Origin of the sequence: Stutzerimonas zhaodongensis (genome assembly GCF_003696365.1) — a bacterium.
GTDB classification, from domain to species: Bacteria; Pseudomonadota; Gammaproteobacteria; order Pseudomonadales; family Pseudomonadaceae; genus Stutzerimonas; species Stutzerimonas zhaodongensis.
In genome coordinates this window covers 918,089-1,030,053 of the sequence record NZ_RFFM01000001.1, presented here as the reverse complement: position 1 = coordinate 1,030,053, position 111,965 = coordinate 918,089, and the positions used below count along the sequence as shown (strand labels likewise).

The following is a 111,965-nucleotide window of genomic DNA, read 5'->3' as shown; positions in this document are numbered from 1 at the left end:
TTTACCCAGTAGATTTCCGACGCTAGAAGGGCTCGCGAGAATAGCCAGGGATGGTCATTGCCCTGTCCTACAATAAGCACGTTGCGTTCGAGATCTTTGCTCAACACATACCAGGGTTCGTCGCTCGCGTCCTTTAGCCCGCCGATTCCAAGCCCTTGTCGCTGGCCAATGGTGTGATACATGAGGCCATGATGACGGCCGATGACTTCGCCATCGATTGTCTCGATGTCACCCGGCTGGGCCGGCAGATACTGCTTGAGGAAGTCACTGAAGCGGCGCTCCCCAATAAAGCAGATGCCGGTCGAGTCTTTCTTTTTCGCGGTGGCAAGGTGGTGCTTTTCCGCGAGCGCACGGACAGCAGGCTTCTCCAGTTCCCCCACCGGAAACAAGGTCTTGCTCAGCTGCTCGCCGCCTACAGCGTGTAGGAAATAACTCTGATCTTTGTTCGGGTCGAGCCCTTTGAGCAGCTCGCTTCGACCATCGACATCCCGTCGACGCACATAATGTCCGGTTGCAATCAGATCGGCACCCAGTGCCAGTGCATAGTCGAGAAATGCCTTGAATTTGATTTCCCGATTGCAAAGGATGTCTGGGTTGGGGGTCCGGCCGGCTTTGTATTCGGCCAAGAAGTGTTCGAACACGTTATCCCAGTATTCGGATGCGAAATTCGCGGTATGCAGTTTTATCCCGATCCGGTCGCAAACCGCCTGAGCATCTGCCAGATCTTCCCGTGCAGTGCAGTACTCGGTGCCGTCGTCTTCTTCCCAGTTTTTCATGAAGAGGCCCTCGACCTGGTAGCCCTGTTCAAGCAACAGAAGGGCTGATACCGAAGAGTCGACGCCGCCGGACATGCCAACAATGACGCGCAGGTTTTCAGGAGCAACTAATGGTGAATCAGGCATAGAAACTCAGGACTGAATGCAAAGCATGGGATTCTAGCAGGCTGACCAAGCCAAGGGTTAAAGGGGTCAATCGCGTATAACGTCGAGATCGTAGCTCGGCCCGGCCAGGTAATCGTCAATGCAGCGCAGAATCAGCTCACTGCGCCAACGCTCAGGCTGCGCTACCAGCTCCTCGCGGGTGACCCAAGGCGCCCCTACGATGCCAGTGTCGAGCGCTCGTTGCGGATGATGACGGACCGGAGTGGCGGCGAAGCAAATACGTTGATAAGTCACACCGTTACTGGGCGCTGTGTATAGGTAAACCCCGATTACTCCTGTAAGGGTGATGTCCCATCCCGTTTCCTCGAGCGTTTCACGTATCGCTGCCTGGCGGAGCGTTTCATTAGGCTCGAGATGGCCGGCAGGCTGATTCAAAACGAGGCGACCGCCTATGGACTCCTCCACCATGAGAAAGCGACCATCGACTTCGACGATTGTGGCGACGGTAATGTGCGGGTGCCAGGTCATGTTCGGTTCTTCTGTTCAAGAAAATGGTGATGGTAATGCTGGGTAACGAGTTGGAAAAAGAAAACCCCGGCAATAAGGCCGGGGTTTTCGGTACAGCGGCGCCAGTCAGCGCCTGATGAGTCAGGCCAGCGCGGCGAGTGCTGCGTTGAAGGTTGCGCTAGGACGCATGACCTTGCTGGTCAACTCCGGGTTGGAGCGGTAATACCCTCCGATCTCGACCGGCTTGCCCTGGACAGCTGCAAGCTCAGAAACAATCGCCTCTTCGTTATCGCTCAGCTGTTTAGCCAAGGGAGCGAATTGAGCCTGCAACTCAAGATCTTCGGTTTGAGCCGCCAGCTCCTGAGCCCAATACAGTGCCAGATAGAAGTGGCTACCCCGGTTGTCCAGTTCGCCGGTACGGCGCGAAGGAGACTTGTTGTTGTCGAGCAGCTTGCCGGTCGCCGCATCCAAGGCTTTGCCTAGCAGCTTGGCTTTGAGGTTGTCAGTCTTGATCCCGGTCTCTTCCAGCGATACGGCCAGTGCCAAAAACTCACCAAGTGAATCCCAGCGTAGGTGGTTTTCTTCGATCAGCTGCTGAACGTGCTTGGGTGCAGAGCCGCCGGCACCCGTCTCGTACATGCCGCCGCCCGCCATCAGAGGAACGATGGAAAGCATCTTGGCTGAAGTGCCCAGCTCCATTATCGGGAACAGGTCGGTTAGGTAGTCGCGCAATACATTGCCGGTCACCGAGATGGTGTCCTGGCCGCGGATCAGGCGCTCCATGCTGACGCGGATCGCTTCGTTATAGCCCATCATGCGAATGTCCAGGCCGGTCAGATCATGCTCCTGCAGATAGGTTTCGACCTTCTTCTGAAGCTCGCGATCATGTGCGCGCTCCGGATCGAGCCAGAAAATCGCAGGAGTGTCGGATTGGCGCGCGCGGGTCACTGCCAGCTTGACCCAATCGCGGATCGGCGCGTCCTTGGTTTGACATGCACGCCAGATGTCGCCTTTCTCGACTTCGTGTTGCATCAGCACGGTGCCATCGGCCAACACGACGCGCATGGTGCCGTCTGCCTGCATTTCGAAAGTCTTGTCGTGCGAGCCATACTCTTCGGCTTTCTGCGCCATCAGGCCAACGTTCGGTACGCTGCCCATGGTGGTAGGATCGAAAGCGCCATTGGTTTTGCAGAAGTTGATCATTTCTTGGTAGATGCGAGCATAGGTGCTCTCTGGCATCACCGCTTTGGTGTCCTTCTGCTTGCCGTCCTTGCCCCACATCTGGCCGGAGTTGCGGATCATTGCAGGCATGGATGCATCGACGATCACATCGCTCGGAATGTGCAGGTTCGTGATGCCTTTGACGGAGTCGACCATCGCCATTTCCGGGCGCTCGGCGTAGCAGGCGTGGATGTCGTGAAGGATCTCTTCTTGCTGGGAATCGGGCAGCGACTTGATCTTGTCGTAAACGCTGCTGATGCCGTTGTTTGGATTGACGCCCAGTTCTTTGAACAGCTCGCCATATTTGTCGAACACGTCCTTGTAATAGACGCTGACGGCATGGCCGAACACGATCGGGTGAGAGATCTTCATCATGGTGGCCTTCACGTGAAGCGACCACATGACGCCGGTTTCCTTGCAGTCCTGCAGGGTGTCTTCGAAGAAGGCACGCAGCTTGTTGCAGCTCATGAACATTCCGTCAAGAACTTCACCTTCCTGCAGGGCGAGTTGCTTCTTGACCTCGACCTTGCCGTCCTTGCTGACGAACTCGATGCGTACGTCACCGGCTTTATCCATAGTGACCGACTGTTCGCTAGAGAAGAAGTCGCCGCCGCGCATGTAATCGGCATGTGACTGCGACGCTTTGCTCCACTTGCCCATGGAATGTGGGTGCTTGCGAGCAAAGGCTTTCACTGCTGCAGGCGCGCGGCGGTCGGAGTTGCCTTCGCGCAGAACCGGGTTAACGGCGCTGCCGAGCACTTTTCCATAACGTGCACGGATTTCTTTGTCTGCGTCGGTCTGCGGATCTTCGGGGAAGTTTGGAATGCTGTAGCCCAGCGCTTGCAATTCTGCAATGGCTGCTTTGAGCTGGGGTACGGAGGCGCTGATGTTGGGAAGCTTGATGATGTTGGCATCCGGCTGGATTGTCAGCTCGGCGAGCTTGGCCAGATCGTCGTCCACTTTCTTATCGCCCAGCTCATCGGCAAAGCTCGCGAGAATGCGCCCAGCCAGAGAGATGTCTCGTGTTTCGACCGCTATATCAGCGGCAGCAGCAAAGGCTTCTACAATGGGAAGAAGCGAGTAGGTAGCCAGCGCCGGGGCTTCGTCGGTGAAGGTATAGATAATCTTCGAGCGGGTGGACATGTAGAGTTAACTCTCTCTTGCTGAGCGCGCGCACTATCCAGAATTGCGTAGGTAGACGCTCTGGCTGCCATTGCAAGCCAGTATCTGGATTTGCCGCGATGATGTTGGATGCAGCACCACTGGAGTGTTGAGTGTTTGATCCGACCGGATGGGGTTGGCAGTCCGGCGGTATCAGAGGCAAGGATCTCGAAAGATCTTTCGGCCTCTCATGACTCGTTAGTCACCTAAGCAGTATATCACCGGCCCACGTTGTCAAAGAATGCCCTGACCATACGACGAATGAACATATGGTTCAGGCCGATTCAACTGGGTTACTCTTCCAAGATGACCGCTGTTTAATGTTTAACCACAAAAACGGAGTCCAGCATGGGATACCAAAAGATCCAGGTGCCTGCCAACGGTGACAAAATCACCGTCAATACCGATAACACCTTGAATGTTCCCAATAATCCGATCATTCCTTATATCGAGGGTGATGGAATTGGCGTGGATATCAGCCCGGTAATGATCAAGGTGGTCGACGCAGCCGTTGAAAAGGCCTACGGCGGCGAGCGCAAGATCGCTTGGATGGAGATCTACGCCGGCGAGAAGGCGACTCAGGTTTACGACCAGGACACTTGGCTTCCCAAGGAGACGCTGGAAGTCGTTCGTGACTTTGTGGTGTCGATCAAAGGCCCGCTGACAACGCCCGTCGGCGGTGGCATTCGTTCGTTGAACGTTGCGCTGCGTCAGGAGCTTGATCTGTATGTCTGTCAGCGCCCGGTACGCTGGTTCACCGGTGTGCCTAGCCCAGTGAAGAAGCCTGCAGATGTCGACATGGTGATCTTTCGTGAAAACTCGGAAGACATTTATGCGGGCGTGGAATGGAAGGCCGGTTCGCCAGAATGCGAGAAGGTCATCAAATTCCTTACTGAAGAGATGGGCGTCAAGAAGATCCGCTTTACCGAAAATTGCGGTATAGGCATCAAGCCGGTTTCGCTGGAAGGGACCAAGCGCCTGGTGCGCAAGGCGCTGCAATACGCTGTCGACAACGATCGCAGCTCTGTGACCATTGTCCACAAGGGCAACATCATGAAGTTCACTGAAGGCGCCTTCAAGGAGTGGGGCTATGAAGTAGCCCGTGACGAGTTTGGTGCAGAGCTACTGGATGGTGGCCCTTGGATGCAGTTCAAGAATCCTACTACCGGCAAGAACATTGTCGTCAAGGACGCCATCGCTGACGCAATGTTGCAGCAGATTCTGCTGCGTCCAGCCGAGTACGACGTCATCGCCACATTGAATCTGAATGGTGACTACCTCTCTGATGCTCTGGCGGCTGAGGTAGGTGGCATCGGTATCGCTCCTGGTGCCAATCTTTCCGATACGGTTGCCATGTTCGAGGCAACCCATGGTACGGCGCCCAAGTACGCGGGTCAGGACAAGGTAAATCCAGGGTCGCTGATTCTTTCAGCTGAAATGATGTTGCGACATATGGGATGGGTCGAAGCCGCAGACCTGATCATCAAGTCGACAGAAGCTGCCATTGCAGCCAAGACAGTGACCTATGATTTCGAGCGTCTGATGGACGGTGCGAAGCTGATGTCCTGTTCTGAGTTTGGCGACGCCATGATTTCCCACATGTAAAAATCTCGGAAGCACAAAAAGGCCGATCATTTGATCGGCCTTTTTGTTGCCTGAGTCAGGCGTCTACGGTCGAGCCCTGGGACACAGGCGCAGACGTCTCGGCTGCGGTCTGCAGTGACCGGATGTTGGTTGCGTGCAAGCCTTTCGGACCTTGCAGGATGTCGAACATGACCGCTTGCCCAGCTTTCAGAGTTCTGTACCCTTCCATTTGAATGGCAGAGTAGTGGGCGAACAGGTCCTCATCGCCGCCGTCTGCTACGATGAATCCATAGCCCTTGGCGTTGTTGAACCACTTGACCTTACCGCTTAGCATGCTGTTATCCCTCTGCAAAGGAGTCCATCACTGGAGTAACATCCATTTCATTCCGCGCTGATGCAGCACATGGCTCACACGCGCAGCCCGTTGCCGTTGTGGCACATACTGTTTGTATCATCGTTTTGCCGATAGTCAAGGCGACTCGTCAGGTGGCTGTTAAGCCCCTTCCATTTACCAGGCCTCGGCGCCCCGATCTAGAACTGTTAAACGCATGCGTGCACTGTCAGAGATTCGACTAACATTTAATCAGGATCGTCCGAAGCCGTTGGACGATGACTCTTCCGGCCTGGCTGTCGAAGAAGCCAAGCCGCAACTGAAGGCACCACCGATGTTCAAAGTTGTCATGTTTAATGATGACTACACGCCGATGGATTTCGTCGTGGAGGTGCTCGAAGGAATTTTCAATCACAATCGGGAGCTCGCCACCAAGATAATGCTGGCGGTTCATACCGAAGGGCGGGCCGTCTGTGGCGTCTACACGCGGGACGTCGCTGAAACCAAAGCGATGCAGGTCAATCAATATGCAAGGGAATGCCAGCATCCGTTGCTTTGTGAGATCGAGAAGGACGGTTAACCCCGACTGCTGGGTAAGAGGTGAAAGCTATGTTGAACCGTGAGCTCGAAGTCACTCTGAATTTGGCTTTCAAGGAAGCTCGAACCAAGCGTCATGAATTTATGACGGTCGAGCATCTTCTGTTAGCCTTGCTGGACAATGAAGCAGCCGCAACGGTTTTGCGTGCCTGCGGTGCCAGCCTCGACAAATTGCGTCATGATCTCCAAGAGTTCATTGACTCCACTACGCCTCTAATCCCCCAACACGATGAAGAGCGAGAGACTCAGCCAACTCTCGGCTTCCAGCGTGTGCTTCAACGTGCCGTCTTTCATGTGCAGAGTTCCGGCAAGCGCGAAGTTACCGGTGCAAATGTTCTGGTCGCGATCTTCAGTGAGCAGGAAAGTCAGGCGGTATTCCTGCTCAAGCAGCAGAACGTCGCTCGGATTGACGTCGTCAATTACATTGCGCATGGCATCTCGAAAGTCCCGGGTAATGGCGGCAATGCCGAAAGCGATTCTGAGATGCAGGATGAGGAGGGCGGTGAGTCCTCTGCTGCTGGTAATCCGCTTGATGCATACGCCAGCAATCTTAACGAGCTAGCACGTCAGGGTCGGATCGATCCATTGGTTGGTCGCGAGCATGAGGTCGAGCGGGTGGCGCAGATTCTTGCCCGTCGGCGCAAGAACAACCCGTTGCTCGTTGGGGAGGCAGGGGTTGGCAAGACTGCAATTGCTGAAGGCCTTGCCAAGCGGATCGTAGATAACCAAGTGCCCGAGCTGCTGGCCAATAGCGTGGTCTACTCGCTGGATCTTGGCGCTTTGCTGGCTGGTACGAAGTATCGTGGTGATTTCGAGAAGCGATTCAAGGCGCTCTTGAATGAGCTGCGTAAGCGGCCCCAGGCGGTTCTCTTCATCGATGAAATTCATACCATTATCGGGGCGGGTGCTGCGTCTGGTGGGGTTATGGATGCTTCCAATCTGCTCAAGCCGCTTCTTTCGTCCGGTGAGATCCGGTGCATAGGTTCTACAACCTTTCAGGAATTTCGTGGCATCTTCGAAAAGGACCGTGCACTGGCGCGACGCTTTCAGAAAGTCGACGTATCGGAGCCGTCCGTCGAAGACACCATCGGCATCTTGCGAGGCTTGAAAGGTCGATTCGAACAGCACCACAACATCGAGTACAGCGACGAGTCTCTTCGCGCAGCGGCAGAGCTAGCATCGCGCTACATCAATGACCGTCACATGCCTGACAAGGCGATCGACGTAATCGATGAAGCTGGCGCTTACCAGCGCCTGCAGCCCGAAGACAAGCGCGTCGCTCGTATCGAGGTTGAGCAGGTTGAGGACATCGTGGCGAAGATCGCGCGGATTCCGCCAAAGCACGTCAGCACTTCAGACAAGGAGCTGCTGCGTAATCTGGAGCGGGACCTGAAGCTCACGGTATTCGGCCAAGATGACGCAATCGATTCCCTGGCTACTGCGATCAAGCTGTCGCGGGCAGGGCTTAAAGCACCCGACAAGCCAGTAGGTTCGTTCCTGTTCGCGGGACCGACCGGTGTCGGTAAAACGGAAGCCGCGCGCCAGCTGGCACGGGCTCTAGGAATAGAGCTGGTACGCTTCGATATGTCCGAGTACATGGAGCGTCATACCGTGTCTCGGCTCATCGGTGCACCGCCTGGTTACGTTGGCTTCGATCAAGGCGGCCTACTGACGGAAGCTATTACCAAGCAGCCACATTGTGTGCTGCTGCTCGATGAGATCGAAAAGGCCCATCCCGAAGTCTTCAATCTGCTGCTCCAGGTAATGGACCACGGCACGTTGACCGACAATAACGGCCGCAAAGCTGATTTCAGAAATGTCATCGTGATCATGACCACTAACGCAGGTGCCGAAACTGCTGCCAGAGCCTCCATTGGCTTCACCCATCAGGATCATGCATCCGACGCCATGGAAGTGATCAAGAAGAGCTTCACGCCGGAATTCCGCAACCGCCTGGATACCATCATCCAGTTTGGTCGCCTGAGTCATGAAGTTATCAAGAGCATCGTCGACAAGTTCCTTATTGAGCTTCAGGCTCAGCTTGAGGATAAGCACGTCACGCTTGAGGTATCTGACGAGGCGCGCGGCTGGCTTGCTGAGCGCGGCTATGACGCTCAGATGGGCGCGAGACCGATGGCTCGGCTGATTCAGGACAAGATCAAGCGGCCTTTAGCCGAGGAAATACTTTTCGGAGAACTAGCCGAGCATGGTGGCGTGGTTCATATCGATATTCGCGATGGAGAACCGTTCTTCGAGTTCGAGACATCAGTCGAACTGGCTTGACGTAAAGCGTCAGTGAACAGAAAACGCCCGTATCCCGGGCGTTTTTTATTGCATCCCCTGATGACCCCGTGGCGGAGGACCGTGACCCACAAGCTCAGCCTTCTCTTTTTTCCACCACAAACAAAAAGCCCGGTCATCGCCGGGCGTTTGTCATCGCGTGCTATCAGCGGGCGCGGTAGGTGATGCGACCTTTGCTCAAGTCGTACGGAGTCAGCTCCACACGCACTTTGTCACCAGTAAGAATCCGGATGTAATTCTTGCGCATCTTTCCGGAGATGTGCGCAGTAACGACGTGCCCATTTTCCAACTCCACGCGAAACATGGTGTTGGGCAGGGTGTCGACGACAGTGCCTTCCATTTCGAAGCTGTCTTCTTTCGACATTCAGTAAAGCCCTCGGTGTCCAATGATAGACCCGGTGCGAAGAATGCCCGGGTAAAAGCGGCAAGTATTGTGCCTGAAAGGGCTCGGAGAGCCAAGGGCTCAGCTCAGAGTAATCCAGCGCTGGTTAACCAGAAGTTCGATCGGGCGGTACTCGGTCTTGTAGTTCATCTTCCGGCAGTTCTTGATCCAGTAGCCGAGATAGATCGCCTTCAGGCCGAGTCTCGCTGCTTCGCTGATTTGCCAGAGGATGGCGTAGCGTCCGAGGCTGCGACGTTCTTCGCTGGGGTCATAGAAGGTATAGACCGCGGATAACCCGTTAGGCAGCAAGTCAGTCACTGCTACAGCCAGAAGTCGTTCTCCTAGACGAAATTCATAGAATCGGGAGAACGGCAGGTCCCTAACCAGAAAGGTATGGAACTGGTCCCGGCTTGGTGGATACATATCGCCATCTGCATGCCGTTGCTCGATGTAGTTGGCGTACAGGGTGTAGTACTCCTCCGTAAAGGCGGGCCGGACGTTGGTGACTTCGAGATCAGCGTTACGCTTGAAGATGCGCTTTTGCTGGCGATTGAGCTGCACCCCTTCCGCTGGGATGCGGGCAGGTATACAGGCTGTGCAACGCTGGCAATGCGGGCGGTAGAGGTGATCACCACTGCGCCGAAAACCCATCTCGGAAAGCTCGGCATACACCTGGACATCCATCGGCTGGCTAGGGTCGAGGAAGAGCGTCGTGGCCTGTTCGTCGGGCAGATAGCTGCAGGCGTGAGGCTGGGTGGCGTAGAACTTGAGACGAGCCAGTGAAGTCATGATCAGCTCTCGGAAATCTTGAAATCAGTGTAGGTCAGCTTGGCTTCGTCGACTAGCGCTCCCATCGGGCTGCGCTGGGTTCGTCAAGGTATTGGGCAAGTGTCTCCGCGAATACCTGGCGGGGGATTGGGCGCGCACCAAAACTGGCCAGATGCTGCGTGGGCATCTGGCAGTCAATCAGTTTGAATCCCCACTCGTTGAGTCTTTCCACTAGTGTGACGAACCCGGCTTTGGATGCATCAGTCGTACGGCTGAACATTGATTCACCGAAGAATAGCTGACCCATGGCTAGGCCGTAGAGGCCGCCGACCAGTTGATCGTCTTGCCAGACTTCGACCGAATGAGCTGCCCCCAGGCGATGCAATTCGACATAGGCTTCTTGCATGGGGGTGGTGATCCAGGTCCCATCCGAATAGTCCCGTGGGCCCGCGCACCCTTCGATGACTTCCCTGAACGCTTGATCGAACGTGACGCTGAAGGCGCCCTGGCGCAATTTCTTGCGCAGACTACGAGAGACGTGCAGTTCGTCGGGATAGAGAACCGTTCGAGGATCGGGCGACCACCATAGCAAGGGTTGCCCGTCCTGATACCACGGAAAGCAGCCGTGACGGTAAGCTGCCAGCAAGCGTGCGGGGGAAAGGTCTCCACCCGCCGCGAGCAGGCCGTTTGGCTCGCGCATGGCTTTTTCCAGGGGAGGAAAGGACAAGTCGTCGCGCTGTAGCCAGGTCAGCATATACAGGTGCCGAGCGGGGCGGATGTGAACCTCATGTGGAGGTTATTGATCGAGAAACTTTTCAGCATCGAGTGCCGCCATGCAGCCCGCGCCGGCAGAGGTAATGGCCTGTCGATAAACGTGATCGGCCACGTCCCCTGCGGCGAAAACGCCTGGGATCGTGGTGCTGGTCGCGTCACCTTCACTTCCACCCTTTATCATGAGGTAGCCGTCTCTCATCTCAAGTTGGCCATGGAACAGATCTGTGTTGGGTTTATGGCCTATGGCAATGAATACGCCGGAAAGCTCGAGCTTTTGCTCTTCGCCAGACAGCGTGCTTTTTAGGCGAACGCCTGTTACGCCACTGGCATCACCCAATACTTCTTCCAGAGTGTGATTCCAGTGCAGCCGGATATTGCCGTTGGCGGCCTTTTCCATGATCTTGTCTTGCAGGATTTTCTCGGAGCGCAGTTTGTCGCGACGATGAATCAGATGCACTTCCTTGGCGATGTTCGACAGGTAGAGCGCTTCCTCGACCGCTGTGTTTCCGCCACCGATTACAGCGACGACCTGATTGCGGTAAAAGAAGCCGTCGCAGGTTGCGCAAGCGGAAACGCCCCGTCCGGCAAATGCCTCTTCGGACGGTAGCCCCAGGTATTGAGCTGAAGCCCCTGTGGCTATAATCAGTGCATCGCAGCTGTAGGTTGCACTATCGCCCTTGAGGATAAATGGGCGCTGCTGCAGTTCAGCTGTATGGATGTGATCGAACACCACTTCGGTATCGAAGCGCTCAGCATGTTTTTGCATCCGTTCCATAAGTGCCGGGCCGGTCAGTCCCTCCACGTCGCCGGGCCAGTTGTCCACCTCGGTAGTAGTGGTGAGCTGGCCACCTGGCTGGATGCCGGTGATCATGAGCGGCTTCAGATTGGCGCGCGCAGCATATACCGCGGCGGTATAGCCGGCCGGGCCTGAGCCGAGGATGATCAGACGTGAACGCTTGACTTCATTCATAAAAAGCCCTCATAAGCCTTTGTTGCAAATAGAGAAGCGTGCTCCAGTCGAGCCGCGCTGAAAAAACTGGCGTTTATGCTACACCGAAGCATCGAGAAAAGCCCAAGCCGGCGCGGAACCGGCATGCCATCGAATCGACAAACCCGTACAATGTCCAATTATCTGGCTGAATACGGTTAATAGAGCGCGCCTCGGGCGCAGGAAATAAAGCGTTTTGAAGAATACCTCCTCTACCGCGCCAGCTTCCGTCTGGCGACAGCAATTGCATTACCGTCTTAAAGAGGGTGCCTTGATTGCGCTCGGCGCGCTGTGCGCGTACTTGTGGATGGCACTTCTGACTTACGATCCCGCTGATCCGGGCTGGACACACACGAGCAATGTACAGCAGGTCCAGAACGCGGCCGGCCGCGCCGGGGCCTGGTTCGCCGATGTGCTTTTCATGGCGCTCGGCTACTTTGCTTTCCTGTTTCCATTGCTGCTGGGGATCAAGACCTGGCAAGTATTTCGGGCCCGTCACCAGCCGTGGACCTGGAATGGCTGGCTGTTTTCGTGGCGGCTGATCGGGCTGGTGTTCCTCATTCTCTCAGGGTCTGCACTGGCCTATATCCATTTTCAGTTTGCCAACAGCTTGCCGGCTTCCGCAGGTGGCGCACTAGGTGAAAGCCTTGGCCAGCTTGCCGAGGCCGCGCTCAACGTGCAGGGCAGCACCTTGTTGCTGCTTGCTTTCTTTCTTTTTGGTCTGACAGTTTTTACTGATCTGTCGTGGTTCAAGGTGATGGACCTGACCGGCAAGATCACGCTCGATCTGGTTGAGCTGATTCAGAGCGGCTTGAACCGATGGTGGTCTGCCCGTAGCGAACGCAAACAGCTGGTTGCCCAGCTCCGTGAAGCCGACGAAGTGGTCAATGAAGTCGCAGGATCACTTTCGGATCGACGTGAGCGTGCGAAGGTGAAGGAGCGGCTGCTTGAGCGTGAAGAGTCGCTGAGCAAGCACATGACCGAGCGCGACAAGCGTCCAGCTGTCGTGATTCCAGCTGCCGCACCGCCCAAGCCGGTTGAGCAGAGCAAACGTGTTCTTAAGGAAAAGCAGGCCAATCTGTTCGTTGATCCGCTGATCGCGGGCAGCGTCCCTCCGTTGTCTTTGCTGGACGTCGCCGAAAAGCAGCCGAAGCAGTACTCGCCTGAGTCGTTAGAGGCCATGTCGCGGTTGCTGGAAATCAAACTCAAGGAGTTTGGCGTCGAGGTGATCGTGGAGTCCGTCCATCCGGGCCCAGTCATCACCCGTTTCGAAATACAGCCAGCGGCGGGCGTTAAGGTCAGCCGCATCTCCAACCTGGCCAAAGACCTGGCGCGTTCGCTAGCGGTCATCAGTGTCCGTGTGGTTGAGGTCATTCCAGGAAAGACCACGGTTGGTATCGAGATTCCCAACGAGGACCGGCAAATCGTTCGGTTTTCCGAGGTGCTGTCATCTGCACCCTATGACGATGCCAAGTCTCCAGTAACCATCGCGCTCGGGCATGATATCGGTGGCAAGCCAGTGATCGCAGATCTGGCAAAAATGCCCCACTTGCTGGTTGCTGGTACCACGGGGTCGGGTAAGTCGGTTGGCGTGAACGCGATGATCCTGTCGATCCTGTTCAAGTCAACGCCCGAAGATGCGCGGCTGATCATGATCGACCCGAAAATGCTCGAATTGTCGATCTATGAAGGCATCCCACACCTTTTGTGCCCGGTCGTGACGGATATGAAAGAGGCGGCCAATGCGCTGCGCTGGAGCGTTGCCGAGATGGAGCGGCGCTATAAGCTGATGGCGGCCATGGGCGTGCGTAACCTCGCTGGCTTCAATCGCAAGATAAAAGAAGCAGAGGAGGCGGGTACACCGCTTACCGATCCGCTGTATCGCCGTGAAAGCATGGAAGACGAAGCGCCGTTGCTGGTGAAGCTGCCAACGATCGTTGTCGTGGTAGACGAATTCGCCGACATGATGATGATCGTCGGGAAGAAGGTCGAAGAACTCATTGCACGCATCGCTCAAAAGGCGCGGGCAGCCGGCATTCACTTGATTCTCGCAACGCAGCGTCCGTCGGTTGACGTGATCACAGGTCTGATCAAGGCGAATATCCCAACGCGCATGGCGTTCCAGGTCTCCAGCAAAATCGATTCGCGCACGATCCTGGACCAGGGCGGTGCGGAACAGTTGCTCGGTCACGGTGACATGCTCTATTTGCCACCGGGCACTGGACTTCCGATTCGTGTGCACGGCGCCTTCGTATCCGATGAAGAAGTACACCGAGTGGTTGAAGCGTGGAAGGCTCGCGGTGCGCCGGATTACATCGAAGAGATTCTTGTGGGTGTCGAGGAGTCGGGCAGCGGCTTCGACGGCGGCGGTGGTGGTGAAGGTGGCAGCGGGGAAGGCAGTGAGGAAGATGCGCTTTATGACGAGGCTGTACGCTTCGTAACCGAGAGCCGTCGAGCGTCAATATCCGCAGTGCAGCGCAAGCTGAAAATCGGCTACAACCGCGCTGCACGTATGATCGAGGCGATGGAGATGGCCGGCGTCGTAACCTCCATGAATACCAATGGGTCGCGCGAGGTGCTCGCGCCGCCCCCAATTCGCGACTAGTCGCCGAGGGCTACATGCAATTGATTCGCGTGCTGTTTGCATCCGCTCTGATGTTCGCCCTGGCTCCAGTCCAGGCCGATCAGGCAGAGTCAGTTAATCGTTTGACCGGGCTGCTGCAAAAAGCAGAAACGCTAACCGGGCGTTTTTCCCAACTGTCTCTGGACGGTTCTGGCACCCAGCTTCAAGAAACATCTGGCGAGATGGCCTTAAAGCGGCCGGGTCAGTTCCGTTGGCATACCGACGAGCCAATGGAGCAGTTGCTCGTGTCGAACGGCAAAAAGGTCTGGTTGTATGATCCTGATCTGGAGCAGGTCACTATTCAGACTCTCGATCAGCGCCTGACGCATACGCCGGCGCTCCTATTGTCCGGTGATGTGTCCGCGATCAGCGAAAACTTCGAAGTCTCGCATCAGCAGGCTGGTGAGGTGGTGGATTTCACGCTCAAACCCAAGGCCAAGGACACCCTGTTCGACAGCCTGCGTTTGTCGTTTCGTGGCGATGTAATCAACGATATGCAGATGGTCGACGGTGTTGGTCAGCGCACCAATATCCTGTTTCAGGGCATCAAGCTGAATCAGCCGCTGAACGCGGATCTGTTCACCTTCGAGATCCCCGAGGGTGCAGACGTCATTTCCGAGTAAAAGACGCCCGCACTTCGTTCACTCATACGGCCTGCGCTCCTGCAGGCCGTTTGCATCAGAGGCTCCAGCCACCCATGGACCTGTTCAGCCGCGATCCTGTCGCTCAGCCGCTAGCTGCACGCCTGCGCGCCGCAAGCCTTGACGAGTATGTCGGACAGGAACATCTGCTGGCGCGAGGCAAACCGCTGCGCGAGGCCCTGGAGCAAGGTGCGCTGCATTCCATGGTGTTCTGGGGGCCGCCGGGTGTCGGTAAGACCACGCTGGCCCGATTGCTTGCCAAGGTATCGGACGCACACTTCGAGACTGTTTCGGCCGTGCTGGCGGGGGTCAAGGAAATCCGCCATGCGGTCGAGATAGCCAAGCAGCAGGCGGCTCAGTATGGCCGTCGCACCATTCTGTTCGTGGACGAAGTACATCGTTTCAACAAGTCTCAGCAGGACGCCTTCCTGCCCTATGTTGAAGATGGCACGCTGATCTTCATTGGCGCTACCACCGAAAATCCATCCTTCGAACTGAATAACGCCTTGCTCTCCCGCGCGCGGGTCTATGTTCTTAAAAGTCTGGATGAGGCTGCACTGCGTAAGCTTGTTACACGAGCGTTGACTGATTCGAAAGGCTTGGGTGATTTGCACTTGAGCCTTCCCGATGAAAGCTTCCAGATGCTTCTGGCGGCGGCTGATGGCGATGGCCGGCGTCTTCTGAATTTGCTGGAAAACGCCTCTGATCTGGCCGAAGAGGGTGGCGAAATATCCATCGAATTGCTGCAGGATCTCCTGGGTGATGGCCGTAGGCGCTTCGATAAGGGAGGAGAGGCCTTCTACGATCAGATCTCGGCGCTGCATAAATCCGTACGAGGATCGAATCCGGACGCAGCCCTGTATTGGTTCGCTCGAATGATCGACGGCGGCTGCGATCCGTTATACATAGCGCGTCGTGTAGTGCGGATGGCGAGCGAGGAAGTAGGCAATGCCGACCCGCGAGCGATCGGACTATGTTTGTCCGCGTGGGATGTGCAGGAACGACTTGGCAGTCCCGAGGGCGAATTGGCGGTTGCTCAGGCCATTGTCTATCTTGCATGCGCGCCGAAGAGCAATGCGGTTTATACGGCCTATAAAGCCGCGCTACGTGATGTTGCGGAAAATGGCTCGCAGGAGGTGCCGTTGCACCTTCGCAATGCGCCGACTCGATTGATGAAGGAGTTGGGCTACGGCAACGAGTACCGCTACGCCCATGATGAGCCCGATGCCTATGCAGCAGGCGAAGACTACTTTCCTGAAGCCATGACCCCACGCCAGTACTATCAGCCCGTCCCGCGGGGGCTTGAGAGCAAGATTCGCGACAAGCTCGATCACTTGTCGCAGCTTGATCGTCAAAGTCCACGCCAGCGGAGAAAACCATGATACGCATGGTGATCGCGGTAGCGGCTGGCGGTCTGGTAGGTACGCTGATTCGATTTTGTGTCGCCTCCTGGGTCTCCGCGCATTGGCCTCGTCATTTCTTCCTGGCGACGCTGGCAGTGAATCTGATCGGTTGCCTGGTAATTGGTTATCTGTATGCGGCATTCATGGTGCGACCGGACATTTCACCCGAACTGCGTGGCGGCCTGATCATTGGTCTGCTCGGTGCACTGACGACGTTTTCGAGCTTCTCTCTCGATGGTCTTCGATTGCTCGAGAGCGGACAATTCGCGACCGCTTTCGGCTATATCGGAATCAGCGTGCTCGGCGGGCTGCTTGCGGCCTGGGCAGGCCTTACGCTGGGCCGGTTATGAACCTGGCCGCTATCACAGTAAACTTCTTCCTTGCTCCGCTTTTCCCCAAAGCTTTCACAGACGAGACCCACCATGCTTGATTCGAAACTGGTACGCACACAGCTGCAAGACGTCGCCGACCGCCTGGCTACACGCGGCTACCAGCTGGACGTAGCGCGTATCGAGGCGCTGGAAGCTCAGCGTAAAACCGTGCAGACCCGTACCGAGCAGCTGCAGGCCGAGCGCAACGCTCGCTCCAAGTCCATCGGCCAGGCCAAGCAGCGCGGTGAAGACATTGCCCCGTTGCTCGCTGATGTGGATCGCATGGCGTCCGAACTTGATGCCGGCAAAGCCGAGCTGGAAGGTATCCAGGCTGAACTGGACCAGCTGATGCTGAGCTTGCCGAACCTGCCGGACGCATCAGTTCCGGTGGGTAAAAGCGAAGACGACAACGTCGAGGTGCGGCGCTGGGGTTCTCCGAAGTCTTTCGATTTCGAGATCAAGGACCACGTGGCGCTGGGTGAGCAGCACGGGTGGCTGGATTTCGAGACTGCGGCCAAGCTCTCCGGCGCGCGCTTTGCACTGATGCGAGGGCCTATCGCTCGTCTGCATCGCGCGCTGGCACAATTCATGATCGACCTTCACACAGCCGAGCACGGGTACGAAGAAGCCTATACGCCGTACCTGGTCCAAGCCCCGGCGCTGCAGGGTACCGGCCAGCTGCCCAAGTTTGAAGAAGACCTGTTCAAGATCAGCCGTGAGAACGAAGCCGATCTTTACCTCATTCCGACAGCCGAGGTATCGCTGACCAATATCGTCGCCGGTGAGATTCTCGATGCCAAGCAGCTGCCATTGAAGTTCGTCGCACATACGCCCTGTTTCCGCAGCGAGGCGGGTGCATCTGGCCGTGATACACGCGGCATGATCCGTCAGCATCAGTTCGACAAGGTTGAGATGGTCCAGATTGTCGAGCCTGGGCAGTCATTCGAAGCCCTGGAGAGCCTTACGGCCAATGCAGAAAAAGTGCTGCAACGTCTGGAGCTGCCTTACCGGGTCTTGACGCTGTGTACCGGAGACATGGGTTTTGGAGCGGTCAAGACCTACGACCTGGAGGTATGGGTGCCGAGCCAGGACAAGTACCGTGAGATCTCTTCGTGCTCCAACTGTGGCGACTTCCAGGCTCGTCGGATGCAGGCTCGTTATCGCAACCCGGAAACCGGCAAGCCAGACCTGGTGCATACACTGAATGGCTCGGGCCTTGCAGTAGGCCGCACGCTGGTTGCAGTTCTCGAGAATTATCAGCAGGCCGATGGCAGCGTTCGCGTACCTGAAGTGCTCAGACCCTACATGGGTGGTATCGAAGTTATCGGCTGATTGACGTATGTGTATCTGGGGGGCTTAGCTCAGCGCTTCCGTTTTGTCCTCCCAGTGCCTCGTCACGTCGAGCTAAGCAGTCCGTCCGGACTCCTTGATCCCCGACAAGGGCCGTCTCTTCTGTAAACGCTGAGATGGCTTCACCTCCTAATGTCACCAGGATTCGCCATGGATTTTCTGCCTTTGTTCCACAATCTGAAGGGCCGTGAGGTACTGGTCATCGGCGGTGGTGAGATCGCGCTACGTAAGGCACGTTTGCTGTCGGAAGCTGGCGCCGTACTGCGAGTTGTCGCACCGGAAGTCGAGCCTGAGCTCAGCGAGCTGGTGCAGAAAGGTGGCGGCCGAACAATCCTCAGGTGCTATGAGCCAAACGATCTCGCGGGCTGCGTATTGGCCATTGCGGCTACCGACGACGAGCCGCTGAACGCGCAGGTTTCGCAGGATGCCCGAGCGCTAGGCATGCCGGTCAACGTGGTCGACTCTCCTGAACTTTGTACGGTGATCTTTCCGGCCATCGTCGACCGCTCACCACTCATGATTGCTGTCTCCAGCGGTGGCGATGCACCGGTGCTGGCGCGGCTGATGCGTGCGCGCATCGAGACATGGGTGCCCTCGGTCTATGGTGAGCTTGCTGGGCTGGCGAAGAAATTCCGCAGTCAGGTCAAGGCCCGATTCGCAGACGTGCAGCAACGGCGCGTGTTCTGGGAAGAGGTCTTTCAGGGCGACGTTGCCGAGCGCGCCTTGGCAGGCCAGCAGCAAGAGGCGGAGCGGCTGCTGGTGGAAAAACTGTCCAGTGCAGAACCTAAAAGTCTAGGCGAGGTTTATCTGGTTGGCGCTGGTCCGGGGGATCCTGACCTTCTTACATTCCGGGCGCTACGCTTGATGCAGCAAGCCGACGTTGTGCTCTATGACCGGCTGGTGGCGCCCGCCATCCTAGACCTGTGCAGACGCGATGCCGATCGAATTTATGTAGGCAAACAGCGCGCGGCGCACGCGGTTCCGCAGGATCAAATCAACCAGTTGCTGGTCACCTTGGCCAAGGAAGGTAAACGCGTGCTGCGGCTCAAGGGCGGCGACCCTTTCATCTTCGGGCGGGGCGGGGAGGAAATAGAGGAGCTGGCGGCGCACGACGTCCCGTTCCAAGTCGTGCCGGGCATTACCGCTGCGAGTGGTTGTGCGGCCTATGCCGGTATCCCACTGACGCATAGAGACCACGCCCAGTCGGTGCGTTTCGTGACCGGCCATTTGAAAGATGGTAGCTGCGACCTGCCGTGGTCGGAGCTTGTCGCGCCTAGTCAGACATTGGTGTTCTACATGGGGCTGGTCGGTCTGCCTGTGATCTGCCAGCAGCTGATTGCCCACGGCCGCGCTGCAGATACACCGGCGGCGCTTGTCCAGCAGGGGACAACGGTCAATCAGCGCGTTTTTACCGGGACGCTTGCGAACCTTGCCGAGCGAGTGGCCAGTGAGGAGGTGCAGGCACCCACACTGGTCATCATTGGCGAAGTGGTTCAACTGCGTGAAAAACTCGCCTGGTTCGAAGGCGCCCAGAACCGCGACAGATAATCGACCAGGCATTGGGACTCACCGCGACCAGATGCCCTTGCCCGGAAGGCGTTCGCGATCATGCGCTTGTTCGAGCCCTAGTTGCGGGCCCTTCGGGACGATGCCGTTGGCGTTGATATGACGATGGCTGGCGTAGTAGTGATGCTTGATGTGATTGAGGTCTACGGTCTCAGCGATTCCGGGCCACTGGTACAGCTCGCGTAGCCAGTTCGACAGGTTTGAGTAGTCCCCGATCCGACGAAGGTTACATTTGAAATGTCCATGGTAGACGGCATCGAAGCGAATGATCGTAGTGAACAGACGCCAATCCGCTTCGGTGAGGTACTCGCCAGCCAGATAGCGATGTTCACCAAGTCGCTGTTCCAACCTGTCCAGCTCACCGAACAGCTCGTCGAATGCTGACTCATAGGCTTTCTGTGTAGAGGCAAACCCTGCGCGGTATACCCCGTTATTCACCTTTGGATAGATCCGCTCGTTGAGGCTGTCGATCTCTGTCCTCAGCGGTTCCGGATACAGGTCAAGAGGCGACCCGGTCAACTCATCGAATGCGCTGTTGAAAATGCGGATCAGCTCGGCCGACTCGTTGTTGACGATGCGTTGTTCTTGTTTGTCCCAAAGCACTGGGACCGTTACGCGGCCGGTGTACTGTTCATCATCAGCGGTATAGCGCTGGTGGAGATAGCTCAAGTCATCCAGGGCATCACCGGTCGATCCGGTCAATGTGTCGAACGTCCAGCCATGCTCAGCCATCAACCAGCTGACTACTGAAACATCGATCAAAGGCTCGAGCTTTTTGAGCTTGCGATAGATCAGGGTCCGGTGTGCCCATGGGCAGGCCAGCGAGACGTACAGGTGATAGCGGCCGGCTTCGGCTTTGACGGCCTTACGTCCGTCGGGGCCGGGTGATCCGTCAGCCGTGACCCAATCGCGTCGCTTCGCCTGTTCACGCTGAAACTCGCCATCGTTGCTGTTTTCGTACCAGCGGTCCTGCCATTGCCCGTCGATCAGAAGCCCCATACCCACCTCCACGATTTCAGTTTGGAAACAGTGTAGGTGCCTCATTTGGATGGATCAGTCGTAAAGATCGGTCAAACTGATCGCTCATACCGATAGGTTGCGTTGGGCCCAGTAGGTTTGCGCTTGCGTAAACGCAGTGTCACGAGACTGTCCGAGCCCTTTCAGGGCGAGCGCCATAGTCGCCACCACCGCCAGTTCTCCGTACGCATCCTCAGCGCCTCGCCAGACATCAAGCAAATGTTGAGGATCGAGTTGCGTAGGTTTGACATGACGCTGTGGCGAGAGCGCAGGCCAATCTTCGTCCCACGACTCGCCGGCCTGAGTGCCATAAAGATGCGCAACACCGTCCGGGTTGACTTCGATCTCACCTCCTTCGCCTTTGATGACAATAGAAGTATCGCCGAGCAGCCGGCTGGCTTCTCGATGGTTGGCCTGGTAGCCGGGATGGAAAATGCTTTGCAGGCCGCAACGCGCGCCCAGCGGGTTGAGAATGCGTGCCAGCGAATGGATGGGCGAGCGCAAGCCGAGAATGTTGCGTTGGTCGATCATCCGCTGCAGTCCCGGCATCCAGGCGCCTAGCGGCATGAAAGCGAGGTTATGCCTATCCAGCGCGCTGGCTGTTTCATTCCAGTCGTTACAACGGGCTATGCCCAAGAGCTCGAGCTGCTGTTCGGTGTAGATGCGTCCGGCGGTGTGCGCGCCGCCGCCATGCATCAGGATACGAATGCCGTTTTGCGCCAGGCATTTCGCAGCAAGCAGATACCAGGGCAAATGGCGCTTCTTGCCTGCGTAGGTTGGCCAGTCGATATCCACGGCGATGACAGGTGCGTGCAAGCGTTCCCGCACCGCTTCGGTAAAGCCTGCCAGTTCTTGGGCACTTTCTTCCTTGTGCCGGAGCAGCATGAGAAAGGCGCCGAGTTGGGTATCTTCGACTTTGCCGTCGAGCAGCATGCCCATGGCTTCTCGCGCTTCCTCACGCGTGAGGTCACGGGCGCCGCGCTTGCCTTTGCCTAGAATGCGAACGAAAACCGCGAAGGGGTGTTCAGTGGGTGTGACCAGGCTCATATGCAATTGCTCGGTTTCGGCAGGCCCGCCAGCTTTGCAGCAAGCTTGGCCGGAGTGCCCTTGAATAGACGGTTCAGGTGCATGCTGTTGCCTTTTTCTGGGCCAAGTTTCAGCGCTGTGTATTTGATCAGTGGGCGAGTAGCAGGCGATAGCTGGAACTCCTGATGAAACTCCCGCAGCACCCGTAAAACTTCCCAATGTTCAGGTTCAAGCGATATCCCTTCAGCCTGTGCGAGCGCTTCGGCCACCGGTTCGCTCCAGTCTGTCAGGTCGACCAGGAAACCTTCCTGATCCACAGCAACGCTTGTGCCATCGACATTCAACAGTTTCATAGCCAGGAATTGGTCCGATCGTAACGGCAGCACAGTTCGACGAAGCCCTCATAATCGACCTGTTGCAGGCGCAGCGGCAGAGAATCCATTCCGCGAGCGGCCAGATCTTCTTCCAGCGCAAAGAGCGCGATGCTCTCAGGCATCAGCTCCAACGCGCGCCGGTGGTCAGTGCCATGTTGCAGTGCATAGACCGCATCGCCGGAGAGTAACAGGGCATCGTCTGCACTGAGCACACGCAGGCAACTGGACAGTCGGCTATCCGAGAAGGGGGAATGGGAAAGCAGGTGCAGAGTTGCCATCAGAGCGTGATCACATGGTCGTAGCGGTTGATAAGCGCACTGAGATCGGCATCGCCCAAGACCTCCACTTGTAGAGAAAGCGTCGCTTCGTCCAGTCCTCGCTCGCTCAGGCTGCGTTTGGCGGCGAACAGTGAATCGACGCCAAACATGGGGAGCGCTTGCAGATTCGCGGTCAGGTCTTTTTGCTGCAGGCGTGCAGCCTGCTGCTCAGGCGCCAGTTGAAACACCCCGTCATCGAGGAACAATAACGCGAGAGGCAATTCGAACGCGCCTCCGGCCAGAACGATATCCAGTGCCTCACGTGCCGAGGGGCCGGCCCAGGGCGCCTGACGGGTGATGATGAGCATCGAGCGCGCCATCAGTGACCTCCGAAGCAGACCAGACGGTCCGCTTGCTGGCTGGCTTCATGCAACTGTCCGAGGCCGGACAGCTCCCATCCCGTATTGAGGTTGGCCGCAGGGCGCTGGTGGCGCTTGGCTTCTTGCTCGTCCAATACACCACGACGAAGGCCAGCGGCGATGCAGACCACGCCATCGAGCTCATGACGATGGACGAGCTGACGCCACTGCTCAGAGATGTCCAGTTCGTCTTGCGCGGTCACGGTGTTCGCCGAAGCGCTGTGTACGCCGTCCTGGTAGAGGAACAGCCGGACGATTTCGTGTCCGCTGGCAAGCACGGCCTCGCAGAAGCGCAGCGCGCGTCGTGAAGCAGGGGAGTGGGCGGGCGAGAAGAGAGCGATTGCGAATTTCATGGGCCACCGTGTCATAACTGCCGACATGATACGCCAGCTTCAGAAACGAAAAAGCCCGCCGAAGCGGGCTTGATCGCAGAGCAGCTATCAGTCGTCGCCGCCCATGATGCCCATCAGCTGCAGCAGGCTGATGAACAGGTTGTAGATCGATACGTACAGGCCAATGGTGGCCATGATGTAGTTGCGCTCGCCACCGTGAATGATCGCACTGGTCTGGTACAGGATGCAGACCGACGAGAACAGCACGAAGCCCGCGCTGATTGCCAGTTGCAGACCGCTGATCTGGAAGAAGAAGCTCGCAACCATGGCGCCCAGCAGGACGAAGAACCCGGCGGTGATGAAGCCGCTGAGGAAGCTCATGTCCTTGCGAGTGATCAGCACGAAGGCCGAGAGACCGAAGAACACCAGAGCGGTCATCGATAGCGCGGAAGCAATCAGCTGACCACCGTTGGCGGTACCCAGGTACATGTTAAGGATAGGGCCGAGCGTGTAGCCCATGAAGCCCGTCAGGGCGAAAGTGGAAAGCAAACCCCATGCGGAATTGCGCAGTTTCACGGTCAGGAAGAACAGGCCGTAGAAGCCGACCAGCACCACGAAGATGTTTGGGTAGGCTGCGTTGGCCTGCATCGCCATGTAGGCGACAAAGGCACTGAAGCCGAGAGTGATGGCCAACAGGCCGTAGGTGTTGCGCAAAACGCGGCTGACTTCCTTTTGTTCAACCTGCGTATGCGTAGGTGCGTACTGTTGCTTGAGCATGGCGACACTCCTGTAAATGTATTCAGCCTAAGGTGAATTGCCCCGGATCATAACAGAGCTTTTGTTTCGTCTTAACAAGAGTGTTTGACAGTGTGTTTCGTTCGGGTACTATGGCGCCCGCTCTCTGCGGAGGAGTGGCAGAGCGGTTGAATGCAACGGTCTTGAAAACCGTCGAAGGGGAAACTCTTCCGTGAGTTCGAATCTCACCTCCTCCGCCACATCGCGTACTGAAGGCCCCGTATTCCGGGGCCTTCAGCGTTTCTGGAGTATGGAAATGCGGGTTTGAGCGTTCCCATATTGTTCCCAAGGGAGCGAGTGCGGCAGGGCGAAAACCTGCCTCAAACCGGCAGAGCCGAGATTTCGCCTGACCCCAAAAAAAAAGGTAATTTTGGTAAGGTCGATTTTGAAACGCCAAAAAACCCAATTAATTCAGTGGGTTATCCTGATTCATCAAAGGTAATAATAGGGTAATAAGTAGGTAATTGAATTACCTCAAGTAGTGGTTAGGTGATCGATTTACCAACCCCTTTGAAATCAGGTACTTGCGAAAAAATTACCTTTTGCCTTACCTAAAATTACCTTTCGAGGTAAGTGCTCAAGCCCAGCAATTACGGGGCTTTCAGCCGGACAAAACAACCTCCTTACCAAAATTACCTGTTCGGAAAATCGGTTTAAAAATGTGGGGAGCTACGCGCTCCTGTCAGAGGGCCACCTTCGCAGGGTTCCGCGGGTATTCCTTCAGTGCCGATCGCGTCGCCAGCGGCAGTAGCGGGGCGGGCAGGGCATGGTGCAGGGGTGCAGAAAAAGAGACCCCTTTAGCCCGCAGGTGAGGTGGGGGGACAACGGCGCGCGCTGGGGCGGCCTCAGCGCTACACTCCAAGCTCGCATTGCTCCGGAGGTGGTTATGCCGCGACAGATGGTATTGATCGATAACTGTGTGTTTGACCGGCTCAAGGAGCGAGGCGTAGATCTGAAGGCAGAAAGTGGAACCGATCTAGACTTTCGAATCAGCGCGTTCGGCGAGCTTGAAATACCGTCCGTTATGCACGACAGACAGGACGCTCGCGAAACTGGAAAGTATGTAGTGGAGCAGCTGGACAACCTTGGGCAGCCACCGGTGCGCTGGTTCGGCTTTGCAGGGGATGACGTGCCTGGCGGGCGCGGTGGGCTAGGAGATCTGGCGCCGGATGGCACCCTGTCTGGTGGCGGTTTTCTTAGCAGTATCGAGGGGCTTGATTTTCTGGCTGACCCGGAGCGTCACAAGGCGATCGGCGGCATGACCGGAACGAGAGTCAGGCCGACTGGGCTGCTCGCGAATCAAACGGATACCGACTACGGGGTATGGTCGATCAATTTCCCACTCGTAACGGATAACCCCAAGGATTTCAAACGCGCAGGCAAGGTCATTCCCTTCGCGGAATGGACGGAGGGTGCCTTTGGCGACTTCATCAGGCAGTCAATCGCCGGATTTGATAACTAGCGTGCCGAGCTCAGTCCTTAGCCGGCAACGCAAACTCCCTGAACCGCACCACCTCCTCCCCAACCCATTCATTCACCTGAGCCAACCTCGCCTGGATCGGCTCAAGCTCGTTGACTGCCCACACTTCGGCAGCCTCCCTCAGCGAGCCGAACCCCCCAGCGTTCTGCGGGACGATGCCCATCAGCTGGGGCGGGATCCGCAGCGCGGCGAGCAGATCGTCGCGGCTGATGTTCTTGATCGAACCGAACTCGTCCTTTGCCGCCACCTCGCTCACCGGCAGTAGCTGGATGCCATCCTTCTTGCCACCCGGTGCGTACATGAACAGGTTGCGGAAGTTGCCCGGCCCCTTGGCTGATTTCAGCGCGGTGCGCAGGGCGTCGACGTCTTCTTCCTTCTGGGCCGCGTCGGTCATGTACATGATGAAGCCGGCATGGCTGCCGTTCTGGTAGTAGCGCCGGCGGAACAAGGTGGCGGACTCGTTCAGCAGCGCCGACTGCAGCGCCGACAACCATTCCGGCAACCCGTACACCTCCTGGTTGATATCCGCCTCGCGCAGATGGCAGATCGTGCCCGGTGCGAATTCGTGTTCGTCCTGCCATCCGCGCACCTGGTAATAGGTCTCCAGATCAGCCCCGCGGCGCATGTATTTCGCCAGCGTCGGCTGCAGGCTCAGCGCCTGGCCGAGCATGTTCTGCCGCCGCTCCAGGTACGCATTGCCACACCACAACCAGTCCAGGGCGAACTGGCCGAACGCCTGCCGGCTCAGCAGGCTGTGCGGAATGAACGTCCGCTCGAGCATGTTGCGCTTGAAGTTAAGCCCGCTCTGCAGGAAAACACTCGCCCTGGTCGACTTCGCCAGACCATCCAGCGACAGCGGTGGTTCGTACCAGCGCCCATTCAGCCAGCATTCCAGATAATCGAGGAGCTCGCGGCCATCTAGTACCGGCATCGGATCGCCGAAGGTGAAGGCCTCGATGCCCGGGGCAGGTGCGGCGGCAATGTCGGTAGTCATCAGTAGATCTCCATGAAGCTGGTGTTCTGAGCGGTCATGCCCTCGAGGGGCTCGTTGTGCAGGGCATGGAATAGCGCCCAGGCCAGATCGGCGTGCCCGGTGTCATCGGTACGCCCGGCCGTGTAAGTCATCTGCCGGCCGCTGGCCGTGGTGGTCTTGCGGATGGCCATCAGTGAGGAAGCGAGGTCCGTCCAGCCGGCGTCGAATTCCAGCCGGCCTTTGTGGATTACGTCGTAGGCCTTCAGTACCAGGCGGGTTTTCACCTCCGGCGAGTAGCTGAAGGTGGTCAGGTTCGGGAAGAACTGCTTCACCAGCTGCGCCACGCCCGAACCCATGCCGGTCATGTCGATGCCGATGTAGGTCACCCAATAGCGCAGCGTCACCCGGCGGATCGCCTCGGCCTGGGCAGCGAAGTCCATCCCGCGAAACTGATGGCGCTCGAGCACGCGGAACTTGCCGCCCGGTACCAGCGGCGGCGCCACGACGATCAGGCCAGCGCTATCACCGGTCTCGGCCGGGTCATAGCCCACCCACACCTGGCGATCACCGAAAGGCCGATCGGCGAACGGCTTGTAGTCCTCGTTCCACTCGATCCAGCTATCAACCATGCAGGGCTGCAAGATGTTGAGCGGGAAGATCGACGCGCCGTCATCGACGAACTGACACATCAGCAGGTTGGCGTAGGCCTCCGCGCTGTACTCCTGGCGCAGCTCCTCGATGTCGAATAGATCGCAGCCGCGCTGTTCGGCGTCCAGGATGGTCACGATCTGGCGCCAGATCCGGTCCTCGCACAGCCGGCCCTGCTGCAGGGCATCGTGCGACACATCCAGCTGGATCCGCTGCGCCGCCGGCTTGCCCTTGTTGAAGCGCTCACCCGTCCAGAACGAATAGGCCTCATGGGCCATGCTCGAGGGCGTCGAAAAGTAGGTGCGGCGGTATTGCTTCTGCATCGCCATGCCGCTGGCGACTTTGTTCAGCTCGTTGAACTTGAAGGTCCAGAAGAATTCGTCGAAGTAGAAGTTGCCGTGGTACCCCTGCGCCGTGCGCGCGTTGGTACCGAGGAAATGCAGCTCGGCGCCATTGGCCAGGATGATCGGGTCACCGGTCAGCTCGACCTGGCAGACCTCGCGGGCGAACGCCTGGATATACGCCTTGAAAATGTGAGCCTGATTCTTCGAAGCGGACAGGAAGATTTGGTTGCGCCCCGTCACCAGCGCATCAAGCAGCGCTTCGCGGGCAAAGTAGTAGGTCGCGCCGATCTGCCGGCTCTTGAGGATCGCCCGCGTGCGCTGGTTGCCCGCCCGGTACCAGTCCAGCTGATAGCCGAAGCACCCGTCGCGGAACGCTTCCTCGAGCTGCTCGATATGCTCCTCGGCGAACTCGTTGCGCTTGGGCTTTGCCTTTGGCCCCTCGTTGCGCTTGGCTAGGTTCGGGTTTAATTCCGTTTCGGTACCGCCGCCCTTGAACCGCTCGATCCGCGCCTGCCGCTCTAGTTGGCGGTGCAGCAGGTCGATTTCCTTGTAGTCGCCGCCGCTCTTGCCGTCCTTCAGGATCAGCTGCACTAGGCGCGCCTCGAGCGCTCCGCCGATCCGCTCGACGTTGTCCGCCCGGTCCCACTCGTCCCGCGCCTTCCAGCTGTGGACGGTCTTTTCCTTCTCGTCCAGGTAGTCGGCAATATCGGTGATACGCCAGCCCGTCCAGTACAAAAACTTGGCCTGGCGGCGGTTATCACGTTGGGCGGGGAGTTCGGTCGGTGTGTTCATGGCGCAGATGGTGTCGCGCACGCGAGAGGCGTGTTAGCGCCGCGCCATGTACCTGTTTCCCCTACACAGCAGGCAGATTGCCCGCACCGCGCGCGTTGCCGACCATGCCCTCACAGCAACTGCACCCAGCAGCTACCGACTGAGGACAGACCGCATGGCCGGCAAGACCGACACCAAGAAATTCCGCTCCAAGTGGTTCCGCGTTGCCGTTGAAGGCGCGACCACCGACGGCCGCAACATTGAGCGCAGCTGGATCGAAGACATCGCCGGCCAGTACAACCCGGCCACCTACGGCGCTCGGATCAACTGCGAACACATCAAAGGCATCGCACCCGATACCCCGTTCGGCGCCTATGGCGACGTGCTGGCGGTCAAGGCTGAAGAAGTCGAGATCAACGGCGAGCAGAAGCTCGCGCTATACGCCCAGATCGAGCCCAACGACGCGCTGCTGGCCCTGAACAAGAAACGCCAGAAGGTCTACACCTCGATGGAGGTCCAGCCCAAGTTCGCCGACACCGGCAAGGCTTACCTCATCGGCCTGGCCATCACCGACAGCCCCGCCAGCCTGGGTACCGAAGCCCTCGAATTCAGCGCCAAGCACGGCACCCTGGCCAACCGCAAACAGCATCCGGACAACCTTTTCACCGCTGCCGAGGAAGTCGAGCTCCAGTTCGACGAAGTCACCGAGCAGCCCGGCGCGTTCAAGGATCTGGCCGCTCGGGTCAAGGCTCTGTTCACCAAGGGCAAAGAGGCCGACGCCCAGTTCGGCGAGATGGGCGATGCAGTCACCGCCCTGGTTGAGTTTGCTGAAAAGCAGCAGGCCGCTCTGGAGGCGTACAGCTCCGATGCCACCGTCCTGGACGAGAAAGTCACCAAGCTGGAGTCGGCCCTCGCTGAGCTCACCAGCAAGCTCGGCAGTACCCAGGACCACAGCCAACAGCAGCGCCCGTCGGTTTCCGGCAGCGGCCAGCAAATCCTCACCACTTACTGATCGACGCCGGAGCTCCTCATGCGTAACGAAACCCGCAAATTGTTCAACGGCTACCTGCAGCAGGTGGCCAAGCTCAACGGCGTAGACAACGCCACCGAGAAATTCAACGTCACACCAACTGTCCAGCAGAAGCTGGAAAGCGCCATCCAGGAGGCCAGCGGCCTGCTCAAGCGCATCAACGTCATTGGCGTAGAGCAGCAAGAAGGCGAAGCGCTGCTGCTGGGCGTGAATGGTCCGATCGCCAGCCGCACCAACACCAAAGCCGGCGGGCGCCGTAACCCCGCCGACCGTAGCGCCCTGAGCAAGGACAGCTACAGCTGCAAGCAGACCAACTTCGACAGCGCGTTCCCATACGCTCTGATCGATGCCTGGGCTAAGTTTCCTGACTTCCAGGTGCGCCTGTCCGGTTCCATCACCGAGCGCCAAGCGCTTGACCGCATCATGATTGGCTTCAACGGCACCAGTGCCGCAGCCGCCACCGATATCACTGCCAACCAGCTCCTGCAGGATGTCAACGTCGGTTGGCTGCAAAAGATCCGCACCGGTGCAGCTGATCGAGTCCTGGACGAAGTCGTTGCCGCATCCGGCAAGGTCACCGTTGGCGCTAGCGGCGATTACAAGACACTTGATGGCGTTGTATTCGACGCCGTGCAGATGCTCGACCCCTGGCACCGCAACCACCCCAACCTGGTGGTCATGATTTCGCGGGACCTCATGCACGACAAGCTGCTCGCAGCAGTCGAGAAGGGCGCCGCTTCCAATCAGGAAGAGAACGCCGCGCAGGAGATCATGACCCGCGCTCGCATTGGTGGCTTGCCGGTCGTCGACGCTCCGTTCTTCCCGGCCGGTACCGTGCTGGTCACGACCCTGTCGAACCTCTCGATCTACTTCCAGGAAGGCGCCCGTCGCCGCCATGTCAAGGACGAGCCGGAGTACGACCGCATCGCTGACTACCAGTCGAGTAATGACGCCTATGTGATCGAAGACTTCGGTCTGGTCGCCCTGGTCGAAAACATCGAGGCGGTGTAAGCCATGCTCAGCCCAGCCCAACGCAACCAGCTGCGCAAACGCGCAGCCCTGCAGGCTGCTGACGTAGCCCCGGCCATGTCGATGGCCGGAGCCACTGCCTACGAACAGCAGCTGCTGCAACTCAACCAGGACCGACTGCGCCTCAAGCAGGTGCAGTCGGAGCAGGGCAAGGCTGAGCTCAAACGCTCGCTGATCCCGGCCTACGCGCCTTACATCGAGGGTGTGCTGTCCGCCGGCAACGGCGCCCAGGACGACGTGCTCACCACGCTGATGGTGTGGAACATCGACGCGGGTGACTACGCCGCGGCGTTGCACATCGGCCGCTATGTCCTCGAGCACAAGCTCAAGATGCCGGACCGTTTCGAGCGCACCACCGGTTGCCTGCTGGCTGAGGAAGTGGCCAACGCCGCACTCAAGCAGCAGAAGGCCGGCGAGCCCTTTGACCGTTTCGTTCTGACGCTGGCTGCGGATATCACCGCAGCGCACGACATGCCGGACCAAGCCCGCGCCAAGCTGCACCTCGCCCTGGGCAAGGCGTACCTCGCCGAGCTGGACGAAGCCGCCCCGAATGCCGAAGGGCTGGAAGAGGCGCGCGCTAATCTCGCCCGCGCCATCGACCTGCACAGCAACTGCGGCGGCAAAAAAGATCTAGAGCAGGTCCAGCGCCTCCTGAAGAAACACGCGGAAAGCACGCCAACCGTACCCGGTACCGGCACGCCACCAGTCGACGAGACGTCCAGCCCCAACCAGGGCGAAGGCGATCAAACCGACCCAGGCACGCAGGCCACCGAAACCGGTACCGGCGAGCCACCCGCTAACTGAGCGTCCCCACGCCCCCCGGCGGCTCGGGGCTGATCGACGGGTTTTCTCCTTGCCTTGTCGTGACGCCCCGACCACCGCCGAACTAGGGAAGAATTCATGAGCGCATTCATCGCATCAGGGGGCAGCCAAGAGCCGCACCCCATCACCAACGATGGCTGGTATCCCGACCTGGACGGCCAGCACATGCGCGAATCACTGCGCCTCGATGGCAGCATCACTGATGCCCGCCTGGAAGTCGCAGCAGTCAACGCTGTGATCGAAGTCAACCGCGAGCTGCACAGCTGGAAGTACAGCCAGATGGCCGCCGGCTACGCCGACCTGGCTTCGGTACCTGCCGACCAGATCCAGGGCGAAAGCCAGCTGCTGCACCTCTACCGCCGCGCCGTCTACTGCAGCGCCGGCGCTGAGCTGGCCGAACGGTACCGCGACTACAGCGCCACCGGTGACGGAGCCGAGCGCGCTGAAGCACTTACCCCAACCGCCGACGAATACCGCCGCGATGTCCGCTGGGCGATCCGCAGCATCCTCGGCGTCAAGCACACCACCGTGGAGTTGATCTGATGGAAACGATCGACTGGAACGAGATCAGCCGCCGCGGGCTGCTTGAGCGAATCAACCGGGAAATCATGCACCCGCTCGGGTTGGCGGTCTGCCGCGTCGTTGAAACTGGCGTCTCGCCTGGCGCGCTGGTCTCCGACGACGGCCCGTTCGTTTATCCCGATGAACCCCCTGCAGGGGCTCGCGCCTGATGGCCGGCCTGCGCGCCCAGCAGGGCGACACCGTCGACGCCATCTGCTGGCGGCACTACGGCCGCACCGCAGGCGTCGTCGAGCAAGTTCTCGAAGCTAACCCCGGCCTGGCCGACCTCGGCCCGGTCATCCCTCACGGCACGCTGATCGAGCTGCCGGAACAGGCCGTGCGTGCCGAACAACGCCAAATGGTGAACCTATGGGACTGATCTACCTTGCGCTCTACAAGGGCAAAGGCACGCTGTTCAATCGCCTGATTCGCCTCTGGACACGCTCGATCTACAGCCACTGCGAGCTGGTCATGCCGGACGGTCGCTGGCTGTCTGCGTCCGGCATGGACGGTGGCGTGCGTGCCAAGCGCATCGAGCTCGACCTTACCCACTGGGACCTGATCCCGGTGCCCTGGGCCGATGCCACCCGCATCGAGCAGCTGTTCAGTGCCAACCAGGGCCGCGGCTATGACTGGCTCGGCCTGCTTGGCAGCCAGATCCTCCCGATCACCATCGACAACAAACGCCGGATGTTCTGCAGTGAATTCTGCGCCGCCGGGCTGGGCTATCCGCTCCCGCAGCGGTACAGCCCGGCTCTGCTTGGCGAAGTAGTCCGGCACATCCACACACTCAACCTTGGACAGCGGAATGAAGCACATGCCTGACAGACCGGAAACCTGGGCGTGGCTTGCCGCCTGGTTGGAAGCAAACTTCCCGGCGATCTACGCCGGCGCGCTCGCCATGCTCATCGCCGTGTGGCGGATCATCTACAGCGGCGGCAAGCTCCGACAGCTCGCGCTCGAGGCGCCGCTTTGCGGGCTGCTCGGCATCGGCGTGTCCTATGGGCCCGCGTTGATCGGCGCGCCGCAGCAGGCTGGGGTATTCCTCGCCTGCATGGTTGGGCTATTCGGCGTCGAAGCCAGCCGCGCCGCGGCGAAGAAAGTCATCATCAAAAAGGCAGACCAGCTATGACCGCACTCCGTAACGGCTCGCGCGGCCTGGCCGTGCGCCAGCTGCAAAACCAGCTCAACGGCCACGGCGCTGGTCTGTACGTGGATGGCGATTTCGGCGACAACACCGAAGCCGCTGTCCGCGCTTACCAACTCAAGGTCGGCCTGGTTGACGACGGCGTGGCTGGGTCAAAGACCCTCGCCGCACTGGCCGGCGCCGACATCTCCCGGCTGCTCAAGCGCAAGGACTTGCAGCAGGCCGCCGAGCGTCTCGGCGTCCCGCTGGCCAGCGTCATGGCCGTCAACCAGGTAGAGAGCAAGGGCGAAGGCTTCCTGGCCAACGGTCGCCCGGTGATCCTCTTCGAGCGGCACGTCATGTTTGCTCGCCTGCAGGCCAACGGCATGACCGAGGCAGAGGCCGAGCAGAGCGCCGCGCAGTATCCCGCCCTGGTCAACCGCCGCACCGGTGGCTATGCCGGCGGCACCGTCGAACATCAGCGCCTTGCCCAAGCCAAGCAGATCCACGTCGCCTCGGCGCTGGAATCGGCCAGCTGGGGGTTGTTTCAGATCATGGGCTACCACTGGGAGCGCCTCGGCTACATGGACGCCCAGCACTTCGCGGACACCATGTCGCTCAGCGAGGCCGCCCAGCTTGACGCCTTCGTCTGCTTTATCGAAACCGACCCGGCACTGCACAAGGCGCTGAAGGGTAAGAAGTGGGCAGAGTTCGCCAAGCGCTACAACGGCCCGGCCTACGCCAAGAACCTCTACGACGTGAAGCTGGCCCGCGCCTATGCCCAGTTCGCTGGCGAACACGCCCAGGAGCAGGCCGCATGATCGACCATGAGCGGATCCGCAAGCACAGCCCCCAGGATGGTGATGTGTTCGAGTTGCCGGCCGACACGTCGCCGCATCTGGCAGAGCAGTTCGCTGAGGCGCTGCACGTCGCGGTACCAGGCGTGCGCTGCCTGGTGCTGATCGGCGAGGTTCGCCAGATGGATGAAGCCGCCATGAACCTCGCCGGTTGGTATCGCCAATGACCAGCTGGAAAGTCTGGCTCGCCATCGCATCCGTATTCATCGCCATGGCGCTTGCCCTCAACTTTCAGGCGCAGCGCATCGATGCAGAAGCCGCCCGCGCGGATCTCGCCACCGAACGCCAGCAAAAGCTCGAGCAGCGCAACGAGCGGCAGGCCGCGACCATCATCCGCCTCGGTGGTGAGGTCGCCGCGCAGCGCGCCGACCAGCTCTCACTGCAGCAGACCACCAGCGATCTGCATCAAGCCCATGCCACCGATCAGCTCAAAAAGAAGGACCGCCAACGCCATGACCCACCTCTGCAAAACTGGGCTGATCAGCCTCTCCCTGATGCTGCTCGCCGCCTGCACCAACGTCCCGCCATCACCGGAGCCGCAGGTTACCGTCAGTGGCTGTCCGGTCGTGACGCGCTGCATGCTCAACCCGGCAGCCCCGTCCAGTAACGGCGAGCTCAGCGACGACAGCGATTACCTCATGAGCGCCTGGGGAGAATGTGCGGCCAAGGTTGATCTGGTCGTTGACCACAACCAGCGCAGCGCCACGCCATGAACAAACCCGAATCCCTCCGCGCCCACCTGGTGGCTGCGGTGCCCGAGCTCAAGCGCAACCCCGATCGGCTGCTCACCTTCGTCGACAACGGCAGCATGCGCAGCACCGCGGCGCCGGGCCTGTCGTTTGAGTACAGCTACACGCTCAACATCATCCTCACCGACTTCGCCGGCCATCCGGATGCAGTGGCCATCCCGCTGTTTGCCTGGGTGCTGGTCAACCAGCGCGAGCTGATGGAGAACCTGGAGAAGGGCCGCGACGCGATCAAGTTCGAGGCGGACATCCTCGACAACAGCAAAGTGGACCTTTCCATTACGCTGCCGCTCACCGAGCGCGTGATCGTAAAGCGCCGGGCAGATGGCACCCTGCAGGTCAGCCACCCGGCTGAGCCCGTGGTCGATGACGAACTGTTCCTTGTACCGGCAATGCGCGTAGAGACCAGCGACGGCGAGCTGCTCGCCGAGTGGGGCGCCAATGGCTGACGATCTGCGCGCGCTTGAAGACTGGGCCGGCGCGCTGCTCAACCGGCTGAAGCCCGCCGAGCGGCGCAAAATTACCCAATCCGTCGCCCGCGACCTGCGGCGTAGCCAGCAGCAGCGCATCGCCGCCCAGAAGAACGCCGATGGCACGCCCTACGCACCGCGCAAGCCCCGCGAGGAGCTACGCGCCAAGCAGGGCCGCATCAAACGCAAGAAGATGCTCACCAAGCTGCGCACCGCCCGCTACATGCGGCTGCAGAGCGATGCCAGTTCGATCGCCATCGGCTTCACCAGTCGCGTGTCGCGCATCGCCCGTATTCACCAGTACGGCCTGCGGGACAAACCCGGCCGGGGCATGCCGGACGTTCAATACGCCCGCCGCGAAGTTTTGGGCTTCACACCTTCGGATGTGGAGTTGATCCGCGACCGCCTGCTCGAGCACCTGGTTCCTTGATCCTGTAACGCCCACCGCTACACAGCCCAGCGAATGCGCCGCGCGCGCGCGACCGCCAGCATGGGCCCATGAACATCTCTGACCTGATTCGCCGCATCGACAACCTGATCCGCCTCGGCACCATCGCCGCGGTGGACCACCAGGCTGCGCGCTGCACGGTCAGTTCCGGCGGGCTCACCGTTCCCAATCTGCCCTGGCTCGCCCTGCGCGCTGGTAGCAGCCTCGACTGGGACCCACCAACCGTCGGCGAGCAATGCATCCTTTTCAGCCCTAGCGGCGAACCGGCTCAGGGCGTTGCCCTGGTCGGGCTCTATTCACAGCAACGTCCGGCCCCGGCGAACAGCGCCAACGTGCGCCGCCGGACATACCCGGACGGGGCTGTGATCGATTACGACCACGACAGCCACACGCTCACCGCCACGCTGCCCGATGGTGGCAAGGCGCAGATCACCGCCACCGGCGGCGTCACCATCCTGGGCGATGTCACCATCACCGGGCTGGTAACCGTCAGTGACGACGTGGTCGCGGCAGGCATCAGTCTGGTCAGTCACGTTCACAGCGGCGTGCAAAGCGGCCCAAGCAGCACGGGGAAACCGCAATGATCGGTATGTCCGCGAAAACCGGCCGCACGATCAGCGATGCCGCGCACCTGCAGCAGTCGATCGCCGACATCCTCACCACGCCGATCGGCTCGCGCGTGATGCGCCGGGAATACGGCAGCCAACTGCCTGACCTAATCGACGCCCCGTTCAACGACGCCACCCGCCTGCAGGCCTATGCCGCCACAGCCATGGCGCTGATGCGCTGGGAGCCGCGCATCCGCTTGAGCCGCGTGCAGCTCAGCCTTGGCGATGCGCCCGGCCAAGCCGTCCTTGATCTGGAAGGCACCCGCACCGACAGCAACGAGCCGCTCAGCTTGCGCGTGCCGCTCGCCCTTGGAGCTGCAGCATGACCACGTTCACCCCCATCGACCTGGCCCAGCTGCCCACGCCGGACGTGATCGAGCAGCTCGACTACGAGCAGATCCTCGCCGAGCGCAAGGCCTATGCCGTCAGCCTATGGCCAGCCGCTCAGCAGGCGCAGATCGCCGCCACCCTGGAGCTTGAGTCCGAGCCGCTGACCAAGCTGCTGCAGGAGAGCGCCTACCGCGAAACGCTGCTTCGCCAGCGCATCAACGAGGCCGCGCTCGCCGTGCTACTGCCGTTCGCCAAGGGGGCCGACCTGGAGCAGATCGGCGCCCGCTTCAATGTGGCCAGGTTGGTCATCACCCCGGCCAACCCGAGCGCCGTGCCGCCTGTGGCTGCGGTGATGGAGTCTGACGATTCGCTGCGCGAGCGGATCCAGATGGCGATGGAAGGGCTCAGCACCGCCGGCCCGCGCAACGCTTACATATTCCACGCACGCAGCGCCGATGGCCGCGCAGCGGATGCGTCCTGCATCAGCCCCAGCCCGGCGGAAGTGGTGGTCACAGTACAAAGCGCCCTGAACGACGGCACCGCGGAGCCCGATCTGCTCGCGACAGTGGCTGCCTACCTCGGCGACGAAGACCGCCGCCCGGTAGCCGATCGCCTCACCGTGCAAAGCGCCGAGGTGCTGCCCTATAGCGTCACCGCTGTGCTGCACCTCAACACCGTAGGGCCAGAAGCCGAGCCGATCCGTGCCGCCGCCGAAACCCGGCTTGCCGCCCTGGTCAACCAGCGCCGCCGCTTGGGGCTGGAGGTCAACCGCTCCGCGCTCGATGCCGCACTGCACATCGAGGGTGTGCGCCGCGTCGAGCTGCCCGCCTGGGTCGATATCGTTGCAACCGAAGCGCAATCGCCGTACTGCACCGGCTACACCGTCACGGTAGCGGAGGCCTGATGCAGAGCCTGCTGCCGCCAAACGCCAGCGAGCTGGAACGCCTCGCCGCCGAGGCGCTCGCCCAGCTGCAGCGCGTACCTGTGCCATTGCGCGAGCTCTGGAACCCAGACACCTGCCCAGCCGAGCTATTGCCGTATCTCGCTTGGGCGTATTCCGTCGATCGCTGGTCCAGCGCCTGGCCCGATCGTGCTAAGCGCGATGCCATCCGCGCCGCGTATTTCATCCATGCCCACAAAGGCACCATCGGCGCGCTTCGCCGCGTGGTGGAACCCTTGGGCTATCTAATCGAGGTGCGTGAGTGGTGGGAGGAGGCCCCGCTCGGCGTCCCCGGCACCTTCCGCCTATTGGTCGGCGTGCTCGATACCGGCATCACCGAGGCCATGTACCAGGAACTGACCTGGCTCATTGACGACGCCAAGCCCGTCAGCCGCCACCTGGTGGGGCTAGCCATCGGGCTGGACGTCGCTGGCACCGCACACATCGGCGCTGCCTTGACCACAGGCGACGAGCTCACCGTATACCCACCCGCGGCGCGCGATATCGAGGTCGGCGGCACGCTGGCCTGGGGCGCACGCGAACACGTCATCGACACCATGGACATCCGCTGATATGGCAGACCAGAACTCGAAATTTATGGCCATTCTCACCGCCGTCGGTGAGGCCCGGTTGGCCAACGCCACCGCCCTGGGCGTGCCCTGGAACATTACCCAGCTCGGCGTGGGCGATGGCAACGGCGCGGAGCCCATGCCCATCCGCACGCAAACTGCGCTCGTCAACGAACGTCGCCGGGCCCCACTTAACCAGCTGAGCATCGACGCGAACAACAGCTCGATCATCATCGCCGAGCAGGTCATCCCCGAGGACGTCGGCGGCTGGTGGATCCGCGAGATCGGTCTATACGACGAAGCGGGTGACCTGGTTGCCGTGGCCAACTGCCCGCCGACCTACAAGCCGGAACTTGCCCAGGGCAGCGGTCGCACTCAGGTGGTTCGCCTCAATATCCTAGTGAGCAGCACACAGAGCATCTCGCTAAAGATCGACCCGAGCGTGGTGTTGGCAACGCGTGCCTACGCCGATACGTTGATTGTCGACCACCTCGCCGCAACCGACCCTCACAGCCAGTACCAGCTGCGCGGGGGCGTCGTCACGCTTTCCGCTACGGCAGCCATTACCGCAGCGCAGCTTGGCCTGCTACTCCTCGACGCCAGTGGCGGGGCGCGCACCTTCACGTTGCCGGCTGCTAACGCAGCCATCGGCGTGCGTGAGGTCACGCTGCGGCGGGTCGATGTGACCAGCAACGCCTTGGCGATCGCCGCGAGTGGTACCGACAAAATCATGCTCGATACCACGGCTGAGGCGGCGGGACAGGCCACCACCGAGCTGCTATTTGCTGGCGACTTCCTGCGGTTGCGCAGCGATGGCGCCGGCAAATGGTGGTGTGTTGGACAGGCGCAGCTGCCGGGCAGTATTGCCGGCGGGCTTCTGGCCTATACCGGAGTCGGGAATCATACGTTTACCGTTCCGGCGGTGCTTCGAAGTGGTCGCCGCGTTCCAACTGTAACTGTCGTCGGCGGTGGCGGTGCAGGCGCTTCAGGTTCAAGCAACGGGCGAGGGGGCGGGGGCGGCGCAGGAGGCTGCGCAAAGAAGAAACAGGCACTGTCTGGAGTCGCATCGGTTGCAGTTACTGTCGGTGCTGGTGGGCAATTCGGTTCAACGTCGGGTGGCACGACCTCGTTTGGCGTTTACTGCTCCGCTACGGGTGGTTTTGGCGGCCAGCAATATGCCGGCTCGAATTCGGCTGGCGGAGGCCCTGGTGCTGGAGCCGGGGGAACTCTGAATATCGCGGGCGGCTTCGGGTCTGACGGCCCTGTTCAAGGCGGTGCCGGTATCGGTGGTTCAGGTGACGGAGGCGTATCAATATTCGGCGGCGGGGTAAGGTCATCGGGCGGGGGCGGGCTCTCCGGCGCTGCGCCAGGCTCTGGCGGCGGCGGGTCCGAAACAACAACAACGCAAGGCATGCCTGGCGTCGTGATAATCGAGTGGTGATGACTATGTGGGCGCGAATCGAAAACGGCACCGTGGCCGAAATCACGGACCTAGACCCAGCAGGGCGTTTTCATCCCTCGCTAATATGGCAGGCGGTGGGCCAAGCATTAGGGTGCGCTCCAGGTTGGGTGTGGGATGGAACAAAATTCCACGCTCCTAGCGTGCCGTCCGTTTCCGCAAGCGACCTCCGTGTACGGATCGACCTTGCAGCCGACACCGCCCGCGCTGCTGTCGTCGGCGACCCAACCCGGACCATTGAGTACGAGCGCGCAGCTGCCGAAGCGGCCCAGTTCAAGGCCGCCGGCTACCCAGCGGACAATGTGCCCCGCACCGTCGCCGCCTGGGCCATCAACGGCCGCACTGCGCAGCAAGCGGCAGACGACATCCTCGCCGAGGCTGCGGCCTACACCGAGGCGCTGTACCAGATCCGCGAAACCCGCCTGCAGGCCAAGGAGCTCGTCCAGCAGGCGATGGAAGCGGGCGACACCCAACAGGCCCAGAACATTGCCGCCGAAACCATCGCCGCCATTCAGGCAGCAGTGGTGGGTGTTGGGAATGCACAAACCTGAACAGGCGCCTTTATACCGGTCCCCCTTAATCGGGACCGGTTCGTCAGATCGCCGTTTGCAGCAGAGCGTTAGCGGATTGAGCGTACTGGAAAGCGGCTTGCGGAAACGCTGCGATCACGGCTCCTACTAAGCCGACTACGGTGCTCATAACCGTGCCGCCCCACGACGAAGCAAGAGCCTGGGGAAGGGTGACTATTTCGTGGTAGCGGATGTTGTCAAAACATATGCGTACGTGATTTTTTAGCGCCCGCTGATCGAATTCCATGCTGGAGACTTTTTGCTCCAGCTCGTCGACCGAAGCGGACACGTCTTGGAGCAATCTGAAGGTTTCTGACTTTTGGTTATCGAGACCCTGCAGCTGATGGGTATGCGTAAAACGGCTCGACTGCTTGTTCTCCGGCGCTTCAGTTGGCTCGAACTGGACGCGCATAGCAACCATCTTGCTCATGGTCGAAAGTCCCATCGTTACTAGGCCGGCTATAAGCGTGAGCGACAGGCCGAAGCCAAGCATCGGGTTTTCTTCGGCACCCCCCAGTGCAATAAAAATCGCGGCGATCACTACCGCTGTCGCGATGAACACCATGCATTTCTTCAGCATCTTCGTTTCTCCCTTTAGATGCGCGAGATTGTACCTGCGCGCTGTAACACCCGCCGCTACACGGCCCGCCGCTCGCAGCTCTTGCGCGCGCGCGTCACGATCAAGGCTCACTGAACTGGCACCACGCCCACCAGGAGCTGCCCAATGGCCACCGATTACCATCACGGCGTCCGCGTCCTCGAAATCAACGAGGGCACACGTCCCATCCGCACAATCGCCACCGCCGTGGTGGGCATGGTCTGCACCGCCAGCGATGCCGACGCCACTGCCTTCCCCCTGAACAAACCCGTGCTGCTCACCGACGTGCTGACCGCTTCCGGCAAAGCCGGCGAGCTGGGCACCTTGGCGCGCAGCCTCGATGCCATAGCCGACCAAGCCTCACCCGTCACCGTTGTGGTTCGCGTGGCTGATGGTGATGGTGTCGACGATGCCGCCAAGGAAGCCGACCAGGTCACCAAGATCATCGGCGGCGTGACCGCTGACGGCCAGTACACCGGCATGAAAGCACTGCTCGCCGCTGAGGCCCAGCTGGGCGTGCGTCCGCGCATCCTCGGCATTCCTGGGCTCGACTCGCTGCCTGTCACCACCGAGCTCGTTGCAATCGCCCAGCAGCTGCGGGCCTTTGCTTATGCCAGCGCCTGGGGCTGCGCCACCGTCTCCGAAGCGATCGCTTACCGTGCAGGCTTCGGCGCCCGTGAGCTCATGCTGATCTGGCCGGACTTCATCAACTGGGACACCGCTACCAGCGCCAACGTACCGGCCAGCGCCGTGGCTCGCGCCCTAGGCCTTCGCGCCAAGTTGGACGAGCAGGTCGGCTGGCACAAGACGCTTTCCAACGTGCCGGTTAATGGCGTTACCGGCCTGTCGAAAGACATCTACTGGGACCTGCAGAACCCGGCCACCGACGCCGGCTTGCTGAACGCGGAGGAGGTCACCACGCTGATCCGCCGGGATGGCTTCCGCTTCTGGGGCTCACGCACCTGCACCGAGGATCCGCTCTTCGCCTTCGAGAACTACACCCGCACCGCCCAGGTGCTGGCGGACACCATGGCCGAGGCGCATTTCTGGGCGATCGACAAGCCTATGCACGGCAGCCTGGTGCGCGACATCGTCGAAGGCATCAACGCCAAGTTCCGCGAGCTCAAGCGCAACGGCTACATCATCGACGGCGAATGCTGGTTCGACCCGGCCGCCAACGACAAGGACACCCTCAAGGCCGGCAAGCTGTACCTGGACTACGACTACACCCCCGTCCCGCCGCTCGAGAACCTCATGCTCCGCCAGCGCATCACCGACCGCTATCTGGTCGACTTCGCTGCCAGCGTGACCTCCGCCTAATCCCAATTGATCCGCGCGGCTCCGGCCGCGCCGTAGGAGAGCCCAGCCATGGCCCTGCCCAAGAAACTCAAGCACATGAACCTGTTCAACGATGGCGGCAGCTACGTTGGGCAGTGCAAGTCCGTCACCCTGCCAACCCTCGGTCGCAAGCTCGAGGCCTGGCGTGGCGCTGGCATGGACGGCCCGGTGAAGGTCGACCTTGGCCACAGCGACGATGGCATCCAGATCGAGTGGACCCTCGGCGGCTGGGACCTGACCGTCCTGCGCCAGTTCGGCGCCGTGCAGGCTGACGGCGTGATGCTGCGCTGGGCCGGTTCCGTGCAGCAGGACGACACCGGCGCGGTCACCGCCGTCGAAGTGGTCGCCCGCGGCCGGCATGAAGAAATCGACTTCGGCGATGCCGAGTCTGGAGAGGACACCGAGCATTCCATCACCACCGCCTGCAGCTATTACAAGCTCAGCGTGGGCGGCAACGTGGAGATCGAAATCGACCTGCTCAACTTCGTGTTCATCGTCAACGGCGAAGACCGCCTCGCCGAACACCGCAAGGCCATCGGCCTGTAATCCCGGCGCCGGCCAGCGCGCCGGCGTTCCTGAATCAATCCAAGGAGCAACCCCATGAGAAAGCCCACTTACAGCGACAAGATCGTGCTCGAGGAGCCCATCAAGCGCGGCGAGACGATCACCATTATCGAGATCACCTTGCGCAAACCGGCTGCCGGCGAGCTGCGCGGCCTCAAGCTGGCCGACCTGATCAACGGCGACGTCAACGCCACCATCCGCCTGGTACCTCGCATCAGCCAGCCGACCCTGACCGAGCAGGAAGTTGCGGCCTTGGACGTTGCCGATCTGCTGGGCTGCGCGGATGCCATCGCGGGTTTTTTGCAGAAGAAGGCCAGCTCTGCGGAATCCCCCGAAGCGTAGATGACGTCATGGCCGACATCGCCCTGGTGTTCCACTGGGCCCCCGAGCAGATGCAGGGCATGGCACTGCATGAACTGATGGATTGGCGCGAGCGCGCCATCGAACGATGGGAGCGCACGCATGGCGCGTGATCTAAACCTCAAGGTCAACCTGCAGGCGCTGGACAACGCCACGCGCCCGCTGCGCACCATCGCCAGCGGCGCCACCAGCCTGGGGCGTGCCCTCAAGGACACCCGCGGCGAACTCAAGGGCCTGCAGGCCCTACAGAAAGACGTCAGTTCATTCCGCAACCTCAAGGGCGCGTCGGAGCAATCCGGCGCTGCGCTGCAGGCCAACCGCGAGAAGATCAAGCAGCTCTCGCGCGAGATGACCAACACGACAACGCCCACGCGGGCGCTGACCCGAGAATTCCAAAGCGCTGTGCGCGAGGGCCACGCCCTCAAGCAGAAACACAGCGAACAGCAGCGCGAACTCCAGGGCCTGCGCGGCAAGCTGGGCGAGGCGGGCATCAGCACCCGTAACCTGGCCGACCATGAGCGTGAGCTCCGGCAGCGCGTCGATCGCACCAACCAGACACTGGGCCAGCAGGAGCAGCGTCTCAAGCGGCTCACCTCACAGCAAAAGCGCCTCGGTCAGGCTAAGGCGCAATACGAACGGACCCAACAGCTCGCTGGCAGCATGGCTGCGACCGGCGCCGGCGGGCTGGCAAGTGGCGGGGGCATGCTTTACGCCGGGGCGCGCATGTTGGCGCCGGGGCTGGAGTTCGATACCAGCATGAGCAAGGTGCAGGCCTTGGCGCGGCTGGACCAGAACAGCCCCGAGCTCGAAGCGCTGCGCCAACAGGCCCGGGACTTGGGAAGCAGCACCCAATTCACCGCTGGCCAAGCCGCCGACGCCCAGGGTTATCTGGCAATGGCAGGCTTCGACCCGAAGGCAATTCAGGCCGCAATGCCTGGCATGCTCGATCTGGCCAAAGCAGGCGACAGTGAGCTGGCTGAAACGGCGGACATCGCCTCGAACATCCTCACAGGATTCAACCTGCAGGCCAGCGAAACCGGCCGGCTCGGTGACGTCCTGGTCGGAACCTTCACGCGCTCCAACACCAACCTGCAGATGCTTGGCGAGACGATGAAGTACGCCGGGCCGGTTGCCGCAAGCGTTGGGCAGGACATCGAGACCGTCGCGGCCATGGCCGGCAAGCTGGGCGATGCGGGTATTCAGGGCAGCATGGGCGGTACCGCGCTGCGGGCGATCCTCAACCGCCTGAGCGCACCACCAGCCGCAGCGGCCAAAGCGTTGAACACGCTCGGCATCAGTGCGAAGGATGCCCAGGGCAACCTGCGCGATATGCCCACCGTGCTGCAGGAGATCTACGAGAAAACCAAGAACATGGGCGACGCCGAGCGGGCCGGGCTGCTCAAGCACATCGCCGGCGAGGAGGCAGTTGCCGGCATGCAAGTGCTGGTCAAGCAAGCCGGTACCGGCGCGCTGCAGGAGTTCGTCAGCACGCTCAAGAAGACCGAGGGCGAGGCCAGCACAACGGCGCGGACCATGGCCGACAACCTCAAGGGCGACCTCAGCGGGCTCGGCAGCGCCTGGGAGGACCTCGGAATTCAGCTCCAGGAACAGCAAAACGGCCCCATGCGCGAGATCACCCAAACGCTCACCGGCATTATCGGCGGCGTGAAGGGCTGGATCGCCGAGAACCCCAAGCTCGCCGCCAACATCGTCAAGACCGCTGCCGGTGTGGCCATTCTCATGGCCGGCATGGGCGGGCTCACCCTGGCGATGGCCAGCATCCTCGGCCCGTTCGCCATGGTCCGCTACGGCATGATGCTGTTCGGCATTCAGGGCGGTGGGTTGGCTAAAACGCTGCTCAACCTGGGCAAAACGGCGCTGCCACTGGTGGGCAAGGGCATTCTGTTCATTGGGCGCGCGCTGATGATGAACCCCATCGGCCTGGCGATCACCGCGATCGCTGGCGGCGCGTACCTCATCTACCGCAACTGGGACAAGGTCGGGCCGTACTTCCTGGGGCTGTGGGCTGAGATCAAAGCGGGCTTCTCCGGCGGGCCGGGCGGCATTGCCGCCACCATCCTCAACTTCAGCCCGGCGGGCCTGCTGTATCGCGCCTTTGCGGGTGCGCTGAGCTACCTGGGCGTGGATCTGCCGGCTAAGTTCACCGACTTCGGCGGCATGCTCATGCAGGGCTTGGCCAACGGCATCAAGAGTGCGGCGGGCGCAGTGAAGGGTGCCGTGGTTGGTGCAGCGGACAGCAGCATCGGCTGGTTCAAGGAGAAGCTCGGCATCCACTCGCCGTCGCGCGTGTTTGCCGAGCTCGGCGGCTTCACCATGGCTGGCCTCGCGCAAGGCCTAGCCGGTGGCGAAGATGGCCCGCTCAAGCAGTTGGCTGGTACCGCCAAGCGACTCACCCAGGCGGGCGCCGTTGCGATCGGTATCGGCGCCGGAACGCCAGCCCTCGCTAGTGCAGATATGGCAGCCATCGACAGCCGGCCGCCATTGGCGGCGCGTGCCGCTGCAGCAGCGCCCGTGGCTGCCAGCAACACCTACGAGATCCACATCCACGCTGCACCAGGGCAGGACGCCAACGCGATTGCCCGCGCCGTGGCGGCCGAACTGGATCGCCGCGAGCAAGCCAAAGGCGCCCGCGCGCGCTCGTCCCTTTTCGACCAGGAGTAAACCGCCATGATGATGGCTCTCGGCATGTTCGTATTCAGCCTGGAGACCCTGGCCTACCAGGAATTCCAGCGCCAGACCGAATGGCGCCATGGATCCACAAGCCGCATCGGCACCAACCCGGCCCGCCAATACATGGGCCGCGGCGATGACAGCATCACTCTGCCGGGCGTGCTGCTGCCGGCCCTGGCCGGTACCCAGCTCAGCCTCGACACGCTGCGCTACATGGCCGACACGGGCAAAGCCTGGCCGTTGGTGGAAGGAACGGGAAAGGTCTACGGCACCTGGATCATCGAGAGCCTGAGCGAGACGCGGACGCTGTTCTTCCGTGACGGGCAGGCACGCCGCATTGAGTTCACACTGCTGCTCAAGCGCATCGATGACGGGCGGGTGGATCTACTCGGCAGTGCGATCAGCGGCGCCGGCAACATCCTGCGGGGGCTGCTGTGATCGATACGCTCATCAGGCAGGCCAAGGGCTACGCCAAACAGGCGGCGGACAGCTACCGCGAGGCCACCGCCTACCCGCAGCCGATTTGCCGCGTGGATGTGAACGGGCAAGACATCACCAGCGCGATCGAGCAGCGCCTGATCAGCATCGAGCTCACCGACAACCGCGGCATCGAGGCGGATCAGCTGACCATCAGCCTCAGCGACCATGACGGCCTGCTGGCCATCCCGCCCCGTGGCGCCACCGTCAGCCTTTGGCTCGGCTGGAGTGACACCGGGCTGGTGAGCAAGGGCAGCTATACCGTGGACGAGACCGAGCACAGCGGCGCGCCGGACGTGCTCAGCATCCGCGCCCGTAGTGCTGATATGCGCCAGGGGCTGACCGCAAAGAAGGAGCGCAGCTGGACCGGCCAGACGCTGGGCACCATCGTGCAGACCGTCGCGGCGGCTTATGGCCTGTCACCGGTGATCAGCGCGGCGCTGTCCGCGCTCAAGCTCGCCCAGGTCGACCAGGCCAACGAATCCGACGCCAACCTGCTCACGCGCCTGGGCGAGCAGTTCGACGCCATCGCCGCGATCAAGGCCGGCCGGCTGCTGTTCATGCCCGCCGGCAAAAGCCTCACCGCCAGCGGCGCGCCGCTGCCGCATATCACGCTCACCCGCGCCGATGGCGATGGCCACCGCTACCTGCAGGCCGATCGCAACAGCTATTCAGGCGCGCGGGCCTACTACTACGAAGTGAACAGCGCCGAGAAGAAGGAGGCGATCGCCGGCGGCGGCGACAACCTCAAGGACCTGCGCCACACCTACACCGACCAGGAAGCGGCCCTGCGCGCCGCCCGCGCCGAGTGGAGCCGCCTGCAACGCGGTACCGCCACGCTCAGCTACACCCTAGCGAAGGGCCGGCCTGATCTGATCCCCGAACTGACCTACAGCCTCACCGGCATCAAGGCTGAGATCGCCGCCATCGTCTGGCTCGGCGCCAACGTGCGCCACAGCTTCACACCGGACGCCTACACCACCAGCCTCGAGCTCGAATCAAAGCTGCCGGACTCTGACGACGTCGCCGAGCTGGCCGAGGATGGCAGCTATACCGGCATCATTGCCTGGTACCGCGACGAGAAGACCGGCAAGCAGCACAAACTCACCGAGGGCGACCAGACTGTACCCAAGCGGCTGACGCATCTCTATCAAAGCGAGGCGAGCGCCAGACGCGCACTTCAGCGAGAATACGAACGACTTGAAGGGGGCTCGTGACCCGCTTTCGCAATAGAGGTTTTCAGGAGGGCACATGGATCGATCTGTATGGACTGAACAAGTTACAACCTCGCGCTTACCAGCTTGGAAATGCCCAGGTTGTTTGAAGGGCCACGTAATCATGGAGGAGGACTCGCACCGTTACGAAGAAACGGCTGAGTCCAAGGCTATGCATGGTGACGATGGCTGGGACCCGGACTGGATCTCCTACACGTTTACCGCTTGGGGGAAGTGCACGCATACGCCATGCAGTCAAACATTTGCGGTGGCTGGAGTTGGTGGTGTTGACATGGTTTACGATGAGGATGGAGCAGAACTGGTGGAGGTGTTCCATCCTCAGTTTTGTTCACCAATGCCGCGCATCATCGAAATCCCCACTAAATGCCCTCATCCAATTAAGCACGAGCTGAACGCTGCATTTGCTTTGTTCTTTGCTGATCGAGGAGCTTGTGCTGGCCGATTGCGAATAGTGTTAGAGCTGATGATGGATCATCTAGGTATAGCGCAAGAAAAATCAGTGAATGGGAGAACTTCGCAGCTAAAGTTACATGCTCGAATTGAAGAGTTTTCTAAGCAGAATGCTGAGATCGGGAATCAGCTAATGGCGCTGAAATGGCTGGGCAACACGGCCGCTCACGAAGGAATAGCTCATCGTGGGCATCTGCTAGATGCTTTTGAGATTTTAGAACACGTGCTGGCGGAAGTGATTGACGAGCGATCGGCAAGGGTCGCTGCGTTGGCTGACAAGATGAAAAGTCGTTACGGAAAATAGAGGCGTTGCCTCGACGCACGCAAGGTATACGTGCATCGCTCCAGGGCGTCGCTTACGACTGCCATGCGCGCATTAGACCGGGAATGGAAACATTTACGGAGCGCCTGACCGAGCCGGAGCCGCAGCAGGAAGAGCCGCAGCGCTCGGCCTGGGAACTGATCGACGACGAGTGGGACGGGGACCATGCCCCGATGTGCATGTAGCTGATGTGGACGTGAGCGCTTCGGCAGCGGGTGCCGAATTCCCTTAATGGCAATTGCCGGCCTTTCGATAGCCAGCGGCTGCAGCTTCGGTCTCTGAACGGAACGGCACCTGGTTCTTTGGCGCCACTTTGTCATAGCTTGGGCACCCCTCGGCGAGGTGATAAACCTTGCTGTTTCGATTGCCGATGATCACGCCGGCGCTGCCGGCTTTGGACGATGGGGCCGCAGCAGCCCGGGCAGGAACAGCGCTCACGATTCCCTCGCGGGATGGCTTGTGGCCAAGGCTCCAAGACCGAGCGCCCGTCACGAACGGGTTCGGGTGGCCCATCACCTTGGCGGTGCGCCTGTTCCATTCCTTCTCCCAAACTGACACTGGATACTGCTCATCCCAGGCCATGAGCAGCTGCTGTTGCTGCCTGGACATGGACAGCCCGTATCGGTCGTACATGTAAAAGGTGGAGCGCGCCACCAGGCCTTTGACGTCATTGCGTGGCTCAGCGGCTCGCCTCTTGAAATCCACGCGAGTAGGGCAGGCTCCGTACTGTTGGGCGACGCCAGTCACCATTGCGTATTGGTAGTTGCTGCGGTCGCCGTTCACCTCTCCAACGGACGGGTACAGGTTGAACAGGTCCGCTTCCATCGCCCGAAATACAGGGTCATCCGCGACGCAGTTCTTCCGCCCGCCGTTCTGCCAGCACTGGCGCTGGTGACCAAAGATCCAGGCCGGGACGATATGTTCCCACTCGATCCGATCCGCGCGAGTCTTTTGAGCTCGAGTTTCGTAGCCGCAAGACTTCGGATCGATCCTGCCGCCCGATTTGCCGGTCCACTCCCATTTACAACCACAGTAGAGTTCGCCTTGGTCGCTGAGCGCCTGGTCGAAGAATATCTGCTGTTTGGCCATCACCTTGGCAGCCAAGAAGGTGGCCGGCGCATCGCCGTGGGCGTGTGAAACAAGGTGGAATGTGGCAAGCAATACGAAAACAAAGCGATTCATGCGAGCTGGGGCGCCAATCCAAAATGGGCGCGCATACTACACCGGCGTGCTGACCTGTTACCGCGACGAGTGGACCGGCACGCAACCCAAGCTCACCGAGGGCGACACACCCATGAGGCCGCTACGCCTGTCGGGCACAACTACAACTAGCAGCACCCAGTGCGCGATGGGCTGGGAATGAAAGCGACTGAACAGTAGGACGATCCCATCTTCCGTCCTGCGATGCGAATAATTCAATCGGTCGCGTTGTATCTTGGTAGGTTAAAATCGAGGTCGTAGGAATGACGCAATCTACAATTATTTTTTGCTAAGTGAGCGCGCTAGCTATGCATGAAGAAGTTTCAAAATGTAGGCGTAATTTGCTGCTGGTCGCTAGCTTGATCATCGCATTTGAACTTGGGGGAGGCAGCATCAATAGCGTGCAGGCTTCCGGGGTGGCTTTCGCTCTAGCCCGACCAGAAATAATAAAATATTTCGTATGGCTAGTTTTGGGATACGAGTGGTTAAGATTTCGACGGATATATGACTGCGACGAATCATGGAAGAGATATAAAACTGAGCTTCATCTAACGCAACGAATGCAACGTTATCTCTCAGATTCTGACGACAATTTCCGTGCGGCCGGAGCTAAGTCATTGAAACGGATGCTGTTCAGGCGTGAAGTACATTTCACTAATCTAATAAGGGGCCATAGTGTCGCACGAATGCTTAAGGTTAACTGGCTGCGGATGTTTCCTAGCGAGGTGCTAACTGATTGGCGCCGTGCACTCAAAAACCGACAATTCGTCGAATACGACCTCCCTCAGCTTTGGGCTTCGTTTGCTATCGTCATTACTTATCTTGCTTGGATCGGCCACTTAACCATACGTTAATTGAGTGCCCGGCGTATGCCGGGCCTGGAGCTTTAGATTGCGGTGTTTTTCAGAGCATATAAAAGCCTAACTAGATATCGACGATCTGTATCGTTTAGCTGCATGATTAGACTAAGCAGCGTCTCTGGGCTGAGATCCATATTCGGCTCAAAGTTCGATGGTTGGACAGTTAGCTTTTTGTTCTTCGACATGTTTACTCCATACACGTCTACCAAGCGCCCGGCGCCTCGTGGCGCCTCCCAATCGCTTGGAGAACAGCCGATTTTCTGCATATCCATGCGTGCCACCACCGCCCTGGTCAACTAAATATCAGGCACCAACAGTGATCAGCTCGTCCCAATTGGTGGTGTAGCAGCGGCTCATCATGTCGCGGCGCATGCCCCAGTCCGGTTCGACGGGTACGCGACCCAGGCGCACCGTGCCGCGGCCCTCGCGCTTGTTGATCTGATCGACGATGCTCATCAGGCGCTCCGCTCCGCGCCGTGGCGCTGGCGCGAACAGGTCCGGCGTCACCTCGCCACGCTGGCTCAGATCGATCAGCAGCACGGCGCACTTGGAATAGGCGTAGCCGGGACGGTAGATATGGCGCAGCCCGCGAAGGGCGACGGCAAGCAGGTCGCGAGTATCGTCCGTGGGCGTGGCGAGCGGGCAGGTGAGGCCGTTGGCGTACCGGGGCAGTTCCGGGTTGTGATACTGGGTCTGCAGGCTCACCTGCAGCGCCCCGCAGAGCGACTGCTGCTGACGTAACTTCTCCGCTGCGCGCGTCACATAGGTGGCCATCGCTTCCTGGATGGGTCCTAGGTCCCGCAGCTTGCGACCAAACATCTTGCTCGAGCAGATCGCCTGCTTCGGTGGTGGGCCCTCGTTTATGCCGATGCAGCTGATGCCTCGCAGCTCGCGCGCCGTGCGCTCCAGGGTGACGCCGAAGGTTTTGCGCAGGGTGCCGATATCGAACTGGGCGAGATCCCACGCCGTTTCGATGCCCAGTGGTCGCAGGCGGGCCGCCAGGCGCCGGCCAACGCCCCATACTTCGCTCACCGCGGCGATGCGCAGCAAACGTTCCTGCCGGGCGGGGTCGGTGAGGTCTACCACGCCGCCGGTGGCCGGCCACTTCTTCGCGGCCCAGTTGGCCAGCTTGGCCAGCGTCTTGGTGGTGCTGATGCCCACGCCAACCGGCATGCCCACCCATTGCAGCAGCCGCGCGCGGATGCGCTTGCCGTACTCGGTCAGATCTTCCTGCACGCCGCTCATGTCACCCCAGGCCTCGTCGATCGAATACACCTCGATGGCCGGTAGCATGCTGGCCATCACCGTCATCACCCGGTTACTGATATCGGCATACAGCGTGTAGTTGCTCGAGCGCACCACAACGCCGGCGGCGGCGAGCTGGTCTCGGACCTGGAAGAAAGGCGCGCCCATGGGAATGCCGAGCTGCTTTACCTCACTGGTCCGGGCAATCACGCAGCCGTCATTGTTCGAGAGCACCACCACGGGTACCCGCTTGAGCTCCGGCTGGCAGATCCGTTCGCAACTGCAGTAAAACGAGTTGCAATCGATCAGCGCGAAGATGGGCATGCTCAGCGGCCCACATAGCTAATGACCCAGCGCACCATCCCGAAAATCTCGACGAACTCCTCGAGCTCCAGGTTGATCGGCTGGGCGAAACGGTGGGCGGCTTTAAGCACCAGGCGCCCGTCGGCATCTTCGGTCAGCAGCCGCACGCGGTACTGGTTTTCACCATCCAGCCCGACCACCACGTAGCAGTCCGGCTTGCAGCGGGCCGAGCGGTCAACCACCAGGCGATCGCCCGGGTACATGCCGAAGCCCAGCAGGCTGTCATCGTCGACCCTCACCACCCAGATCTGCGGCGCCCCGAGGCCCACTAGGCTGTCCAGCGAAAGGCAACCTTCCTTCTCGTCCTCGGCGGGCGACTGAAAGCCCGTAATTCGCAGATCCGCCGCTTCCGGCAGCAGGTGCCGCAGGCGATCTTCGCGACCCAGAATGGTGAGCGTCATAGAGCAACTTCCGTAAAATACTGTATGTGCATACAGTAAAACGAAAGATACCCCTAGCGGTCAATTGGAAACAGCAGACCGATGACCGGAGGCAAACCATGTGCGGTGGCGTAGAAGCGCGAGACGCCGAAAAGGCCTACAAGGTCTACTTTCCCAGCCCCAAAGCAGCCTTCCCGGTGATGCTCGACTGCGGTGAGTCGTTGGGCTGGGTCAAGTGGGGCCGCCGGCGTGAAGAGCCAGGCCAAGGCCCGCAGGGCGGCTGGGCGCGGCTTGAGACGGTAGAGCGGGGCGGCTGGGAGAAGTACCGGCCGCTACGCGCGTTCGGCCTGGTGCAGCGCTACATGGAGAAGGACGCCTCGCGCATGTCCCACTGGTTCGAAATGCAGGAAGGCTTCGCGCTGGACTGCCTGGTATTGAGAGAGGGTGATCAGCGGCGCGTGTATGTGGTCACCAGCACGCCACCGGAGGAGTTTTCTTGGATCCACGATCGATGGCCTCTAGTTGCCGCACTGAATCTCAAACGGTCTTAGTGTCATGGGCCTAAGCTTGCGTTTGCTCTATATTAATGAGATCGAGGAAGCGGAGTGCTACGGATGGCCTCGCAAATATATCAGCTAGCGAGTCTTCTATTTCTTCCTTTGTAGAGCAATGCCAGGTTTCGTGTTCCATGGTAATTTTTAGCGGGTATCCATTTTGCGAATCCGGAAGCCATTCACATATCACCTTAAAAGGAGAATCAACCAAGGGGTTGTTGGCTGTTATGTATTCTTTTTTGAAAACGCTCGATCTATCGGCATATAAGCTTAGCTGCAATCTCCCGTCCGTAGCGTTTAATATCTGTTGAAATACATCCTTCAGTGTCTCATTGATTTCGCAGCGGTTTCGTTCCATCTGCTTTGCGATGGTGATGCCGGAATTAAAGGCGTCAAGTATTTTGCTCATATTTTTCTACCTTTCCGTAAATAGGAAGATGGTCATGATCTTTGAAAAACTCAGCACCGAGGATGCTTGAGTTGTCGTAAGACAAAACCGTAGTTAACCCTTCTGCTAAGTGCCAGTCGCCATGCCCTAGAAAAGCTGACGATACAATTATTTGATCAAACGTAAACCATTTGGTGACGTGCTGGCTCGTCTTAAGATAATACGTGCCGTGGCATGGCGAAACCTCACTACGACCGCAGTATGGGGCCGGCCCTCCAAGGGTGCGCCAGAAGGGGTTGTATAGGAAAAAAGGTTTGGTCAGGAGAAGCTTTCGGTCACGGGTAGCGCGCAATTTGTCGTAAATAGGTTCTTCGAAAGGCTCGTTATTAAAGTCACCTATTATAATAATCTTTGCGTTATAACCTTCTTCTTCGAAGATCTCGTCAATATAATCACGTAATGCTATTCCGAGTTCATCTCTTCCTAGCTCTGGTCGTGATAGCTTTGAGGGCCAGTGTGCCACGAAGAAATATATTGGCTCCACCGTTGCTTTGATGTTAAAGCGAAATAGTGTCGCAATCTTTAATCGTCCGGAGTAGTGCGGCTTTATTATGCTTTCGTGATCAATCAGTTCGAGCGTTTCGGTCTTGTAAAAGATACCTATGTCATTCGTAATGCGGCCGTCTCGGCCAGAAGCATCTATTCCTTTAAAGCCTGAATGAGTGAGCATTGGGTCAATCTGAGCCATAAAATCGTTATTGACTTCGCCAAACGCAATGAAATCCAGATTGAGTAAATCGTCGAGATGGCAGAAAAGGAACCATGCTCTAAGGAGCGCTTTATGATTTATTTTATTAACGCTTATAACCGGGGCTTTGAAACTGGTATTCCACCAAGCAAAGGATAACTGCGGTGGATTCATTGCGGATCCGACCTCGAGCCAGTTGATTTCCTGTTGCCAGTAATGATGTACAGCACGTCCGCATCACTGCGTGCGGCCAGCGCCTGCAGGTAGTCGATGGGGATGATCGAGGTGCCGTTCTCGAAGCGCTTTTGCATGTAGTCGGTCATGCCGGCCAGGTGCGCCAGTTCGTGGACTTCCATGCCGAGGCGCTTTCGCTCCTCGAGCAGGCGATCGCCGAAGTCACGTGGGCGGTCTTCAAGGTCAATGGCTGATGCGTGCATGCTGGCTTCTCCTTGCCTCTTCACTCGGCGATGAGTGAATTACTGGTCTGAATTGATTACGTATCGCCCGGCCGACTCGGCCAGTGCGGAGGACATCCTTCGTATTGCGGCTCGATCGCTGTCCGGCATTGAACGGTAGTGGTTCAGAACCTCTGATTCCTCACTCGAAAGACCGTCCGCTGTGACAGCTGCACGCGTCCCAGTAACCACATAAAGAACGTCGACACCTTTTTCAGCTATGGCTGCGAGGTAGTCGGCGCTTGGGCTTCCGTTGCCCTTCTCATAGTTGATCTGGGTCGTCTTCCCCACGCCTGCGAGCGCTCCAAAGTCGGTCTGGCTGAATCCCAGGCGCGACCTTTCTTCCTTCAGTCGCTCACCGATGGCCATATATTTGAACCTCAACCGTTGACAGGTTCAGAAATCTGAACCAATATCCGCACCAGACCACACGAAACCACACGAATTTGAACTATGCCGAACGGATACCCAAGCGAGCAAGCGCGCACTGACGCACGTGATCGGCTTTGCAAGCTCGGTCTCACCGCCAAGGAATGGGCCGAGCAGAACGAAATCAGCCCTTCGACGGTTTACGCCGTGCTAAACGGGCAGAAGAAGTGCCTGCGCGGTGAAGCCCACCGGGCTGCGGTGTTGCTAGGCATAAAGGAAGGCGTCGTTGCGGGCATCACGCCGCGCTACGGCCGCCGCAAATCTGACCTTGTGGCAGTGATTCCAAAGTAATGGCATTCATCCTGGTGGGAAACGAGAAGATGAAGCACTTGATACTAGACAGCCGCCGCAAGGTGGTCAGCGCCATCATCGGGGCTTACCCGGGCGGGCGTGACTGCGCCGCTGCGCGGCTAGGCCTGGAGTTGAAGAAGTTCGACAACCACGCCTATGAGAATGCGGGGCACCGCCCGCTGACCGATGAGCAGATTCATATGCTCGAGGAAGAAACCGGCACCCACTTTCTGCCCGACTACATCGCCGCTCAATACGGCGGTGTCTTCGTCCCGCTCCCCACGGCAGAAGAACTGGACAACACCGAGCTCTACCACCGCAGCGTTGCCACTGCCACACGACGCGGCCTGGTGGATCTGATCATCGCCAAATCCCTGGAGAACGGGGTCATCGATGCGGGCGAAGCACAGGCCATCCTGGACGCTCACCGCTGCCACGTTTCTGCGCGCCATGCAGAAATAGCAGCACTGCTCGCGCTGTATTGCCGCCACAAATAGAACGTAGTACGGCCGCTGCCACGGCTGGGGGAGAGGGATTTGAGCGTATACAAGCTGGTTTGCCCGGCCTGTGGGGAGCGGATGCGAATTCGCAACTCTGAGGGACAAACACCGACATTCCGCACCATTTACGGCCAATGCCAGAACCTGGCTTGCGGATTGGTCCTAACGGGCTCGATGAGCTGGGATTACCAGATCAATACGTCGGGCATGGACAAGCCGAGGGTGGTGCTGCCGATTGCGCCGTCCGTGGCGAAAATGCAGGCATTGCGTGACAGCCGACCTGCAAGCGATCAACCCGATCTGTTCGATCAGCCACTCAAGGAAGCACTCGCATGATGAGCGATACCTCTGCCAAGGATTACCGCAGCACGATGCAAGCCGCCGCCAAAGCCTACATCCTGCGCCATCAGGATGAGTACCTCGGAGACGATGAGCGGCTATACGACCGCACTTGCCGCTATTTAGTTCACGGCCTCGAAGTGCCGACGTTCATGGCGCAGCGCCTGGTACACCTGGCGATGACAGAGGTCGCGTCCCGCGTGGCCATCGATCGAGCGCAGGGCGACTCGACCCGTCTCTGTTTGGTGCATGTGCGCAGCGGGGAGCGCGCCTTGTTTCCGCTCCGCTATTTGCCATTACGTTTGCAGCCGCCCATGACTCTGCAGGCTGCAGCAGCCGCTCACTGATCATCCCCTGAACTGAATCCAGCCCATGCCCGCCGTTGCGCGGGCAGGGGAAAGTTGCGCCCGAATGGTGGCTTTTATGTGCGACATCACCGTAGAAATCAGACTCAAGCGACCCCAGGCCGAAGCCTATCTGCGCTTTCTGACCAACCAATATGAGCTGCTGATGGCGGCCTGCTGGTACGACGACAAGTACCGCTACACGCCGGCCGGCTTCCGAGGCCCGCGCATCCTTGAGGACCACCCGCATATCGCTGGCCTGAACCGCACCATGCGCGAGCTGGTGAAGCAGTTGAAGGAAGCGGGGGTGCCGGCATGAGCCGTTTGTTGCCGGTATGCGATGCCATTGCCGCGAACGCTGCGCGCTATCTGTTTGCAGGCGCTCTGCAGGCGCTTCGGGAAGCTGACAGCGATGAGGCTCGCCTGCGCGCATCGTTTGTCCTCAATGGCCATCTGGACAGTCTGTGGGAATGCAGCCTGCTCAGCGGACATGAATGGAAGGAGGCGAACGCCGAGGTTTACACGTTCGTCTGGGGGCCACGCCCATGAAGTCGATGGACCACGGCATCCGCACCGAGGTGCTCGCTCGTCTCGAAACACAGTTCGGCCTCAAGCGCGTCGGTGGCACCAATTACATGCGCAAGGGTGAATGCCCCAGCTGCAACAAGCGCGAGCTGTTCAGCCGCTTTGATGAGCCCTGGTTCATCAAGTGCGGCCGGGAGAGCAAGTGCGGGCAGCAGTGGCACGTCAAGGAGCTGTTCGAGGATCTGTTCGATGACTGGAGCAAGCGTGCGCCGGCGACTGAGCGGGACCCGACCGCCACGGCCAACAGCTATCTGCAGGGCGCCCGTGGTTTCCACCTGGAGCTGATCAAAGGCTGGTACACGCAAGAGACGTATTTCAGCCGCGAGCTGGGTATAGGCTCGGCCACGGTGCGCTTCCCGCTGGATAAGGGCGGCTACTGGGAACGGCTGATCGACCGGCCGCACCGCTTCGGCAAGCAGAAAGCTCGCTTCGCTCCGGGCCAGTCCATGAAGGGCTACTGGTGGTGTCCGCCGAGCGTCGATCTGCTCCAGGTGCGCGAGCTGTGGATCGTCGAGGGCATCTTCGACGCCATCGGCCTGCTGCACCACGACATCGAAGCCGTCTCGGCGATGAGCAGCAACGCCTTCCCGGCCGAGTCCCTCAAAGCGCTGGCGAAGGCCTGCGCGGACGCTGGGCAGAAGCTGCCGAAGCTGGTCTGGGCGCTGGACAACGAGCCGGGCGCGCATCGCTATACGCGCCGCTGGGTGCGGATGGCCAAGGAGCTGGGCTTCACTTGCGAGGCCGCGCAGATCCCGCAGGGCGATCGGAAGGTGGACTGGAACGATCTGCATCAACGCTGGATGTTCCTGGACGAGGACAAGCGCGCCGACCAGATAGAGGCCGACATCAAGGCCGCCCGGTACCAGGGCGCATTGCTGATCGCCGAGAGCGCCGCAGAGAAGGCGCTGCTGATGTACGACTGGAACAAGCGGGGCGAATTTCACCTGGGCTTCGGCAACCGCATGTACTGGTTCAAGTTGGACCTGGAGAAATTCAACCGCGCCATGCAGGACCTCGAGGGCAGCGACGACCACGATGATCAGCTGCTCAACGATCGGCAGATGCGTGAGAAGGCGCTGCAGCAATCCGGCAGCGTGATCGAAATCGCCAACTGCTACCCCAAGGCGCTGTATTTCCAGCGCAACGAGGTGACGGACGAGGCCTGGTACTACTTCCGCGTCGACTTCCCGCACGATGAGCCGACCGTGCGCAACACCTTCACCGGTGACCAGGTGGCGGCTGCGGCCGAGTTCAAGAAGCGCCTGCTCGGCATGGCTGCGGGCGCGGTGTTCACCGGCAGCGGCAGCCAGCTCGACAAGATCATGAAGGACCAGCTCTACGGGCTGAAAACAGTCAAGACGATCGATTACATCGGCTACAGCAAGGAGCACGGCTGTTATGTATTCGGCGACCTGGCCGTGCGCGGTGGCGTGGTGGAGAAGGCCAATGCCGAGGACTATTTCGAGTTCAAGCAGCTGCGCCTTAAAACACTGCAGAAGTCGATCCGCCTGGAAATCGCCCGTACCGACGAAGGCTACCGCGCCGAGTGGGTCGACTGGCTGTGGACCTGTTTCGGTGCCCAGGGCATCGTCGCGCTGGCCTACTGGTTCGGCTCGCTGTTTGCTGAGCAGATCCGCGTGGAGTACCAGTCGTTTCCGTTCCTGGAAGTGACCGGCGAGGCCGGCGCCGGTAAGTCGACCTTGCTGATGTTCCTCTGGAAGCTGCTGGGCCGTCCGGACGAGGAGGGGAAAGACCCCTCGAAAATGTCCAAGGCGGGCCTGCGCCGCTGGATGGGGCAGGTATCCGGCATGCCACTGGTATTGCTCGAGGCCGACCGCAGCGACACCGACCGCACCGCCGCAAAGGCCTACGACTGGGACGAGCTCAAGCCGCTGTTCAACGGCGGAACCCTGGGCGTAACTGGTGTGAAGACCGCCGGCAACGAAACCTATGAGCCACCGTTCCGCGGCGTGATCGTCATCAGCCAGAACGCAACGGTAGCGGCGAGCGAGGCGATCCTCACCCGTATCGTTAAGTTGCACTTCGTGCGGCCAGAGGTCACCAGTGCCAGCCGCGCCGCCGCGGACAACCTCAACCACCTGAGCGCGATGGACGTGAGCCACTTCCTGCTGATGGCGGCGAAGGGCGAGCAGAAGATCATGGAGCTCTTCCGCGAGCAGGTGAAGGTGCACGAACAGGCGTTGCGCGAGCTTAAAGAGATCCGCATCGAGCGAATCATCAAGAACCACGCCCAGCTGCTCGCCCTCGTCGACGCACTGCGCCTGGTGGTCAACCTCACCGATCGCCAGCACGCCGCGGCCCAGCGCGAGCTGACCGCCATGGCCGTGGCCCGGCAGAACGCCGTGAATTCCGATCCGACCGAAGTGGCCGAGTTCTGGGAGGTGTTCGATTACCTGCAATCGCTCAACGACGAGCCCGTAGTCGACCACAGCAAGAAGCCGGACCAGATCGCCATCAACCTCAACGAGTTCTGCGAACGCGCCGCCGAGCATAAACAAAAGCTCGCCGACATCGGCACGCTGCGCAACCTGCTGCCCAACAGCCGAAGCCGCAAGTTCATCGAGAAGAACCGCGCCGTGGACAGCGCCGTCCGCGACGCCTTCAACCGCCGCAACCCCATGTCCGGCCGCTGCCCCACGGTGAAGTGCTGGATCTTCCAAAACCCCGACGCGGCCCGGCGCGGCAACGCCTGACCGAGTCGTTCAAACCCAAGGAGAAGCACCATGCAAGACTATTACTACAAATCACAGGCTCCAAAGACGGTGATAGAGGAGTGCGACGCGTGAGCTCGAATCACTACGACGATGATGAAGGCGGGCTGAGCCTCCGCGCTCGTCTGGCTATGAGCGGTTGGGTCGGCGGAGGACTGGCTGCGTTGTTGACCACAGCCAACCATCTGCCCGACCTGTTTCTGCTACTCGCACGCTGAAAACTAATGCACCCGTGAGCAACAACCCGACAGATCGTCAGCAGCGGCTCGAGTGCGAGGCCAGAACCTGGCTTCGCAAGGGCTACGTCACAGCTGACAAGTTCACCGAGCTCAGCGCGATCATCACTAAGCACCAAGGCGCCGCTGGCGCTGCGCACCTGGTAGTAGAAATGCGCCGCCTTTGGCGTCGCCGCTCGGGGTGGCTCACCTAGAAATCAACCCAACAGATTCTTGGCCCGGCAACGGGCCATTTCTGTTGCTGGCACTGGTGCGCTCGTACAGTGCCGCATCACCGATAGCGTGGGGACGCAAATGGCAAATGGAGTGGAGATTCGCGGCAAGGCAATCCGGGTTTATTTTCGATTTGAAGGCGATCTGTGCAAGGAGCCTTTCCCGGGCGAGCCGACGCCTGGAAACATCGAGAGGGCAGAGCGGCAGGCCGCCATCATCCGGCATGAGATTAAGGCCGGCACCTTCGTCTATGCGCGCTGGTTTCCGGAGTCGGTACGGGTCAAGTCCGGCACGTTTTCTCACTGGCTTGACCTATTTCTGGATATCAAGCGCAACGAGCTTGCACCGTCTGCGATTCGCAGCCATGAAAGCCGCATCAAGAACCACATCCGACCGCAGTGGGGCGAACGCCAGGCAGAGAGCATCGATTACCTCGAAATGCAGGCATGGGTGCAGAAGACGCTCATGCCGAAGCTGCACAGTAAGACCGTCCGGGAAGTCGTCGCGCTGACGCGGCAGGTATTTCAGCTTTATCGCACCAAGAACCAGGCGGCCTATGACCCAACCGAGGGCATCGTGATCCGCCAGCCTGATGCGGAGGATCCGGACCCGTTCACACGCGAGGAGATCGACGCCATCCTGGCGGCCGAGTCGCCCGATCGGCAGCAGGAGCTCAACCTAGTGAAGTTCATGATCTGGACCGGTCCGCGCGTGTCGGAGGCGATCGCGTTGGCCTGGGAGGATGTCGACCTAGAGACGGGCGAGGTGACGTTTAAGCGGGCCCGGGTGCGCAGTGCCTACAAGGTAACCAAGACGCGCCGCTCGACTCGCAAACTGAAGCTGCTGAAACCGGCGCTCGAAGCGCTGCGCGATCAGGAGAAGCGAACAACGGATATGCCGAAGGTTGAGATCGCGGTCACCGATCGGGACAACCGGACGATCCGCAAGCAGCAGGTGCGCTTCGTCTTCCACAACTCGCACACCAACGGGGCGTACTCGACCTCGGACAATCTACGCAACGGCTGGTGGCTGCAGCATCTGAAGCGGGCAGGGGTACGGCACCGCGGCCCGAACCACTGCCGGCATACCTTCGCCAGCCAGATGCTGACCAGCTGCGCGGTACCGATCGATTGGATCGCGGCGCAGATGGGGCACACCTCGACGGCGATGATCCTTCGGCACTACGGCAACTGGATCAATCAGGACGCCACCGACATGACCAGCATCATCGAGCAGCGCCTCGGCTTGTAACGCGTCATTTCCCGCCAAACCACGCTGCAGGCCGCTATTTCAGCGGCCGCAGCGCCCGCAATGTTCCCAAAGTGTTCCCAAAACGTTCCCAAATCGCGACTCGGCAAGGTTAAGCGCCCGGTTTATGCGTCATCCCGCGGGGTTGGCGACGAGTTCGAATCTCACCTCCTCCGCCATATCAAGCAAAAGGCCCCGTACTCCGGGGCCTTTCGCGTTTCAGCCATTCAAAAAAATGCTGGCCGGTTGGGTTTCTCTTTTTCGAATTGGGCATTTGGCCGAGATGCGCTCGGCCAACTCAGTTTCGGTCGCCAACGGTTTCAGCGTAATGGCAGGCTACCAGTCGCCCGTCCAGGGGTCGGAACGCCGGGACTTCAGCGCTGCAGCGTTCGGTAGCGTGCGGGCAGCGGGTGTGAAAGACGCAGCCGGTCGGTGGGTCAAGCGGGTTGGGCAGTTCGCCGCTGACCTTGATCTTCGGCTTTGCAGCGTCAGGTCGGATGCTTGGTGTGGCCGCCAGCAACACCTGAGTGTAGGGGTGCAGCGGTCGGGTATAGATCAGCTCGGCGGGGCCCATTTCCATCGGGCTGCCGAAATACATCACCAGCACCTTGTCCGCAACGTGGCGCACCACGGCCAGATCGTGGGAGATGAACACGTAACCGGCGTTGAACTGCTCCTGCATGTCCATGAACAGGTTCAAGACCTGCGCCTGGATCGAGACATCCAGCGCCGATGTAGGCTCGTCAGCGATCAGCACCTTGGGATTGAGCATCATGGCGCGGGCCAGCGCGATACGTTGGCGTTGGCCGCCGGAAAACATATGCGGGTAACGCTGATAGTGCTCGGGCCGCAGCCCGACCTGCTGCATCATCGATTGAACGCGCTCACGCCGTTCGCTGCGTGACAGACCGGTGTTGATCACCAAGGGCTCGGCCAGCTGGTCGCCGATCTTCTGCCGCGGGTTCAACGAGGCATAGGGGTTCTGGAAGACCATCTGCACATCGCGCCGCAGCTGTTTACGCTGTGCGTTGTCGGCACCCGCCACTTCCTGACCCGCAATCTGCAGCGAGCCGGAGGTCGGCTCTTCGATGAGCGTCAGTGCGCGGGCCAGGGTGGACTTGCCACAGCCGGACTCACCAACTACTGCGAGGGTCTCGCCAGCCTGCAACTCGAACGAGACGCCGTTGAGTGCGCGCACCGTGGCATTAGGTTTGAACAGCCCGCGGGAGATTTCATAGTGGCGGGTCAGCTCACGTGCTGACAGTACGCTTCCAGTCGATGATTCAGTAGACATGTCGATCTCCCGGAGGCTGGCTCAGACGTTGCGCTTCGGGCAGCACCTCGGGTGTCTCGCCAGGCGTCATGTTGCGTGGAAAAAAGCAGCGGACTTCGCCGCGGTCATAAGGCTCGAGCGCTGGCCGCTCCTGACACCGAGGCTGCGCATAGGGGCAGCGTGGGGAAAGCAGACATCCCGAGGGACGGTCATAGCGCCCAGGTACGATGCCGGGAAGTGTCGCCAGTCGGCGGCTATTGGCATGCTCCGGGATCGAGGCCAGCAACGCCTCGGTGTATGGATGGGCGGGGGCATCGAACAGCTGCGGCACCCGGCCGGTCTCCACCGCTTGTCCCGCATACATCACGCAGACGCGCTGAGCGGTTTCGGCCACTACAGCCAAGTCATGGGTGATCAGGATGAGGGCCATGTTCTGGTCGCGCTGCAAGTTCAGCAGCAGATCCATGATTTGCGCCTGGATGGTCACGTCGAGTGCCGTGGTCGGCTCGTCGGCGATCAAAAGCTGCGGCTCGCCTGCGATTGCCATGGCAATGGCCACCCGCTGGCTCATGCCGCCGGAAAGCTGGTGGGGGAAGGCGTCCAGACGACTCGCGGCGCCGGGGATCTCTACCCGCTCAAGCAACTCGAGCGCGCGTAGCCGTGCGGCTTTGCCCTTGAGGCCCAGATGCTGGCGCAGCACTTCCTCGATCTGGAACCCCACCGTGTAACTGGGATTGAGCGCCGTCATCGGATCCTGAAAGACCATAGCCAGGTCCTTGCCGATCAGCCGCCGCCGCTGGCGACCCTTGAGCGTCAACAGATCCTGACCAGCAAACTGTAGGCGGTTGGCGGTCACTTTTCCTGGCGCGTCAATCAGCCCCATCAAGGCCATCATCGTGACCGATTTGCCGGAACCGGACTCACCGACGATGGCAAGCACTTCGCCTTTGTCGACGTTGAGGTCAAGCCCGTCGACCACTGGCGGCGCGCCGTCATCACCGAAGCGTACGGACAGATTCTGAATTTCGAGGAGGCTCATGGGCGATTGTCCCTCGCGTGCGTAAGTCTTGAATCAAGCATCGACGAGCACCTCATGCGGCGTTCTTCAGTTTCGGGTCAAGCGCATCACGCAGCCCGTCACCGAAGAGGTTGATTGCCAGAACGCTCAGCAAGATCGCCAGGCCTGGAAGGGAAACGACCCACCAGGCGCGTTCGATGTAGTCGCGCGCCGAGGCCAGCATCGTGCCCCACTCAGGCGTGGGTGGCTGAACGCCGAGCCCGAGAAAGCCCAGCGCGGCTGCGTCGAGAATCGCCGAGGAAAAACTCAGTGTGGCCTGGACGATCAGCGGCGCCATGCAGTTCGGCAATACGCTGATGAACATCAAGCGCAAGGTGCCGGCGCCGGCCAGTTTAGAGGCCGTCACATAGTCGCGGTTGAGCTCGGTCATCACCGCCGCTCGGGTCAGGCGCACGTAGGAGGGCAGAGACACGATGGCGATGGCGAAGATGGTGTTGATCAGGCCAGGGCCGAGGATCGCAACGATCGCCACGGCCAGCAGCAGCGAAGGCAGCGCCAGCATGATGTCCATCAAACGCATGATGAACGGACCAAGCCGGGTCGGCGAAAAACCTGCAAGCAGGCCGAGCAGGATGCCCGGTACGAGAGAAAAAACGACCGAGGCCAAGCCGATAAGGAGCGAGAGACGGGCGCCGTGGATCAGCCGCGAGAGCATGTCTCTGCCCAGTTCATCGGTGCCCAGCAGGAACTGCGACGTACCGCCATCCTGCCAGGCCGGCGGCGTGAGCAGGAAATCGCGGAACTGCTCTGTGGGGTTGTGAGGCGCCAGCGCTGGAGCAAACACCGCGCATATGATCAGTAGCAACATGAAAATCAGGCCGCCCAATGCGCCTTTGTTTCGGCGGAAGGCTGTCCAGAATTCACCCAGTGGCGATGGGTAATAGGTTGCTGGCTCAGCGGCCGGCAGGGTCTCGATGCTATTCATGCTTCGGCCTCCTTAGCGCTGGTGGCGAATACGGGGATTGGCCAGGCCGTAGAGGATGTCCACGGTGAAATTGACCAGGATGACGAGGCAGGCGACCAGCAGGATGCCGTTCTGCACCACTGGGTAATCGCGTGCGCCGATGGATTCGATCAGCCACTTGCCGATGCCCGGCCAGGAAAAGATGGTTTCGGTCAGGACTGCGCCTGCCAGCAGTGTTCCGATCTGCAAGCCAAATACTGTCAGCACCGGAATCAGCGCATTGCGCAAACCGTGGACGAACACCACGCGATTGGGCGAAAGGCCCTTTGCCCGGGCGGTGCGTACATAGTCTTCGCGCAACACCTCAAGCATGGCCGAGCGGGTCATTCGGGCGATTACGGCCAGTGGAATGGTCGCGAGCACGATCGCGGGCAGCACCATGTGATGGAGGGCATTGAGGAACGCACCTTCTTCGTCGCTGAGCAGGGTGTCGATGAGCATGAAGCCGGTGACAGGCTCCACGTCGTATAGCAGATCGATTCGGCCTGAAACGGGTGTCCAGCCCAGGCCAACGGAGAAAAACATGATGAGGATGAGGCCCCACCAGAAAATCGGCATTGAATAGCCGACCAGCGAAATGCCCATGACACCGTGATCGAACAGCGAACCGCGCTTCAATGCGGCTATCACGCCAGCTAACACACCAAGGGTGCCCGCGATGATCAGCGCTGCGAAGGCCAGCTCAAGGGTGGCAGGGAAAAGCGTGGTGAACTCGGTCCATACACTGGTGCGGGTCCGCAGCGACTCACCGAGATCGCCCTTAGCCAAATTGCCGATGTAGTCGAAATACTGCAGGTAGAGCGGTTTGTTCAAGCCCAGGCGTTCCATTGCCTGGGCATGCATTTCCGGATCGACCTTTCGTTCGCCCATCATCACTTCTACCGGGTCACCCGGGATCATGCGAATCAGGGCGAAGGTGAGAAGGGTGATGCCAAAAAAAGTCGGAATCAGCAGGCCCACTCGGCGGGCAATGAAGCTGAACATCGTTGCAGAACTCCTGGTCAGCCGACGCCCGGTATCGGCGCAGCCCTTGGATTGGCGCGTTCATCTCTGCGACTGGTACGGCTGTCGGCGGTGATCTGAATATCGCGAATGACAGAGCGCGTCAGACAGGCACGACAGGCAAGCCGGCTGGCCTGTCGTTGCCGCTATCAGCGCTTGTTTTCTACGCCATAGAAGGAGTTACGTCCGAACGGACTGATCTCGAACCCTTCGACGCTGTTGCGCATCGGTTGGTAGACGGTCGAGTGGGCAATTGGCGTGATCGGCAGCTGTTGCTGGATGATCGCCTGAGCCTTCTTGTAGAGCTCGGTTCGCTCACCCTGATCGGTGATGCGCTTGGCGTCCTTGACCACTTTGTCGTACTCGGCATCGCACCACTTCGACCAGTTGTTGCCATCAACTGCGTCGCAGCCGTAAAGGGTGTTCATCCAGTTGTCGGGGTCGCCATTGTCACCGGTCCAACCGATCAGCATCGCATCGTGCTCGCCGGCATGGCCGCGCTTGATGTACTCGCCCCATTCGTAGCTGACGATGCGAGCTTTGATCCCGATCTTGGCCCAGTCGGACTGAATCATCTGAGCCATCAACTTCGCGTTGGGGTTGTAGGGGCGCTGCACCGGCATCGCCCATAGAGTGATCTCGGTGCCTTCAGCAATACCTGCCTGCTTGAGCAACTCACGTGCTTTGTCAGGGTTGTATTCGGTGCCCTTGATGCTCTCGTCGTAAGACCACTGCGTCGGCGGCATGGCATTTACGGCCAGTTGGCCTGCGCCCTGGTAGACGGCCTCGATGATGGACTTCTTGTCCACTGCCATGTCCAGGGCCTTGCGGACCTCGACCTTGTCGAGTGGCTCGTGCAGTACGTTATAGGCGATGTAGCCCAGATTGAAGCCAGGCTGGCTGGGGACTGCGACGTTCGGATCCTTCTGCAGCGCTTCGATATCGGCTGGACGAGGATTTAGCGTGATCTGACATTCGCCGGCGCGCAGCTTTTGTGCACGTACCGACGCATCGGTGGTGATGGCGAAGATCAGGTTGTCGATCTTCACATCCTCGGGATTCCAGTATTCCTTGTTGCCTTTGAAGCGTATCTGCGCGTCTTTCTGGTAGCGGCTGAAGACGAATGGCCCGGTGCCGATCGGCTTCTGGTTGATCTGCTCGCTCTTGCCCGCTTTGAGCAGCTGGTCGGCGTACTCAGCCGAATGAATCGCGGCGAAGTTCATTGCCAGGTTCTGGATGAAGGCCGCATCCACATGGTTGAGCGAGAAGCGCACGGTCAGGTCATCGAGTTTCTCGACCTTGGTGATGTTCTTGTCCATGCCCATGTCTACGAAGTAGGGAAACTCGCTGGCATACGCTTTGCGGAACGGATGCTCCTTGTTCAGCATTCGCTCAAAGGTAAAGAGCACGTCGTCGGCGTTGAACTCGCGGCTGGGCTTGAAGTAATCGGTGGTGTGGAACTTGACCCCAGGCCGCAGATGAAAAGTGTAGGTAAGGCCGTCATCGCTGACTTCCCATTCGGTCGCCAGCGCGGGGAGGGCGCGAGTACCGCCTCGCTCAAACTGGGCAAGCCGGTTGAATACGGTTTCCGAGGCGGCGTCGAAATCTGTACCGGTGGTGTACTGTCCGGGATCGAAACCTGCGGGGCTGCCTTCGGAGCAATAGACCAGGTTGCTGGCGGCGTAGCTCAAGGGCGAGCCAAGAATCAGCCCCGCGGCGAGCAGAGCTCGGATGGACGTGTTGTTTCGCATGCAAACCTCATTCTTTTTTATGTTCATCGAGGATTGGTCTCGTGGACCGAACAGTGGCTCACTGCACGCCGGTGCCGCCGTCGGGGGTTGCCCACTCGGCGCAGAACACTGTTGGCGACGGGTTCCGTATGAACCAGCCTAGCCTGCCTCGAAATTAAGTCATGCTGAAAACAGGGTCAACCGAAATTAAGCGGCACTAAATTTCGATGACGGCGTTTCAGTGATCGGAAGTAAGCAATAGCAGTGCCACTTAGCGAGTGGTGAGGTCGTCGAACAATCCCATGGTGGTCACCGTCAGCACTTCGGCAATCTGATCCCCAACATTTGCCAGATGATGAGGTTTGCCCGCATCGAAATGTATGGAGTCGCCACTCGCCAGCGGGTAGTCACGTCCGTCCACTGTGTAGACGATCCGACCGGAGAGCACATAGGCGAACTCTGCCCCTTCATGAGCGATGAGTTCGGACTGATAGCCCACCGGCATGCTCACCTTGACTGCATTGAGCAGGTTGCCCGGAAAGCTCGTCGATAGTCGCTCATAGGCCAAGGGCTGGCCCTCGATCGTATAGCGGACGCGCTCGCCTTGATGGGAGTCCGGCTGCGCTTGGCTAGGCTGGTCGAATAACGAATTAAGTGGTACGCCTAGCGATTTCGCAATGTTCGCCAGGGAGGAAATCGAGATGCCCGTGAGGTTACGTTCGGCCTGGGAGAGAAAGCTTGCCGTTAGCCCCGACTCCTTTGCCACCTGATTCAGAGTCTTGTTGGCGGCACGTCTGTGGCGGCGCAAACGTTCGCCGATTCGATCAACTGTCATGGGAGCCCGCCCTGTCAAATGGGGCCAGTATACGGCCAGCGTAAAGGCGTCACGCCAGTCCTGGTTATGGCATTTTCGCGGGAAGCTTGAAAAAAGCTTTGCTTGAAAAATTAAGCTGTACTTAAATTCGGCGGACTTTCAGTAGGTAACTGGGGAACAGGTATGACCATCGGTGTCGGCGGCAGCACGCAAGAAGAGGCGCTAGAACGTCTGCGCAACATGCTGGGTGGCGTCGAGCCGATAACGCTTGCCGAATACGAGGTGCGCATCGCAAAGGCCCAACGGCGTATGGAGCAACTCGGACTTGATGCAATTTTTCTGAGTGCTGGCGCCAACCTCGAATACTTCACTGGGGTTCGCTGGAGCCCAAGCGAGCGCATGGTTGGTGCAATCTTGCCCACAAAGGGTGCGCTCGAGTACCTGGCGCCGGCCTTCGAGGAAGGCACCATCCGCGATTTCATGATCGTTGAAGGGGCCGTCAACGGGTGGCAGGAACATGAAAGTCCTTATCGGCTGCTATTGGACTGTCTGCGTCGCATGGGCATCGAGCCGAACACCAGCATGCGCCCATGCATTGGTCTCTGCCCATCGCTGCCTTTTTTCATGTTTGACGGTCTGCGCCTGCTCGATGCCGGCTATGCCTTCACCGATGCGAGCGTGATCACCGGGTACTGCCGCCAGCGCAAGTCCAGCGCCGAACTGGCATTGATGCAGCGAGCCAAGGACATGACGCTGGAAGTGCACAAAGCGGCGGCCAGTATCCTGCGCGAGGGCATCAGCACGACCGAAGTGGTTCAGTTCATCGAGCAGGCGCATCGAGCAGTCGGCGCACCGGGGTCGACCTTTTGTATCGTGCTGTTCGGCCAGGCGAGCGCGTTTCCCCATGGCGTGAAATACCCTCAGACTCTCAAGCAGGGCGACATGGTGCTGATCGATACCGGCTGCCGGGTGCATAGCTACCTGTCGGATATCACCCGCAGTTACGTTTTCGGCCAGCCAAATGAACATCAACGGGCAATTTGGGCATTCGAGAAAGAGGCTCAGCTTGCAGCATTTGCTGCTGCGCAATTAGGTGCCCGTTGTGAGGAAGTAGACGAAGCCGCACGAAGTTCACTCGAGGGTTGTGGCCTTGGTCCTGGCTATCAACTGCCGGGGCTGCCACATCGAACTGGCCATGGAATCGGGCTTGAAATTCATGAAAGCCCGTACCTGGTGCGCGGCGATCAAACTCCGCTCGACGTGGGCATGTGTTTCAGCAATGAACCCATGATCTGCGTGCCTGGCGAGTTCGGCATTCGCCTGGAGGATCATTTCTACATGGCCGAGGACGGCCCGCGCTGGTTTACCGAGCCGAGCTACAGCATCGATGACCCTTTCGGCCTGAACCGCTAGCCGCCAAGGCGCGAACTGCACTGCCAAACAGAGACGTGGCTGTGCTTATCGCTGTGCATGCGGCCTACCTAAAATGATGGGTCATCAACACCCATCCGGGACCGCCCCATGCCATCGCGTCGTATCCCTTTGCTGCTCATGGGCGCGTTCCTCGCGCTGTATCTGATCTGGGGTTCTACCTACTTCGTGATCCGAATTGGCGTCGAATCCTGGCCGCCGATGCTGCTGGCTGGGCTGCGCTTCGTCATTGCAGGCAGCCTGATGTTCGCCTGGCTGCGCTGGCGTGGTGCGCCGCTACCTACGGCGAAGCAGTGGCGTTCCTGCGCAATCGTTGGCGTGCTGCTGCTCAGTTTCGGGAACGGCGGCGTGACGGTGGCCGAACATCTCGGTGTGGCTTCGGCCGTCGCGGCGCTTGCGATCGCAACCGTGCCGCTGTTTGCTTTGCTGTTCGGCTTGATCTGGGGCCAGCGCACCACGGGGCTGGAGTGGGGCGGGATCGTGCTTGGGTTGATCGGTATAGGGCTGCTGAATCTAGGCCACAACATGCAGGCCAGTCCGTTGGGTGCGGCGATCGTGCTGCTCGCCGCAGCAAGCTGGGCGTTCGGGTCGATGTGGAGCCGCCACCTCAGCCTGCCGAGCGGGGCAATGGCCAGTGCTGCGCAAATGCTGATTGGCGGTGCCGTACTGCTGCTTGGCAGCGCGGCAACCGGCGAGCGCCTGCAGCAGGTGCCGGCCATGGCAGGCTGGATCGCGCTGGCCTACCTGACGTTCCTTGGCTCCATCGTTGCCTTCAGCGCTTACCTCTATTTGCTCAAACATGTACGTCCCGCTGCGGCCACCAGCTACGCCTACGTGAACCCGGTGGTGGCGGTGCTGCTGGGTATCAGCTTTGCCGGTGAGCGTATAGGTCCCGAAGAATGGCTGGCGATGACGGTGATCGTAAGTGCGGTGGTGCTGATCGGATTACCACAATGGCGACCAAAGGTGGATACCGCAATCAAGTCAGTTTGAATGAGTGCTGCAAAGCATCGCTGGGGTTGTATGATGACTTGCTCTGAGGGAGTATCCAAACCATTCAAAGGTCAGACGTTGAGCGTGCCGGCTCGATAATCGATACCTGATTGCAGCGGCGCACCTCTATCGCTTCATCCCACCGACAGGCGACCCGATGTCCGCTGCGAAACAACCGGCTACCAACGACACTTTCTTCATCCTGTCGCTGGTCATATTCAACTTCATCTCGTTCATCTCCATTGGTATTCCACTGGCTTCGTTGCCGGGCTATATCCATGAAAGCCTGGGTTTCAGCACAGCGATCGCGGGGATGGTGATCGGTGCGCAGTATCTGACAACCCTGCTCTGTAGACCCCTCGCCGGACGGCTGGCAGACGAGCGGGGCGCGAAGAAGACCGTCCTGATCGGTATGGCGTCCGGCCTGATAAGCGGCGTGCTTCTACTGGCGTCCGCGTTGCTCGAATCCTGGCCGCTGGCAAGCATCGGGGTGATGGTCGCGAGCCGCTTGATCCTTGGGTTTGCACAGAGCCTCATAGGAATATCGGCGATTACCTGGGGCATCAGCCGCTTGGGCGCGGAAAGCACCGCGCGAATGATTTCCTGGAACGGCGTGGCGGCGTATGGCGGTGTGGGGATCGGCGCTCCGCTGGGCGTGTTCTTGGCCCAGTCCCTTGGGCTTTGGAGTCTTGGTGCGGTAACGATGGGCCTGGCTACTACAGGATTGGTGCTGGCCTGGCGGCGGGGCGACGCGCCACTCAATCCCGGTAAGCGCTTGCCATTCGGAAAAGTACTGTGGAAGGTCGCCCCGCCTGGTATCAGCCTGGCGCTGGCGACCATTGGTTACGGCACCCTTACCGCGTTCATCGCACTGTATTACAACGCTCGGGGCTGGGACGGCGCAGCTTGGTGTCTGACCGCTTTCGCCTTTGCCTTTATCGGGACACGCTTGTTGTTCCCCAATCTGATCAACCGTGTGGGCGGTTATTCGGTGGCCATGGTGTGTCTGGTGGTCGAGATATTCGGTCTGCTGTTGCTCTGGCTGGCGGAGGCGCCAAGTTTCGCCCTGGCTGGTTCGGCGCTGACTGGCTGCGGGCTTTCGCTGCTTTATCCAGCGCTGGGCGTGGGCGTTGTGTCTCGTGTCGGAGTTGCCAATCGCAGCTCAGGACTCAGCGTTTTTGCGATGTTCTTCGACCTGTCGTTGGGTCTGTCTGGTGCATTAATGGGGCTATTGGCCGCGTACATTGGTATGCAGAGCATTTTCCTCGGCGCGGCTGTGGTCGCAGTCGGCGGGCTGCTCATTGTATGGCTGCTGCTCAGGCAAGAGAGGGCGGCGCAGCTGTGAACGTTTGGCTTGCCCGCAACGGGTCGCGCCTCGACAAGCCCATATCTAAAGTCGCCAGCCGATAGGCGCTACTGGGCGACCGAGCACATCTGAACATCCAGCTCGGCTCGTTTTGCCAAGGCTACAGCGCTGGGACGGTTATCCGTTTTGCTGCGCTGCAGCTGTTTCCAGAACTCCAATGGCTGCTTGGTACTTTGATCGGAATGCTTCACGAGTCTTTCAAGGGTCTTGCTGCTCATACCGCCTCCGAGAGTTCATTCGAGTAATGGTTAGAGAGTCGCATCCTTGCGCCAGCCGTCGCGGCTTTCCTTACGGCTGACAGTGCCGAAAATGGATTACAGCTTGTTGACAAATCGGACCCGACCGTTCCATCGGACGGACGGCAAGACAGGATATATTTTGGCTGGGTGGCACTTTGAATCCATATTCCAATAGACGCGGCGCCGGTGCTGCATTTGCCGTTTCGTTGCTATTACAGCGCAATCGGATTCAGCGATTCTGCGCATAAGAACTTCGATTTTATATATATCGCCGCTTATCGTCTCATGGGGCGTCTTTAGAACTCTTGCCCGCTTGTTGCTCTCCTAACAGTGTGGTGGTTGTAGTGCTGCCGCCACGCTTCGTTTATACCAAGTAACTGGAGAAATCCCATGTCGAATGATAAGAGCGGAAATCCGGGTAACTTTGCAAACGATCGCGAGAAGGCTTCCCAAGCGGGCCAATCAGGCGGTCACAACAGTGGTGGAAACTTCGCAGATGATCCCCGGCGCGCTTCTGATGCAGGCCAGAAAGGCGGCCAGAACAGCGATGGTAACTTTGCCGATGATCGTCAGAAGGCTTCAGAAGCAGGACAGAAGGGCAGACAGAGCAGCAGCGGCGGTGGCAATTTTGCAAACGACCGCGAAAAAGCTTCAGAAGCCGGCCAGAAGGGCGGCCAGAATAGCCACGGTGGCGGCCGCAACTCCTGATGGGCAAGGCTATCGCTAGCCAGATAAGCGACGGGGCTCGGTTAGGCGAGCCCCGTTTTTAGTTAGTGATTGCTTATCTGCTAAAGTCAGTTTGATGCGCCGGTGTCGAGGGTGAGCATTGATTTAACCAGACATATCTAATTGCTAACTGATATATATTGGCTAGATGCTCATTATGAAGATGCTGCACTGCATCCAATCTGTGCATCCGTTGGGTCGATGGGTTTGCGTCGTCCTGTTACTTATAGAGGTAACTAAGAGGCGCAGCCGGATTGCTAATGTGCAATTGCAAACTATCCTCGTCAGCTTTATTTATGGCTTGCTTAAGTAGTTTACCCACCGGCGCGTTTAATACACGCGACGTAACGGTCATTAACGCGGTTGGCGAACCAGGCCGTCGTCAAGTTGCGAGTGATCTTCGGGCTTTCCAGACGAATACCGGGGAGCACTGCACGCGGTAGCGGCTTACCAGCTCGCTTCTCTGCTAACGCGAACACGCGTTTATAGAGTTCGGTCTTTTCAAAACCATGAGTGTCGCCGCGCTCCAAAGCATTGCGGATTGCGCTTTCACTCATGTCCAATTTGCTTGCTAGCGAACGAACGGCCATTTCGGTCTGACCGACTTTGCTGCTGCCATGAATGATGAGATCGCCATCCAGCGCCAATTTGGTGCTGGTCAGTCGACTCACGGCATTTTGAAACGCCGCATTACGGCTCGCATACCAGCCTGCGTTGAAGTCAGCAAAACGATACAGCGGTTCTGTATAACTGGCCGGATAGTCGAGCAAGTGGGCGATGCCGAAGTACATACCGCCACGCCGAGTGAATACTTCATCGCGGATCGAGCCCTTGCGCTCATAGGGATACTCCCAACGACGGTCTTCGGCGAACGCAATGCTGACCTGCATCGGTCCGCCAGTCTTCACCGGGTTGAGCGTGCCGAATAGCTGTTTGCCGAGCGGCATGATGCCGAGGAAGTCGTCGAAGATCGCGCTCAGCTGTTCTTCGGTACGCACAGCTGCAAGTCGCTGGCTGTAGGTCTTTCCGTTCGGTGACTTCACATCGAGCGCCGCATCAACAACGAAGCGCGGGACATGCAGCCGGGATGCGCGGCGGTAGATTTCTTCCCGAGCGATTTTCGATAGACCCGGAACCGGCGGTGTCGCCTGAAATGTGGATTCCTGAACAGTGACAGCTAGCACCGAGCAGATATTTTCATTGTTTGGCGGAATATCCAGGGCATCGAATGCCGAATAGATATCAGTGGCCCAACCCTGCCGGTCCGGAATGTTGCTGGGTATCAGCCGGACGATCTTCGCTTTGACCTCGTCTGGCCGCGGCGCTGGCACTTCCGGCTGTTGCGTACCGCAGCCGGCCAGGGCCATCAGTACTGCCGATATAACCACGGCTGTGAAGGATCCAGGGACGCCGGTTCTGGCTGACGCGCGGGGCGCCCCTGTGCTTAAGGTAATAATGCGCTTCGAGATTTGAAGACTCATGGGGCCCTGATTCATGGATAAGTAGGCTTCGGACAGTGAAACAGACGAAGCCGTTCTGCGGCCTGCTTGGTGCGATAAGTCGTTCAGGGCGATGTTTTTCACCATCTACCGTGCTTCGGGCTTCGGTGGTGCATTACCAGTGGCGCCCACGCATTTCCCGGAAATCTGCCAATAATAAGATCGGCTAACGTTTCGGTTTTTCTGCATTATCCGATCCGAGCGCCATGTAAAAAGTTGCCCAGGCCGCTAACCTTAAGCGCTCAGCTACACGGTGAAGGTGTTGCCATGGCTCATGCGACGTTCGATGATCAACCGGTACGTGCTAAATCCAGTTTCTGGCGCGATCCCAGCTTGCCGTTCATCGAGGCACGAACGGTATTGGATGGTCGAAGCGTCTGCTATGCACGGCACAGCCATGAGACATTTTCCATCGGGCTGATCGATAGCGGTACCAGCAGCTATATCAACGGGGAGTACCAGTGCCGGATCGAGGCGGGCACGTTGGTCTTGATGAACCCCGGGGACGTCCATGCGTGCAACCCAATCCAGAATCAGCCCTGGGCTTACCGAATGCTCTATGTCGACACGGCCTGGCTTAGCGGGCTTCAGGATGGACTGGGCATGGCCGGCGTCGGCTTTCGCCGCTTCTCTGCGATTCTGACGCGCGATCCGCGGTTGCAAGTTGGCTTCGATCGGTTTTATTCAGTGCTCACCGACGAAGACGCGGCGCCGCTGCACAAGGAGGATGCTGCCGTATCGTTTTTCACTTCCCTGCATGAGCAGCTGGGGTTCGAGAAGGTCGCCCCAGTGAGTGATGCGAAGCTGCAGCGCGCTGCGAAATTCATCGCTGAGAACTACCCGCGGTCGCTCATGCTGGACGAGATCAGTCATGCGGCAGGTGTTTCGCCGTCGAGCCTGATTCGTGCATTCAAGAAGCACTTCGGTATGACTCCGCATGCTTATCTGACCAACCGTCGTGTGCAATTCGCGCGCTCCGAGTTGCGGCATGGCCGGCCTATCGCGGATGTTGCGCTGGCGGCAGGGTTTGCTGACCAGGCGCACCTGCAGCGTGCCTTCAAGCAATTGCTGGCGGCGACGCCGGGGCATTACCGCGACGCTCGACGCACCCAGCGTCAGGGCAACAGCAAGTAAAGCGCACATCCCAGCAGCAACGCGGCCATAAGACGGTTGAACAGGCGCAGCCGGGCGGGCTCCTGAAGGTAGTGCTGCAGAAATGTGCCGGCGTAGGCCCAGCACGCCAGCGATGCATAGCAGATGACGAAGTAGATGGCAGCGAAGCGTCCAACCGACATGAGATCGCCTGCCGCGGCGAACAATCCCATGCCCGCCACCGATGCCAGCCAGGCTTTCGGGTTGAGCCATTGCATCGCCGCGCCGTGAAGCAGGGAGGGCGCAAGTGCAGGCTTGTCAGTTGCCAGGTGGCCGTCGTCGGTTGCCAGGCGAAACGCCATATAAACCAGGAATGCAACGCCAGCCAACTTGATGGATGCGGTCAGCCATGGCCAGCGAGCCAGCAGCTCGTTCAGTCCCAGGCCTATCAACAGCAACAACCCTGTAAAACCGATAGTCGCCCCGCTGACGTGGCGCATGGCCTGACGTAAGCCAAACTGCGCGCCAGCGCTAAGCGCAACGATATTGACGGGGCCGGGTGTGATGGAAGAGGCCAGCGCAAAGGCCGCCATGGACAGCAAAAGACTCATTAAAAGCTCCTGAAGAATCATGAGAGATGACGGCGAAGATAGAGCGCGCGGCTGGGGCGGTATTGAAGAAAATGCGCATGTCGGGATTGCTAGCGATGGGGCACTAAGCAGCCCCCATCGTGGGTAAACCTCCGGATATAAAACTCGGCGGACCCATTGCAGTCCAAGCCCTGCCTCCCCTCGGGGAGCCGCTGCATAACGACTGCGCTTCAACCAATGGGAGACCCAATGGCCACAATCGATCTGCTGATCAGTGACTGCGACGGCGTGATCGTCGACAGCGAAATCATCAGCCACCGCGTGCTGTTCGAGGCCTTGAGCCTTCATGTACCGGCCGAGCGGCTGCACGAAGCGCTGGAGGGCACCTTTGGCCTGACCGTGCCGAGCATTATTGATCTGATAGAAAAGCGCTTCGACCTGAAGCTGCCGAAGACTTTCGATGAAGATCTGCGGCGCCAGTCGGAAAAAATCGTCGCAGATGAAGTTCAGGCGATCCCGGGCGTTCGCGAAGCTTTGATAGGGATTGAGCTGCCGCTGGCCGTCGCGTCCAACAGCCGGCTGCACAATGTCGAGTCATCCCTGCGCCGCGCCGGACTGATCGAGCGCGTGGCGGGCAATATCTTCTGTGCCGAGATGGTGCCTTCGCCCAAGCCTGCGCCGGATGTGTACCTTCTCGCTGCAGAGCGCATGGGGGTTGCACCTGGACACTGCCTGGTGGTCGAAGACAGCCCGACCGGCGTATTGGCCGCTCGAACCGCAGGGATGCAGGTAATCGGCTTCACCGGCGCAAGCCACATTCCGGCAGGCCATGATGTGGCGTTGCGTGAACTGGGCGTTGCCGCCGTGATCAGCGATATGCGCGACCTGCCTAAGACTGTCGAGTGGTTCCTGTCACGGTGAGGCAGTACGGCAATTTCGATCCCGGCATTGGCTGTTGTAAGCGCACCTTGTGCGCAAACCTTACTTTTCCTTTACGTCCGCTACACACGAAGCTGACTTTCTTGAGCGTAGAGTCTGCATCAGGCTGATGGAACGGCCGGCTCCCTTAGGTGGGTTTGCCGCGAACAGGCTGTCGGCTATAGAGTCAGCACCGTGCGCGCGGCAACCCGCTGCTTTTTTTGATCCGGATCCGCTGCGGCGCGAAACCCGGTTGCTTCATCCTTTTTTCCATCGTGGAGAGACTCGTCACCATGATTCCTCGCAAGAATTTTCTGGCTGCAGTGGCCGGGCTGGCGTTGTTCGGACAGACGCTCATCGCCAATGCCGACCTGCCGGACTTCACTCCGCTCGTCGAAGATGCTTCCCCAGCGGTTGTGAACATCAGTACCAAGCAGAACCAACCCGTGCGCGGTGCGCAGGCGCAAATGCCTGATCTGGAAGGCATCCCGCCAATGTTCCGTGAGTTTTTCGAGCGCGGCATGCCGCAGCGGCCAGACCGTCGCCGGGAAGCGCAATCACTCGGCTCCGGTTTCATCATTTCTAAAGATGGTTACGTTCTGACCAACAATCATGTGGTTGCGGATGCTGACGAAATCATCGTCCGTCTACCGGATCGCAGCGAGATGCAGGCCAAGCTGGTCGGCGCTGACCCACGCAGCGATGTGGCCTTGCTGAAGATCGAAGGCGACGAGCTGCCTATCGTCAAGATCGGTTCTTCCGAGGCGCTGAAAGCAGGCGAGTGGGTTGTGGCCATCGGCTCGCCGTTCGGCTTCGATCACACCGTCACTGCGGGTGTAGTCAGCGCAACGGGCCGCAGCCTGCCGAACGAGAGCTACGTGCCTTTCATTCAGACGGACGTGGCAATCAACCCCGGCAACTCTGGAGGCCCGCTGTTCAATCTGAAAGGTGAGGTCGTGGGTATCAACTCGCAGATCTTCACTCGCTCCGGTGGTTTCATGGGGCTGTCGTTCGCCATTCCGATCGACGTCGCCATGGATGTTGCCAATCAGCTGCGTGAAGACGGCAAGGTCAGCCGCGGTTGGCTCGGTGTTGTCATTCAGGAAGTGAACAAGGACCTGGCGGAATCCTTTGGCCTGGAACGTCCTGCCGGTGCGCTGGTCGCCCAGGTGATGGATGGCGGGCCGGCGGCAAAAGGCGGCCTGCAGGTTGGCGACGTGATTCTGAGTGTCGACGGTAAATCCATCGATATGTCCGGCGACCTACCTCATCTTGTCGGTGCAATGAAACCGGGTAGTAAAGCCAAGCTCGACGTAGTGCGTGACGGCAAGCGCAGGTCCTTGACCATCGAAGTGGGCGCGCTGCCAGAAGATGGTGACCAGTTGGCTTCGGCCGGTGGCCCGGGCAGCAGTACCAAGAGCAACAATCGCCTCGGCGTTGCTGTGACCGAGCTGACTGACGCGCAACGCCAACAGCTGGAAATCAATGGCGGTGTGGCAATCACCGAGGTCAGTCAGGGGCCCGCCGCGATGATCGGTATGCGTCCTGGCGACATCATCACGCACCTGAACAATGAAGCGATCGATTCGGTGAAGAAGTTCACCCAGGTCGTCAAGGACCTTCCGAAGAACCGCTCGGTATCGATGCGAGTGCTCCGTGACGGTCGAGCCAGTTTCATAACCTTCAAACTGCCCAAGTAACCCTTCGGCAACGCGATAAAGAAGGCCCGCCTTGTGCGGGCCTTCTTTATTTCCTTGGTCTGGACTGGCGCGCGCTACGCTTTCTGGATCGGCTGTTTGCTGGAATAGCAACCAGCCGGTTCTGATCAATCCACCACGAACAGCTTGGCTCCCGTGGCGGTTGACGAGCGATGGGTCTCGGCATTGTCGGCAACTTGATAGCTCATGCCTGGGGTGAGTATGAAGCGGCGCCCGTCCTCCAGTTCCGTGTGCAGTTCGCCTTCCAGGCAAAACAGGATATGGCCTTTGCTGCACCAGTGATCGGCAAGGTAGCCAGGGCTGTATTCCACGATCCGCACACGAATATCCCCAAATTGTCGACAGCGCCAGGTTGCCGTACCCATTTCACCGGCATGCTCGCCGGGCTTTACCGTTTGCCAATCCGTGATGCCGAAGGAATGTCGTTCAGCTGCATAGGGTTCGAGCTCCAGTTGGTTTGCTATCAGGGGGGCGTGGCGGGCCGGCATCGCCGAGGCACAGCTCGGGAGGCTCATCATCCGCATTTTGTCATGAGGAGCGGTAGCGGCCGGCTGAGCAAGCGTAACGGCAGTCGGATATTGGCGCAGCTGAACTGGACCTGGGCTTGGCTTTACCAAGTACCCATGCTCACCTCGAGCAGATCGCTTAAGCTACGGCCTTCCGCACGACATCGCATTTATTCCCACAGTAATTTTGCGACTTTCCCAATCGAGTCGTCAGGGTGAGGTTAGTTTGAATCAACCAAATGGAGCCAAATCTCGGCGATCCGTGCCATTGCGCAGTCGTTTGCTGACGATTGCGATGGCTGGCATCTTGCCGCTGGCTCTAGTCGCCGGCTTGGGCATGGTCTCGATCGTCAGTGAGCAGAAGGAGCTGGCCAAACAGCGCAGCCTTGAGGCTACGCGGTTGGCTGCGACTGCCGTTGAAGTCGAGCTGAGCAGGTCGCTCAACGTACTGCAGGCCTTGTCCAAATCTCCATTGCTCGACGCAGACGATCTTGACGGTTTTGCCGACATGGTTCGGCGGGTTTTGCCGTCGGTGCCCAGCTGGCATGCCGTGCTCATCATCGATCAGACCGGACAGGTGCTGCGCCGGGTGTCGCTGCAGTCTCTCTCCAACTCGTCATCCATCGCGGAGCCGGAGAGCTTCATCGAACTGCTACGCAGTAGGGGACCACAGATTGGCAATATGGCGAGAGGCCCCAGCGGTTCCTGGGGTATCCCGTTGCGGGTGCCGGTAAACACCGATGCTGATGAAGAGCCCCGGTATGTGCTCACCGCTGTGCTACAACCGCAGGCCATCGCCGATGTGATCAACAATCGCCGGCTCCCGGAAGGTTGGGTCAATACGGTACTGGATGCCAATGGTGTGCGTATCGCCCGCTCGATGCGTCACCAGGAAACCGTTGGCGGCGTGGCTGCGCCGATGCTTCAGCAAATGCTGGAAGAGAATCCGAGCGAGGAGGGTGCCGGTCGCTCCGAATCGGTCGAAGGGAAAGCGCTCTACACCTCCTTTGTTCGCTTGCAGCCCTCAGGGTGGGTAGTTGCCACGGGCATTCCAAGCGCGCTGGTGGAAGCGGGCGCCGCACGAGCTTATACGCTCTATGGCGGTGGTCTCTTACTGTCCTTGCTATTCGCGGTAGCGGCAGCGCTTTTCGCGACGCGCCGGATCAACGTGCCAATGGAGCAATTACGCGACGCGGCGCAGGACATTGGCCAAGGCCAGCTCGTCCAGGCGCCCGAAAGTGAGATCGAAGAGATTCGCGAGGTCGGACGCGCCTTGGCGAGTGCGGCACAGGCGCGCCGGACGAGCGAAGCGGAGCGCGACACCATGCTGTCCCGGTTGGCGCTGGCACAGCAGGACCTGACCCAGCAGGTCAGTGATCTGGAGCTGATACAGGAATTGAGCAATCGCCTGTTGCAGATGCCTAGGCTCAATGAGCAGTTGCAGGCGATCATCGATACTCTTTGTACCCTGCATGGCGCTGAGCATGGGTTGCTGGCACTTAGCGATGGCTCGAAACCATTGCGCATTCATGCATCAAGAGGTTTTTCCGTCGACTCGCTGGCGATCATGGACAACGTGGAGCCTGGCCTTGGCGCGTGCGGGATTGCTGTCCAGGACGGCACGCGGGTGGTTGTGGCGGACACCGAAACCGACCCGCGCTTCCGCGAGTTCGTTACGGTGGCTCGGACCGAGGGTTTCCGTTCGGTTCATAGCACGCCCATCCGGCACAGCGATGAAAGCGTTCTGGGAACCCTGACAGTACAGCTGAAAGAGGCCAGATCGCCGACCCAGCGGGAGATTCGTTTGGCGGATCTCGCTGCAGGTATTGCAGCGGTATTCATCGACCGAGCGCGTGCGCAGTCCAAGGTCGGCATGTTGGAGCAAAGGCTCCAGGTCGCGCTTGATTCCTCGACCGTCCCCTTCGCAATCGTTACGCCGCGGCATGACGAGTCGGGCGAGCTGAACGATTTCATCCTCGAATTCATCAACCCGACCGGGGCTGCCAGCCTGCGTGGCACCGTGACTGATCTGGTCGGACGCAGGCTGCGAGAAGTGCTTGGGCCCAACGCCAACCCGCAAGCGCTTGAGACGTTGGCAGAGGTGATGCAGTTTCAGCAGCCGCGTGATCTGGAAATGCGCAGCACGGCGTTCAACAGTGAGCGATGGGTTCGCCTGATTGCCACGCCGTTCGATTCGAGCGTGGCGGTCTGGTTTGCTGATGTCACGCAGGCCAAGCACCAAGAGCAGGCGATCCTGGAATCGGATCGTCGCAAGGACGAGTTTCTGGCCACACTTGCTCATGAGCTTCGCAATCCACTCGCACCGATCCGTCTGGCAGCCGGCATCTTCGGCTCTGCCTCGGCGTCGGATGCGCAGAAGCAGCGCAGTCAGCAGATCATCGAGCGTCAGGTACGGCACATGGCATTGCTCCTGGATGACCTGTTCGACATCTCCCGCATTACCCTTGGCAAGTTGGTCTTGCGCAAGGAAAGACTGGATCTGCGTACCGTCGTCGAGGCTGCCATCGAAACCGCACGCGCGAAGATCGAGACCAAGCAGCATGAGTTGAAGGTGACGTTACCGGCGCAGCCCATTTTGCTGGAAGCTGACCCACTGCGCCTCGAACAGATCCTGACCAACCTGATCAACAACGCGGCCAAGTTCACTCCGAACGGGGGCTGCATTCGCATCACTGCTACGACCGATCAGGGTAATGCGGTTGTCACCGTTGCTGACAACGGCCTGGGTATCGCGAAAGAAAATCTCAAGCTGATCTTCGAGCGATTCGCTCAGGTGCCCGTCTCCGGCACTCATGTCAACACGGGGCTCGGGATTGGGTTGGCGCTGGCCAAGGGCTTGGCGAAGCTACATGACGCCGAGCTGCGCGTGCACAGTGAAGGTCTGGGGCATGGCGCGGCGTTCAGCTTGTGCCTGCCTGCCTTACCGGTCAGCGATCTCGCCGAAAGTGGCAGTACATACCAAAGCGTGACCGTGAACAAGCGGCGCATCCTGGTCGCTGACGACAACCGGGACATCGCCGAAACCATGGCTGAGATACTTCGGCTCGAAGGCCACGAAGTGCATCTGGCATTCGACGGCGTCGAAGCATTCGAGCGCTATCAGCAACTCGAGCCGGAAGTGGTGCTGCTGGATATCGGCATGCCTGGCCTGCGCGGCGATGAAGTGGCGCGCATGATTCGGGGCCAGCCAGTGGGTACCAGCGTCAAGCTGATCGCCATCACCGGTTGGGGGCAGCCGAGTGACAAGGAAAATGCGAGAGCGGCGGGATTCGATATGCACATGACCAAACCGGTCGACATCCAGCGGCTAATCTCGGTAGTGGGCGAATGAGCACGTGTCCGACCATAGGCGGGCTATCTTCCTCGTCGCACTTGAGGTAGAAACGGCATCTTGCACGCTGAGTTCAGCAAGACAGGTACACGCCCTTCGCTGAAGCGGATGGTTGCTAGAGCTGTCGAGTGGCACGCTGCATGCATTGTGCAAATTGCCGTGGCTCAGGCTCGCGGCAGTGATGTGATATCGGGAGAGACTGCAACGGCTTCGCCATCAGCAGCGCCGAAGGAGCAACCGCCCCGGAAACTCTCAGGCAAAAGGACCGATATCACCGGTGAACTCTGAAGAGCCGCCGGGCCGTTCGTCGCCCGTCGCACCGAAGGAGCAAGCGAGCGCGCTCGTGAAACTCTCAGGTCCAGAACAGAGGGGGCGCCTGATCCGCACGATGCGGACGGGCTCTAACCCTTGACGTTCTGGAGCTGCACCATGAAAAAAACTATCGCTGTCGTTGGTGGCGGAATCACCGGCATCACAACGGCCTATGCTCTGGCCAAGCGTGGCTTCGCTGTAACCCTCTTCGAAAAGCACCGCTACGCGGCAATGGAAACTTCTTTTGCCAACGGCGGCCAGCTATCTGCCTCCAATGCTGAGGTATGGACACACTGGTCAACCATCCTCAAAGGCATCAGGTGGATGCTCAAGAGTGATGCGCCGCTGCTGGTCAATCCCAAGCCCAGCTGGCACAAGTTGTCCTGGTTCGCTGAGTTCATCGGTTCGATCCCGCAGTACCGGCATAACACCGTCGAAACCGCACGCCTGGCTATCGCGGCGCGTGATCACCTTTTTGCCTGGGCCGAGGAGGAGGGTATCGACTTTGATCTGAAAAAAGCCGGAATCCTGCATATCTACCGCGACAAGGCTGGTTTCGATCATGCCGGCAAGGTTTCGACCATGCTTGCCGAGGGTGGCTTGCCTCGCCGCAGCGTTACACCTGATGAGATGCGTGCCATCGAGCCGACGCTGGCTGGGCAATATTACGGTGGCTACTACACCGAGTGCGATTCCACCGGCGACATCCACATGTTCACTAACGGCCTCGCGGCGGCGGCCATTCGCCTGGGTGTGGAATGCCGTTATGGGCAGGAAGTCAAAGGCGTAAGGACAGATGGAAAGCGGGCCAGCATCATCCTCGGTACTCCCGGTGGTGAGGAAATTTTTCAGTTCGATGGCATGGTGATCTGCGCCGGCACCGCCAGCCGGGCATTGGCGTCGCAATTGGGCGACCGCGTGAATATCTACCCGGTGAAGGGGTATTCGATTACGGTCAACCTCAACGATGAGGCCAGCCGCGCCGCAGCTCCCACGGTCAGCCTGCTTGATGACGAAACCAAACTGGTGACCAGTCGCCTCGGTGATAGCCGTTTGCGTGTGGCCGGCACGGCCGAGTTCAACGGCTACAATCGCGACATCCGTGCCGATCGGATTCGCCCGCTGGTGGAATGGGTTGCCGAGTGCTTTCCGGGTGTCAGTACCCAGAGCGTAGTGCCATGGGCCGGGTTGCGCCCGATGATGCCAAACATGATGCCCAAGGTCGGCCGCGGCAGTTCATCGTGCGTGTTCTACAACACCGGGCATGGGCACCTCGGCTGGACACTCTGCGCCATCACCGCGGACATGGTGGCTGATGTAGTGAGCGACTCGATGGGAGCTGCTGGCTCTCCAGTGACGTCCGGCGTGCGGCCGGCTCACGCTTGAAGCCTGCGACGGTTGCCTCGACAGAGGCAACCGTCGTGAATGCCACTTGGCTTAGGGCGGCTCAGGCGCCCGCGCTGTTGTCAGTGGTGGCGGGTCACTGCGGCAATGGCTTCTATAAGTTCGGCCTGAGAAAAAGGTTTGGCAAGCAGCGGGATCTTGGTTGCGGCGGTGCCCGCCGGAATCTCGGCATAGCCACTTACGATCAGAATCGGCAGGTCTGGCTGCGTTCTGCGCACCTCCAGCGCAAGCTGGGCACCGGTCATCTTCGGCATCGCGTGGTCGGTGATCAGCAGATCGAACTGCGAAGCCTTGAGCTGCTCCAACGCCTGCGCGCCCGAATGCGCGGTTGACACCTGGTGACCTTCATCACGCAACATCTCAGCGGTGTTGAACAGCACCAGCACGTCATCATCCACAGCCAGGATGTTCAACCGGGCCGGATCACCGGACCGATCACCGCTCGTTGTGACAGTGGCTTCAGCGGCGATGCTCTCCTGAATGGCCGGCAACCATATCTGTGCGGTTGTGCCTACGCCAACTTCGCTGCGTAAAACCAGCGTGCCGCCCGATTGCTCAGCGAAACCATGGACGATTGAAAGCCCTAGCCCCGTGCCTTTGCCGACGCCCTTGGTTGTGTAGAAGGGTTCGGTGGCGCGTTGCAGTGTGGCTTCATCCATGCCGTTGCCTTCATCGGTTACAGCAAGGCACAGATAGGTGCCGGGGCCGAGGCCGCTCTGGCGTTCGATCCGTTCCCTGTTCGCGCTGATGACGATTCGACCGGCCCCATTGATAGCGTCCCGTGCGTTGAGCACGAGATTGAGCAAGGCTGTCTGCAGCTGATTGGGGTCGGCGTTGATGCTCGGCAGATTCGCTTCGACTTGCATCTCGATGGTCACTGCAGGATCCAGCGAGCGCTCCAATAGCTCGCTCATCTCATCGATCAATCGGCCTGGCTGAATTCGCTCGGCGAGTAAATCCTGCTTGCGGGCGAACGCCAGCATGCGACGTGTCAAGGATGCGCCGCGCTCGGCCCCAATTCGCGCGTTGTCGATCAGCCGCAGCAAGGGCGAGTCAACGGGGACCCGTTTGCGCAGCAGTTCCAGATTGCCCATGACGGCAGTGAGCAAGTTGTTGAAGTCGTGAGCGATCCCACCAGTCAGGTTGCCGAGCGCTTCCATCTTCTGAGCTTGCTGCAACGCCTGCTCGGCCTGTACCCGCGCCGTGCTGTCCACTGCCTCTGGAACAATGCCAACTACCGTGCCGGCTTCGTCGAGTACCGGCCTGATCGAGAAGTCGAAAGAATGTACGCCGTCGCGCAGCTGTAATTGCATGCTCAGGTTCTCGCTGCCGCCTGCTGCCGCCGTCGTGACACCTTTTCTGATCGTCGGAAGCATGCCGGGCGTGGCGCTGAACCAGGGCGTCGACCAGAAGGCCATACCCACCAGCTCATCGAGCTGCGAGCCTGTGCCTGCAAGCGAAGTGGGATTGGCGTAAACGAGATTGCCATCTGGGCTGAGCAGCCACTGATACAAATGAGAGCTGGCTGCGACGGTTCGGATTTGCGCCTCGCTCTGGGCCAGCGCAGCGGTCCGCTCCTCGACTTGGCGCTCCAGCTCTTCACGGAAGCGTTGTTCGGCGAGCCGCACGGCCGCTTCGGAGCGCACACGCTCTATATGTGCCCAGGACCGCTCTGTCACTTCTGTCAGCAGGGCCAGCTCCTGCGGTTTCCATCTGCGTGGCGTCCTGTCATGGATCGCCATGAGTGCAGTCAGCTTGCCTTCCTTGATCAGCGGCATGCAGATGGTGGCTGCCAGATCGAGGTTGAGAAATGTGGCCGCTTCGTGGGCGGGCAATTGCTCTGCGTTGTCATCGAGAATCAGCGGCAGACCTGCATGCAGGTTGGTCTGGGCAAGATGACCGAAAGCGGCGAGGCTGTAGTGACCGACAATTCCCCGCGCACCCGGAGCCGCCCAGTTACCGCGGATCGTGAAGCCATCCTCGTCCGGGTCCATGTCGGCGTAGGCGCAAACGGTTACGCGTAGATGCTGGCCGAGCGATTCGGTTGTGATGGCCAGAATGGTGTCGGCATCGGTATGGGCGGCCGTCGCCTTGCCCAGCGCATCAAGAAAGCCTGTTCGTCGTTCCGCCTGCGCACGCTGGGTAACATCGTGTCCCTGGACGAAAATGCCGCTTACGGCACCCTGGCTGTCGATGACCGGCTGGAAAACGAAGTCGAGGATGAATGCCTCTTCTGGTTGCCCAGCATTGCGCTGGATATTCAGCTCCACGGAAGTGCCTACATAAGCGGTGCCGCTTCGATAGACCTGATCCAGCAATTCGATGAAGCCTTGCCGCGCGATCTCGGGCAAAGCATCACGAACGGGCAGCCCTATCAGGTCGCGGTTGCCGAGGAGGTTGGCGTAGGCCGGATTGGCCATTTCGAAGCGATGTTCCGGCCCGCTGAGCATTGCCATTATTCCAGGCGCCTGCTCGAACAGTTGGGTCAGGCGTTGCTTCTCGGCAAGTAGATGGCGCTCGGCCCTGACGCGCTCAGTGGTTTCCACGACGAAAGCGATGACACCGGCGGGCGTGCCCGCCTCATCGAGCACAGGGGAATAATCCAGGTTCATCCACACCTGTTCGGGCCGGCCGTTGCGGTGCAACGTGAGTTCCTGATCCCTGTAGGCGAGGGTGCCGCCGGCCAGGCACACTCGCATGACCCGGTCGTTGAACTCCGCCACCTCCGGCCAGCCCTTGCGAACCTCCGAGCCTAACAGCTGCGGATGCCTGCCAGCGGCGAACACCGAGTAGGCGTCGTTATAGAGCATGATGCCCTGTTCGCCCCACAGCAGCACGATGGGCACCGGCGACAACAGCAGCATGGATGTGACGGTCTTGAGGCTCTGCGGCCATTGTGCAGGCGGGCCGAGCGAGGTGCCGGACCAGTCATGTGTGCGAATGAGTGCGCCCAGTTCGCCGCCTCCCAGGGGGAATTCGGCTTCATCCGGCGCCGTGGGTGCTTCTGCTGTCATCGAAGAATTCATTCTGGATTTGGTGGTACAGGAAGTCGTCCGTGCGTGGCCACCGAGGGGTAGCGCTCAACATTGTCGACTAACAGGCTTTGATCACGCTGAAGCGGCAAAGTTGGACTGCATATCGCTGGCCGTGCGCTTCGTCACATTCAATCGTCGCGGGTTAAGACTTCCAGCAGCTCGATCTCGAATAGCAGATTCGAGTTTGGCTTGATGTGCTCGCCAATTTGGCGCTCGCCATAAGCGAGGTTTGCGGGCACGAAGAGTTTGCGAATGCCGCCCACCCGCATGCCCATCAGGCCGATATCCCACCCCTTGATCACGCGTCCTGTACCAATCACGCACTGGAAGGGCTTGCCTCGCTCGTACGAAGAATCGAAGGTGGTGCCGTCTTCGAGCTGGCCGCGGTACTGAGTCGTGATCAGCGCGCCCTTGGACACGGCCTTGCCGTCCCCAAGGCGGACGTCATCTATCTGCAGTTCGTTACTCATCATCTCCCTCATAATATGTAAATCGCCTAAACCAAGACCTGACGAGTGCTGGCAATGAGCTGGTGGACCTGCTTCTCAACCTGTGCTGTTGTGGGTGTTTCCGGCCCTCTGCCGCGGGGGCAGGGCAGGCTCTCGGTGGTGCCGAACAACCGGCAGATCAAGGGGCGCTCGTCGTATGCCTCGCAGCCGTTCGGCCCAAGGTGCACGCAGTTCCACTGCGCCAGCGCTTCATCATGCTGCGATGCGCTCCGGTGCGGCAGGCGAGCCATTTCTTCGGAAGAGGCGGTCACCGGGCCGCAACAGTCGTGGCAGCCGGGTACGCAGGCAAAGCCTGGAATCTGTCGGCGAAGGTGTTCGATCTTGCGATGGGTACAGGTCATGCGTGGTACTTGCTATCGGGGGCGGCATGTTACCTGTCTGGACGCCACATGCCTGCCCCTGTCGCCTCGCTTATTGCGTATCGACGATGTCACTCCACTCATCATGCTTCTTGACGTAGGCGGCGACGAATTCGCACTGAGGTACGACCCGCTTGCCACGTTGGCGAACGTCGTCTAGCGCTTCGCGGATCAATTTGCTTCCCATGCCCTGTCCCTCCAGGCTTGGGTCAACTTCGGTGTGAGTGAATATCTGGCGATCGCCGTCTTGCTGATAACTGGCGACACCCAGCGCCTTGCCGTCCACGTCGAGCACATAGCGCTGCTGTTGGTGGTCGTGTCGCACGGTTGCGTGATTCGCGTTCATACAAAGGACCTCATATTCATTTCGGACATTGGGCGCATGTTCAGCAACCCTGGAGCGCGTCGACCAGGTGTTTTCCCAGTTCGATTCCACGGTCCCTCGCTTCGTCATAGCTGCGGTAATGCTGCTCTTGATCGACTTCCACAGGGACCACGATCTCGAGATCCTTGACGACCTCGGCGCCAACGGCCCAGAGGGTTTCGCCGAACGTCTCGTACTCGTAGCCGGTGAGGTGCACGATCACGTCATGGTCGCGGTAGACCAGACGATGGCTATGCGGAATCTGGTGATCACTGCCGCTCGGGATGTGGGCAGGGGTCTCGAAGTACGGCTGTTCGGCGTCCGGTTTGACTGCCTTGGTCATCGCTGGGCCTCCGCTGATTGGTCTAGCTTGGGCCTGGTAAGCGGGTGCATCGTTCCGTTGCGATGACGGTTCGGTTGCGATAAGGGCCGGGGACAGACGCATCGATCTCTCGCTGTCTGGCGAGGCACCGCGAGTGCCCCGGGGTAGCACTGAAGTACTGCTCTTTCACTGCCCAAGTCGAATGGCGGTCGGTGGCGCTCTGGATAGCATGGGGCATAACAACAAAACCCTGAGGCATAGATGACACGCTGCGCTCGCTTCCTACTGCGCGTGTTGGTGCTGCTTAGCGCGCTGGCCAGCCCGACGCTCTTCGCCCAGGTGCCCGAGGCCCAGATCCAGCAGCTTTTCCCCAAGGCCACGCGCATCGAGCCGAAACAGGCTGATCCGCCGGTCCAAAGCGTTTACCAGTTGGATGAACTGCTCGGCTATGCCTTCGAGTCCACCGATTACTCGAATCTGCAAGGCTTCTCCGGCAAACCGATCCGGCTGCTGATCGGTTTGGACACACGGGGCGTGCTCACCGGCGTGACCGTTCTGGAGCATCACGAGCCGGTGTTTCTGCACGGGCTCGGCGAGCAAACGCTATACGATTTCGTTGATCAGTATCGGCAAGTCTCTGTCGGGAAACCCATCGTGGTCGGTAGCCGTACCGCAGCGGGGAGCGCTGGCGATTCAGTTACCCTGCTCGATGGTGTGAGCAAGGCGACGGTGTCGGTCGTGATCCTCAACGAGACTGTGCTGCTGTCTGCCCTTAGTGTCGCGCGCAAATTGCTTGAAGGCTTTGCCAGTGGTCCCCTGGCGACGCCCAGGGCTGATCTTCATGAATCGCTCGATTGGGCGCAGCTGCTCGCGCGCGGCTTGCTCCAGCACTGGACCATCACTCGCAGCGAGCTGGAATCAGCGCTTGGCGGAACGCTTGACGACTACCCGGAAATCGATCCGGAGTACGACAGTCAGCCGTTCAGCGAGCTTTATTTCGCTTACCTGAATGCGCCAATGATCGGCCGGAACCTTCTCGGGGATGAGGGTTTCGCGCGGCTCAACGAAGAGCTGAAAGCCAACGAGCAGGCGCTGCTGGTGCTGTCATCGGGTATGTACCGTCATGTGCCGGACGACTTCGTTCCAGCGACAGTGCCCGCGCGGCTTGTCCTGATGCAGAACGATCACGCGATCGAGCTGCATGACATGAACTTCAACAACGGCGCGGTGAAGGATCAGCTCAACATACCAGTCGGTATGTCCATGGAGGGATTCGAGGCAAACATCTTTCGCATCAAGACGCACAATGCCTTCAACCCCGCCGAGCCTGCTGGCTTGCGCCTGAATGTAAGGCTGCAGCGCAACCACCTGGTGGAGAGCAGCACGCAGCTCACCCGCGGCTTTCAGCTCGATCCTTATCTATTCGAAACTGCAGATCCCCTGGTGGTCGTGGACCCGGCGCCAATCTGGCTGCGCATGTGGCATGAGCGTTGGTGGCAGATTAGCCTGCTCGGCGCGTCGCTGATCCTGCTGACCGGCGTGTTCATCTGGCAGCACCGCATCAGCAGAAACAGCCGAGGTTTCCACCTGTTTCGCGCGGGCTTTCTCATGTTCACGCTGGTGTTCATCGGGCTGTACGCCCAGGGCCAGCTCTCGGTAGTGAACATTTTCACGCTGCTGCTGGCGCTCTGGAATGACTTCGATATCCGCGTCTTCCTTATGGACCCTGTGATCTTCATCCTCTGGAGCTTCACCTTCATCAGCCTGTTGATCTGGGGGCGAGGGGTTTTCTGTGGCTGGCTCTGCCCGTTCGGCGCACTGCAGGAAATGCTCGGCTGGGCCGCAAAAGGCTTGCGCATCCCGCAGTGGAAGATTTCAGACCGCAGTCATCATCGCTTGCAGTGGGTGAAATATCTGATTTTGATCGGCCTGGTGCCGACCGCTTTCTTTTCGCTAACGCTCGCCGAGCGGCTCGCTGAGGTGGAGCCGTTTAAGACCAGCATGACGCTGTTTTTCCTACGCTCATGGCCGTTCGTGCTGTACGCGCTGATCCTGCTCGGGCTCGGCCTGTTCGTGCACAAATTCTATTGCCGCTACGTATGCCCATTGGGCGCGGGACTGGCGATCCTCGGCAAGTTTCGTCTGTTTTCCTGGCTCGAACGCATCGATGCCTGCGGCCAACCTTGTCAGCACTGCAAGCATCAATGTGAGATCGGTGCGATCAAGCGCGACGGCCGTATCGACTATGACGAATGCATTCAATGCCTGGAGTGCATCGTGATCCTCAACAATGAAGGGCAATGCGTAGCGAGCATCAGTGCCCGCAAGAAGGCTGCGCGGGCAGCGCGGAGCGCTGAGGGCGAGCTGATCGTCACCGATGCTACGCAGCCACGTACGTCCGAAGCGCTATGACACGCGCAGATGTGACCGATGCGTTCTGCAGATATGCAGAGAGGGTCTGCAGGTTTGAGCGTTGTGCTTCGCCGCCACGCCGCTAGGATCGTGACCAGCTGCGCGGGAGAAGAACCGCGAACTACTGGTATCAGGGGAGATTCATATGGCCGATCGAGAAGTCGTCATCGTGGGCGCGGTGCGCACAGCAATCGGTTCCTTTGGCGGGGCATTGAAAGACGTTGACCTGATCTCCCTGGCAACGACCGCTTGCCGCGGTGCATTGGAGCGTTCTGGAATGCCGCCCGAGGCGGTCGGCCACGTCGTGATGGGTAACGTCATCCCTACCGAGCCGCGCGATGGCTACTTGGCGCGGGTGGCTGCTGTAGATGCGGGTATCCCGCTTGAGACTCCAGCGTTCAACGTAAACCGCTTATGCGGGTCCGGGCTGCAGGCCGTCATCTCTGCGGCGCAATCGATCCTCCTAGGCGACACCGACGTGGCAATTGGCGGCGGTGCCGAGAGCATGAGCCGCGGCCCCTTCATTCTCCCCAACATGCGTTGGGGTGCGCGGCTTGGCGATAGCCAGGCAGTCGATTACATGAACACCTTGCTGCACGATCCCTGGGGCAAGTTTCACATGGGCGTGACTGCGGAAAATGTTGCCCAGCGCTACGGCATCACTCGCCAACAGCAGGACGCTCTGGCGCTCGAAAGCCAGCAGCGCGCAGCGCGTGCACAGGAGCTGGGATATTTCCGCGAACAGATCGTTCCGGTTGAAATAAGCAGTCGCAAGGGCGTCAGCCATTTCGAAGAAGACGAGCATCTGCGCCCGGATCTGACGGCTGAACGGCTAGCGGCCTTGAAGCCGGTGTTCAAGAAGGATAACGGTACAGTGACGGCGGGTAACGCGTCCGGCCTCAACGATGGCGCCGCTGCGCTGATGCTGACCGAGGCAGGGCGGGCAAGGGCACTCGGGTTGAAACCCCTCGCGCGTCTTGTTGGCTATGCGCACGCTGGGGTCGATCCCGCATACATGGGCATAGGTCCGGTGCCGGCGGTGCGCCAGGTGCTGGATCGGACCGGCATCAGTCTGGCGCAAATCGACGTGATCGAAGCCAACGAAGCCTTCGCGGCTCAGGCCTGTGCCGTGATGCAGGAGCTTGGGCTGGATCCGGCCAAGGTCAATCCGAACGGCTCTGGCATATCGCTCGGTCATCCGGTGGGTGCGACAGGCGCGATCATCACGGTCAAAGCGATCCACGAGCTACAGCGTATCCAGGGCCGCTACGCGCTGGTGACCATGTGCATCGGCGGCGGCCAGGGCATCGCGGCGATCTTCGAGCGGTGCTGATGGACACGCGTTGGTTCGTCGGACGGCGCTCGATCGATTGAAGATTCTGACGGGGCAGCCGACAAGCTTTGGCGAGGGTGATTTCTACGCAACGAGACCGGCTTTCCAACAGGACTATTCATGAACAACGCATCCGCCACCGACGCCTTATCGCTATTGCTGTTTACGCTGCGCAGCGGCAAACAGATGGCGATCAACCTGTTGAAGGTCAGCGAGATCATCCCGACGCCTTCGTTGACGCGCCTGCCAGAATCGCACCCGCATGTCCGGGGTGTCGCCACGCTGCGAGGTCAGCCGTTATCGGTCATTGACCTGAGCATGGCTATCGGCATGGCTCCACTGCAGGACCCTAAGGGTGGATGCCTGATCGTCACCGAAATCAGCCGCTCCAAACAGGGGCTGCATGTGCAGGCAGTGGTCAAGATCGTCCATATTCAATCTTCGAAGATCCTGCCACCGCCGTACGGTGCCCGAAATAGCTCGTTCATCACCGGCACAGCCGAAGTCGATGGCGCACTCATTCAGATACTCGATGTAGAAAAGGTCATCCACAATATTTCGCCGATACCTGCCGAGGCCGACATCTCTGATCTCGATGATCAGGATGCACAGCTGCTGACCGAAACTCGCGCGTTGATCGTCGACGACAGTCAGGTGGCCATTCATATGTCGGTGTCTGCACTCACGAAGATGGGGGTTACCTGCCACGCCGTGCGCAGCGCGCGTGAAGCCTTCGAGAAGCTCGACAGTCTCAAAGACAGCTATGAGGCAATCAATGTGGTGGTGTCGGACATCGAAATGCCCGAAATGGACGGCTATTCCTTCACCCAGGCGCTACGCAAACATCCGGATTACGCGTCCATCTACGTGCTGCTGCATACGTCACTGGATAGCACCATAAGCACCGACAAAGCCAAGGCTGCCGGTGCCAATGACATTCTCACCAAGTTTTCCCCACCAGAAATGGCCAAATGCATGCTACGAGCTGCACGGGTGATTCACCTCGGCGAAGACGCCTCGGTCGCCTGAGCAATCTCGGTGATCGAATAGACCAGAGGGCGGCAGGTCAACTGAGTTAGCGGGTAAGGGCGGTTTTGCTCGCTCGGCACCTGGCACAGTGCAGCGCTTGAACTCAACGGCTGCCCTGATCGCGAGCAAGCTCGCTCCTACGAAGAGCGGTTCGTGGTGCGGTTTAGGGCAGGATGCCTTCGAACATGCGCGATCCCTGCGACGCTGGTTTCGATGCTCACCGGAGCCCGTGGCAGCGCATTTGCTCGCGACTCCCGTCAGCTGGACCGGCCCTGATCGCGAGCAAGCTCGCTCCTACGAAGAGCGGTTCGTGGTGCGGTTGAGGGTAGGGATGCCTTCGAACATGAACGTTCCCTGCGCCGCTGGTTTCCACGCTCAACAAACCTGTAGGAGCGAGCTTGCTCGCGATCGCTTTTACGGCTGTTCGATCACGCAGGCCTCTTGCCAAAGCTCGCGTCACGCGTGTTCACGTAGAGCGAATAGATCGAGTGACTGCTGGCCATGAACAAGCGGTTGCCTTTCGCACCGCCGAAGCAGAGGTTGGCGCAGCGTTCCGGCAGCCTGATCTTGCCGATCGCTTTGCCCTCCGGGTTGAAGATCATCACGCCGTCCAGGTCGGCGGTCACTGCTTCGGGTGAACCCGAGCTGCCCCAGCCGCACCAGAGGTTGCCGGCCTCATCGCACTTGATTCCGTCCAGCGCCCCATGGCTCTGTGCCTCGATGTGCTTGCGGCGCTCGCCCAGGGTGCCGTCATCATTGACCGGGTACGCCCAGACGAGGCGATTCGGTTTGGCCCGACCCTCGACGACATAGAGCGTCTTCTGGTCCGGCGAAAAGCACAGGCCGTTCGGCCCCGATAACGAGTCGATAACCCGAGTGACCGTGCCGGTGTCGCCATCGATGCGGTAGACGCCATCGGGCAACTGCGTCTCTATCTTGTGCCCTTCGTAGAAGTTGCCGGTTTGGAAAGGTGGGTCAGTGAACCAGATCGAACCGTCCTGCCGGACTGCGAGGTCGTTGGGCGAATTGAAGCGTTTGCCCTCGAATTCATGGGCCAGCACGGTGATGCTGCCATCGGGTTCGGTGCGGGTTACGCGGCGACCCAGGTCGTTGGTGGTGGAGCCTTCGCACACCAGTAATCGGCCCTGGAGGTCGCGCGCAAGCCCATTGGAGTGATTGGAGTGCTCGCGGTAGACATCGAAGGAACCGGTGATTTCGTCCCAGCGCATGATGCGGTTTTCCGGAATGTCGCTGACCAGCAAATAGCGCCCGTCGCCTACCCATACTGGGCCTTCTGCCCAGCGCATGCCGGTGGCAATTTTCTCTACGCTGGCATTGAACAGGCGGTATTGCGTGAAGCTTTCGTCCAGGATTTCCACCAACTCGTCTGGATAACGCTGAGTCAGGGGCTCGGCAAGGGCGAGCCGGGACAATCCCAGGCCTCCCATGGAGGCTACGCCAGCTGAAACCATCAGCGAATTTTTCAAGAAGGCGCGTCTTGCGGTCTGCGGCTCTTCTGCAATTGGGGCATTGGTCTGGGTGTTCATCGTGAGGCGTCCTACTTTGATGGGCCTTTTTGAAGGCGAGCGAATCCGTTCCGCCGAGATGTCTGGCGGCTGAATAGCAAGAATTGGTCAGTCGGTAGTTCGAGGCGGGCTATGGGCCTGAGCCAAGGCGGGCAAGGTGCACACGAAACGAGGCTGTAGAGAAGAAAGCATGAGATTTTCCATTGTTATTGTTGGTTAGGTCATCGTACAACCGAAGTGAGTATTGTCAGGGTTGGCTTCGTTGTCAAAGGAGTTACCCCATAATTATGGGGGTGGGAATTTGGGATGCCGTTTTAGTCATCGTATGACATGGCCAATGCATGCCGTCGCGCTCGCATGGCTTATGCCGCGTAGAATGGTGCGCTCTGGATTGGACGGGGCGGCTTACGGTGGATTTGCAGCAAGGCTTTGTCCTGACTCGGCATTGGCGCGACACAGCGGCGGGCACCGAGGTTGAATTCTGGGTAGCGACCGATAGTGGCCCGCGCCGGGTTCGCGTGCCACGTCAGCCATCGGTTGCCTTTATCCCGGCACTACAGCGTTCCAAGGTCGAGCTGCTGCTCAAAGGCGAGCGTGACGTGGAGTTACGCTCGTTGAACCTGGCCGATTTCCGCCACCGGGCTGTGCTGGGCCTTTACTGCAATCAACACCGCCAGTTGATGAATCTGGAGAAGCGCCTGCGGGCAGCGGGACTCGATGTCTATGAGGGCGACATCCGTCCGCCGGAGCGTTATCTGATGGAGCGCTTCATTACCGCGCCAATCAGTTTTACCGGTCAGTCGGATGTAGAAGGCACAGTCATCGAGGCGCAGATCAAACCTGCGCCTGACTATCGACCGAAGCTCAGGTTGGTCTCTGTGGACATCGAGACCACGATGCGAGGCGAGCTGTACTCCATCGGTCTGGAGGGCTGTGGTCAGCGTCAGGTCTACATGCTCGGGCCGGCCAATGGCGATGCCAGCTTCGTGGATTTTCAGTTGGACTATTGTGACAGTCGAAAGCAGCTCATCGAGCGGTTGAACGACTGGATGGCGTTGCACGACCCTGACGCCATCATTGGTTGGAATGTCGTGCAGTTCGATCTTCGGGTCCTGCGTGATCAGGCGCAGCGCTACGGCGTGCCGCTGCGCCTGGGCCGTGGTGGGGAGGAGATGGCCTGGCGCGAGCATGGCGTCCGCGGGAATCACTTCTTTGCGGCTGCGGCGGGTCGGCTGATCATCGACGGCATCGAAGCGCTGCGTGCCGCGACCTGGAGCTTCCCTTCTTTCAGCCTGGAAAACGTCGCCCAGACGTTGCTCGGTGAGGGCAAGGCAATCGACACGCCATACCAGCGTATGGATGAAATCAACCGCATGTTCGCCGAGGACAAGCCGGCGCTGGCCCGTTATAACCTCAAGGACTGTGAACTGGTCACCCGAATCTTCCAAAAGACCGAACTGCTGACCTTTCTGCTCGAGCGTGCCTCGGTCACCGGTCTGCCGGCTGACCGCATGGGTGGATCGGTGGCTGCGTTCGAGCACCTGTACATTCCATTGATGCACCGCCAGGGGTTTGTCGCCCCCAATCTTGGTGAGCGGCCTCCGGAGGCGAGCCCCGGCGGATTCGTGATGAATTCGCAGCCGGGCCTGTATGAATCGGTGCTGGTGCTGGACTACAAGAGTCTCTACCCCTCGATCATTCGCACCTTTCTCATCGACCCGGTGGGTCTGATCGAAGGAATGCGGCAGCCGAACGCTGAGGAATCCGTACCGGGCTTTCGTGGTGCCCATTTTTCAAGGATGCGGCATTGTCTGCCGGCGATTGTGGAGCGCGTCTGGGAGGGCCGGGAGGCCGCCAAACGTGAAGGCAACAAGCCGCTGTCCCAGGCGTTGAAGATCATCATGAATGCCTTCTACGGTGTGCTTGGCTCCAGCGGCTGCCGCTTCTTCGATCCACGCCTGGCGTCATCCATCACTCTGCGCGGGCACGAGATAATGCGCCGCACTCGTGAGCTGATCGAGGCTGAGGGCTACAGCGTGATCTACGGCGACACCGACTCCACGTTCGTCTGGCTCAAGCGCGCCCATAGCGATGAGGACGCGGCACGCATCGGCCAGCAACTGGTGCAACAGATCAACCTGTGGTGGCGCCAGCACCTTCAGCACGAATACAGCCTGCAAAGCGCGTTGGAACTGCAGTTCGAGAGCCATTTCAAGCGCTTTCTTATGCCGACCATTCGCGGCGCGGAGGAGGGGAGCAAGAAACGTTATGCCGGGCTTGTCACCCGCCCGGATGGCAGCGATGGCCTGGTATTCAAAGGGCTGGAAACGGTGCGCACGGACTGGTCGCCGCTGGCCCAACAATTCCAGCAGGAGCTGTACCGACGCATTTTCAACCGCGAGCCCTATCGAGACTATGTACGCAACTACGTCCAACGCACCCTGGCCGGCGAATTGGACGAGTTGCTGATCCTGCGCAAGCGGCTGCGCCGTCGTCTGGATGACTATGAGCGCAATGTGCCGCCGCATGTACGCGCGGCGCGGATCGCTGATGAATACAACTTGCAGCAAGGCCGTCAGCGGCAATACCAGAACGGCGGGTGGATCAGTTATCTGATTACCGTGGCCGGTCCCGAGCCGCTGGAAGTACGGCGTGCGCCGATCGACTACGACCATTACGTGAGCCGACAGCTGCAGCCCATCGCCGACGCCATACTGCCTTTCGTGAATGACAGCTTCAGCGCGCTGATCGATGAGCAGCTCGGGTTGTTCTGACGGCGTCAGCAGGCTGGGCTCTCATTGCCGCAACAATTTTTTTAGACTCATCGCTCAGCTTTACGAAGAGGTCAGCGATTCGTCTGGCAGCAACTGAACTGACACCTTGATTGGATACTTGAAGTTCATATTCCTAGCTAGCAACCAGTCCTTTTCTGATAACTGCTGTTTTGGTAGCCAAGTAAAACGTTCTGCCTTTCCGCCACTAAAGTTCGCATATGAATTAAGTTGTTGCATATATTCGCATGCGGAGTAACCTATGCTTAGTGCAAATAACCAGGCGGAGTCCAAATGAAGCTTGAACATGCGGTCAGCAAGCCCGACATCAACTCGCCCGATGCTGGTCGAGTGGCGCTGACGTTCTTCTTCAATCTCATGGGATTGTGGCAGTGCAGCGCCGAGCAACAGCGTGTGCTTCTCGGTTCGGTCGGTAACACGACCTACTTCAAGTACAAGAAGCTGCCCGAAGTGCGTTTGCCAAGGGACACCTTGGAGCGAATCTCCTATCTGATGGGCATCCATAAGGCACTGCGGATCATCTTCAGCAACAAGAGCGAGCGCGCCTACGAATGGGTTCGCAAGCCCAATGATGCCGCGCCGTTCAACGGTAAGAGTGCACTCGACTACATGTTGGGTGGCCAGGTCGTGGATCTGGCTGACGTGCGCCGCTACCTGGATGGAGTCAGGGGCTGATGCCGCCGCAAGAGGTGCTGCCGGGGTGGCGCAAGGCGTACCGGCTGATCAATAGCTCGTTCCCACCGCTGGGTGTGTTCGAGGACACGCTCGACCCCGACGATCTGGACATGGCGTTCGCCATCGAGGCGATGACCAATGATCGCCTGCGCGAGGAGGCGGGCATGTTGCAACGTGTGGCACCCGCCGACCGAGTAAGCGGGCCGGGCTCCACGGCGGTGATGGCGGCCTTCACCCACATTGGCAATCCCAGCCGCTTCACCGATGGCACCTACGGCATCTACTACTGTGCCAGCTCGGTCGATGCTGCCATCGCTGAAACCAAATTCCATCAGGAGCGCTTTCTGGCAGCTACCCGGGAAGCGAACGTGGAAATCACCATGCGCGCATACGTGAACAGGGTGGTCAAACCCTTACTGGATGTGCGCGGCATGTCCGAACTTCATCAGCCTGAACTTACTGCCTACGCAGTTAGCCAGGCCTTTGCGCGCGAGCAGCGCGACGGCAAAACCTGGGGGCTGCTCTACAGCAGCGTTCGGCTCGAAGGCCATGAATGCGTTGCGGCGTTTCGGCCACAAGCCGTCTCGCTGCCGGTCCAAGGCGCACATTTCCGCTACGTCTGGGATGCCAAGGCGCAGGCGATCACCCATGTCATGGAGCTGACCGAAGTTAAGGTCTGATTTCGGAGCGCTCGGTCAATCTTGAGCCTGATCAAGTCTATGGTGAGCTGCGGTAGTTAGCCTTAAGACTCATTCTCTATCGAACCCCGGGGCCGCCATGGCCAAGAAATTTCCACTGAACCCACCACACCCCGAGCGCATCTGCTGGGGCTGTGATCGTTATTGTCCAGCCGATTCTCTGGCATGCGGCAATGGTGCTGGCCGGACGCAGCATCCGGCAGAAATGATGGGCGATGATTGGTATCTATACGGCGATTGGGGCGACCTGATCACCACCGACAAGGTGGCCAAGATCCGCGAGTAGCTTGTCGCCAGATCAACGCTTGCGAGCCGGTTCGTTGGACGACTGATCCAGCATGCCGCGGACCTTTTCGAGCAGATCGCTGATCTGGAAAGGCTTGACCACCATGTCCATGCCCTCGGCGAGAAAACGGTCTCGCCGAACCGCATTCTCTGCGTAGCCGGTCATGAACAGGACCGGCAGAGCGGGGCGGTGGACTCGCGCCATGTCGGCCAGTTCTCGCCCGGACAGTTGTGGCAAGCCCACGTCGGTCAATAACAGGTCGACGCTAGGGTCGTTCTGCAGGACGGTCAGGGCTGTTGCAACGTCGCCCGCTTCACTGCAGCGATAACCCGCTTCACCCAGCATTTCTGCGACCAGCATGCGTACGGCTGGCATGTCCTCGACGATCAACACGTGCTCGCCGTTACCCAGCGGCATGTCGCTAACCGCTGTCGAAGCTGTGCTGATGGCGACCGCTGCCGGCAGTACGAGTGACACTTCGGTGCCCTGGCCGAGCACACTGCTCAGTCTCGCCTCGCCGCCTGATTGACGTGCGAAACCGTAGATCGACGACAACCCGAGGCCGGTACCTTGCCCAAGAGGCTTTGTCGTGAAGAAGGGATCGAACACCTTGCTGAGCATTTCCGGGGCGATGCCGGTGCCGTCGTCCTTGACGGTCAATACCACATAACTGCCGTCGGCCAGGTCCACATCACCGCGAGAATGTAATGCCGAGGTGCTGATGGTGATATTGCCGCCACGGGGCAGGGCGTCCCGTGCGTTGATGACCAGGTTGAGTATGGCGCTTTCAAGCTGGTTGGCATCCACCTGTGCGATGGCGCCTTTTTCGCTGAGCTGCAGGTTTAGTGAAATCTGTTCGCCGATGGTGCGTTGCAGCAGTTCTTCGAGGGAGCGAATCTGGTCATTGAGATCAGCCGGGCGGGCATCCAGTGGCTGCTGGCGGGCAAATGCCAGTAGCCGGTTGGTCATCGATGCAGCGCTACGCGCGGAGTTGAGCGCGGTGTCGGCGAATCGAAGGACTGCATCGGTGCGGCCCTCATGAACGCGCCGCTTGAGCAACTCGATGCCCGTAATGATCCCGGTCAGCAGGTTGTTGAAGTCATGTGCGATGCCCCCGGTCAGCTTGCCCAGCGCATCCATTTTCTGCGCCTGCATCAGCTGCTCTTCGGTCCTGACCCGCTCTGCAACCTCTCGGGCAAGCTCGGAGTTGGCATTGTCGAGTTGCTGACGTTGAGAGCGTTCACGCTGGCGTTGCTCGGTAATGTCCTCGATGACCACGAGTCCGAGTTCAGCCGCTCGATAGGGCGAGACTTGCCACTTGGTTTCTCGCCGCTGGCCAGCCACTTCCATGATCAACGTGCCCTGCCAGCGTATGCCACTGGCAAGGCTCTCACGCAGTGCGAGCAACTTGGCGTCCTGGCCTTCGGCGAGGCTGGCAGTCAGCGCCGATGAGTCCGGCTGATCGCCCAGCAATAGAGAAAGCGCCGGGTTTCTTTCATGAATGCCGAGCTGCGGATCGATCACCGCGATCGGAGCTGCCACTTGGGAGAAGATGTCCCGAAAGCGCGCCTCGCTCTCACGTAGAGCATGTTCGGTATCTCGCACGCGCAACAGGGTGCGCAATGTCGCGAGCAGAACATCCGGATCGACCGGGTGGATCAGGTACGCGTCCGCGCCGGCATCCAGGCCCGTAATGATGTCACCGGTCTGGATCGATGCGGCGGAAACGTGGATGACAGGCAGCAGCCGCGTGCTGTCGTCCTTGCGCAGCTGGCGCACAATGTCGAACCCGCTCATGTCCGGCAGGTTCACATCGAGGATAAGCGCGTCGATGTCTTCATTGGCTATCAGCCCCAGGCCTTCGGTCCCGGTTCCAGCCTCGAGCACGTTGTATCCATGCCGCTCCAGCACTCGGCGGATCGCATAACGCGTCGCGGCGTTGTCGTCGACTATCAGCAGCCGATTATTTGTCTCCATCAGCCGGCTCCGTGGATATGGCGACGGGGATGATCACGAAAAATGTCGAGCCGCTGCCTGGCGTGCTCTCGACGCCGACACGGCCGCCAAGCAACTCGGCGAAACGCTTGCACAGTGAAAGGCCCAGGCCAGTACCGCGCAGACGCTTTTGCAATGGCGTGTCGATCTGGACGAAGTCCTCGAACAGATTGCCGTGCAGCTCTTGGGGTATGCCAATGCCGGTATCGGACACTGCGAAACGGACCTCCCCGCTGCCTTCTGGCTGCACAGAAACGCGCACCTCTCCGTGCTGGGTGAATTTCAGTGCATTGGAGATGAAGTTTCTCAGGATCTGCGCGAGCTTCTTGTCGTCGGTGTAGAGCCGAGGCATGTCCTGCGGCTCTTCGAATATCAGGTCGACGGCATTGGCATCGACGATGGGGCGAAACATGCCACGCAGTGCGGAAAAGAGATCAAGCATGTCGAACCAGGCCGGCGAGATCGTGATGCGCCCAGCCTCGATCTTCGCCAGATCGAGCAGATCATCGACCATATCGGTCAGCTCACCGGCGGCTCCGCTGATGAACAGAACCTGTTTGTGCTGCTCAGGACTGAGTGGTCCATCCAGCTCATCACTGAGCAAGCGGGTGATGCTGCGTATCGAGCCCAGCGGTGTGCGAAATTCATGGCTCATGTACGACAGGAAACGGCTCTTCAGGTCCGAGGCCTGGCGCAGTTGCTCGGCCTGGGTATCGAGTTCGGCATACAGGGCCAGTACGCCCTGGTTGGTTTCATCGAGTTCGGCGCGCAGCGACTCGTTCTCGCGGCGCAGCCGCTCCAGGTCGGTCAAGGTCGAATCAGTCACGAACGGTCTCCAGCGCTATCACCATTACGGTTACATCATCACGTCCGCGGCAGAAATCACGGTGCAACAGGGTTGAGATTATTGACGGGTGGCGATGCACCAGGCCTGGATAGTCACGCAGGTTCCAGCGTGATTGCAGCCCATCGCTGTACATGATCAGCAATTGACTCTCCTCGACCGGGTAATCGAACACCTGAGCCTTGCGGAACTGCGAGCCGACTATCCCGGGATGCGAAGCCAGCCCGCGGCTCTTTTCGGCAGTGATCAGGCAGGCACCGATATTGCCGATGCCCGAGAAACGCAGATTGCTCGATGCTGCATCGTAGAGCGCGATGGCCACCGCACCGCCTCGTGTCCCGTTCATGGCCTGATGCATGTCCTGCATGCTGCTTGTCGGGTCGGAGAAGGGGGCTACAGCAAAGGCAGCAGCGCCTGCCAAGCCAGCACGCTCGGCATCCTCTCCGTGCCCGATGCCGTCGATCACCAGCGCGCAGATCTGCGAGCCGTTGACGGCAAGGTGCCAGACATCGCCACATGCCGGATCGTCTTTCAGGGAGTGCTGACTGACGCCGAAGCGAAGAGGGCAGGCCGAGACATTGCGTGGAAACAGCTGCGCAAGTACCACCGAGCCTCGGCTGTCGGAGTAGATGTCCAATACCTGTGATTGACGCGTCAATGCGCCGAGCCCGGTGCCCGGCGTACCACCGGTGGAAAAGCCGTCGGCGATGCAGCGCGCAGCGTCGAACCCAGGTCCGCGATCCACCGCGATCAGTTCAATCCCACTTCCGGTCTGCGCGGGGATGGCACGAAGGTGAAGAGCGCCGTGCTGGGCATGCTTGAGCAGGTTTGTAGCAAGCTCGGTGGCGACTATCGCCACGCGGCCTGCATCGACCTCGCTGAAGCCCAGTTGAGTGGCCATGGCCTGCGAGACTCGTCTGGCATGCCCCACCTGGCTTTCATCTTCGATGGCCAGTGCGGTAGTCGTTGACCCCTGTAGATTCATGACCATTTGGTGATGCTGATCCGAGTGCCTACGCCGGGGGTGCTGTCGAGCTCGAATTCATCGACCAGACGTCTGGCTCCCGTCAGCCCCAGCCCGAGGCCGCCGCCGGAGGTCCAGCCATCGGTCAATGCCAGTTTGATGTCGGCGATGCCAGGGCCCTGGTCACGAAACGTCAGCCTTATACCGGTGCGAGCGCCCTGTTCGAGAACCTCCCAGTCCATATCGCCCCCGCCGCCATAGACCACGGTATTTCGCGCCAGCTCACTGACCGCAGTGACCAGCTTGGTCAGGTCGATCAGGCGCATGCCGCAGTCCTGTGCCAGCTTGCGGACCGCCTGACGCGCCATCACCACGTCCTGTTCGATGCGTACTGCAATGCTGCCGCTGGAGCGAATGGTCATTTAGCGGCCATCCGTTTATGCAGCAGCTGCATCCCTCGCTCGACGTTGAGCGCCGTGCTGACGCCCTGCAGTGTCAGGCCCAGTTCCACCAAGGTGATTGCCACTGCCGGCTGCATGCCGACGACGACGGTTTCGGCATCCATGATGCTGGAAAGACCGGAGATCGAGCTGATCATGCGGCCGATGAACGAGTCGACCATGTCCAGCGCGGAAATATCGATCAGCACCGCCCGGGCCGAGGTGGCGCTGATGCGCTCGGCGAGATCATCCTGCAGCGTCATGGCCAGCTGGTCGTGCATGTCGACCTGGATGGTAACGAGTAGAAACTCGCCCATCTGCAAAATGGGTATACGTTCCATTTATACGGCCTTGCTGACAGTCAGCCCCGAACGACGCAGTGCGAGAGCCAGCGCGTCGGCCAGCGTTGCCTTGGTGACGATGCCCTGCAGATCGAGACCCAGATGCACGATGGTTTGCGCGATCTGTGGGCGTACACCGCTGATGATGGCGTCTGCGCCCATCAGGCGGATTGCCGTGACGGTCTTGAGCAGGTGCTGGGCTACCAGGGTGTCGACGGTCGGCACGCCGGTGATGTCGATGATGGCGATTTCCGAACCCGTGTCGACGATACGCTGGAGCAGCGACTCCATGACCACCTGGGTACGCTGCGAGTCGAGTGTGCCGATCATCGGCAGTGCAAGGACGCCGTCCCAGAGCTTGACCACCGGAGTCGACAGTTCCAGCAGTTCTTCCTGCTGACGCTTGATGACCGATTCCCGTGATTTCTGGAATGCACGCACAGTCTCCAGACCCAGTTGGTCGATCAGCTCGGAGAGTGCCCATAGCTGCTCGGCCAAAGCTGCCGGCTCATCGGCAAATTCTTTCTGCAACAGCGGCATCAACGGCCGCTTGAACGAGAAGATAAAGCCCGCAGTCGACTGCGAGTCGAAGCCCAGTAGAACGCGGCTGTGTGAAAGCTGCTCCAGGAACTGACGCATGTCGTCCCAATTGTTCGAGCGCAGGTTGATCGATTCGGTCTGACTGGCGCCGGCTATCAGCAGGCGGATGAACTCGGCTGTCTGCTGACGAAATTCATCTACCTTCACGTTGCGGTACATGCCGCTCGCCTCAAGGTCGCTGGACCAGTTAGCCAGCAGTTCCTGCTCGTTATTGGCAATGACATTGAAAGTGCGTTGCTGCAATAAAGCCATTAGCGCTATTCCTTAAGGCGATTGAGCGATAGTCGGATTTGATTCGGATTGCGTGTCGGCGTTCCAGCGTGTCTACAAAAGTAATCCCCGCTGAAAGGTGCAGATATATAGATTCGCTGTGGTTGTAGCTGAGACCTGACGACTCTCTTTGCTTTCGCCGCAGGATACGCTAAGGATAGAAGCTTGGCCGCAGCGATACCTGCGTCTCTTTTTGGCTTCATCAGCATGCCCGCAAGAGCGATGGCATTTCGCCTTAAGTCTCGGAGTGGGTCAAGGGCTGTTCCACGAATGGCTCGGCGATAGCGGCCCAATCTATCGTTGGGCCTTGGGTGAGGAGGAGTGACGGGGGGATTTCGCCGTACAGGCTGGACTTTTGTGTAGGCGCTTATAGATACAAAGCGAGGACGAAATACTCGGTGCGCCTGGCTGTCGTTCAGCTTTTGCATGCGACGAATGGGTGCTAGACCTCGGGGCAGGTTCCTGCCCTGCGGCTACAGCAGAATCCCCGGCATGCTGCCAGGCGCTTCAGCGCTTAGCTGAGTCAGCGATCCAGGCCCCTGTGGCGCCCGGATCAGGCGCTACGGGCGGGACGTAGGACATCGCTGGGGATCAACCCATGCCGAACGTGTGCGTTCGGCAAGCGAGCATCAGAACCAGCGGTCGTTGCGCTTGCGGCCGCGGGTCATGGCTGGGAGGATCAGGCCGGCAAGCAGACCGGCACCGGCTATGCTGCCGCCATAGACCATGTAACGCATCAGCACCTGATTGTTCTCGTCGCCCAGCCGAGCCTCGGCGTCGCGCAGATCGGACTCGGTGGCGGTAAGGGCTTCGTCCAGCGCCTTGCGGCGTGCTTCAAGTTCGTCGATCAGCGCTTTACGCGAATCCAGCGTTTCCTGCATGCCCTGGACACGGGCTTTCCAGCTGTCATTGATGGTCTTGAGCTCTTCACTCAGCTCGGTGACCTGCTGCTCGAGCTGCGGCAGGCGTTCAGCCTGGCCTGGGACTTCCTGCAGGTCACTGCTACGGATCCATACACGATCGCCGTTCTCGCCACGAACCTGGCTGTAGTCGCCTTGGGTATCGAGCAATTCGACCTTTTGCCCGGATATCAGGCTGCCAACGATGCGGTAGCCGTCTGTAGGGCCGCTGCGCACATAGGTGCTCAGGCTGTCGCTGACCCAACGTTCGCTTGTTGCTGCCTCAGCCTGAGCTGGCACGATAACGGCCAGTAGCGTGCCGAACAAACCAGCACGAAAGGCGCTGCGTTGAGAAGGTGTCCAGGAAAAACGAGATAGAAGGGCGACAAGGTGACGAGATAGATACATGGTGGTCTTCGCGTTGACTGGATGAAGGCCCTGGTGGACGGGCCGAAACATAAGCGGATCCGGAGCTGGCGAACCGGCCAGCAGCCTGCTTTAACTGAGCGGATGACAGGCATGCCGGATGTGCTGATCGTGAATGGGAGGATGCTTTCTCCCAATTCTGGGCCTAAGGGCGCCGGTATTGCTGCAGATTGCAATGACCGCACAAGCGTCCTGTGGTTCATTAAATCTTCATTATTTTATGAGTGTCGCTATGTGTGCTTCGGCGTTTCGCTTTGCATCCCGCTGCCGGGCCGGTCCGAAAAGAGTTAAAGCACTTCGACCCTGTGCGCGCGAATCATGATCTGCTCCTGGCGCAAGCGAGCCTCCAGCGAGGTCCGATACGCCGCCCACCAGGTGCGGTCAATTCCTTCAGCCATCACCTCATGAATGATCAGGTCATCCCGCACGGTTTCATCGTCATCTTCGCACCACAGCCCGCGAGCCGGCGCACGAGAATAGGCGGTCAGTCCGCCGAACTGCTGTACCAGTTCGTCGCGAACCTCAGCGAACAACGACTTAGGAAGGGATTCCCCATCGTTGTCATAAAGCGGGAGCAGTAGCTGGATCAGGTACATGGCACGAGTTTCCTGCAAGTATGAGCGCTATGGGGTGGACATCCGATTGGCACGCTCATCGCTTCTGCACGGATCAACGGCAACGCCTGATGGTCGATTGGAAGATGTGGCTCATCCCGAGCTGACAGCAGGCGGAGAAGCTTTTGCAGCAGATTGACGAACCTGAGGGTGAGAGCGCGGTGCCGGTAGCACCCTGGCGTCTGCAAGGCGCTGCCTGCCTCTCGTTGTGGCGATTACCACCTGCTGAGCCTGAGCTTGGTGTGCTCGCGCTTGACCCCGCTTTGCCGCTGTTCACCTTCGCAGGCAATGCTTTCGTTGCGACCATCTGGGCGAAGTACACCGGCGGCACGCTGAGCTATGACGAGCTGGCGGTTGCGGTACTGGTTCGTGGCAAGGGTCTGTTAGTGCCCGCGGCGAGCGTTACGGCGATCTGGGTAGATGACGCGGTTTCGGCCGAAGGCGGCCGCCGCCTCTGGAACATTCCCAAGGCGCTTGCGAGCTTTGAAACCTCCAGCGAAGCGGATCATGGCTTCGTCGGCAGGATGACACTCGATGGTCAATCGATAGCGCAACTGCGCTTCGAGCCGAAGACGCTGCTGCCTGGCCGGCATGAGCTGAGTGGCTTCGTCATTCAGACGGGCAAGGGCGGGCCGTTGCGTACGCGGTGCGCGGTCAACGGCAAGCTGTGTACCGGGCGAGCGCGGTGGGAATTCGCCGGGGCCGGGCCTCTTGCGCCGCTACACGGGCGCAAGCCGCTGGTTAGCTTCAGCATCGGTAACATGGATGCGGCGTTCGGAGTTTAGAAACCCTTTGCGCTGTCGTTGCGCCTGAGCCATTTGGTCAGCCCGCCCGGGACTGGCGTCGGAAGCGCTAGGCTCACTGTCACGCCACGCTCAGCCAGTACCTGCTCGGCGGCAAGCGCCCCTGCGCGGGTGGCACTCTCCATGCAGAAGGGCAGGCCGGTATCGACCCAGTCGCCTGCAACGAACAAGCCTTGTTCCTGGCGCACTTGAGGTCTGCTCGTCTCGATGCCGGGTCTGGCGCAGGGAACCGACATAGGGATGCGATGCACGGCGGCGTTTACCAGGTGCGCTTGGCGAGCTTCGGGTGCGAAGTCGGCAATCTCGTCCAACGTCGCATCGATGATCGCTTGATCTGACATTCCGGCAACCCGGTGGCTCCAGATGATGTTGGTGGCGATCATCGAACCCGGCCCTGTGGCGCCATTGCGGATATTCGACAGGTCATAGAAATCGGTGTTGAAGCATTCGGGCGACCAGGGCCGGGCCCAGAAGCGAGCATTGGTCAGCGGGCGGTCAAACCACAGGTAACAGCTCACGTAGGGGCTGGGCTCGAATCGAGCCGCCGTGCTTGCCAGCGAATGATCAGGCGGCAGCACCGACTCGATGGCGGTGGGCTGAACCGCGAGCACCACGGCGGCGGCGTTGACCGTCGACCCATCAGCGAGCGTCACGCCAGCTACGTCTGCATCGCGGCGATGCAAACCGTTGACTGCTCGATTGAACCGGATCTCGCCACCGCTGCGCTCAAGCAGTCGAATGGCAGGCCAGGCATAGAGTTCGCTAAGTCCGACCTTGGGAAAGCCAAAGGCCAGATCGTTGTGGCCCAATCCCTGCGCCAACAAGCGCATCAGCGAAGCCGCCGAGCACTGCTCGACTGGCACATTGAGGATTGCCATGGACGCCGACGCCCAGAACCAGTCGATGAAGCCAGGGCTGACACCGACGCTGCGCAAGTAGTCGCGGCCGCTCTGGTCGTCCAGGCTCATCAGCTCCTGCGGCGTGCTGCGCATGGTGCGCCAGCCCAGTCGGATGTTGCTGAACAGGTGATGCAGCGGAACCTTGCGCAGCACCTGCGGCAAATTGCGGACGTAGTGCAACGGTGCGGGCAGGCCGCCAACCTTGAACTGCAGATGCTTTCCTTCATCCAGGACGGTCAGCAGTTCTTCGGTCTGCCAGCAGATCTGATCAGCCGTGCCCAAGCACTCGAGGAGCGCCCGCATGTTCGGATACTTGTTCAGCAGCACATGCGGGCCGATGTCCACGTCGATACCGGTCCCAGGGTCAGCCCAACTTCGTGCACGCCCACCGGGCACATCGCTGCTTTCCAGCACCAACACACGCAGGCCTGCTTCGGCGAGCCGGGTGGCGCAGGAAAGACCGGCAATGCCAGCGCCAACGATGATGACGTCTGCTTGGTTGGGCGTGCTATCCGGGATCAGGGTCAAGGGTCATGCCTCGCCGAAAGGAGGTTCCAGCGCCGATGGAATATCGAGGCTGCTACTGATCTGGCAGCTCCTAGAGCAGAGGCGTTCCGACGGGGAGCCGAACGGCAGCTTGCGATCACCTATCTTCAGGTTCCTTTGAAGCTGGTATCGAGTGATAGGTGGAGCCGAATTCACCGGCGCAGCGATACTCCAAGCTAGACAAGAACCGATTGGAGGTAGTCACAGATGGAAACCTCGAACCCCTCAGTCAGTGCGCTGCAGAAAGCTCAGGACGTCACCTCACGCTGGGCGGATGGCGAGCTGGGCGCAGAAGAAGCGCAGCACGCACTCAAATCCGTTTTCGATCAGTGGCAGCCTGGCGATCCAACCAGCGAGGCTGAGCAGGTCGCTGAACAATCGCTAACCGCTGCGCGCATTGCCTTTCAGGATTGGCAGCAGCGTGGGGAGAACTGCGATGAACTGATTACTCAGCTGCGCTGGATTCTCGACCCTTCGAAAGATGGCATCACCGATCCGGTGCTCAACGTCTACGCGCCGCAACGCCCGGAATAATCGAGACCGCTTAGCGAAGCAGCAGGACCCCCACCGCCACGGCCAGGACCAGCGACACGCCTTTCCAGAACAGCACCGGGTTGCGCTCCATGAGCGGAGGCCTGGCTTTATTCAGAAAGGCCTGATTGGGCTGACGCAGTTCGAAGACGAACTCCGACAGGTCCTCGTAACGCTTGTACGGGTCTGGGTGCAGCGCCTTGCGCAGCACCTCGTCGATCCATCCCGGGATGCCGCGCTCATGCTCGCGGATCGGCTGATAGCTGAGCTTGTTCAGTGCCGCTCGGGTGCGACAGCGGGCTACGGCTGCGCCGTACGGCAGTCCGCCGGTGAGCATCTGGTAGGCGATGACTGCTAGCGAAAACTGATCCGACCGCATGCTACCGCTTTCGCCAAGAAAGTACTCCGGGGCGGTGTATTGCGCGGTACCGAGCAGATCGCTGCGCTCGATGGGCGAGGTGATCTCCATGATCCCGGCTACCCGTGTCGAGCCGAAGTCGATGATTTTCACCGTGCCCGTGGCGTCGATCATGACGTTTGCCGGGCGCAGATCCTGATGCAGCATCTCCAGCCGGTGAAAGGCGCGCACGCCCTTTGCGATCTGCTCGATGATCCCACGCACGGTTTCCAGATCAGGCCGTGGATTGTCGATCATCCACTGCGCGAGCGTCTGGCCTTCGATGTACTCGCTCACGCTGTACAGGTAGTTGCGTTTACGGGTTTGCAGGCACGGCTTGACCACGTGGGCGCTATTGATACGTCGGGCGACCCATTCTTCTGTCAGGAAGCGTTCCAGGTATTGAACGTCACGCTGCAGATCGATGGATGGAGTCTTGATGATCACCGGCGTCAGGGTGTCATTGTCCGTGGCGAGGTACACATGGCTGCGGCTGCTGGCATGCACCTCGCGAACGATGGTATAGCCGTCGAATTCAGCCCGGGCTTCCAGAACAGGAGGGAAGGGCAGTTCGGTCAGCTGCTGGTAGAGCTCGTCGGGCTGCTGCAGGGGAAGCGCGTCGATGCGCAGGATCTGCACCGTGAGGTTGTCGTCGCTGCCCTGTTCCAGTGCCTGCTTGACGATGGCCTGAGCGGCGGCATCGAGATCGTCGGTGTTATGGGCGATAGCGCCGAGCATCGACGATGCGCTGACGTATTCGTAGACGCCATCGGTGGCCAGAATGAAGGTATCGCCAACGTCCACCGGCTCGGCGCGGTAATCGAGGTCCAGCTGTGGATGAATGCCCAGTGCGCGGCTTAGGTAGCTCTTGTCTTCGGACACCCACATACGATGGTCGTTGGTCAGTTGCTCAAGCGCATTGCCCAGAACGCGATAGATGCGGGAGTCGCCGGCATGGAAAAGGTGCGCGGTGGTCGACTTGATGATCATCGCACTGAAGGTGCAGACATAGCCGCGGTCCGGATCGAAGCGATACGGGCTTTGCTGGCCTTGGGAATGCAGCCATGAATTGGTCGCCATCAACACTCGCTGCGCCGAGGTTTTCACCGACCAGGCGTCGGAGGTGCAGTAGTAGTCAGCGAAGAATCCGGTTACAGCGGACTCGCTGGCGATGTGGCTGACGGCGCTGCTGCTGATGCCATCGGCCAGGGCAATGGCGACGCCCTTGCTGCTCAGCTGTGGTTCCTTGGGAATGTAAACGCCGTGGAAATCCTGATTGGTTTTCTTCGGCCCCTTATCGGTGTGTTGGCCCACCGAGACCTTGAGTTGGCTGGTCATTTGCTCATGAGATAGGTGGTGCCTGATTAGTTCCGTTTACTGGAAGGCGCGAGGGGACGCTGTGTCCTTGGCTGGCGGTGGCTTAACCAGGCTCCGCATAGCTGCTGATCGCCAGCAAGCTGGCTCCTACAACTCGTCACAGCAACGCCTCGGCGCTCCTCACTGCAATAGAGGAACGGCCATCAGCTCTCGCTCTCGGGCTCTTGTAACCAATTCCAGGCTTACGTCACCGCTGCCGTGCCGCTTTTATAGGAGCCAGCTTGCTGGCGATGTTGTTGGATGTCGCTCGGTTTCCGGCTCAACGCACCAGTGCGCGCTTGGCGCCCGTCTTGACATGGGTGGTGTAGAGCGTGAGACCAGTGAATGCCAGCCCGCCCACCAGGTTACCCAGCACCGTTGGGATTTCGTTCCAGATCATGTAATCCATGATTGAGAATTCACCCCCCAAAAGCATCCCCGACGGGAACAGGAACATGTTCACCACCGAATGCTCGAAGGCCATGAAGAAGAACAGCATGATCGGCATCCACATGGCGATGACCTTGCCGCTGACCGTGGTGGAAATCATGGCCCCGACCACGCCCATGGATACCATCCAGTTGCACAGCATCCCGCGCAGGAAGATGGTGAACCAGCCGGCGAGCCCGTATTGGGCGTAACCGAGCGTTCGGTCCTCACCGATGTGCGCGATACGCTCGGCAACCGGCCCTGCCTCCTTGGAAAAGCCCATGGTGAAGACGAATGCCATCATCAGGGCAACCGTGAGCGCACCGCCGAAGTTGCCGAGAAACACGAGCCCCCAGTTGCGCAGGATGCCGCCCACCGTGACGCCGGGCCGTCTGTCTAGCAGCGCCAGCGGCGTCAGTACGAAGACGCCGGTCAACAGATCGAAGCCCATCAGGTAGAGCATGATGAAGCCCACCGGGAAGAGCATCGCACCCACCAGCGGTGAGCCGGTCTGGACCGTGACAGTCACGGCGAATACCGCGGCCAACGACAGGATGGCGCCCGCCATGAATGCGCGGATAAGGGTGTCGCGGGTAGACATGAAGATTTTCGACTCACCCGAGTCGACCATCTTGGTGACGAACTCCGAAGGAACGAGATAGGACATTTA

The 111,965-nt window shown here is 59.8% G+C and carries 117 protein-coding genes, 1 tRNA gene, 2 pseudogenes and 2 riboswitches (1 of these 122 cut by a window edge); of the genes and pseudogenes, 68 read left to right on the top strand and 52 right to left on the bottom strand.

What is annotated here, in order from left to right; all coding sequences use genetic code 11:
- The 3 genes from mnmA to EA797_RS04695 all read right to left on the bottom strand — a co-directional run.
- Positions 1–902, bottom strand: partial view of a tRNA 2-thiouridine(34) synthase MnmA gene (gene mnmA, locus EA797_RS04705; protein WP_167468766.1) — the 5' portion only. Its footprint begins 229 nt before the window's first position; only the first 902 of its 1,131 coding nucleotides appear in the window; it begins with the start codon at positions 900–902; its stop codon lies beyond the left edge, outside the window.
- A gap of 66 nt (positions 903–968) precedes the next feature.
- Positions 969–1,409 carry an NUDIX hydrolase gene (locus EA797_RS04700; RefSeq protein ID WP_122163990.1) on the bottom strand — a complete coding sequence of 147 codons (441 nt, stop codon included), beginning with the start codon at positions 1,407–1,409 and terminating at the stop codon, positions 969–971.
- Between the two features lie 120 nt (positions 1,410–1,529).
- On the bottom strand, positions 1,530–3,752 hold the full coding sequence (locus EA797_RS04695) for an NADP-dependent isocitrate dehydrogenase (protein WP_122163989.1): 2,223 nt from the start codon (positions 3,750–3,752) through the stop codon (positions 1,530–1,532).
- Positions 3,753–4,118: 366 nt separating this feature from the next.
- Here EA797_RS04695 and icd point away from each other — a divergent pair, with 366 nt between their 5' ends.
- The gene (gene icd, locus EA797_RS04690; RefSeq protein ID WP_122163988.1) at positions 4,119–5,375 is read left to right on the top strand and encodes an NADP-dependent isocitrate dehydrogenase; all 1,257 of its coding nucleotides are present in this window, start codon (positions 4,119–4,121) and stop codon (positions 5,373–5,375) included.
- 55 nt (positions 5,376–5,430) lie between these two features.
- Here icd and cspD read toward each other — a convergent pair whose 3' ends face one another.
- Positions 5,431–5,688, bottom strand: coding sequence for a cold shock domain-containing protein CspD (cspD, locus tag EA797_RS04685; protein ID WP_122163987.1), 258 nt, complete (start codon positions 5,686–5,688; stop codon positions 5,431–5,433).
- A 214-nt stretch (positions 5,689–5,902) separates the two neighbouring features.
- On the opposite strand from cspD, the gene clpS reads away from it, so the two are divergent.
- A complete protein-coding gene (gene clpS / locus EA797_RS04680; protein ID WP_122163986.1) occupies positions 5,903–6,265 on the top strand; it encodes an ATP-dependent Clp protease adapter ClpS in 363 nt (120 codons plus the stop codon).
- Positions 6,266–6,294: 29 nt separating this feature from the next.
- Positions 6,295–8,565 carry an ATP-dependent Clp protease ATP-binding subunit ClpA gene (clpA, locus tag EA797_RS04675; protein ID WP_122163985.1) on the top strand — a complete coding sequence of 757 codons (2,271 nt, stop codon included), beginning with the start codon at positions 6,295–6,297 and terminating at the stop codon, positions 8,563–8,565.
- A gap of 163 nt (positions 8,566–8,728) precedes the next feature.
- On the opposite strand, the gene infA is transcribed toward clpA, so the two are convergent.
- The 4 genes from infA to trxB form a co-directional block, all read right to left on the bottom strand.
- The gene (infA, locus tag EA797_RS04670) at positions 8,729–8,947 is read right to left on the bottom strand and encodes a translation initiation factor IF-1 (RefSeq protein ID WP_002553999.1); all 219 of its coding nucleotides are present in this window, start codon (positions 8,945–8,947) and stop codon (positions 8,729–8,731) included.
- Positions 8,948–9,046: 99 nt separating this feature from the next.
- Positions 9,047–9,754 carry an arginyltransferase gene (locus tag EA797_RS04665; protein WP_122163984.1) on the bottom strand — a complete coding sequence of 236 codons (708 nt, stop codon included), beginning with the start codon at positions 9,752–9,754 and terminating at the stop codon, positions 9,047–9,049.
- 52 nt (positions 9,755–9,806) lie between these two features.
- Complete coding sequence (gene aat / locus EA797_RS04660) at positions 9,807–10,487, bottom strand: leucyl/phenylalanyl-tRNA--protein transferase (protein WP_122163983.1); 681 nt, start codon at positions 10,485–10,487, stop codon at positions 9,807–9,809.
- Positions 10,488–10,529: 42 nt separating this feature from the next.
- The gene (gene trxB / locus EA797_RS04655; protein WP_122163982.1) at positions 10,530–11,477 is read right to left on the bottom strand and encodes a thioredoxin-disulfide reductase; all 948 of its coding nucleotides are present in this window, start codon (positions 11,475–11,477) and stop codon (positions 10,530–10,532) included.
- 214 nt (positions 11,478–11,691) lie between these two features.
- On the opposite strand from trxB, the gene ftsK reads away from it, so the two are divergent.
- From ftsK to cysG, 6 genes are all read left to right on the top strand, one after another.
- A complete protein-coding gene (gene ftsK, locus EA797_RS04650; RefSeq protein WP_167468765.1) occupies positions 11,692–14,100 on the top strand; it encodes a DNA translocase FtsK in 2,409 nt (802 codons plus the stop codon).
- Between the two features lie 14 nt (positions 14,101–14,114).
- The gene (gene lolA / locus EA797_RS04645; RefSeq protein ID WP_122163981.1) at positions 14,115–14,741 is read left to right on the top strand and encodes an outer membrane lipoprotein periplasmic chaperone LolA; all 627 of its coding nucleotides are present in this window, start codon (positions 14,115–14,117) and stop codon (positions 14,739–14,741) included.
- Positions 14,742–14,815: 74 nt separating this feature from the next.
- Positions 14,816–16,141 (top strand): replication-associated recombination protein A, encoded by a 1,326-nt coding sequence (locus EA797_RS04640; RefSeq protein WP_122163980.1) that lies wholly within the window; start codon positions 14,816–14,818, stop codon positions 16,139–16,141.
- Positions 16,138–16,512: a fluoride efflux transporter CrcB gene (gene crcB / locus EA797_RS04635; RefSeq protein WP_122163979.1), complete on the top strand. Its 375-nt coding sequence runs from the start codon at positions 16,138–16,140 to the stop codon at positions 16,510–16,512. The genes EA797_RS04640 and crcB overlap by 4 nt, the downstream gene beginning before the upstream one ends.
- A gap of 72 nt (positions 16,513–16,584) precedes the next feature.
- Positions 16,585–17,865 carry a serine--tRNA ligase gene (gene serS / locus EA797_RS04630; RefSeq protein WP_122163978.1) on the top strand — a complete coding sequence of 427 codons (1,281 nt, stop codon included), beginning with the start codon at positions 16,585–16,587 and terminating at the stop codon, positions 17,863–17,865.
- A 168-nt stretch (positions 17,866–18,033) separates the two neighbouring features.
- A complete protein-coding gene (gene cysG, locus EA797_RS04625) occupies positions 18,034–19,431 on the top strand; it encodes a siroheme synthase CysG (protein ID WP_122163977.1) in 1,398 nt (465 codons plus the stop codon).
- Positions 19,432–19,449: 18 nt separating this feature from the next.
- On the opposite strand, the gene EA797_RS04620 is transcribed toward cysG, so the two are convergent.
- The 7 genes from EA797_RS04620 to EA797_RS04590 form a co-directional block, all read right to left on the bottom strand.
- Complete coding sequence (locus EA797_RS04620; protein WP_122163976.1) at positions 19,450–20,448, bottom strand: glutathione S-transferase family protein; 999 nt, start codon at positions 20,446–20,448, stop codon at positions 19,450–19,452.
- Positions 20,449–20,532: 84 nt separating this feature from the next.
- Complete coding sequence (locus EA797_RS04615; RefSeq protein ID WP_122163975.1) at positions 20,533–21,513, bottom strand: glycosyl transferase family protein; 981 nt, start codon at positions 21,511–21,513, stop codon at positions 20,533–20,535.
- A complete protein-coding gene (locus EA797_RS04610; RefSeq protein WP_122163974.1) occupies positions 21,510–21,845 on the bottom strand; it encodes a TusE/DsrC/DsvC family sulfur relay protein in 336 nt (111 codons plus the stop codon). The genes EA797_RS04615 and EA797_RS04610 overlap by 4 nt, the downstream gene beginning before the upstream one ends.
- Positions 21,842–22,144, bottom strand: a complete 303-nt coding sequence (tusB, locus tag EA797_RS04605) for a sulfurtransferase complex subunit TusB (protein ID WP_122163973.1) — start codon at positions 22,142–22,144, stop codon at positions 21,842–21,844. Before tusB ends, EA797_RS04610 begins: the two co-directional genes overlap by 4 nt.
- Positions 22,144–22,503 carry a sulfurtransferase complex subunit TusC gene (tusC, locus tag EA797_RS04600; protein WP_122163972.1) on the bottom strand — a complete coding sequence of 120 codons (360 nt, stop codon included), beginning with the start codon at positions 22,501–22,503 and terminating at the stop codon, positions 22,144–22,146. Before tusC ends, tusB begins: the two co-directional genes overlap by 1 nt.
- On the bottom strand, positions 22,503–22,895 hold the full coding sequence (gene tusD / locus EA797_RS04595; RefSeq protein ID WP_122163971.1) for a sulfurtransferase complex subunit TusD: 393 nt from the start codon (positions 22,893–22,895) through the stop codon (positions 22,503–22,505). Before tusD ends, tusC begins: the two co-directional genes overlap by 1 nt.
- Before the next feature lie 87 nt (positions 22,896–22,982).
- Positions 22,983–23,651, bottom strand: coding sequence for a Bax inhibitor-1/YccA family protein (locus tag EA797_RS04590; protein ID WP_122163970.1), 669 nt, complete (start codon positions 23,649–23,651; stop codon positions 22,983–22,985).
- 128 nt (positions 23,652–23,779) lie between these two features.
- Here EA797_RS04590 and EA797_RS04585 point away from each other — a divergent pair.
- Positions 23,780–23,869: transfer RNA gene (locus EA797_RS04585), tRNA-Ser, on the top strand.
- Positions 23,870–24,555: 686 nt separating this feature from the next.
- Complete coding sequence (locus EA797_RS04580) at positions 24,556–25,131, top strand: hypothetical protein (protein WP_122163969.1); 576 nt, start codon at positions 24,556–24,558, stop codon at positions 25,129–25,131.
- Between the two features lie 10 nt (positions 25,132–25,141).
- Here the strand turns inward: EA797_RS04580 and EA797_RS04575 are convergent, their stop codons facing one another.
- A complete protein-coding gene (locus EA797_RS04575) occupies positions 25,142–26,143 on the bottom strand; it encodes a phage portal protein (protein ID WP_122163968.1) in 1,002 nt (333 codons plus the stop codon).
- Positions 26,143–27,906, bottom strand: coding sequence for a terminase ATPase subunit family protein (locus EA797_RS04570; protein ID WP_122163967.1), 1,764 nt, complete (start codon positions 27,904–27,906; stop codon positions 26,143–26,145). Before EA797_RS04570 ends, EA797_RS04575 begins: the two co-directional genes overlap by 1 nt.
- 154 nt (positions 27,907–28,060) lie before the next feature.
- Between EA797_RS04570 and EA797_RS04565 the strand changes: the two genes are divergently transcribed.
- The 20 genes and pseudogenes from EA797_RS04565 (at position 28,061) to EA797_RS04475 (ending at position 39,431) form a co-directional block, all read left to right on the top strand.
- Positions 28,061–28,897, top strand: a complete 837-nt coding sequence (locus tag EA797_RS04565; RefSeq protein WP_122163966.1) for a GPO family capsid scaffolding protein — start codon at positions 28,061–28,063, stop codon at positions 28,895–28,897.
- 18 nt (positions 28,898–28,915) lie between these two features.
- Complete coding sequence (locus tag EA797_RS04560; RefSeq protein WP_122163965.1) at positions 28,916–29,926, top strand: phage major capsid protein, P2 family; 1,011 nt, start codon at positions 28,916–28,918, stop codon at positions 29,924–29,926.
- Positions 29,927–29,929: 3 nt separating this feature from the next.
- Positions 29,930–30,610 (top strand): annotated as a pseudogene (gene gpM, locus EA797_RS04555) (phage terminase small subunit); the annotation flags it as partial.
- 234 nt (positions 30,611–30,844) lie between these two features.
- Positions 30,845–31,309, top strand: coding sequence for a head completion/stabilization protein (locus EA797_RS04550; RefSeq protein ID WP_122163963.1), 465 nt, complete (start codon positions 30,845–30,847; stop codon positions 31,307–31,309).
- Positions 31,309–31,497 carry a DUF7415 domain-containing protein gene (locus EA797_RS04545; protein WP_122163962.1) on the top strand — a complete coding sequence of 63 codons (189 nt, stop codon included), beginning with the start codon at positions 31,309–31,311 and terminating at the stop codon, positions 31,495–31,497. The genes EA797_RS04550 and EA797_RS04545 overlap by 1 nt, the downstream gene beginning before the upstream one ends.
- Positions 31,497–31,706 carry a tail protein X gene (locus EA797_RS04540; RefSeq protein WP_122163961.1) on the top strand — a complete coding sequence of 70 codons (210 nt, stop codon included), beginning with the start codon at positions 31,497–31,499 and terminating at the stop codon, positions 31,704–31,706. Before EA797_RS04545 ends, EA797_RS04540 begins: the two co-directional genes overlap by 1 nt.
- Positions 31,697–32,152, top strand: a complete 456-nt coding sequence (locus EA797_RS04535; RefSeq protein ID WP_208644408.1) for a hypothetical protein — start codon at positions 31,697–31,699, stop codon at positions 32,150–32,152. The genes EA797_RS04540 and EA797_RS04535 overlap by 10 nt, the downstream gene beginning before the upstream one ends.
- Positions 32,136–32,459, top strand: a complete 324-nt coding sequence (locus EA797_RS04530) for a phage holin, lambda family (protein WP_244214061.1) — start codon at positions 32,136–32,138, stop codon at positions 32,457–32,459. The genes EA797_RS04535 and EA797_RS04530 overlap by 17 nt, the downstream gene beginning before the upstream one ends.
- Positions 32,456–33,274 carry an N-acetylmuramidase domain-containing protein gene (locus EA797_RS04525; protein ID WP_122163959.1) on the top strand — a complete coding sequence of 273 codons (819 nt, stop codon included), beginning with the start codon at positions 32,456–32,458 and terminating at the stop codon, positions 33,272–33,274. The genes EA797_RS04530 and EA797_RS04525 overlap by 4 nt, the downstream gene beginning before the upstream one ends.
- Entirely contained in the window at positions 33,271–33,477 is a 207-nt protein-coding gene (locus EA797_RS04520; protein ID WP_122163958.1) for a hypothetical protein, read from the top strand. Before EA797_RS04525 ends, EA797_RS04520 begins: the two co-directional genes overlap by 4 nt.
- Positions 33,474–33,833 (top strand): annotated as a pseudogene (locus EA797_RS04515) (DUF2570 domain-containing protein); the annotation flags it as partial. The gene EA797_RS04520 and the pseudogene EA797_RS04515, both read left to right, overlap by 4 nt.
- On the top strand, positions 33,763–34,023 hold the full coding sequence (gene lysC / locus EA797_RS21945; RefSeq protein ID WP_341866916.1) for an Rz1-like lysis system protein LysC: 261 nt from the start codon (positions 33,763–33,765) through the stop codon (positions 34,021–34,023). The pseudogene EA797_RS04515 and the gene lysC, both read left to right, overlap by 71 nt.
- Complete coding sequence (locus tag EA797_RS04510; RefSeq protein WP_122163956.1) at positions 34,020–34,505, top strand: phage tail protein; 486 nt, start codon at positions 34,020–34,022, stop codon at positions 34,503–34,505. Before lysC ends, EA797_RS04510 begins: the two co-directional genes overlap by 4 nt.
- Entirely contained in the window at positions 34,498–34,956 is a 459-nt protein-coding gene (locus EA797_RS04505; protein ID WP_122163955.1) for a phage virion morphogenesis protein, read from the top strand. Before EA797_RS04510 ends, EA797_RS04505 begins: the two co-directional genes overlap by 8 nt.
- Positions 34,957–35,024: 68 nt before the next feature.
- Entirely contained in the window at positions 35,025–35,558 is a 534-nt protein-coding gene (locus EA797_RS04500) for a phage baseplate assembly protein V (protein ID WP_122163954.1), read from the top strand.
- Positions 35,555–35,908, top strand: coding sequence for a GPW/gp25 family protein (locus EA797_RS04495; RefSeq protein WP_122163953.1), 354 nt, complete (start codon positions 35,555–35,557; stop codon positions 35,906–35,908). The genes EA797_RS04500 and EA797_RS04495 overlap by 4 nt, the downstream gene beginning before the upstream one ends.
- Positions 35,905–36,816 carry a baseplate J/gp47 family protein gene (locus tag EA797_RS04490; RefSeq protein ID WP_122163952.1) on the top strand — a complete coding sequence of 304 codons (912 nt, stop codon included), beginning with the start codon at positions 35,905–35,907 and terminating at the stop codon, positions 36,814–36,816. Before EA797_RS04495 ends, EA797_RS04490 begins: the two co-directional genes overlap by 4 nt.
- On the top strand, positions 36,816–37,424 hold the full coding sequence (locus EA797_RS04485) for a phage tail protein I (RefSeq protein WP_122163951.1): 609 nt from the start codon (positions 36,816–36,818) through the stop codon (positions 37,422–37,424). Before EA797_RS04490 ends, EA797_RS04485 begins: the two co-directional genes overlap by 1 nt.
- Before the next feature lie 25 nt (positions 37,425–37,449).
- Positions 37,450–38,862: a phage tail protein gene (locus tag EA797_RS21940; protein ID WP_425275560.1), complete on the top strand. Its 1,413-nt coding sequence runs from the start codon at positions 37,450–37,452 to the stop codon at positions 38,860–38,862.
- Between the two features lie 161 nt (positions 38,863–39,023).
- On the top strand, positions 39,024–39,431 hold the full coding sequence (locus tag EA797_RS04475; protein WP_167468764.1) for a phage tail protein: 408 nt from the start codon (positions 39,024–39,026) through the stop codon (positions 39,429–39,431).
- A 43-nt stretch (positions 39,432–39,474) separates the two neighbouring features.
- On the opposite strand, the gene EA797_RS04470 is transcribed toward EA797_RS04475, so the two are convergent.
- Positions 39,475–40,029, bottom strand: coding sequence for a hypothetical protein (locus tag EA797_RS04470; RefSeq protein WP_122163949.1), 555 nt, complete (start codon positions 40,027–40,029; stop codon positions 39,475–39,477).
- A 144-nt stretch (positions 40,030–40,173) separates the two neighbouring features.
- Here EA797_RS04470 and EA797_RS04465 point away from each other — a divergent pair, with 144 nt between their 5' ends.
- The 8 genes from EA797_RS04465 to EA797_RS04430 are packed head-to-tail and all read left to right on the top strand — an operon-like array spanning position 40,174 to position 47,466.
- The gene (locus EA797_RS04465; RefSeq protein WP_122163948.1) at positions 40,174–41,367 is read left to right on the top strand and encodes a phage tail sheath protein; all 1,194 of its coding nucleotides are present in this window, start codon (positions 40,174–40,176) and stop codon (positions 41,365–41,367) included.
- A 48-nt stretch (positions 41,368–41,415) separates the two neighbouring features.
- Positions 41,416–41,931 (top strand): phage major tail tube protein, encoded by a 516-nt coding sequence (locus EA797_RS04460; RefSeq protein WP_122163947.1) that lies wholly within the window; start codon positions 41,416–41,418, stop codon positions 41,929–41,931.
- 54 nt (positions 41,932–41,985) lie between these two features.
- On the top strand, positions 41,986–42,291 hold the full coding sequence (locus EA797_RS04455; RefSeq protein WP_122163946.1) for a phage tail assembly protein: 306 nt from the start codon (positions 41,986–41,988) through the stop codon (positions 42,289–42,291).
- Positions 42,292–42,299: 8 nt separating this feature from the next.
- On the top strand, positions 42,300–42,422 hold the full coding sequence (locus EA797_RS04450; RefSeq protein WP_122163945.1) for a GpE family phage tail protein: 123 nt from the start codon (positions 42,300–42,302) through the stop codon (positions 42,420–42,422).
- Positions 42,412–44,991 carry a phage tail tape measure protein gene (locus tag EA797_RS04445; protein ID WP_122163944.1) on the top strand — a complete coding sequence of 860 codons (2,580 nt, stop codon included), beginning with the start codon at positions 42,412–42,414 and terminating at the stop codon, positions 44,989–44,991. Before EA797_RS04450 ends, EA797_RS04445 begins: the two co-directional genes overlap by 11 nt.
- A 6-nt stretch (positions 44,992–44,997) precedes the next feature.
- Positions 44,998–45,438 carry a phage tail protein gene (locus EA797_RS04440; protein WP_122163943.1) on the top strand — a complete coding sequence of 147 codons (441 nt, stop codon included), beginning with the start codon at positions 44,998–45,000 and terminating at the stop codon, positions 45,436–45,438.
- On the top strand, positions 45,435–46,694 hold the full coding sequence (locus tag EA797_RS04435; protein WP_122163942.1) for a phage late control D family protein: 1,260 nt from the start codon (positions 45,435–45,437) through the stop codon (positions 46,692–46,694). Before EA797_RS04440 ends, EA797_RS04435 begins: the two co-directional genes overlap by 4 nt.
- Before the next feature lie 34 nt (positions 46,695–46,728).
- Complete coding sequence (locus EA797_RS04430; RefSeq protein ID WP_122163941.1) at positions 46,729–47,466, top strand: DUF4145 domain-containing protein; 738 nt, start codon at positions 46,729–46,731, stop codon at positions 47,464–47,466.
- Positions 47,467–47,712: 246 nt separating this feature from the next.
- Here EA797_RS04430 and EA797_RS04425 read toward each other — a convergent pair whose 3' ends face one another.
- The 3 genes from EA797_RS04425 to EA797_RS04410 all read right to left on the bottom strand — a co-directional run bounded on the left by EA797_RS04425 (position 47,713) and on the right by EA797_RS04410 (position 51,553).
- Entirely contained in the window at positions 47,713–48,666 is a 954-nt protein-coding gene (locus tag EA797_RS04425) for an endonuclease (RefSeq protein WP_122163940.1), read from the bottom strand.
- A gap of 1,181 nt (positions 48,667–49,847) precedes the next feature.
- Positions 49,848–51,113, bottom strand: coding sequence for a Y-family DNA polymerase (locus tag EA797_RS04415; protein ID WP_122163938.1), 1,266 nt, complete (start codon positions 51,111–51,113; stop codon positions 49,848–49,850).
- A 2-nt stretch (positions 51,114–51,115) separates the two neighbouring features.
- Positions 51,116–51,553, bottom strand: a complete 438-nt coding sequence (locus EA797_RS04410; protein ID WP_122163937.1) for a LexA family protein — start codon at positions 51,551–51,553, stop codon at positions 51,116–51,118.
- Positions 51,554–51,651: 98 nt separating this feature from the next.
- On the opposite strand from EA797_RS04410, the gene EA797_RS21875 reads away from it, so the two are divergent.
- Positions 51,652–52,083: a hypothetical protein gene (locus EA797_RS21875; RefSeq protein ID WP_208644407.1), complete on the top strand. Its 432-nt coding sequence runs from the start codon at positions 51,652–51,654 to the stop codon at positions 52,081–52,083.
- A 10-nt stretch (positions 52,084–52,093) separates the two neighbouring features.
- Here the strand turns inward: EA797_RS21875 and EA797_RS04400 are convergent, their stop codons facing one another.
- Genes EA797_RS04400 through EA797_RS04385 form a run of 4 tightly spaced genes read right to left on the bottom strand, consistent with a single transcriptional unit; the run spans position 52,094 to position 54,046 of the window.
- Positions 52,094–52,495 carry a hypothetical protein gene (locus EA797_RS04400; RefSeq protein ID WP_122163936.1) on the bottom strand — a complete coding sequence of 134 codons (402 nt, stop codon included), beginning with the start codon at positions 52,493–52,495 and terminating at the stop codon, positions 52,094–52,096.
- Positions 52,479–53,396 carry an endonuclease/exonuclease/phosphatase family protein gene (locus EA797_RS04395; RefSeq protein ID WP_122163935.1) on the bottom strand — a complete coding sequence of 306 codons (918 nt, stop codon included), beginning with the start codon at positions 53,394–53,396 and terminating at the stop codon, positions 52,479–52,481. The genes EA797_RS04400 and EA797_RS04395 overlap by 17 nt, the downstream gene beginning before the upstream one ends.
- Positions 53,393–53,659 (bottom strand): helix-turn-helix domain-containing protein, encoded by a 267-nt coding sequence (locus tag EA797_RS04390; protein WP_122163934.1) that lies wholly within the window; start codon positions 53,657–53,659, stop codon positions 53,393–53,395. Before EA797_RS04390 ends, EA797_RS04395 begins: the two co-directional genes overlap by 4 nt.
- 39 nt (positions 53,660–53,698) lie before the next feature.
- The gene (locus EA797_RS04385; RefSeq protein ID WP_122163933.1) at positions 53,699–54,046 is read right to left on the bottom strand and encodes a helix-turn-helix domain-containing protein; all 348 of its coding nucleotides are present in this window, start codon (positions 54,044–54,046) and stop codon (positions 53,699–53,701) included.
- Positions 54,047–54,130: 84 nt separating this feature from the next.
- Here EA797_RS04385 and EA797_RS04380 point away from each other — a divergent pair, with 84 nt between their 5' ends.
- The 10 genes from EA797_RS04380 to EA797_RS04340 all read left to right on the top strand — a co-directional run bounded on the left by EA797_RS04380 (position 54,131) and on the right by EA797_RS04340 (position 60,597).
- Positions 54,131–54,397, top strand: coding sequence for a DNA-binding protein (locus EA797_RS04380; protein ID WP_122163932.1), 267 nt, complete (start codon positions 54,131–54,133; stop codon positions 54,395–54,397).
- 29 nt (positions 54,398–54,426) lie between these two features.
- Positions 54,427–54,894 carry a YmfL family putative regulatory protein gene (locus EA797_RS04375; protein ID WP_122164691.1) on the top strand — a complete coding sequence of 156 codons (468 nt, stop codon included), beginning with the start codon at positions 54,427–54,429 and terminating at the stop codon, positions 54,892–54,894.
- A 39-nt stretch (positions 54,895–54,933) separates the two neighbouring features.
- Positions 54,934–55,233 (top strand): ogr/Delta-like zinc finger family protein, encoded by a 300-nt coding sequence (locus EA797_RS04370; RefSeq protein WP_101153095.1) that lies wholly within the window; start codon positions 54,934–54,936, stop codon positions 55,231–55,233.
- Positions 55,230–55,583 carry a hypothetical protein gene (locus EA797_RS04365; RefSeq protein ID WP_244214059.1) on the top strand — a complete coding sequence of 118 codons (354 nt, stop codon included), beginning with the start codon at positions 55,230–55,232 and terminating at the stop codon, positions 55,581–55,583. The genes EA797_RS04370 and EA797_RS04365 overlap by 4 nt, the downstream gene beginning before the upstream one ends.
- A 76-nt stretch (positions 55,584–55,659) precedes the next feature.
- The gene (locus tag EA797_RS04360) at positions 55,660–55,899 is read left to right on the top strand and encodes a hypothetical protein (protein WP_122163931.1); all 240 of its coding nucleotides are present in this window, start codon (positions 55,660–55,662) and stop codon (positions 55,897–55,899) included.
- Positions 55,896–56,129, top strand: a complete 234-nt coding sequence (locus EA797_RS04355) for a hypothetical protein (protein ID WP_122163930.1) — start codon at positions 55,896–55,898, stop codon at positions 56,127–56,129. Before EA797_RS04360 ends, EA797_RS04355 begins: the two co-directional genes overlap by 4 nt.
- Positions 56,126–58,879: a toprim domain-containing protein gene (locus tag EA797_RS04350; protein ID WP_122163929.1), complete on the top strand. Its 2,754-nt coding sequence runs from the start codon at positions 56,126–56,128 to the stop codon at positions 58,877–58,879. The genes EA797_RS04355 and EA797_RS04350 overlap by 4 nt, the downstream gene beginning before the upstream one ends.
- An 89-nt stretch (positions 58,880–58,968) precedes the next feature.
- Positions 58,969–59,115, top strand: a complete 147-nt coding sequence (locus EA797_RS21765) for a hypothetical protein (RefSeq protein ID WP_167468763.1) — start codon at positions 58,969–58,971, stop codon at positions 59,113–59,115.
- 14 nt (positions 59,116–59,129) lie between these two features.
- A complete protein-coding gene (locus tag EA797_RS22175; RefSeq protein ID WP_122163928.1) occupies positions 59,130–59,327 on the top strand; it encodes a DUF7696 family protein in 198 nt (65 codons plus the stop codon).
- A 100-nt stretch (positions 59,328–59,427) separates the two neighbouring features.
- A complete protein-coding gene (locus tag EA797_RS04340) occupies positions 59,428–60,597 on the top strand; it encodes a tyrosine-type recombinase/integrase (RefSeq protein ID WP_122163927.1) in 1,170 nt (389 codons plus the stop codon).
- Positions 60,598–60,892: 295 nt separating this feature from the next.
- Here EA797_RS04340 and EA797_RS04335 read toward each other — a convergent pair whose 3' ends face one another.
- The 6 genes from EA797_RS04335 to EA797_RS04310 form a co-directional block, all read right to left on the bottom strand.
- Positions 60,893–61,888 (bottom strand): peptide ABC transporter ATP-binding protein, encoded by a 996-nt coding sequence (locus EA797_RS04335; protein ID WP_122163926.1) that lies wholly within the window; start codon positions 61,886–61,888, stop codon positions 60,893–60,895.
- On the bottom strand, positions 61,878–62,906 hold the full coding sequence (locus EA797_RS04330; RefSeq protein ID WP_122163925.1) for an ABC transporter ATP-binding protein: 1,029 nt from the start codon (positions 62,904–62,906) through the stop codon (positions 61,878–61,880). The genes EA797_RS04335 and EA797_RS04330 overlap by 11 nt, the downstream gene beginning before the upstream one ends.
- A 52-nt stretch (positions 62,907–62,958) precedes the next feature.
- Positions 62,959–63,870: an ABC transporter permease subunit gene (locus EA797_RS04325; protein ID WP_122163924.1), complete on the bottom strand. Its 912-nt coding sequence runs from the start codon at positions 63,868–63,870 to the stop codon at positions 62,959–62,961.
- Positions 63,871–63,882: 12 nt separating this feature from the next.
- Entirely contained in the window at positions 63,883–64,893 is a 1,011-nt protein-coding gene (locus EA797_RS04320; RefSeq protein ID WP_122163923.1) for an ABC transporter permease subunit, read from the bottom strand.
- Between the two features lie 167 nt (positions 64,894–65,060).
- On the bottom strand, positions 65,061–66,662 hold the full coding sequence (locus tag EA797_RS04315) for an ABC transporter substrate-binding protein (RefSeq protein ID WP_122163922.1): 1,602 nt from the start codon (positions 66,660–66,662) through the stop codon (positions 65,061–65,063).
- Between the two features lie 250 nt (positions 66,663–66,912).
- Positions 66,913–67,476: a cupin domain-containing protein gene (locus EA797_RS04310; RefSeq protein WP_122163921.1), complete on the bottom strand. Its 564-nt coding sequence runs from the start codon at positions 67,474–67,476 to the stop codon at positions 66,913–66,915.
- Positions 67,477–67,638: 162 nt separating this feature from the next.
- On the opposite strand from EA797_RS04310, the gene EA797_RS04305 reads away from it, so the two are divergent.
- The 3 genes from EA797_RS04305 to EA797_RS04295 all read left to right on the top strand — a co-directional run bounded on the left by EA797_RS04305 (position 67,639) and on the right by EA797_RS04295 (position 71,224).
- Positions 67,639–68,868, top strand: a complete 1,230-nt coding sequence (locus tag EA797_RS04305) for a M24 family metallopeptidase (protein WP_122163920.1) — start codon at positions 67,639–67,641, stop codon at positions 68,866–68,868.
- 108 nt (positions 68,869–68,976) lie between these two features.
- A complete protein-coding gene (gene yedA, locus EA797_RS04300) occupies positions 68,977–69,879 on the top strand; it encodes a drug/metabolite exporter YedA (protein ID WP_122163919.1) in 903 nt (300 codons plus the stop codon).
- 157 nt (positions 69,880–70,036) lie between these two features.
- Complete coding sequence (locus EA797_RS04295; RefSeq protein ID WP_122163918.1) at positions 70,037–71,224, top strand: MFS transporter; 1,188 nt, start codon at positions 70,037–70,039, stop codon at positions 71,222–71,224.
- Between the two features lie 68 nt (positions 71,225–71,292).
- Here EA797_RS04295 and EA797_RS21760 read toward each other — a convergent pair whose 3' ends face one another.
- The gene (locus EA797_RS21760; protein ID WP_167468762.1) at positions 71,293–71,463 is read right to left on the bottom strand and encodes a hypothetical protein; all 171 of its coding nucleotides are present in this window, start codon (positions 71,461–71,463) and stop codon (positions 71,293–71,295) included.
- A 411-nt stretch (positions 71,464–71,874) separates the two neighbouring features.
- Between EA797_RS21760 and EA797_RS04290 the strand changes: the two genes are divergently transcribed.
- Positions 71,875–72,192 carry a con-10 family general stress protein gene (locus tag EA797_RS04290; RefSeq protein ID WP_122163917.1) on the top strand — a complete coding sequence of 106 codons (318 nt, stop codon included), beginning with the start codon at positions 71,875–71,877 and terminating at the stop codon, positions 72,190–72,192.
- A 332-nt stretch (positions 72,193–72,524) separates the two neighbouring features.
- Here EA797_RS04290 and EA797_RS04285 read toward each other — a convergent pair whose 3' ends face one another.
- Positions 72,525–73,577, bottom strand: a complete 1,053-nt coding sequence (locus tag EA797_RS04285) for a DUF1615 domain-containing protein (RefSeq protein ID WP_208644424.1) — start codon at positions 73,575–73,577, stop codon at positions 72,525–72,527.
- 399 nt (positions 73,578–73,976) lie between these two features.
- Here EA797_RS04285 and EA797_RS04280 point away from each other — a divergent pair, with 399 nt between their 5' ends.
- Positions 73,977–74,843, top strand: coding sequence for an AraC family transcriptional regulator (locus EA797_RS04280; protein WP_122163915.1), 867 nt, complete (start codon positions 73,977–73,979; stop codon positions 74,841–74,843).
- Here EA797_RS04280 and EA797_RS04275 read toward each other — a convergent pair.
- Positions 74,825–75,412: a LysE family translocator gene (locus EA797_RS04275; protein WP_122163914.1), complete on the bottom strand. Its 588-nt coding sequence runs from the start codon at positions 75,410–75,412 to the stop codon at positions 74,825–74,827. The two genes, EA797_RS04280 and EA797_RS04275, sit on opposite strands and share 19 nt — an antisense overlap.
- A gap of 228 nt (positions 75,413–75,640) precedes the next feature.
- Between EA797_RS04275 and EA797_RS04270 the strand changes: the two genes are divergently transcribed.
- Positions 75,641–76,312: an HAD family hydrolase gene (locus EA797_RS04270; RefSeq protein ID WP_122163913.1), complete on the top strand. Its 672-nt coding sequence runs from the start codon at positions 75,641–75,643 to the stop codon at positions 76,310–76,312.
- A gap of 290 nt (positions 76,313–76,602) precedes the next feature.
- Complete coding sequence (locus EA797_RS04265) at positions 76,603–78,009, top strand: DegQ family serine endoprotease (RefSeq protein WP_122163912.1); 1,407 nt, start codon at positions 76,603–76,605, stop codon at positions 78,007–78,009.
- 125 nt (positions 78,010–78,134) lie between these two features.
- Here EA797_RS04265 and EA797_RS04260 read toward each other — a convergent pair whose 3' ends face one another.
- The gene (locus EA797_RS04260) at positions 78,135–78,545 is read right to left on the bottom strand and encodes a DHCW motif cupin fold protein (protein WP_244214058.1); all 411 of its coding nucleotides are present in this window, start codon (positions 78,543–78,545) and stop codon (positions 78,135–78,137) included.
- Between the two features lie 283 nt (positions 78,546–78,828).
- Between EA797_RS04260 and EA797_RS04255 the strand changes: the two genes are divergently transcribed.
- Positions 78,829–81,885, top strand: a complete 3,057-nt coding sequence (locus EA797_RS04255) for a hybrid sensor histidine kinase/response regulator (RefSeq protein ID WP_147456808.1) — start codon at positions 78,829–78,831, stop codon at positions 81,883–81,885.
- A 180-nt stretch (positions 81,886–82,065) separates the two neighbouring features.
- A riboswitch (glycine riboswitch) is annotated at positions 82,066–82,163 on the top strand.
- Between the two features lie 4 nt (positions 82,164–82,167).
- Positions 82,168–82,254: riboswitch (glycine riboswitch) on the top strand.
- A 60-nt stretch (positions 82,255–82,314) separates the two neighbouring features.
- A complete protein-coding gene (locus EA797_RS04250; RefSeq protein WP_122163910.1) occupies positions 82,315–83,583 on the top strand; it encodes a D-amino acid dehydrogenase in 1,269 nt (422 codons plus the stop codon).
- Positions 83,584–83,663: 80 nt separating this feature from the next.
- Here the strand turns inward: EA797_RS04250 and EA797_RS04245 are convergent, their stop codons facing one another.
- The 5 genes from EA797_RS04245 to EA797_RS04225 form a co-directional block, all read right to left on the bottom strand.
- Entirely contained in the window at positions 83,664–86,615 is a 2,952-nt protein-coding gene (locus EA797_RS04245; protein ID WP_122163909.1) for a PAS domain-containing protein, read from the bottom strand.
- Between the two features lie 149 nt (positions 86,616–86,764).
- Positions 86,765–87,106, bottom strand: a complete 342-nt coding sequence (locus EA797_RS04240) for an FKBP-type peptidyl-prolyl cis-trans isomerase (RefSeq protein ID WP_122163908.1) — start codon at positions 87,104–87,106, stop codon at positions 86,765–86,767.
- A 26-nt stretch (positions 87,107–87,132) separates the two neighbouring features.
- On the bottom strand, positions 87,133–87,486 hold the full coding sequence (locus EA797_RS04235) for a YkgJ family cysteine cluster protein (RefSeq protein WP_122163907.1): 354 nt from the start codon (positions 87,484–87,486) through the stop codon (positions 87,133–87,135).
- Between the two features lie 70 nt (positions 87,487–87,556).
- The gene (locus EA797_RS04230; protein WP_244214057.1) at positions 87,557–87,850 is read right to left on the bottom strand and encodes a GNAT family N-acetyltransferase; all 294 of its coding nucleotides are present in this window, start codon (positions 87,848–87,850) and stop codon (positions 87,557–87,559) included.
- A 40-nt stretch (positions 87,851–87,890) separates the two neighbouring features.
- Positions 87,891–88,211, bottom strand: coding sequence for a hypothetical protein (locus tag EA797_RS04225; RefSeq protein WP_122163905.1), 321 nt, complete (start codon positions 88,209–88,211; stop codon positions 87,891–87,893).
- A gap of 240 nt (positions 88,212–88,451) precedes the next feature.
- Here EA797_RS04225 and EA797_RS04220 point away from each other — a divergent pair, with 240 nt between their 5' ends.
- From EA797_RS04220 to EA797_RS04210, 3 genes are all read left to right on the top strand, one after another.
- Entirely contained in the window at positions 88,452–90,602 is a 2,151-nt protein-coding gene (locus EA797_RS04220) for a NosR/NirI family protein (RefSeq protein ID WP_122163904.1), read from the top strand.
- 145 nt (positions 90,603–90,747) lie between these two features.
- On the top strand, positions 90,748–91,935 hold the full coding sequence (locus tag EA797_RS04215) for an acetyl-CoA C-acyltransferase family protein (RefSeq protein ID WP_122163903.1): 1,188 nt from the start codon (positions 90,748–90,750) through the stop codon (positions 91,933–91,935).
- A gap of 120 nt (positions 91,936–92,055) precedes the next feature.
- Positions 92,056–92,964 carry a chemotaxis protein CheV gene (locus EA797_RS04210; RefSeq protein ID WP_122163902.1) on the top strand — a complete coding sequence of 303 codons (909 nt, stop codon included), beginning with the start codon at positions 92,056–92,058 and terminating at the stop codon, positions 92,962–92,964.
- Positions 92,965–93,392: 428 nt separating this feature from the next.
- Here the strand turns inward: EA797_RS04210 and EA797_RS04205 are convergent, their stop codons facing one another.
- Entirely contained in the window at positions 93,393–94,511 is a 1,119-nt protein-coding gene (locus EA797_RS04205) for an SMP-30/gluconolactonase/LRE family protein (RefSeq protein ID WP_122163901.1), read from the bottom strand.
- 389 nt (positions 94,512–94,900) lie between these two features.
- On the opposite strand from EA797_RS04205, the gene EA797_RS04200 reads away from it, so the two are divergent.
- From EA797_RS04200 to EA797_RS04185, 4 genes are all read left to right on the top strand, one after another.
- Positions 94,901–97,264, top strand: a complete 2,364-nt coding sequence (locus EA797_RS04200; protein WP_122163900.1) for a DNA polymerase II — start codon at positions 94,901–94,903, stop codon at positions 97,262–97,264.
- Positions 97,265–97,555: 291 nt separating this feature from the next.
- Positions 97,556–97,957 (top strand): MbcA/ParS/Xre antitoxin family protein, encoded by a 402-nt coding sequence (locus EA797_RS04195; protein WP_122163899.1) that lies wholly within the window; start codon positions 97,556–97,558, stop codon positions 97,955–97,957.
- Positions 97,957–98,637 (top strand): RES family NAD+ phosphorylase, encoded by a 681-nt coding sequence (locus EA797_RS04190; protein ID WP_122163898.1) that lies wholly within the window; start codon positions 97,957–97,959, stop codon positions 98,635–98,637. The genes EA797_RS04195 and EA797_RS04190 overlap by 1 nt, the downstream gene beginning before the upstream one ends.
- A 97-nt stretch (positions 98,638–98,734) precedes the next feature.
- Positions 98,735–98,941, top strand: coding sequence for a DUF3079 domain-containing protein (locus EA797_RS04185; RefSeq protein WP_122163897.1), 207 nt, complete (start codon positions 98,735–98,737; stop codon positions 98,939–98,941).
- A 12-nt stretch (positions 98,942–98,953) separates the two neighbouring features.
- Here EA797_RS04185 and EA797_RS04180 read toward each other — a convergent pair whose 3' ends face one another.
- From EA797_RS04180 to EA797_RS04145, 8 genes are all read right to left on the bottom strand, one after another.
- Positions 98,954–100,918 carry a response regulator gene (locus EA797_RS04180; protein WP_122163896.1) on the bottom strand — a complete coding sequence of 655 codons (1,965 nt, stop codon included), beginning with the start codon at positions 100,916–100,918 and terminating at the stop codon, positions 98,954–98,956.
- Complete coding sequence (locus tag EA797_RS04175; protein WP_122163895.1) at positions 100,905–101,762, bottom strand: sensor histidine kinase; 858 nt, start codon at positions 101,760–101,762, stop codon at positions 100,905–100,907. The genes EA797_RS04180 and EA797_RS04175 overlap by 14 nt, the downstream gene beginning before the upstream one ends.
- Positions 101,755–102,765, bottom strand: a complete 1,011-nt coding sequence (locus EA797_RS04170; protein WP_122164688.1) for an ATP-binding protein — start codon at positions 102,763–102,765, stop codon at positions 101,755–101,757. Before EA797_RS04170 ends, EA797_RS04175 begins: the two co-directional genes overlap by 8 nt.
- A complete protein-coding gene (locus tag EA797_RS04165; protein WP_122163894.1) occupies positions 102,762–103,166 on the bottom strand; it encodes an anti-sigma regulatory factor in 405 nt (134 codons plus the stop codon). The genes EA797_RS04170 and EA797_RS04165 overlap by 4 nt, the downstream gene beginning before the upstream one ends.
- Complete coding sequence (locus EA797_RS04160) at positions 103,163–103,525, bottom strand: STAS domain-containing protein (RefSeq protein WP_122163893.1); 363 nt, start codon at positions 103,523–103,525, stop codon at positions 103,163–103,165. The genes EA797_RS04165 and EA797_RS04160 overlap by 4 nt, the downstream gene beginning before the upstream one ends.
- Positions 103,526–104,377, bottom strand: coding sequence for an STAS domain-containing protein (locus EA797_RS04155; protein ID WP_122163892.1), 852 nt, complete (start codon positions 104,375–104,377; stop codon positions 103,526–103,528).
- 647 nt (positions 104,378–105,024) lie between these two features.
- A complete protein-coding gene (locus EA797_RS04150; RefSeq protein ID WP_122164687.1) occupies positions 105,025–105,702 on the bottom strand; it encodes a TIGR04211 family SH3 domain-containing protein in 678 nt (225 codons plus the stop codon).
- Positions 105,703–106,007: 305 nt separating this feature from the next.
- Positions 106,008–106,316, bottom strand: a complete 309-nt coding sequence (locus tag EA797_RS04145; protein ID WP_122163891.1) for a hypothetical protein — start codon at positions 106,314–106,316, stop codon at positions 106,008–106,010.
- A gap of 143 nt (positions 106,317–106,459) precedes the next feature.
- Between EA797_RS04145 and EA797_RS04140 the strand changes: the two genes are divergently transcribed.
- A complete protein-coding gene (locus tag EA797_RS04140; protein ID WP_122163890.1) occupies positions 106,460–107,119 on the top strand; it encodes an acetoacetate decarboxylase family protein in 660 nt (219 codons plus the stop codon).
- Here EA797_RS04140 and EA797_RS04135 read toward each other — a convergent pair.
- Complete coding sequence (locus EA797_RS04135; protein ID WP_122163889.1) at positions 107,116–108,564, bottom strand: hydroxysqualene dehydroxylase; 1,449 nt, start codon at positions 108,562–108,564, stop codon at positions 107,116–107,118. The two genes, EA797_RS04140 and EA797_RS04135, sit on opposite strands and share 4 nt — an antisense overlap.
- 225 nt (positions 108,565–108,789) lie before the next feature.
- Here EA797_RS04135 and EA797_RS04130 point away from each other — a divergent pair, with 225 nt between their 5' ends.
- Positions 108,790–109,116 (top strand): hypothetical protein, encoded by a 327-nt coding sequence (locus EA797_RS04130; protein ID WP_122163888.1) that lies wholly within the window; start codon positions 108,790–108,792, stop codon positions 109,114–109,116.
- A 10-nt stretch (positions 109,117–109,126) separates the two neighbouring features.
- Here the strand turns inward: EA797_RS04130 and EA797_RS04125 are convergent, their stop codons facing one another.
- Entirely contained in the window at positions 109,127–110,848 is a 1,722-nt protein-coding gene (locus EA797_RS04125) for a bifunctional protein-serine/threonine kinase/phosphatase (protein ID WP_122163887.1), read from the bottom strand.
- A 298-nt stretch (positions 110,849–111,146) separates the two neighbouring features.
- The gene (locus EA797_RS04120; protein ID WP_122163886.1) at positions 111,147–111,962 is read right to left on the bottom strand and encodes a formate/nitrite transporter family protein; all 816 of its coding nucleotides are present in this window, start codon (positions 111,960–111,962) and stop codon (positions 111,147–111,149) included.
- Positions 111,963–111,965 lie beyond the last annotated feature (3 nt).

Coding starts and splice junctions, on each gene's coding strand:
- EA797_RS04700 (WP_122163990.1), bottom strand. CDS start 1,409: ATGACCTGGCACCCGCACATTACCGTCGCCACAATCGTCGAAGTCGAT.
- EA797_RS04695 (WP_122163989.1), bottom strand. CDS start 3,752: ATGTCCACCCGCTCGAAGATTATCTATACCTTCACCGACGAAGCCCCG.
- icd (WP_122163988.1), top strand. CDS start 4,119: ATGGGATACCAAAAGATCCAGGTGCCTGCCAACGGTGACAAAATCACC.
- cspD (WP_122163987.1), bottom strand. CDS start 5,688: ATGCTAAGCGGTAAGGTCAAGTGGTTCAACAACGCCAAGGGCTATGGA.
- clpS (WP_122163986.1), top strand. CDS start 5,903: ATGCGTGCACTGTCAGAGATTCGACTAACATTTAATCAGGATCGTCCG.
- clpA (WP_122163985.1), top strand. CDS start 6,295: ATGTTGAACCGTGAGCTCGAAGTCACTCTGAATTTGGCTTTCAAGGAA.
- infA (WP_002553999.1), bottom strand. CDS start 8,947: ATGTCGAAAGAAGACAGCTTCGAAATGGAAGGCACTGTCGTCGACACC.
- EA797_RS04665 (WP_122163984.1), bottom strand. CDS start 9,754: ATGACTTCACTGGCTCGTCTCAAGTTCTACGCCACCCAGCCTCACGCC.
- aat (WP_122163983.1), bottom strand. CDS start 10,487: ATGCTGACCTGGCTACAGCGCGACGACTTGTCCTTTCCTCCCCTGGAA.
- trxB (WP_122163982.1), bottom strand. CDS start 11,477: ATGAATGAAGTCAAGCGTTCACGTCTGATCATCCTCGGCTCAGGCCCG.
- lolA (WP_122163981.1), top strand. CDS start 14,115: ATGCAATTGATTCGCGTGCTGTTTGCATCCGCTCTGATGTTCGCCCTG.
- EA797_RS04640 (WP_122163980.1), top strand. CDS start 14,816: ATGGACCTGTTCAGCCGCGATCCTGTCGCTCAGCCGCTAGCTGCACGC.
- crcB (WP_122163979.1), top strand. CDS start 16,138: ATGATACGCATGGTGATCGCGGTAGCGGCTGGCGGTCTGGTAGGTACG.
- serS (WP_122163978.1), top strand. CDS start 16,585: ATGCTTGATTCGAAACTGGTACGCACACAGCTGCAAGACGTCGCCGAC.
- cysG (WP_122163977.1), top strand. CDS start 18,034: ATGGATTTTCTGCCTTTGTTCCACAATCTGAAGGGCCGTGAGGTACTG.
- EA797_RS04620 (WP_122163976.1), bottom strand. CDS start 20,448: ATGGGGCTTCTGATCGACGGGCAATGGCAGGACCGCTGGTACGAAAAC.
- EA797_RS04615 (WP_122163975.1), bottom strand. CDS start 21,513: ATGAGCCTGGTCACACCCACTGAACACCCCTTCGCGGTTTTCGTTCGC.
- EA797_RS04610 (WP_122163974.1), bottom strand. CDS start 21,845: ATGAAACTGTTGAATGTCGATGGCACAAGCGTTGCTGTGGATCAGGAA.
- tusB (WP_122163973.1), bottom strand. CDS start 22,144: ATGGCAACTCTGCACCTGCTTTCCCATTCCCCCTTCTCGGATAGCCGA.
- tusC (WP_122163972.1), bottom strand. CDS start 22,503: ATGGCGCGCTCGATGCTCATCATCACCCGTCAGGCGCCCTGGGCCGGC.
- tusD (WP_122163971.1), bottom strand. CDS start 22,895: ATGAAATTCGCAATCGCTCTCTTCTCGCCCGCCCACTCCCCTGCTTCA.
- EA797_RS04590 (WP_122163970.1), bottom strand. CDS start 23,651: ATGCTCAAGCAACAGTACGCACCTACGCATACGCAGGTTGAACAAAAG.
- EA797_RS04580 (WP_122163969.1), top strand. CDS start 24,556: ATGCCGCGACAGATGGTATTGATCGATAACTGTGTGTTTGACCGGCTC.
- EA797_RS04575 (WP_122163968.1), bottom strand. CDS start 26,143: ATGACTACCGACATTGCCGCCGCACCTGCCCCGGGCATCGAGGCCTTC.
- EA797_RS04570 (WP_122163967.1), bottom strand. CDS start 27,906: ATGAACACACCGACCGAACTCCCCGCCCAACGTGATAACCGCCGCCAG.
- EA797_RS04565 (WP_122163966.1), top strand. CDS start 28,061: ATGGCCGGCAAGACCGACACCAAGAAATTCCGCTCCAAGTGGTTCCGC.
- EA797_RS04560 (WP_122163965.1), top strand. CDS start 28,916: ATGCGTAACGAAACCCGCAAATTGTTCAACGGCTACCTGCAGCAGGTG.
- EA797_RS04550 (WP_122163963.1), top strand. CDS start 30,845: ATGAGCGCATTCATCGCATCAGGGGGCAGCCAAGAGCCGCACCCCATC.
- EA797_RS04545 (WP_122163962.1), top strand. CDS start 31,309: ATGGAAACGATCGACTGGAACGAGATCAGCCGCCGCGGGCTGCTTGAG.
- EA797_RS04540 (WP_122163961.1), top strand. CDS start 31,497: ATGGCCGGCCTGCGCGCCCAGCAGGGCGACACCGTCGACGCCATCTGC.
- EA797_RS04535 (WP_208644408.1), top strand. CDS start 31,697: ATGGGACTGATCTACCTTGCGCTCTACAAGGGCAAAGGCACGCTGTTC.
- EA797_RS04530 (WP_244214061.1), top strand. CDS start 32,136: ATGAAGCACATGCCTGACAGACCGGAAACCTGGGCGTGGCTTGCCGCC.
- EA797_RS04525 (WP_122163959.1), top strand. CDS start 32,456: ATGACCGCACTCCGTAACGGCTCGCGCGGCCTGGCCGTGCGCCAGCTG.
- EA797_RS04520 (WP_122163958.1), top strand. CDS start 33,271: ATGATCGACCATGAGCGGATCCGCAAGCACAGCCCCCAGGATGGTGAT.
- lysC (WP_341866916.1), top strand. CDS start 33,763: ATGACCCACCTCTGCAAAACTGGGCTGATCAGCCTCTCCCTGATGCTG.
- EA797_RS04510 (WP_122163956.1), top strand. CDS start 34,020: ATGAACAAACCCGAATCCCTCCGCGCCCACCTGGTGGCTGCGGTGCCC.
- EA797_RS04505 (WP_122163955.1), top strand. CDS start 34,498: ATGGCTGACGATCTGCGCGCGCTTGAAGACTGGGCCGGCGCGCTGCTC.
- EA797_RS04500 (WP_122163954.1), top strand. CDS start 35,025: ATGAACATCTCTGACCTGATTCGCCGCATCGACAACCTGATCCGCCTC.
- EA797_RS04495 (WP_122163953.1), top strand. CDS start 35,555: ATGATCGGTATGTCCGCGAAAACCGGCCGCACGATCAGCGATGCCGCG.
- EA797_RS04490 (WP_122163952.1), top strand. CDS start 35,905: ATGACCACGTTCACCCCCATCGACCTGGCCCAGCTGCCCACGCCGGAC.
- EA797_RS04485 (WP_122163951.1), top strand. CDS start 36,816: ATGCAGAGCCTGCTGCCGCCAAACGCCAGCGAGCTGGAACGCCTCGCC.
- EA797_RS21940 (WP_425275560.1), top strand. CDS start 37,450: ATGGCCATTCTCACCGCCGTCGGTGAGGCCCGGTTGGCCAACGCCACC.
- EA797_RS04470 (WP_122163949.1), bottom strand. CDS start 40,029: ATGCTGAAGAAATGCATGGTGTTCATCGCGACAGCGGTAGTGATCGCC.
- EA797_RS04465 (WP_122163948.1), top strand. CDS start 40,174: ATGGCCACCGATTACCATCACGGCGTCCGCGTCCTCGAAATCAACGAG.
- EA797_RS04460 (WP_122163947.1), top strand. CDS start 41,416: ATGGCCCTGCCCAAGAAACTCAAGCACATGAACCTGTTCAACGATGGC.
- EA797_RS04455 (WP_122163946.1), top strand. CDS start 41,986: ATGAGAAAGCCCACTTACAGCGACAAGATCGTGCTCGAGGAGCCCATC.
- EA797_RS04450 (WP_122163945.1), top strand. CDS start 42,300: ATGGCCGACATCGCCCTGGTGTTCCACTGGGCCCCCGAGCAGATGCAG.
- EA797_RS04445 (WP_122163944.1), top strand. CDS start 42,412: ATGGCGCGTGATCTAAACCTCAAGGTCAACCTGCAGGCGCTGGACAAC.
- EA797_RS04440 (WP_122163943.1), top strand. CDS start 44,998: ATGATGATGGCTCTCGGCATGTTCGTATTCAGCCTGGAGACCCTGGCC.
- EA797_RS04430 (WP_122163941.1), top strand. CDS start 46,729: ATGGATCGATCTGTATGGACTGAACAAGTTACAACCTCGCGCTTACCA.
- EA797_RS04425 (WP_122163940.1), bottom strand. CDS start 48,666: ATGAATCGCTTTGTTTTCGTATTGCTTGCCACATTCCACCTTGTTTCA.
- EA797_RS04415 (WP_122163938.1), bottom strand. CDS start 51,113: ATGCCCATCTTCGCGCTGATCGATTGCAACTCGTTTTACTGCAGTTGC.
- EA797_RS04410 (WP_122163937.1), bottom strand. CDS start 51,553: ATGACGCTCACCATTCTGGGTCGCGAAGATCGCCTGCGGCACCTGCTG.
- EA797_RS21875 (WP_208644407.1), top strand. CDS start 51,652: ATGTGCGGTGGCGTAGAAGCGCGAGACGCCGAAAAGGCCTACAAGGTC.
- EA797_RS04400 (WP_122163936.1), bottom strand. CDS start 52,495: ATGAGCAAAATACTTGACGCCTTTAATTCCGGCATCACCATCGCAAAG.
- EA797_RS04395 (WP_122163935.1), bottom strand. CDS start 53,396: ATGAATCCACCGCAGTTATCCTTTGCTTGGTGGAATACCAGTTTCAAA.
- EA797_RS04390 (WP_122163934.1), bottom strand. CDS start 53,659: ATGCACGCATCAGCCATTGACCTTGAAGACCGCCCACGTGACTTCGGC.
- EA797_RS04385 (WP_122163933.1), bottom strand. CDS start 54,046: ATGGCCATCGGTGAGCGACTGAAGGAAGAAAGGTCGCGCCTGGGATTC.
- EA797_RS04380 (WP_122163932.1), top strand. CDS start 54,131: ATGCCGAACGGATACCCAAGCGAGCAAGCGCGCACTGACGCACGTGAT.
- EA797_RS04375 (WP_122164691.1), top strand. CDS start 54,427: ATGAAGCACTTGATACTAGACAGCCGCCGCAAGGTGGTCAGCGCCATC.
- EA797_RS04365 (WP_244214059.1), top strand. CDS start 55,230: ATGATGAGCGATACCTCTGCCAAGGATTACCGCAGCACGATGCAAGCC.
- EA797_RS04360 (WP_122163931.1), top strand. CDS start 55,660: ATGTGCGACATCACCGTAGAAATCAGACTCAAGCGACCCCAGGCCGAA.
- EA797_RS04355 (WP_122163930.1), top strand. CDS start 55,896: ATGAGCCGTTTGTTGCCGGTATGCGATGCCATTGCCGCGAACGCTGCG.
- EA797_RS04350 (WP_122163929.1), top strand. CDS start 56,126: ATGAAGTCGATGGACCACGGCATCCGCACCGAGGTGCTCGCTCGTCTC.
- EA797_RS04340 (WP_122163927.1), top strand. CDS start 59,428: ATGGCAAATGGAGTGGAGATTCGCGGCAAGGCAATCCGGGTTTATTTT.
- EA797_RS04335 (WP_122163926.1), bottom strand. CDS start 61,888: ATGTCTACTGAATCATCGACTGGAAGCGTACTGTCAGCACGTGAGCTG.
- EA797_RS04330 (WP_122163925.1), bottom strand. CDS start 62,906: ATGAGCCTCCTCGAAATTCAGAATCTGTCCGTACGCTTCGGTGATGAC.
- EA797_RS04325 (WP_122163924.1), bottom strand. CDS start 63,870: ATGAATAGCATCGAGACCCTGCCGGCCGCTGAGCCAGCAACCTATTAC.
- EA797_RS04320 (WP_122163923.1), bottom strand. CDS start 64,893: ATGTTCAGCTTCATTGCCCGCCGAGTGGGCCTGCTGATTCCGACTTTT.
- EA797_RS04315 (WP_122163922.1), bottom strand. CDS start 66,662: ATGCGAAACAACACGTCCATCCGAGCTCTGCTCGCCGCGGGGCTGATT.
- EA797_RS04310 (WP_122163921.1), bottom strand. CDS start 67,476: ATGACAGTTGATCGAATCGGCGAACGTTTGCGCCGCCACAGACGTGCC.
- EA797_RS04305 (WP_122163920.1), top strand. CDS start 67,639: ATGACCATCGGTGTCGGCGGCAGCACGCAAGAAGAGGCGCTAGAACGT.
- yedA (WP_122163919.1), top strand. CDS start 68,977: ATGCCATCGCGTCGTATCCCTTTGCTGCTCATGGGCGCGTTCCTCGCG.
- EA797_RS04295 (WP_122163918.1), top strand. CDS start 70,037: ATGTCCGCTGCGAAACAACCGGCTACCAACGACACTTTCTTCATCCTG.
- EA797_RS21760 (WP_167468762.1), bottom strand. CDS start 71,463: ATGAGCAGCAAGACCCTTGAAAGACTCGTGAAGCATTCCGATCAAAGT.
- EA797_RS04290 (WP_122163917.1), top strand. CDS start 71,875: ATGTCGAATGATAAGAGCGGAAATCCGGGTAACTTTGCAAACGATCGC.
- EA797_RS04285 (WP_208644424.1), bottom strand. CDS start 73,577: ATGGCCCTGGCCGGCTGCGGTACGCAACAGCCGGAAGTGCCAGCGCCG.
- EA797_RS04280 (WP_122163915.1), top strand. CDS start 73,977: ATGGCTCATGCGACGTTCGATGATCAACCGGTACGTGCTAAATCCAGT.
- EA797_RS04275 (WP_122163914.1), bottom strand. CDS start 75,412: ATGAGTCTTTTGCTGTCCATGGCGGCCTTTGCGCTGGCCTCTTCCATC.
- EA797_RS04270 (WP_122163913.1), top strand. CDS start 75,641: ATGGCCACAATCGATCTGCTGATCAGTGACTGCGACGGCGTGATCGTC.
- EA797_RS04265 (WP_122163912.1), top strand. CDS start 76,603: ATGATTCCTCGCAAGAATTTTCTGGCTGCAGTGGCCGGGCTGGCGTTG.
- EA797_RS04260 (WP_244214058.1), bottom strand. CDS start 78,545: ATGATGAGCCTCCCGAGCTGTGCCTCGGCGATGCCGGCCCGCCACGCC.
- EA797_RS04255 (WP_147456808.1), top strand. CDS start 78,829: ATGGCTGGCATCTTGCCGCTGGCTCTAGTCGCCGGCTTGGGCATGGTC.
- EA797_RS04250 (WP_122163910.1), top strand. CDS start 82,315: ATGAAAAAAACTATCGCTGTCGTTGGTGGCGGAATCACCGGCATCACA.
- EA797_RS04245 (WP_122163909.1), bottom strand. CDS start 86,615: ATGACAGCAGAAGCACCCACGGCGCCGGATGAAGCCGAATTCCCCCTG.
- EA797_RS04240 (WP_122163908.1), bottom strand. CDS start 87,106: ATGAGTAACGAACTGCAGATAGATGACGTCCGCCTTGGGGACGGCAAG.
- EA797_RS04235 (WP_122163907.1), bottom strand. CDS start 87,486: ATGACCTGTACCCATCGCAAGATCGAACACCTTCGCCGACAGATTCCA.
- EA797_RS04230 (WP_244214057.1), bottom strand. CDS start 87,850: ATGAACGCGAATCACGCAACCGTGCGACACGACCACCAACAGCAGCGC.
- EA797_RS04225 (WP_122163905.1), bottom strand. CDS start 88,211: ATGACCAAGGCAGTCAAACCGGACGCCGAACAGCCGTACTTCGAGACC.
- EA797_RS04220 (WP_122163904.1), top strand. CDS start 88,452: ATGACACGCTGCGCTCGCTTCCTACTGCGCGTGTTGGTGCTGCTTAGC.
- EA797_RS04215 (WP_122163903.1), top strand. CDS start 90,748: ATGGCCGATCGAGAAGTCGTCATCGTGGGCGCGGTGCGCACAGCAATC.
- EA797_RS04210 (WP_122163902.1), top strand. CDS start 92,056: ATGAACAACGCATCCGCCACCGACGCCTTATCGCTATTGCTGTTTACG.
- EA797_RS04205 (WP_122163901.1), bottom strand. CDS start 94,511: ATGAACACCCAGACCAATGCCCCAATTGCAGAAGAGCCGCAGACCGCA.
- EA797_RS04195 (WP_122163899.1), top strand. CDS start 97,556: ATGAAGCTTGAACATGCGGTCAGCAAGCCCGACATCAACTCGCCCGAT.
- EA797_RS04190 (WP_122163898.1), top strand. CDS start 97,957: ATGCCGCCGCAAGAGGTGCTGCCGGGGTGGCGCAAGGCGTACCGGCTG.
- EA797_RS04185 (WP_122163897.1), top strand. CDS start 98,735: ATGGCCAAGAAATTTCCACTGAACCCACCACACCCCGAGCGCATCTGC.
- EA797_RS04180 (WP_122163896.1), bottom strand. CDS start 100,918: ATGGAGACAAATAATCGGCTGCTGATAGTCGACGACAACGCCGCGACG.
- EA797_RS04170 (WP_122164688.1), bottom strand. CDS start 102,765: ATGAATCTACAGGGGTCAACGACTACCGCACTGGCCATCGAAGATGAA.
- EA797_RS04165 (WP_122163894.1), bottom strand. CDS start 103,166: ATGACCATTCGCTCCAGCGGCAGCATTGCAGTACGCATCGAACAGGAC.
- EA797_RS04160 (WP_122163893.1), bottom strand. CDS start 103,525: ATGGAACGTATACCCATTTTGCAGATGGGCGAGTTTCTACTCGTTACC.
- EA797_RS04155 (WP_122163892.1), bottom strand. CDS start 104,377: ATGGCTTTATTGCAGCAACGCACTTTCAATGTCATTGCCAATAACGAG.
- EA797_RS04150 (WP_122164687.1), bottom strand. CDS start 105,702: ATGTATCTATCTCGTCACCTTGTCGCCCTTCTATCTCGTTTTTCCTGG.
- EA797_RS04145 (WP_122163891.1), bottom strand. CDS start 106,316: ATGTACCTGATCCAGCTACTGCTCCCGCTTTATGACAACGATGGGGAA.
- EA797_RS04130 (WP_122163888.1), top strand. CDS start 108,790: ATGGAAACCTCGAACCCCTCAGTCAGTGCGCTGCAGAAAGCTCAGGAC.
- EA797_RS04125 (WP_122163887.1), bottom strand. CDS start 110,848: ATGACCAGCCAACTCAAGGTCTCGGTGGGCCAACACACCGATAAGGGG.
- EA797_RS04120 (WP_122163886.1), bottom strand. CDS start 111,962: ATGTCCTATCTCGTTCCTTCGGAGTTCGTCACCAAGATGGTCGACTCG.